Below are 115,343 nucleotides of genomic sequence, written 5' to 3'. Positions count from 1 at the left end.
AGTGCTTGATGCTGCGCCGCACAAAGGAAAGTGGCATGAATTTTTTGGGAATGATCAGCCAATATACGTGGAGCTTGGGATGGGGAAAGGGCGCTTTATTAGTCAGATGAGTGTTCGTTACCCGCATATTAACTTTATCGGCGTCGACATGTATGATGAGCTGCTGCGCAGAGCGAGTGACAAAGCTCGCATCGCTTGGGAGCAGAAAGGGGAGTCGCATCCGCCGAATCTCGCATTGCTGCGAGCGAATATTGAAGGCATCGAAACGATGTTCGCGCCAGGTGAGATCGAACGCGTTCACCTTAATTTCAGCGATCCTTGGCCAAAAGCCAAGCATGCACGCCGAAGACTTACGCATCCTAGACTGGTTGCCAAATATATTGAGCTGTTGAACGAGCGCGGCGACATCCACTTCAAGACGGATTCACAGTCGTTGTTTGAATTTTCTTTGAACAGCTTTGCGGAGATGGAGCTGATCATGCGTAATATTTCACTTCATCTACATAAAGAAGGCCCCCGAGAGGACCTTGTGTTTACAGAATATGAAATGAAGTTCATGGAAAAAGGACAAAACATTTATCGGGTCGAAGCTGTTATCGGCTCTGAAGCGCTCCAGAAGCACCGCACGGCGAAGCAGGAGAAGTCACTTAAAGAAGAAGCAGAAGCTATTCACGCAGATGCAGAGGACCAAGGTGAGGACAACCATTAATTAACTCCGATAGCGGAGCCTATCCACGAGTAATTGACGGCTAATGCGGTTACGGTGCCGATAAGGGCACCTGCCGCAACATCGGATGGATAGTGCAGTCCAAGATACATTCGCGACCATCCCACGGAAACGCCTATAACAATCGCTATTGGCACTAAGATGGCTAGCCAGACCCCGCTGGTCAGCAGAATGGGGACGAGCCAAGCAAAAATAGCGGTCGTATGGCCAGACGGGAAGGATGAGTCCACAAGCGGGTTATGTCCCGTATTGACATCAGGCAGTGCCTGATAGGGTCGAAGGCGCTTGAATTTTCTTTTCACGACAGCAACCGGCAAGTGACTAATAACGACAGCAGTCAAGCATTGCCAGCCCGTAAGGCTCCAAGGGGCAGGTGCGAGTATTGCATATAGTAAAGCGGTTGCGAGAGTGAATGTTGCGCCGCCCATATGTGTAACGGTACTGAGCCATTTGCCCAGGAGTCGATGTCGTTTCCCCCCAGAAGGTCTCCGATTTGCCCAAATCAGCATTCTTTGCTCACTTGTTTTCAGCCAGCCTATCATTCGTTCCATCGCTGTTATCCTCCTCTATCGGTGGCTTACTTTAAATGGTGCATTTCTTAAAATATAAGAACTTATAAGTTTGTTAGCTTATAAAGGGCTTATATTTCATCGTCAAAGTTCCTTCAGCGTCTAAAGGACGCCGAAGGCGTTTTCGCCTAACGCATAGGAAAGTATATGAATTTGCACAGACTTTCTTTATACGTCTACGCGAAACGTGAGCATAGCCGCGAGAGGGCGGCTTCAGCCACTTACGCTTAGATAAATTTAATTTTATCATGTTTTTGTAAGACCAGCGTAAACTATTTCTTGTCCCATTATTAAAGATAAGTAAGTATTATATCATTTTAATAGCTATTTGTGTGCCTAACTGAATAGATACCAAGAGATGCTGCGAGCATCGGAAAACGGCATTTAATTAAAAGATATTAATATTGATGACCGTTCGCTGTTTAATAATGTGCAGTTGTTGGTAAAACTGTAATGGACGTATATCCGAGTGCTGCAGCAGAACTTGTCGAAAGCGCGAAAGATGTCATTTTACAGAGTCAGTTCACCTGTTCGTCACATCGTCCAGTGCGAATTTCCGGAAACATTTTCATGACTTTCATCGTAAATAAGGACGTTAGTGCTAAAAAGTTAGCAAATGGTTGAAAATAAGGCTGAATCGCCGTAAAAGGAGGTAATGCAAGCATTGGTATGCTATGCAAGCGTTTTTCTGCCGAGATTAAGCCTAATGGAGACAAATTCAACTTTTGACAAAGAAGTTGTTTCTGTGGAGAATCAATAAAGGTTCTAGAGTGTTTACAGAGAGACACTCCTACACAAAGAGAAAATATATAATAAAAAGCTTGCGGCAGTTACGAGTGATTGCTGAAAAAAAGCAAAAAAATGGGGTCTCAAGGGGGCAGTATCGCATGGTTCTAAGTGTTATTTTTATCGCGTTTCAAATCGTAATGGCGTCGCTTGCGGTTTACCAGTTCGGTATTTCAATTTTCGGCCTAATGAAAAACAAAAGCCGGAAGCACCATGCGCCGCAAAAGTCGTTTGCGGTTCTAGTTGCTGCACACAACGAAGAACAAGTAGTCGGAGCGCTAATCGAAAATTTGAAGAAAATGGACTATCCAGAAGAGCTATACGATATATTTGTCATTTGTGATAACTGTACAGATGCCACAGCGGATATTAGCCGTAGTATGGGCGTACATGCCTGCGAGAGAACGAATCAGCTTCTTCGCGGTAAAGGGTATGCGATTGAATGGATGCTCAAAGAGCTTTGGGCTATGCCGCGTCAATATGATGCGGTTGTCATGTTCGATGCCGATAATTTGGTGAATCCAGATTTCCTGCAGCTTATGAATAATGATTTGTGTGAAGGACATCAAGTCATCCAAGGTTACTTGGATACGAAGAATCCGGGAGATTCATGGGTTACTGCCGCATATGGCATTACGTACTGGTACTGCAACCGCTTGTGGCAGCTATCCAGAACAAACCTTAAGATGAGCAATTTCCTTGGAGGCACTGGCATGTGCTTTGAGTCCGCGTTGCTTAAAGAAATGGGCTGGGGAGCAACAAGCCTGGTAGAGGATTTGGAGTTCTCGATGCGCTGTGTACAGCGCGGCGTTTATCCAATATTGAACTATGATGCTAAGGTATATGATGAGAAGCCGGTTACGTTCAAGGCGTCTGCGAGACAACGGTTGCGCTGGATGCAAGGACATTTCAATGTGGCTCGCAATTACTTTTTCCCGCTATTGTGGGCGAGCATCAAAGAACGAAATTTCGTAAAGTTTGATTCGGCGATATACACGATCTCTGTTTACAATACACTGCTAGGATTTATTCTCACGATGGTTATGTGGATAGATATAGCAATACCAACGACCAACTACCTCGATTCGCTGTATAATTATCTGCCATGGTGGACGGTTGGGATTGCAGCTATAGCCGGAATTATTCAGTTCCCGATTGCGCTTATGCTGGAAGGCGTGAAGTCATGGAAAATGTATGCTCATCTGCTTACGCTGCCGTTTTTCCTTATTTCTTGGTGGCCAATTACGTTCTACGCTTTCTTTACTCAGAACAACAAAACGTGGAGCCACACACAGCATACTCGTGTTGTTCGGATCGAAGAAGTACAAAGTAAATAACAGCAGTGAGGGCAAGCAGCCCGTTCAGAAAGATCTGTTAGGCTGTTGACATGACTTCGCTAGGCATGGTATAGTAACACGGTAACATTTTAAACTAACTTAATGACGCACAAGCAGAAGCACCCGCTTCTCACCTTTCGGCTACGGCTGGCTGGTTCGCGATAATCGATTAGTCATTCCATTGTTTCTAACGAAATAATGCTCTGACATAAATGTACGGTTATGAGATGCGGGTTCGAGCGAACCCGCATTTTTTTATTGTGTGGAGACATGAAACAAACAATTTTGGAGGTGGCACGTTATTAGCAGAGAACATCAAATCAATGATGAGATCCGGGCCAGAGAAGTACGTTTAGTAGGCGCTGAAGGCGAGCAAATCGGTATTAAATCGATTCGTGATGCTATGCAGCTAGCTGTTGAGCTTAACTTGGACCTGGTGAATGTCGCACCGACGGCTAAGCCGCCGGTATGCCGAATCATGGACTACGGAAAGTTCCGTTATGAGCAGCAGAAGAAAGAAAAAGAAGCTCGTAAAAACCAAAAGATCGTTGATCTTAAAGAAGTTTGGTTCCGTGCCAACATTGACGAGAACGACTACCAAACGAAATACCGGAATGTCATTAAGTTTCTGGGTGAAGGCGATAAAGTGAAAGCATCGGTTCGTTTCCGCGGCCGTGAGATTGCACATGCTTCTCTTGGACAGAAGATTTTGGATCGACTTTCTAAAGAGGTTGCCGAATTATGCAGCGTTGAGCGCGCTCCTAAGCTGGAAGGCCGGAGCATGATTATGATTTTGGCACCCAAAACCAACAGCTAACAACTGATGAAGAACCTTAAGGAGGATAACTGATATGCCTAAGATGAAAACTCACAGCAGTCTGAAAGACCGCTTTAAAATTACTGGAACTGGTAAAGTAAAACGTTACAAAGCTTACCGTAACCACTTGCTTTCACACAAATCCGGTCGTCAAAAACGCGTGCTTGCTGGCCAACCGCTTATGGCTGCTGGCGACGTTCGTCGTTTGAAGCAAGGCCTTTCCAACTTGTAATAATAAGCAACAACAAATAAGCTAATTCAACCTACAGGAGGTTTCCATTCATGGCAAGAGTCAAAGGCGGATTTGTCCGCACTCGTCGTCGCAAAAGAATTCTAAAGCTAGCTAAAGGTTATTTCGGTTCGAAACATCGTCTGTTTAAAACAGCGAAGGAGCAAGTTGGTAAGTCACTTATGTACGCATACCGTGACCGTCGCAACAAAAAACGTGACATCCGCAGACTGTGGATCGTTCGTATTAACGCGGCAGCACGTATTAACGGACTTTCATACAACAAATTCATGCACGGCTTGAAGCTTGCGGGCGTAGAAGTTAACCGCAAAATTCTTGCTGACCTGGCTGTTAACGATATCACTTCGTTCAACTCACTTGCAGGTATTGCGAAAGAAAAAATTAACGCTTAGGTGTTAATCACATACAAGGGCTGTCCGTCTCACTTACATGGTGAGTTCGGAGAGCCCTTTTTGTATTTTGGGGCAGCGGTGCCAGAAGCTTATACTAAGCTGCGTCCATGCAGATAAGCACATTTATTGGTGCAGAGGACAAACAAACAGACGGATGCGCCTTTCCTTGAATAGGTTATATAACAAAGGGAAAGGAGGGATTATGCATGAATAATGTTTCCAAGCAGCAGGTTAGGAAGCTGATCGGCAAATCCATTTATGCTGTACGTCCTGACGGATCTGTCGTAACTGGCAAGCTCGTTCGGGTTCATCAGAATAAACTCATCGTTGCTCCGCTGAAGAAGGACAAGGGCAAGGTCGTACAAACGAATGCGATTCTGCCGCTCGTATTGTTTGACCTTCTTGCAATCGGTACACTTCCATTTCTAGGCGGAGGCTTCGGCGGTGGATTTGGCGGCGGTTACGGTGGTGGAGGTTGCTGCAACAATAATTTTAATCAATGCGGCTGTGGTAGTGGTGGCGGCGGTTACGGCTATGGCTACGGCAACCAAGGTTATAACGGGTATTAAAGGCTGATTGAGCAATCAAAACGGGGCAAGCGGCTTGAGCATCTCGTAGCAGCGCAGTTCAGGGTAGTAGCGGACAGTCTGGTAGCCCAGCTTCGTGTAGAGCTGATGGGCTTTGCCATTGACTTGATCCACAAACAACCTTGCAATAGTGCAGCTCTGTGCTCTGCCGTATGCCTCACTTTCCATGATTAGCTTACGTCCCCATTGCCGATTGCGATGGTCAGGATGAGTAACCATCATATCCAAATAAAGCACTTCGCCCATCACTTCGAAATGGATGAAGGATATTGGCGGGCTTTTTTTGGACAAAGAGGCTACATAAGCAACACCACGGCGAAACCTTTTAGGGAGCTCGCGTATGGTCTGCGCATCATGCTGATGGACCGTATGGGATAATGGAATAAGCTCGTTTTTAATGAGACGAACGACTTCAGCTTCATCCAGTCTAGGCTCGTAAAATCTAATCATAATGATCATTCCATTTCTGCTGCGCTTGTGGACGCGGGCGCTGCATGAGTTTGCCGTTTGGGGGCTACACTACTATATGTGGTATCGCTCTTTCATGCGCCGGTTACTTTTTGCAGGAAGAGTTGTTAAGGTTCTTGACGAACGCTCATTCACGGCATATAATAAAGAAAGTCTTATCTACCACGTACCGGTGTACGCACCATGTGGTACATACACAATCAGCATTGATGAGGACGAAGTGCTTAGGGCCCTTTTGAACAGAGAGCGGATGGATCAGCTGCAACCATCGCCAAAATCCCTTTTCTACGAGCTCACCTCGGAGCTGTTTCCTTGAAAAGCAACAAAGAAAGCTGTTGCCTAATAGGGGGAATCGCAGGGCAAGCGTTAAAGTGCCAATAGTATGAACGTATGTGCACGACGTTCTTACTTGTGGAGGTTATACGTCGAGAGAGGTATAACAAATTTGGGTGGTACCACGGAAGATATACCTTTCGTCCCTCGTAGCTTCGTTTGAAGCATGAGGAGCGAAAGGTTTTTTTGTTTTTTCTGAGAGGAGGATGACTGATGGTAACGCAAGATGCAACACTGAAGTCAAAAGAGGAATTGAAGGAAAGGCTCTCGAAGCCTGAGGTCATAACGGGTTCGGAAATTTTGCTAAGAAGTCTATTGCTTGAGGATGTAGATTGTGTCTTCGGCTATCCCGGCGGAGCAGTGTTGTACATCTATGATGCGATGCACGGTAACCCCGATTTCAATCATTTGCTTACGCGTCACGAGCAAGGAGCCATTCACGCAGCTGATGGTTACGCACGCGCAAGTGGTAAAGTAGGCGTATGTATTGCAACTTCCGGCCCAGGGGCAACAAACCTTGTTACAGGAATTGCAACAGCGTATATGGATTCAGTGCCTATGGTTGTCATTACGGGCAATGTCATCTCCAGCTTGATTGGAAGCGATGCTTTCCAAGAAGCGGACATTACAGGCATCACGATGCCGATTACGAAACATAGCTACTTGGTGCGTGATGTTGAAGATCTACCGCGTATTATTCATGAAGCCTTCCATATTGCCAATACGGGCCGCAAGGGTCCTGTATTGATTGACATACCGAAAGACATATCGGCAGCGAAAACGTTGTTCAAGCCAGTTACTGAAGTGAACATTCGCGGCTATAATCCAACTGTATCGCCTAATAAGAATCAAGTGGATAAGCTTATTAAAGCGATTGAACAGGCAGAGCGTCCGCTTATCTTGGCTGGCGGCGGCGTTGTATACTCAGGCGGTCATGAACAGTTGTTTGAATTTGCAACGAAAACACAAATTCCAATTACGACGACATTGCTTGGTCTTGGAGCATTCCCAAGCGGCAATGACCTGTTTCTAGGCATGCCAGGCATGCATGGAACTTACACGGCTAACAAGGCCATTCAAAGCTCGGACCTGCTGATTAATATTGGCGCACGCTTCGACGACAGGGTAACTGGTAAGCTAGATGGCTTCGCACCACTGGCGAAAATCGTTCATATTGATATTGATCCTGCGGAAATCGGTAAAAACGTACCGACGGATATTCCAATTGTTGGAGACGTGAAAACCGTGTTGGAGATTGTGAACAAGCTAGCTAAACGTGCGGACAAAGCAGATGACTGGCGTGCCAAGCTTAAAGCATCCAGTGAGCAATATCCGTTCAGATATAAGGATTCGGATGTTGAGCTCAAGCCGCAATGGGTAGTTGAACTCATTCATGAAACGACTAACGGCGATGCGATTGTAACGACTGACGTTGGCCAGCATCAAATGTGGGCAGCACAGTTCTATAAATTCAATAAGCCGCGTTCATGGGTAACTTCTGGCGGACTTGGAACAATGGGCTTCGGTTTCCCTTCAGCAATTGGTGCTCAAATGGCTAATCCGGATCGCGTAGTCGTTTCTATTAATGGTGACGGCGGGATGCAGATGTGTGCACAGGAGCTTGCGATTTGCGCAATTAACAACATTCCGGTTAAAGTGGTTATTATCAATAACCAAGTGCTCGGTATGGTTCGTCAATGGCAAGAGCTGATCTACGATAATCGTTACAGCCATATTGATCTTTCCGGCAGCCCGGATTTCGTTAAGCTCTCCGAGGCTTATGGCGTGAAAGGCTTCCGTGCAACGAACAAGGAAGAAGCGCGCGCGGTATGGGAAGAAGCGCTCCGTCATCCAGGTCCAGCCGTTGTGGAGTTCGTCGTTCGTAAGGAAGAGAACGTGTACCCAATGGTTGCACAAGGAAGCACCATCGACGAAATGATCATGGGGGATGCGGAATGAAAAAACACACGATCGCAGTAATCGTAAATGACCAGCCCGGTGTTCTGCAGCGCGTTTCTGGTTTGTTCGGACGCCGCGGCTTCAACATTGAAAGTATTACAGTAGGGTCCAGTGAAGAAGCAGGCTTGTCGCGTATGGTCATCGTCACTTCGGGTGACGACCATACGCTCGAGCAAGTTACGAAGCAATTGTACAAGCTTATTGATGTTATTAAGGTCATTGATCTTAGCTCCAATCCAATGGTTGCGCGTGAGCTTGCGTTGATTAAGGTCAATGCAGAGCCTGCGTCCAGACCTGAGATTCTAGGAGTAGTTGAGACATTCCGCGCAGCGGTTGTCGATATAGGCACTCATTCGCTTATGGTACAGGTTGTCGGTGATACAGAAAAAATCGATGCAATGGTAGAACTGCTGAAGCCTTACGGCATCCGCGAACTTTCACGCACTGGCGTAACGGCGCTTAACAGAGGCAACGCGAAATAGTAAACCAATCAAAATCCAGTTCAACATCCCTCTTTGAGCGGGAGTTTAAGGGGAGAACCGCTGCTTATGGGTCATTCTCTGCTTAAACACCCGCTCAAAAGGGTTAAATTAAAGGAGGCAATTATTAAAATGGCAGTTACAATGTACTATGAAAAAGACGCTGATCAAGGCGTACTACAAGGTAAAACAATCGCAGTTATCGGTTACGGCAGCCAAGGTCACGCGCAAGCGCAAAACCTTCGCGACAGCGGCTTGAAAGTAGTTATCGGGCTTCGTCCTGGTAAATCTGCTGAAGTTGCTAAAAAAGATGGTTTTGAAGTACTTACAGTTGCAGAAGCGACTAAAGTAGCGGACGTTGTTCAAATCCTGCTTCCTGACGAAACACAAGCGAGTGTTTACAGCGAAGAAATCGCTCCGAACCTTAAAAAAGGCGCGGCTCTTATGTTCTCACACGGTTTCAACATCCATTACGGCCAAATCGTGCCTAACGCAGATACAGACGTATTCCTAGTTGCTCCTAAATCTCCTGGTCACATGGTTCGCCGTACGTACCAAGAAGGTTTTGGCGTTCCGGGTCTAATCGCAATCGAGCAAGATGCAACTGGCAATGCTAAAGCAATTGGCCTTGCATATGCAAAAGGTATCGGCTGTACACGTGCAGGCGTTATCGAAACTTCTTTCAAAGAAGAAACAGAAACAGATTTGTTCGGTGAGCAAGCTGTTCTTTGCGGCGGCGCTTCCGCACTAGTTAAAGCGGGCTTCGAAACACTTGTTGAAGCTGGCTACGCTCCAGAAATGGCTTACTTTGAGTGTTTGCACGAGCTTAAATTGATCGTTGACATGATGTATGAAGGCGGAATTTCGTCGATGCGCGATTCCATCTCCAACACTGCTGAATACGGTGACTATGTAACAGGTCCTCGCATCGTTACAGAAGAAACGAAAAAAGAAATGAAACGTGTATTGGAAGATATCCAATCCGGTCGTTTCGCTCGCGACTTCATCTTGGAGAACCAATCCAACCGTGCTATGCTTACGGCTACTCGCCGTAATGAAGCTGCTCACCCTATCGAGCAAACAGGCGCACAGCTTCGCGAATTGATGCACTGGATCAAGAAGTAATAGCTGATACAAGCAACGACCATATCCCGGTTCGCCGGATCGCTCTATGCTGCGGCTTCCGCAGCGTAGAGCGAATCCATTCGCGTGCCGGGATCATTCTGTTCACGGAGGTGCAATGCACAAATGCGGAAAATTTATGTTTTCGATACAACGCTTCGTGACGGAGAGCAATCTCCTGGTGTAAACCTGAACACGAAGGAAAAGGTAGAAATCGCTCTTCAGCTTGAGCGTCTAGGCGTAGATCGCATGGAAGCTGGCTTCCCTGCTGCTTCACCTGGAGATCTCGCTGCGGTTAACGCGGTAGCACGCGCAGTCAAAAACGCAACGGTTATCGGTCTTTCCCGTTCACGCGAGCAAGACATTGACGCCGTTCGTGAAGCGCTGATTGGTGCACAGGACCCTTGTATTCACGTCTTTCTTGCGACGAGCCCAATCCACCGCAAGCATAAGCTTCGCATGGAGAAGGATCAGGTGCTGGAAACGGCGGAGCGTGCGATTCGTTATGCGAAGAAATATTTCGATAAAGTTGAATTCTCTGCTGAGGATGCTGGACGTACGGAGCTGGATTTCTTATGCCAGGTCGTAGAGATGGCAATCAAAGCAGGAGCAACAGTCGTTAACATTCCAGATACGGTGGGTTATTTGAATCCACTTGAATTCGGCAATATCTTCAAAACCTTGAAGGAAAATGTTCCTAATATTGAGACGATCCAGCTAAGTGCGCACTGTCATGATGATCTTGGCATGGCGACTGCGAACTCACTTGCAGCGATCTTAAATGGTGCGGATCAAATTGAAGGAACTATTAATGGTATTGGCGAGCGTGCAGGCAACACTGCGATTGAAGAAATCGCAATGACGCTTGCGACGCGCCCGGATTATTTCGGCGCACATACGACATTGAACCTGAAGGAAATCGCTAAGACGAGCCGTCTTGTCAGTAAGCTGACGGGTATGGTCGTTCCTGGGAACAAAGCAATTGTTGGAGCAAATGCGTTCGCGCATGAATCCGGTATTCATCAGGATGGCATGCTGAAAGAAAAAACGACTTATGAGATTATTTCTCCTGAAACGATCGGACTGAAGGAATCGAAGCTTGTACTTGGCAAGCACTCCGGGCGTCATGCGTTCCGCGAGAAGCTGGTTGATCTTGGTTACGAGCTTGAGGACGAAGCGGTTAATGCAGCATTCGCTAAGTTTAAAGATCTTGCTGACCGCAAGAAAACCGTAAGTGATGAGGATATTCTGGCATTGCTTGAAGAGAAGCTGATTGATACGCCAGAGGTGTTTAGCCTGGAGACGATCCAAGTGAGCTATGGCAACCAGTCAACGCCAAGTGCGTCCGTTCGCATACGTAAAGCGGAAGGAGACGTTGTTGAGGAAATCGCGATCGGCAACGGTTCTGTAGATGCAATCTACAACGCGATCGACAAGGTTACGCAGGAAGCGGTAGAGCTTGAGGATTATTCCATCAAATCGGTATCGCAAGGCAAGGATGCGCAGGGCGAAGTGCATGTTGTGCTGAAGCAGAACGATGTTTCTGCCCAAGGCCGCGGACTAAGCACAGATATTCTTGAAGCGAGTGCTCGCGCTTATATCGATGCGTTAAATCGTTTGATCGAGAAACGCAAAACACCTGGGCGTCGTGACAAGATGAGCTTGATTTAGATTACGGCGTTTAACAGCTATACGTAATAGGACAGTCTTTGAAGGTCGGTTCTCGACCTGCGGAACTGTCCTATTATTATTTCTTTATAGATGCAGTCTATAGAGTAAATAGATTTTATATCTTTGTATTCAAGCCGTTTTTGTGGTACAAATGATAATAGAATGAGAATGAGTGAAAAACCTGTCGTTTCTCGCTCTTCGTTGAGATGCTGAAGGACAAGTTTAACTGAAAAAGAGGAGTGTTAAATTTATTATGTCAGAAGTAAAAAAAATTGCTGTTATTGCCGGCGACGGTATTGGACCTGAGGTTGTTGGCGAAGCGCTTAAAGTACTTAAAAAAACCGAGGAGCTTTACGGTTACCAATTCGAAACGGAGCATGGCTTGTTCGGCGGTATCGCGATTGACGAGAAAGGAACACCGCTGCCGCAGGAAACGCTTGACCTTTGTAAAGGTGCAGACGCAGTATTGCTTGGTGCAGTAGGCGGCCCGAAATGGGATAACAACTCCAAAGAGCTTCGTCCAGAAACAGGCTTGCTCGGTATTCGCAAAGCGCTTGGCCTATTCTCAAATATCCGCCCAGCTACTGTGTTTGATTGCTTGAAAGAAGCATCAACATTGAAGCCGGAAGTGCTTGAGGGTACAGATCTAATCGTTGTCCGTGAATTGACAGGCGGCATTTACTTCGGCGAGAAATTCCGCCGCGAAGGCGCTGGCGGTGAAGAAGCGGTAGATACTTGCGTGTACAATGTACAAGAAATCGAGCGTATCGTTCGCCAAGCATTCGATATTGCAATGACACGGGGCAAGCGTCTCGCTTCTGTTGATAAAGCAAACGTTCTGGAAACTTCTCGTCTATGGCGCGAAGTTGTTAACCGGATTGCTCCTGAATACCCAGAGGTTGAGCTTGAGCATGTGCTTGTTGATAACTGCGCGATGCAATTGCTTCGCCGTCCGTCAAGCTTCGACGTTATCGTTACTGAAAACATGTTCGGCGATATTCTTAGTGACGAAGCAGCTATGCTTACAGGCTCGATCGGCATGTTGTCATCTGCTTCACTAGGTGAAGGCAGCTTCGGCTTGTACGAGCCGGTACACGGCTCTGCTCCTGATATTGCAGGCCAAGGAATCTCCAATCCAATCGCAACGATTCTTTCGGTTGCTTTGATGTTCCGTCTTACTTTCGGTTACCATGAAGCTGCTGCAGCCATTGAAGCGGCTGTCAAAGAAGTTCTTGACGCTGGACACCGTACGGGCGACATCGCTGTTGACAAGAGCAAAGCAATCGGTACAACTGAAATGGGCGATTTGATCGTAGCAGCTCTAAGAAAGTAGTTCATTATTTATAATTATTATAAATAAATAATCGTTATAATATTGACTTCATTCTAGACTGGTGATATGATTTACTAGGTAAGTCACACAGATGAAGTGACAAAAATACAAAAAATTTATGGATAGGTCAAGGAGGTTTTCTATAATGGCAGAGCGTTTGGTAGGCCGCCAGGCCCCAGATTTTTCAATGGAAACAGCAACAGGCGACGGTAAAGATTTCGGTACAGCATCCCTTGCAGACTACAAAGGCAAATGGCTAGTATTGTTCTTCTACCCGCTTGATTTCACTTTCGTATGCCCAACTGAAATTACAGCACTTAGCCTTGCAGCTGCTGAATTCAAAAAATTGGACACTGAAGTTCTTGGTGTCAGCGTAGATAGCAAACACAGTCACCGTGCTTGGATCAACACGCCGGTTAATGATAATGGACTTGGTCAACTTGAATTCCCTCTTGCAGCTGACATCACGAAAAGCGTTGCTCGTGACTACGGCGTCCTGATTGAAGAAGAAGGTATCGCACTTCGCGGCCTATTCATCATCAATCCAGAAGGCGAAGTACAATACCAAGTTGTTAACCACAACAATGTAGGCCGCAGCGTTGACGAGACGCTTCGCGTATTGCAAGCATTGCAATCCGGCGGACTTTGCCCAATTAACTGGAAACCAGGTCAACAAACATTGGTATCGAAATAATACGTTTCGTACTGTTTGCTACAAAACCCGTGCCATACAATGGCGCGGGTTTTGTTTGTGTACAAAGCTAAAGGGGTACATATTATCATGAGAAGCAGGAATTTAGGGTGTGCAAAGCGAATAAAGTATAGCCACAGGATATAAAGGCATGGAAAGTCGCCTTCTTTATTCATTCTCTTTACTTTTGCCCAGGTTTGCTACGCAAACCTTAGTTGATGCTTACGAAGTAGGTTTGCTATGCAAACCTTAGTTGATGCTTACGAAGTAGGTTTGCTATGCAAACCTTAGTTGATGCTTACGATGTAGGTTTGTTACACAAACCTTTAAGGAGGAGTCGTCAATGAGTTTTTGCTGTGGAGCTAGCATGATTGGAACTAAGGGAACGCTAAAGCATTTTCGAACGCATATTCATAATGTGCCTATCGTGTTCTGTCCGGTATGTCACCGTGTGGATATCCATTATTTAATTGAGAATGAATATGAAATATTAGCTGAGTATGCGCATGGCGATGGTGCTGCTGAGGTTGATTTCCAGGAGTACGTTGAGCAGGAGGGCAAGGCGCTCCTCGAGAATTGTGTGAATCACGAGAATGAAGATCCAATGGATGTTGTTCACAGTCAAATCGATATGGCACTTGACTTGCTTTGCTTTGCGAAGCAAATCGAGGATACGGATTGGCAGCTTGTCCTTAAAAAGCGTCTTGGGATGCTGAACAATAGAAGGAATAAGCTGCGCCAACGCCGTACTTCCGTTTAGTTTATTTAAACATGAATGGTGAGCCTCCTTTTTGGAGGCTTTTCTTATTTTGAAATAAATGAAAATGTTCTCATAATGACCCCCTTAAACCGGTCAAACAGAAACGAATCATTCTAATAGTGAGGTGGAGCGGTTGTTACTTGTATTGTTCAAACGCTTCTTGCGGAAAGCGGTACCTGCTGAAGCGGTGGAGAAGGCTAAGCTTACTCCCGAACAAAAGATAGCTCGCATTCGCGAAGGAGACGAGCTGCTGCGTGAGCAATTCATAGCAGATTACAAACCTTATATCATGAAAGTAACAAGCCGATTCTGCAAACGGTATATTGACCCGAGCCGGGATGATGAGTTCAGCATAGCGCTGTTAGCGTTTAATGAAGCCATCAATCAGTTCGCAAGTCATGCAGGAAAATCGTTTATTGGATTTTCTGAAACCGTCATTCGCCGCCGGCTTATTGACCATGTCCGAAAAGAACAGAGGCATTCGAAAGTTGTTCCTTATAGTATGTTTGATACAGAGGACGAGGAGCAGCCGCAATACAATTCAGTTGAGACCAAACAAGCGATGTTTGCTTTTGAAATGAAGCGTACAGAGGATGAACGCAGGGTTGAGATCGGCGAGCTAAACCATGAGCTGGGGAAATTCGGCATCACGTTCGCTGAGCTAGTGGAGGTATCCCCTAAGCATACAGATTCGCGAAGGCTACTAATGGGCATTGCACAAACGTTAATTAGCAAGGATGATTTGTTCACAACGCTTAGACAAACGAGCAAGCTGCCAGTTAAAGAGCTGACGGAGCTATGCGGCGTTTCACGAAAGACAGTAGAACGGAATCGAAAATATATCATCGCGATCGCGTTGGTGATTTCAGGAGCATATCCATATATGCATGATTATTTACAAATATCCAGCGAGCATGCAAATTCGAACAGGGAGGCAAGCAAATGAAACGTGGAGTTGTTGTGAGTATTCATAAGCAGCATGCTGTTGTAATGACAGCAGACGGACAATTTCTGCAAGCCCCTATTCAAGAAGCGATGCAGCTTGGAGAAGAAATCATATTCGAAGCAGAGTATAAGAAGTCCCGCACCGTAAAGCCAGTCTATTGGTATGGAAGCGCAGCTGCTTTATTGCTAGTATTGTTCCTGCCGTTGCTGTTCTTTATCGAACGGGATGCAAATCCAGTCGTTGCATATGTAAGCATGGATATCAATCCAAGTGTAGAGCTTGGTGTAGATGAGAATGAGAAGGTTCGTGAGCTGCGCGCGTTAAACCCGGACGGGGAGCATATTATAAAAGGCCTCCAGTATGATGGAGTAAATGTTGAAATGGTGGCTGCGTCTATACTTGAGAAGGCGAAGACCTCGCATTATCTGGATACTCCGAACAAAGATATTTTTATTACAAGCGTATTGCTTGGTGATGATTCTGCATTAAAGCTCGATTATGAAAGTATTTTGACAGGGAAGGTCGACGAGACTTTGCGATTGCTGCTAAGCACGCTCACTGAGGAGGCTGCAAGCGCAACGATTACGACCATGTCTATTCCGAATGAGGTTCGTGAAGAAGCAGCTGTGAATGGTATTTCCTCCGGTAAAATGGCTGTTTATTTGATGGCTAAGGAAGAGGGCTATCAGCTTGAGTTAGAACAGTTGAGGCAGCAATCTATCGATAAAGTAACGGCATCGGTTGGCGGCCTAAAAACGATTGTAGATAACGCACAGGATACAAGTAAGGAAAAGCTGAAAGAGTTGGTTGCGAAGGAGCAGGAGGAGAAGGCTAACCAGCAAAAAAATGAAAATAAGCCGAGTACAGCTAGGCCAGCCTCAACACCTAATACGAACAAGCCAGTCAAAGCAGAGAAGCCGGTAAAGCCAGTTGGCAGTGTAACGATTAAGCCAGCGGAGACCAAAAAACCTGCGGAGAACAGTACACGAGGCAATAAACCGGTAACAACGCCTAACAAGTCCAATAAACCGTCTAAGCCTGATCGGCCGAATGCGGGCAAACAGGATGACAATAAAAAGGATGATGAACAAGACAGGGGCGATCGTTGGGATCAAGGAAGAAATGATGATCGCGGCCAGAACCGGAATGACAATCGCGGCAATTATGATCGAGGAAGCGGCTGGCGCAAGGACAATGACAATGATCGCAGCGAAGAACGGAATGGCCGAAGTGCTGATCATAATGATGATAAAGAAACAAACGGGAGAAATGAAAACAGAAAAAACACAAGTAATAAGGACGACAATAAGCGATGAAAATGATCGGAGCAATAGCGTAAGCAACCATGCTGACAAGGGACTAGCAGGTTTTTTGATCGTAATAGGGGAGTGGACAATGCTAAATCTAGCAAGTAGTCTAAAGTCCTAATATCGAAGGGGCAATACTATATGCCTATTCTACGAACAATTTTCGACAGTATTTCCGATTGACAGCGATTGTAAACTCGCCCTATGATTAGTAATAACCGTAACCTTTATCTATAGAAGTTGCCGGGGAGGAGTACATGATGTTGGCCATTCGAAAGCGCTATTTCCCGGCGCTTGCCGAGTATATTAGAAGTGGTAAGGAAGTATCTTTATTCCATGCCAACGAGCTGGGCAAGGAGCTTTACGGAATAAACCCGGAAGAAATCATTGCCGTTCATGAGGAATGTATACAGTCACTAGCTGCGAATGTAGATTCAGAAGAAGCAGTAAGGTTATACAATCGTTCTTTTGTATTCTTAATGGAGGTTATGGTAGCCTGTCGATTCCGGCTGCAGCCTGAACGATCAACCGAGCAGAAATTTAGCGAGATGAGAGAGATGCTGTTCAGATCGAATCGTTCGTTCGAAAAGGTCAAAAACAAATATGAGAATGTACTTCAGCATATGGACAGTGGGATTGCGTTGTTTGATAACGACGGCATCTTATCCTTCATCAATGTGCAGATGGCCAAGCTGCTTGATATACCTCGTAAAACATTGATTGGCTGCACCATTAAAGAAATACTACGGCACAGACAATTGGCGAGCAGTACAAAGCGAACGATCCTAAGGCTGTATAAGGAAATGTTTCTTATGCATAGTCGGTACTATGAGTTCCAGCATAAGGATGGCAAACATCTACTAGTAACCGTTACTTATGGCGATCAGTTAGATGGAGATTTTCTAATTAGCGTCAAGGATGTTTCAGAGTACAAGCAGATCGAGCAGACGGCTTTGCAGAACGACAAGCTGGCGATGCTGGGCAAGATCGCAGCAGCAATTGCGCATGAAATTCGCAATCCATTAACGAGTATTCGCGGCTTTATTCAACTGCTCCGGCCTTATTTGTTGGAAGTTGGCAAAGAGGAATACGCACGTATTATACTGACAGAAATTGACCGAGCCAACGATATTATTTATGAATTTCTAAATTCGTCTAAGCCGTCGGCACCGATGAAGCAAATGGTGTCTATCGATCATTTGATAAAGGAAGTTGTCTTGTTGACCGAGAGCGAGGCTTTGATGCGGAATTGCGAAATCAGAGCGGAGTGCTGCTGTGCCGATCATTTGGTTTCCATAGACGTAAAGCAGGTTAAACAGGTTATTCTGAACATCATCAAAAACTCGCTTGATGCTATTGAAGAGGTGCAGAGCGAACGCAGAGGCCTTATCAACATTATGACGCGGAGCAACGGTCAATCTGCAGAAATTATTATGAAGGACAATGGAAAAGGGATGGAGAAGGCAACGATGAATCGGTTGTTTGATCCTTTCTTTACGACAAAGCAAGCGGGTACTGGACTTGGATTATCGGTTAGCTACCGGATTGTTCGCAACCACAATGGAACGATACGGGTCGATAGTCAGCCAGGTATTGGGACAGAATTTATTATCACATTGCCGCTAGCTTAACGGATCAGTGGACATGCTTGATATGCAAAGCTACAACTAGCAGCTCTTCTTCCGCTTAGGAAGGGGAGTTTTTTGATGATTATGGCGTGGCAGGCTATTCATATTCTTCAATGATAAGCATAGAAAAGTTGTAGGACGTTAGGTATAATGAGGTTGGCTAAACGTATTAATTGGACTTATATTTGGTGGATGACCATGCATATGGATCCATGAGGAAAGTGGGGATCAACTAATGAGCGTACAATTTACATACGGAACACGCAGTACAGAACAAGCTGCTGCTGAGGCGGTCATTCGATTTGTCAGCAAAAAAGAGCTTGTGCAAGGGGAAGGTGCTATGCCGATTGTACAGCCGCAGATCGATGATGCACTCAAGGCGCAGTATGCCAAAGGATTGTTTAAAGCTGATGCTGAGCAGGTCGAGGTTATGCCTACACTAGGGCTATATCCTGCTGCACATATTGTTTTCGTAGGACATGATGAAGAAGCTGGAGCTTCGGGCTTGCGCCTTGCAGCTGCAGCTGCGGCGAAAGCATTGAAAAAGCTACGTGCAGAGAAGGTTCAAATCCTGTTGCCTGATGCTGTGCTCGAAGGAGCTTATGCTTCGATCGGTGCAGAACGCGCGGCACAAGCGCTGACAGAAGGGTTGCTTCTAGCGCTCCATGTACGCCAGCCGTTGAAGCGGGAGCAGTCAGAGCGCTTTACACTGAAAGAGGTTGCATTCGTTCCGCAAGGGGCGGCAGTTGCGGCTGAGCACGCAACATTGTGGGAGAGCGGGATTGCCAAAGGCAAGCTGTATGCTGAAGGGGTTAACTTGGCTCGAGATTTGACGAATCTGCCAGGCAATGACTTGACTCCAGAGCGGCTTGCGTATCATGCGGAGGAAATGGCACGCGAGCTTGATTTGGAAATCGAGGTCATCGACGAATGGAGTGCCGCAGAGCAGCGCATGGGTGGTCTGCTTGGCGTCGGACAGGGCAGCATTAATCCGCCGCGAATGATTGTAATTCATTATAAAGGCAATCCTGGTTCGGAAGAGGCATGGGGCTTAATTGGCAAAGGGATTACGTTTGATACCGGCGGCATCTCTTTGAAGAGGGCAGAGGGCATGCAGGAGATGATATCCGACATGGGTGGTGCAGCAGCTGTCCTTGGAGCTATGCGTGTTATCGGGGAGCTGAAGCCGGCTATTAATGTGATTGCTGTTATTCCAACCGCTGAGAACATGCCGTCTGACCGTGCGATTAAGCCGGGAGATGTGCTGCGCATGATGAGCGGCCATACGGTAGAGATCGTGAATACGGATGCCGAGGGAAGACTTGTACTTGCAGATGGTCTCACGACGGCAATTACGCGGGGTGCGACGAAGCTTGTCGATGTAGCAACACTGACCGGAGCAGTTTCGGTTGCATTAGGCACGCAGGCAACAGGTGCTGTAACCAATCATGAGGAATTATTCAAGCAGGTTCAAGCAGCTTCGGAGCGGGCTGGCGAGCGCATATGGCAGCTTCCAGCGTATCCGGAATACAAGAAGCAAATAAAGAGCGATGCTGCAGATCTGAAAAACAGCGGTGGCCGTTATGCCGGTACCATTACAGGTGGGCTATTTATCGGACATTTCGCAGAAGGACTGCCATGGGTCCATCTAGATATCGCTGGTACAGCATGGCTGGAATCAAGTCGGGGCTGGGAGACGAAGGGTGCGACCGGTGTCATGGTTAGGACATTGATAGAATTGATTGTACACCACGAGTAAGCGGAGCGGAGAGGGTCTATATGTTAAAGGACATCCTGTTGCCTAGACGGAGAATGTCCGAGCAGAGAAAAGGCCTACACACGGCTATTGTGGAAGGCGTTCCTGCTACGATTATTGGAAATTTATTAGGGGGCCCGCTGTTAACGGCATACCTCCTTTATTTGGGTGCTAAGTCTGACGCCATCGGTGCAGCGCTTGCGATACCTGCATTTGCCAACTTAGTGCAACTTATCATTGCTTTCTATATGCACCGCTTCGAGAACCGTAGACTCTACGTCATGCTATTCAGCTTGATTCACCGTTCATTATGGACGGCAACCGGGCTTATTCCTTTCTGGGTGCCTGAGAGTTACTGGGTTGTGACATATATCGGGATGTTTACGGTGTCCTTTATTTGTGCGCAGTCTGCCGGTGTACTCTGGACCTCGCTTGTAGCGGATATGGTTCCTGCTAAGGTTAGAGGGAGGTACTTCGGCATACGTAATACGATACATTGGGCGATCGCAAGCTTATGTTTGCTCATTGGCGGACAAATTCTTAATCGAATGCCTGAGGGGCACGGTTTCGTCGTCCTGTATGTAATTTGTGCGGCAGCTACCATCTGGAATGGGATCGAGCTGTATCGTTATCCTAATCTACCGCTTGAGCGATCGATTGAATCATCCAAATGGAAAATGCTTCAAAAACCGCTTCGTGACCGGACTTATATGCTGGCAACCATCTTTCTCGCAACCTTTATTCTCATCCAAAATATAGCGGTACCGTTCTTCTCGTATGTTATGCTTGATATCGTCAAGCTCAACTATACATGGGTAACTGTCATTACAACCATTCAAATGATTGTGATGATGTTCAGCTACTATTACTGGGGAAATTTGAACAGCAAATATACAACACGGACACTGCTGCGCTGGTCGCTTCCGATCATTGGAGTGGCTTGCCTGCTATGGTCGGGAATGGAGATACTGCCTGCCATTCTTGTACTCATTATCGTCCATATCGTGCTTGGTATTGGTATTGGAGGCTATAATCTTCTGGCCTTCAATTTTATTATTGGAGATACGCCAAAGTCCGAGCGGCCGATGTATATTGCCGTATTCTCAGCATTAACCGGTATTACTGGTTTTGCTGGCCCGCTGTTAGGGGGATGGATTTATAAGCTGGCAGCACAAAGCCCTTATTGGATGCAAAGCTACGGAGTGTCAATGGCGACTGGAGCAGTGCTGCTTGTCATGGCATTTGTTATTGGACCCCTCGTGTTAAAGGATAAAAGTGAGAAATCAACGATGTAAGCCCAACTATTGTTTTCGTCTGGAGTCCACCGTGTGAATGGTTCTTCCTAGTCGTTCCCTTTGTTGAAAGATATAAATAGGCAGATTCATCGTATATTTTAGATAAAGCAGAGCCTCCTTGAGATAAGGGGGGATGCTTTCTGTACAGTTATGAGACCGCTTACTTAAATGTTTATGTACCATTATGCAGGTGGACGAATCATATGGAATTGGGGGTATACTGATATGCATGCGATAGAAAAAAGAAAAAGTGATTTATTGGCTTACTATCCACCTGTAACGATGGATACGGCAAAGCTAGGCCATTACTGGGACAAAGTGCTGGAGAGCTACGCGGACAAGCCGCTTGGCATTGTAAAGGAGATGCTGGATACGCCGCTTCCTACGGTTAGAACGGAACGCTTAACCTACAAGGGGAGTGACGAAACTCCTATTCATGGGCTGTACATCGTTCCGGAGCAGGGCTTACGCGAGGAGCAGCTTCCTTGCGTCGTCATCTATCAAGGGTATACTGGCGATAAGGGCCTGCCTGAGCGATATGCGGCATGGCTGCTTCTCGGCTATGCTGTCTTTGCAGTTGATGCAAGAGGACAGGGAGGCGAGACCGGCAACCTGCTTACTACAGATGAAGGTGCGATAAAAGGCTGGGTTACGCAAGGCATAGACAATATCGAACAAAGCTATTATAGGGCGATCACGATGGATGCGGTAAGAGCAGTCGATGCAGCCGCGCTGCAGCCGGAGGTTGATGCATCCCGTATTGCGGTAGTTGGGGGAAGCCAGGCAGGTGGACTTGCGCTATTAGCTGCCGCACTCAATTCGAAAGTAAGTGCTGTCGTAGCCGATATACCAAATATGTGTCATATGGATTATGGCATCATGCATTCAACAGGCTCTTTGACAGAAGTTGCCCAGTACGTAAAGCGTTATCCAGACAGGCTTGAGAATGTACTACATACGATGGCCCACTTTGACATGCTCAACCTTGCGGAGCGCATACAAGCACCGGTCTTAATGTCTGTTGGCTGGAAGGACACGGTATGCTTACCGGAAACCGTTTACGCAGTTTTCAATCGGATTAATTCGAAAAAAGAACTGAATGACTATCCTTTTTCAGGACATGAGGTAGGGGAGTACCAGAATAGGGCAGCGTTCCTGTTTCTGAAGTCTATTTTTCAAAGCCATTAATGCTTCATCGGTCGTCCGAGAACGACAATCAATGCTTGAAATGGATGATATCAATGCCAATATGATTATGGAAGGCAAGCGTACTATGTACTAAAATATAAAGGAGCTTTAAATAAGCATCCTAGATATAGCCGTGATTTGAAACCAAACGATGGAGATCGCGGTATTAACAGTTAACCAATCATAATAATAGAGCAAGTTGAAACAGTTTAAGCTTTTTGCAAGCTGGCGGACATGTATGATGAGCTCTGCCTTAGAAAATAATAGGATGGCAATGAATAGAGAGGGTGGAATTTTCTGCAATGAGCAACCATGATGAGCGTAATTATTCGCCTTGGCAAAGCTACTATGGACCCAATCTTGGGTATGTGCAGGAGCAATACGAACGTTTTTTAACTGAGCCTGATGCCGTTGAAGCAACGGTACGTGAGCTGTTTGAACGTTTTGGAGCACCTCCAGCAGTATCGATCGGAGCTACTGGTCATACAGCAAAGCCAAGCGAACAACAGGCTGCATCAAATGCAGCACCTGGACCGATTGACTCAAATATGTTGAAGAAGGTTGTCGCTGCGCATCAGCTTATGCTGAACATCCGCAGATACGGCCATTTAGCTGCGGATATCGATCCGCTCGGCTTTAGTCCGGCAGCAGATACGAAGCTGCTTGATCCAGAAACCTTTGGCCTGACGCAAGCGGATTTGGCTTCTATACCTGCTTCGCTTATTTGGGACAATGCACCTGCATCGATCTCGAACGGGTGGGAGGCTATCAGCCGTCTAAGAGAAATTTATACGCGTTCTGCTGCTTATGAATTCACACATATCCATGATGAGAATGAACGGAACTGGCTGCATAAGCAAGCTGAATCGGGAAGCTTCCCTGCACCGTTGTCGGCAAGAGAACGTTCGGCATTGCTTGAGCGATTGCTTGAAGTCGAATATTTCGAGAATTTCCTGCACCGTACATTTGTCGGCCAGAAGCGCTTCTCCATTGAAGGCGTTGACATGCTTGTGCCTGTATTGGATGAAATCGTCCGGGCGGTTGCTCACGACGGTGCCAACAATATTCTAATGGGCATGGCACATCGCGGACGTCTCAACGTACTTACGCATGTACTTGGCAAGCCTTATGAGAAAGTTTTCTCCGAGTTTCATCATGCGCCTAACAAAGAGCTGATTCCTTCGGAAGGCTCGATGGGCCTTAACTATGGCTGGACTGGCGATGTGAAATACCATTTGGGTGCTGACCGGGCAATTAAGGAAGGCGAAACGATTCGCGCTAACCTAACTCTAGCTAACAACCCGAGTCATCTTGAGTTTGTTAATCCGGTAGTTGAAGGCTTCACGCGGGCTGCACAGGAGGATCGCAGCAAGCCAGGCTTCCCTGAGCAGGATCCATCCAAAGCAGTTACGATTTGCGTTCATGGTGACGCGGCTTTCATCGGTGAAGGTATCGTTGCCGAGACGCTGAACTTCAATAAGCTGCAAGGATACCATAACGGTGGAACACTTCATATTATTGCGAACAATCGTCTTGGCTTCACAACGAACAGTATTGATTCACGTTCGACGCATTACGCAAGTGATCTTGCGAAAGGCTTCGACATTCCGATTGTACATGTCAACGCGGATGAACCGGAAGCTTGCTTGGCAGCCGTACGCCTCGCTTGCGAATACCGCCTTCGCTACAATAAAGGTTTCGTTATTGATTTGATCGGCTACCGTCGTTTCGGTCATAATGAGATGGATGATCCAGAAGTAACACAACCGCTCATGTATGGGAAGGTTCGTAATCACCCAACAGTAAGCACGCTTTATACCGAGCAGCTTAAAGGGGCGAAAGCGATTACTGAAGAGCAGGTCGAGGAGCTTCGCCAACGTACGAATGGTAAGCTGCAAGCAGCCTACGATGCGATGAAGGCAAAGGAAGGCGAACCGAAAATACGCGGAGAGCAGCGGAAATCGGAGCTTCCATCCAGTGAAGAAGCACGCACGGCCGTTCCGCTTGAGACGCTTCGCGAGATTAATCTGGAGCTGCTTAATCGTCCAGAGGGTTTCACGGAGTATACGAAGCTGCAGCGTATATTGCAGCGTAGAGCATCTGCTCTTAATGATGGTGAGAAGGTTGACTGGGCACATGCAGAAACGCTTGCGTTCGCAACGATTCTGGCTGATGGTACGCCAATTCGTCTGAGTGGTCAGGATTCAGAGCGCGGTACGTTCGCTCATCGTCATATTATGCTTAATGACAATGCTACGGCTGCTAAATTCTCACCGCTTCATATGCTGCCGCAAGCGAAAGCATCCTTCGCCGTTCATAATAGCCCGCTGTCCGAAACGGCAGTACTCGGCTTTGAATATGGCTATAATGTGTTTGCTCCCGAAACATTCGTAATCTGGGAAGCACAATATGGTGACTTCGCGAACGTTGCACAGGTCATATTCGACCAGTTCATCTCAGCGGGTCGTGCGAAATGGTCGCAAAAATCAGGTATTACGATTTTGCTGCCGCATGGCTATGAAGGCCAAGGACCGGAGCATTCAAGTGCAAGACTTGAGCGTTTCCTTCAGCTGTCAGCTGATAATAACTGGACGGTTGCCAACCTGACAACGTCCGCTCAATATTTCCATTTGCTGCGTAAGCAGGCAGCAATGCTTGGTACGGAGCAGGTTCGGCCGCTTGTGCTAATGGCACCGAAAAGCTTGATTCGTAATCCGCGTGTTGCTTCGCATGGTGTTGACTTCAGCGAAGGCTCATTCAAGCCAGTGCTGCCACAGTTTAGCCTGACAGAGCCTAAGGATCAGAAGGATAAGGTCAAACGCCTTCTGCTTTGCACAGGTAAGGTTGCCATTGATGTTGAAGAAGCACTTGCTTCATCCAACTCGGAGGACTTCGAATGGCTGCGCGTTGCAAGGGTTGAACAGCTTTATCCGTTCGCGCATGCCGAAATTGAGCGCATCGTGAAGCAATTCGACAAGCTCGAAGAGATTGTTTGGGTTCAGGAAGAACCGCAAAACATGGGATCATGGAGCTTTATGGAACCAAGGCTTCGCGCATTGGCGCCTAAGAAGGCAGCTGTCCGATATGTCGGCAGACCTGATCGCTCAAGTACTGCAAGCGGACATCAAGAGATACATGCCGCAGAGCAAAAATGGATTATCTCGACAGCATTGAACGGCAAACCAGTTGAAACAAGTTTGATTAGGGGGTAGCGACTAATGGCTGAAATTATAGTACCAGAATTAGGCGAGTCCATATCTGAGGGCACGATTACCAAGTGGTTCGTGAAGGAAGGCGACTCCGTAAATCAGGGAGATGTTCTACTGGAGCTTGAAACCGATAAAGTAAACATTGAGATCAGCGCTGACAACAGCGGCATTGTATCCCGTATCGCGAAGCAAGACGGAGAAGTTGTAAATGTAGGCGAAGCGATTGGTTCGATCGGCGAAGGAGCTGGCGCATCCGCGCCGTCTGCTCCTGCAGCGGAACCGTCAGCTGCTCCGTCAGCACCGTCAGCACCTACAGCTGCGCCAACTGCGCCAGCAGCAGCTCCTGCTGGCGAGAGTGCAGCAGCAATCAATGCATCCCCAGCAGCGCGCAAGCGTGCTCGTGAGCAAGGTATTGACCTCTCGCAGCCGCAAGGACAAGCTCCAGCAGTGGCAACTCCCGTGAAATCTGCGCCGCTTACGCAAGCCGCTGAGTCGGTCAACGCAAGCAAAGAAGGCAAGCCTACGGAGCGTAAACGGATGTCCCGTCGCCGGGTTACGATTGCTAACCGTTTGGTAGAAGCACAACGTACAGCAGCGATGCTTACTACATTCAATGAAGTGGATATGACGGCAATTCTTGATTTGCGCAAACGTCGCAAGCAAGCGTTCTTCGAGAAAAACGATGTGAACCTCGGCTTCATGTCATTCTTTACAAAAGCGGTAGTTGGTGCGTTGAAAGCATTCCCGCTGCTTAACGCAGAAATCGATGGCGAAGAAATTGTTACGAAGAAGTTTTACGATATCGGTATTGCAGTTTCGGCTAAAGAAGGTCTAGTTGTTCCGGTCGTTCGGGATGCAGATCGTCTAAGCTTCGCTGAAATCGAGAAGAACATCGTTGAGCTTGCTGGCAAAGCAAGATCCAATACACTTGCGATCTCTGATCTGCAAGGCGGAAGTTTCACCATCACGAATGGCGGTGTCTTCGGCTCCTTGCTGTCGACTCCGATTCTTAATGCACCGCAGGTTGGTATTCTCGGCATGCATAAGATTCAAATTCGTCCGGTTGCGATCGATGATGTACGTATGGAGAACCGTCCGATGATGTATATCGCATTGTCATACGATCACCGTATCGTAGACGGCAGCGAAGCGGTTCGTTTCCTCGTAACCGTTAAGGCTCTTCTCGAAGACCCAGAAGCGCTGCTTCTTGAAGGTTAATCATCAAGAAGTATTTAGAGACTGTCCAAAAAGTAGATCATTCTACTTTATGGTCAGTCTCTTTTTTTGTATTAGCGATGCGCCTCATAAATAGCTGGTGGAAAACCTTTTTTATTTTATATTTTAATGTAGAGCAGGAAGAAGCAGGGAAATGTTGAAAGTAACTAGTAAAGTAAAGTTATTTGGCAGATAAGGTGGTTTAGATGGATGATGAAGAGCATTCAATTGAGCAAGCAGTTGCGAGAAAGCGAAGAAAGATACCATAATCTAGTCCACATGATGCCGGATGGTATCGTTATTTATTGCGAGGACTGTATTGTTTTCGTTAATCGTTCGTTATTAAGCACAGTCAGATCAGATCGGATTGATGAGATTGTAGGACTTCCGATCAAATGCTTCATTCATCCCGATTATTGGGAGGCGTTTGCTGCAAATATGCAATATCTGACCCGTGAGCCGAACCCAGCAGTATTCATGAATTACAAGCTGCTTAGGTTCAACCGTGAAGTGTTCGAAGCGGAGCTTAGGGCAACTAAAGTGACTTATGCCGGCAAGCCTGCCGTTCAGCTTATCATTCGTGATATCTCCAATCGAATTCGCATGGAAGAGTCCTTATTCGAGAAGGATTATCTATATAAGAGTTTGATGGAAAACGTTGTGGCGGGCGTCTTCGTCGGGCAAAAATATAAGCTCATCTATGCTAATCCCTATTTGGCAGAGCTATTCGGCTATTCAAGAGAAGATCTGTCCGCTATATCACCCGATCGGTTTATACCGAAGGAAGAGCTTGACCGTATTCAGAAGGAGGTACTGCAGGGGATGGTTAATGGGCTAACCCAGTTCCCGATAAAATTGAGCGGCATGAAAAAAGACGGAAGCATTATTTTTCTAGAAGGAAACAGCTCAGTTATTATGTTGGATGGAGAGCCTTCATTGCTCGGTACCGTACAAGATGTAACGTTCAAACGAGAGAAGGAAAAGCTGCTGAAGGACAGCGCCATGCTGTATCAAAAAATGATTAAATTTGTTCCTGAGCCCATCGTGCTGAGTGATCAAGGTGTGATTCTTTATGCGAACAAGCTCGCGATGCAGCTTATTGGTTTGGAAGAGGAATGCGAGATTATTGGCAAAAGCATATTCGGTTTTATCCATCCGAGTCAACATGAATTGGTCGCAGACACGTCACAAGAAATCATGTCCTCGGATGAACCGACACCATTCCAAGAACGCATTTTTATTTGTCCGGATGGACGCAGTATGGATGTTGAGCTATCGAGTATTCGAATATGCAATTATATGGGCAAAGACGTAATTCTGAGCGTAATCCGCGATTTAACTGACCGCAAGCGCTCGGAGGAGGTGTTAATTCGCTCAGAAAAGCTATCGGCGATCGGCCAGCTAGCAGCGGGGGTAGCGCATGAGATTCGCAATCCTTTAACGGCGCTGAAAGGATTTACGCAGCTTCTGAGCGCGAGATATCCGGAGCAGCCGCATTATTTTACGATTATGTCGAATGAAATTGATCGCATTACATTAATCGTAAATGAGTTTATGACACTCGCTAAGCCGCATTTTACCCAGTTTCAAGCTGCGCCGCTTGAGCCTATTCTGCAAAGTGTGCTGTCTATTCTGGAAACCCAGGCTATTCTACTGAATGTGGAGCTTCATGTATGCTTAGATCAAACCGTACCCACGGTATACGGAAATTCGGATCAGTTGAAGCAGGTGTTCCTCAACATTATCAAAAATGCGATTGAGGCGATGCCTCATGGCGGGGTCGTTCATCTATCCGTTAGCTCGAGAGATGACGGCAAAGTATTGATAAGGATACAAGACGGCGGCCCTGGTATTCCTGAGGAATTGATCAAAAAGATTGGCGAGCCCTTTGTAACGACAAAGGAAAAAGGGACAGGCCTCGGGATCATGATCAGCACGCGCATTATTGAAGCGCATAAAGGTACGCTTAGGCTCAGCAGTGTTATTAATGAAGGAACACTCGTTGAGATCGTGCTGCCTGTTCAAGAGGCCAGCTGAATGTTAGGTGCTAGAGGTTCTTTATACATGTCCCACATTCGCCTTCATCTGCTTGCGATGATGGTGCAGAATGAAATAGATAACAGATGAAAAGGCGATAATAACCGAGCAAACCATATACATAGTTCTGTAGCCAAAGCCGGAGGCAAGTGAGCCAAGCGAATAGGAGCCAATTCCATAGCCTAGGTCAAACAGCAAATAAAATGTAGCGGTAGCGAGCCCTCTGCTATGGGCTGGCGCTGCAAGCACAGCAATGGTTTGGAAACAAGGAAGCAAAGCCCCGTAACCAAGCCCGATAACGCCGCCTGATAGTAGCAGAAGCGAAGGAGAACTAGCTTGACTGAGCAGCAGCATGCCAATCGCAAAGATAGCAATGCTCGGATAAACAATAATATGCTCGCCTACGCGGTCCAGCAATTTCCCAATAATCGGACGAGGCAAAACGATCATAATGCCGAAGCATACAAAAAAATAACTTCCATAGGAATCAAGCGCTTGTTCATGCGTATAGACGGACATAAAGGTCACTAGCCCGCTATAAGCAAACGCGACGACGAAACCGCTAAGGGCGATGGGAAGTGCTTTGCGTTCAACTAGTTTATGCCATTGCAGCTTGCTCTTCTCTCTAACAGGGGGTTGATTGGTATGAGCATTAACGGAATTCGCAACGTTTACTTGACGTTTTGTTGCTGCTCCAAGCACAAATGAAAGCAGCGCGCATACTGCACACAAAATGAACATCGCGGTAAAGCCGCCATGTGACGTAATCGTCAGACCTGCGAACGGTCCGATGACCATCGCTAGGCTCATGAATAGGCTGAAATAGCTGATACCCTCGCCTTTACGTCGTTCTGGAATAATATGAATTGCTGCTGTGTTTGTTGATGTGGTTGCGATTGCGAACGTTCCGCCGTGGAAAAAACGAACGAGCAGCAGCATAGCATAGCCAAAAACGCCTAAGTAAGCGATAGAAAATAAGAGGAAAAGCATTAAGGAGATGATAACGATTTTACGCTCGCCATATCTAGTCATCAATTGACTGGCGAATGGTCTTAGCAGAACAGAAGCCAGAACGAATACCGTCATGGATAAACCTGCTTGTGTATCCGTGCCTCCAAGACCGTTAGTTACATATACGGAAAGTGCTGTTGCCAGCGTGTAGAATGAAAAAAACAAAAAGAAGCTGCTTAAACATAGTTTGATGAAGTCGGCGCTCCATAATTTGTTCGTATGCAATGGTAGTTCCCCTCTCAGATGCTGATCCTGTACAAATAACAATATAGAATGCCCTATTGCGTACCGGCATTTTGATTAATTTTGGCCATAAATCTCATGAATGCGTTAATTTCGTCAGGCGTTATGTCTGTCAGCATCTGCTGAACGTATTTCTCCTCGATAGGTGCGAGAGCTTGTGCACAGATTGTGCCATTCTCGGTGATGTAGAGCAGTTGTGAGCGACGGTCGTTCGGATTCGCTTTACGCTTAACCAAAGCTTTACGCTCAAGCTGATCGACCAAGCGGGTAATATTGGCGGGATCTTTGTCTGTGCGCTGAGCTAAGTCTTTATGCGTAATCGCATCCTGCTCGTCTAGGCACATCAAGAGAGACCATTGTTCAGGCGTGACGTCATATTCTTGGAATAGCTGCTGCAGACGCTGGTTTAAGCGGCGCCCTGTATTGCTTATGATATAGCCTACTGATTGTTTGATTTTCAAAGCTTTCACCTGCTTCATTTATTTAGTTGTTATAACAATAATAATCGTAACAACTAAATAGGTCAACTGCTTCAACCCTGTAAATCGGATTGAAGCTTATTAGGAATGCGTGGGATGAAGTTGATTCTGCTTGCGATATTGCTCAGGTGTAAAACCTGTATGAAGCTTGAATGCACGGCTGAAATGTGAGGGATGCTTGAAGCCAACCTCATATCCAACTTCGGTAATAGGCTGATTGCCGTCGATTAATTCAATTTTGGACTGGTTAATTCTGCGCTGCATTAGAAATTGGAAAATTGTAATACCGGTAACCTCTTTGAAGGTTTTTGCCAAATAAAACTTGCTGAGATGAAGCTCGGATTGAATGCTCTCTAAGCTTATATCTTCATTGAAATGATGATCAAGATAAGAAATAATCGATTGGACATGCTGCTCTTTGGAAGAAGGGAAGACAGGCTTTTCCTTCAAGGGCTTCTCGCATAGCTGATTGATTAAAATAAGAAAATCGAGTAATTGCGCTTGAAAGCGCTGGTAAGAGAACGAATCCTGCTTACCATAATGCTGCTCCAGCCGCTGGAGGACAGCTTCAACCTCCGCTTTCTCGTAGCCACGCAGTTGAAGCCTCACATTTTGCAGCTTGCGGAATGGTTCTAGCAGATCTGTTGCAAATGAAGGCTGGATGAATTGCTCGAAGTAAAAGGGATCAAAATGCAGCGTGGAGCGATGGTATTGCACTTCAGGATCAACATGTGCTCGGTGCAGCGTCATACCATGCATAAGCAGAAGATCCCCTGGCTCAAGCACATAGATGCGGTCATTGATTAGATAGTTCACTTTGCCGCTATGGAAATAATATACTTCATAATGAAAATGAGTATGATAGGTGCCTTGCATATTAAAATCAGAGGTGGTGCCCATCGTGAATGGTGCGCTAATGCGGAACTGTGTGCTCATCCTGTCACTCCCCTCATAAATATCCTCATTATACACCAACCAGAGTTAAATAAAAGAGTAAACAGGATAATGCGAATGAAGTCGGCATGACTGCAAAGTGATACCATAAAGGCAAGCAAATGAAAGCAATTTAAGCAAACCATTTTACTTCATAATAAAGGGGCGGTATTCGGATGCAGATCGTTCGTTTGGGAATTATTGGGCTTGGGAATATGGGGAAAGGGCATATTAATTATTTGAGCAATGGTGAAGTAAGCGGAGTAGAGGTAACAGCTGTCAGTGACACAATTGAAGCGAATCTTCAGTGGGCAAGAGAAAAGCTTGGCAATGAGGTCGGCTTGTTTGTAGATCCGCTCGAGCTGATGGATTCCGGACTAGTGGATGCTGTCCTTATCGCCACTCCTCATTTCTCGCATCCAGAGCTTGCAATCGCTTGCTTCGAACGCAGACTGCATGTGCTGTGTGAGAAACCGGCTGGCGTGTACACGAAACAGGTTCGTGAGATGAATGAAGCGGGAAGCAAAGCGAATGTGAAGTTCAGCATGATGTACAACCAACGGACGAATCCATTATATGTGAAGCTTAAAGATATGATTGATGCCGGAGAGCTCGGCGAGATTAAGAGGACAAACTGGATTATTACAAATTGGTACCGCTCTCAAAGTTATTATGATTCAGGCACGTGGCGTGCAACATGGGCGGGAGAAGGGGGAGGCGTGCTGCTCAATCAAGATCCGCATCAGCTTGATCTCTGGCAGTGGACGATCAGTATGATGCCTAAGCGCGTTCGGGCATTTTGCTATTTCGGCAAGCACCGGAATATCGAGGTTGAGGATGACGTCACAGCATTTGTAGAGTATGAGAATGGAGCAACAGGTGTATTCGTGACGACGACTGGCGAAGCACCGGGTACGAACCGTCTTGAAATTAGCGGAGACCGGGGCAAAATCGTAATCGAAAACAATGAGTTGACGTTCTGGCGTCTACGCGTCTCAGAGTCTGAATTCAATCGCACGTATACAGGCAGTTTCGGTCAGCCGGAATGCTGGAAGTGTGAGGTTCCTGTGGAAGGCAGCTATCCAGACCATAAAGGCATCACTCAAAACTTTGTGAATGCGATTCTATTCGATGAGCCGCTCATCGCACCAGGAGAAGAAGGGATTAAAGGGCTGATGCTCTCGAATGCCATGCTGCTCTCAACATGGACGGATAATTGGGTTGACCTTCCTATAGATGAGGAGCTATTCCATCAGCATCTTCAAGATCGAATCTTGCACTCATCGTTCCAGAAGGAGGCAGTAAGCAAATGAGCAAAGCAGATGGTATGAAATACGCTCCAAAAGGAAAGCCGAATAAGGTCGTTGAGGACGGACAATTCATCATAGCCGCTGTAAGCCTCGACCATGGACATATTTATGGCATGTGCAACGGATTAATTGAAGCGGGAGCTTCCCTGAAATGGGTGTACGACCCTGACCCAGCTAAGGTGGAAGCCTTTATTAGCCAATACCCGCAGACCAAGGCTGCCGCGTCGGAGGAGCAGGTGCTCACTGATCCGGAGGTTCAGTTGGTAGCGGCTGCCGCCATTACATCGGAGCGTGGACCGCTTGGTGTTCGTGTCATGCATAGCGGCAAGCATTACTTCACGGATAAAGCTCCGTTTACGACGCTTGAACAGCTCGCAAATGCGCGGAAGGCTTATACGGAGACAGGCAAGAAATATGCGGTTTATTACAGTGAACGGCTGCATGTGGAGAGCGCTGTCTATGCTGGTCAACTCATTGAGCAAGGCGCGATTGGACGCGTTGTTCAGGTACTTGGTCTCGGGCCGCATCGCTTGAATGCGGGAGCCCGACCGGCGTGGTTTTTCGAGAAGGAAAAGTATGGAGGCATTATTTGTGATATCGGATCTCATCAAGTTGAGCAGTTTCTTTACTTCACAGGAAATCAGAACGCTACGGTCGTGAACAGCAAGGTGGCAAACTACGCGAATAAGGATTATCCGGAGCTGGAGGATTTCGGCGATATGAATGTGGTTGGCGAAAACGGGGCTACGGGTTATTTTCGAGTAGATTGGTTAACGCCGGATGGACTAGGCACATGGGGAGATGGGCGGATGCTTATTCTCGGAACAGAAGGCTATATTGAGATGCGGAAGTATATTGATATCGCGCGAGAAGCGGAGGGGGATCAGCTTTATCTGGTGAACGCTGACGGCGAACAGCATATGAAGCTAAGCGGCAAGGTCGGATTCCCGTATTTCGGAGAGCTCATTCTGGATTGCTTGAATGGTACAGAGAATGCGATGACACAGGCGCATACGTTCAAAGCGGCCGAGCTGTCGCTGCTTGCCCAGCACAATGCAGTACGTGTAGAGTAAGGTTTTGTTTGTATGAACAAAGAGAGAGCTGCCTGCGGTCGTTGACTGCCGGCAGCTCTCTCTTTGCTTAAGATGATGCTATCATTGAGTCGTTTTTTTCATTTCATAAACGTGGAAGAAGTCTTCTTTGATAATGACCATCATAACGGTTTTCTCTTTTTTGAAGAAATGAACATGTCCCATCCGCTCTTCCTTCTGTTCCATCCAGCCTTGCTTCTCAAGCTCCTCGAAATAAGACATTGGCGAATATAGCCCCTGCATGCCTCCAAAGTTTTTGAGATTATATTTCATCCCTTTCAAAATATGAGGATTTCCGAACTCCGTTTCCTCTGGCTCGGCTTGAGCGGGAACAATGAAATCAGTGTTTATGGTTGATGGTTTATGTCCCGCATTCTCATCATATGAAGACTCAGCCGTACCCGAGCATGCTGTCAGCATGATAAACAGCAGGACAGATAATAGTGAAAGCTTCATAGCCTGAGGCACCTCCTGTTAAGTGGAAAGCATGTATGATTATTTTATTAGACGTGTTTCTATCCAAAAAGTTACAGAGAAGTGAATGCGTGTTATATTGTATAGCGAGAGTATGATTGGCATACGTGATTGAGGTGTTGAATAAATGAAGATTCGTAAATGGATTGAGGGTCATGCATCCTAAAAAGTTCAAGTGTAAGCCAGAATCGAAAGTGCTATTTGGGAGGAAAGTTGTAGTGTCTTATAAAACAATGACTGAAGAAGTAATGGAAGGCAATTACGATCGTCCTTTAGGCGTTAAAATCATTGCAATTTTAATGATAGTGAGCGGAACCATATTGCTAATCACGCAGTCGATCGCTGTTATTATGCTAAACGAACGCTCGGTGCTCCACGGGGTGTCGAGCCTGATTTTTCAATCAGTTTTTGGTTTTTTAGGTCTGCTTGGACTAGCTGGCGGTGTAGGTATGCTGATTGGAAAGAAATGGGGCTGGTGGTTAGCTGTTTTTCATTTTGCTTATTACTTGACCCTCCATTTGAATATGCTCGTTTCGATTCCAGGAATTACAGAGCAGCATGCCGTATCAGGAAACGGTACCCGACATTATTTTAAAAATGGGATTCAGGTTTTATGGAATGTTTTATTGCTGCGCTACATGTGCCGTGACTATACAATGTCATTTTTCAAAATGTCGGATACGAATACACTAAAAGCAATAGGAGGGGTGTTCTGCATTGTTGCAGTGATTTTTGCAATAGGCTCGTTATTGAGCTTTTTATAAACAAAAGGGTATTGCAGAGGGGCTGCCACTTCATGCTAACAGACTTCTTCATAACGGGCTGAAGTCTCTTTATGATGTTCTGAATTCCTTTCATGTAGGACGCCAATTTTTGCGAAAGTTAACTATGCTATTTCTCATTAATAAAGGTATGTATTTTTGATATAATAAGAGGAATGAATGTAGAACAGGTTAAAAAGGAGACAACATGAGTAGTTACGATTTTTTACCGATTATTCTGGGAAGCGATGAAAATGCTTATGGAAACGTTAGACTCATCCATGAGAAATACGAAATTAAGCCGTTATTGGTGTGCAGTCGGCTGTTAATTCCAACGATGAACAGCAAATTGTTTGATCTTATTCAAATCGATGGATTTGACAGCGAGGACATATTTCCAGATGCGTTGCTATCCATACTCGAGAAATATAGCGCTTCTAACAAAAAAATAGTCGTCATTCCCTGCTCGGATTATTATGCGGCCATGCTGTCGCGGCATTATAGCAAATTCAAAGGACTTATCATGAATCATTTTATTTCTGAGGCCTTGCTTGATACGTTCGATACGAAAGATAAGTTTTATAAGCTATGTGAAAAACATGGACTGGATTATCCGAAGACGATTGTATGCGAGCAGCATGAACGCGAAATTGCATTGGAACATATGGAATTCCAATTCCCAATCGTCGTAAAACCGGAAAACAGCAATGCCTACGCCTATTTGCATTGTCATTTTGAAGGCAAGAAAAAGGTGTTTTTCTTTGATACGAAGGACGAGTATTTAACGATGGTCAGGAGCATGAATCTTTCTGATTATGCAGGAAAGTTAATTATACAAGAGTTTATTCCTGGCGGAGACAGCTCGATGCGAGTCATCAATAGCTACTCCGACGACAACGGAATTGTAAAACTGATGTGTCTCGGTCAGCCCGTGCTTGAGGAATATGCGCCTAAGACACTAGGCAACTATGCTGCGATTATTAGTCGCTCGGATAAGGGCATCTATCAGAAGGTGAAGACATTTCTTGAAGAAATCGGATATGTTGGTTTTTCCAATATTGATATGAAGTACGACCACAGAACAGGCAAGTATATGATGTTCGAAATTAACCCGCGACTTGGCAGAAGCAGTTTTTTTGTTCGGGCAGCGGGACTTAATATGATCGCGACGCTGATCGATAATGTCGTTTACGGTAAAGATGAAGACTGCGTATACAGCGACAAAACAGCTCTTTGGACAAATGTACCTAAAGTCGTTCTGCGAAAATATGTAACGGAACCAGCCTTATCTGATGAAATTAATAAACTGTATAAGCAGAGAAAAGTGCTTAAATCCATTTGGTACAGAAAAGATTTGAACTTGAAACGGATTATAAGAGTTTCAAGGTATTTTTTCAGCCATGTAGGCAATTTCCGTCGTTATTATTTCAATAAGGACAACATGTCTTCTCCAAAATGATGAATGGAACGAACAATGTAAGCTCAATAAAACAGCGTTAGTCTTGGATTATTTTATCGTCCATGGCTAACGCTGTTTTTTATACATGTTCATCGGGAATGAAATTGCTGAAGGGGCAGAAGAATGTTTCGGAAATGCGTGGTCCAGCACAACGTTAATAGTAATCATTTCGATCTTGACCAATACATTTGCTGCTGGTATACTGAATAAAACGTAATTATTACTATTAACGAATGTAGTCAGCATTTTTTTTGTTATTAAATCGTAATATTAACGTTTAATCGAAGACGAATGGACTATAGAAGCAGAGGTGCATGATGACAATTAACAAAATTCCAGTGACGGTATTAAGCGGCTATTTGGGTGCTGGAAAAACAACGATTATGAACCATGTGCTAAATAATCGTGAAGGACTTAGAGTTGCTGTTATTGTAAATGATCTAAGTGAGTTAAATGTCGATGCGGCTCTTATTAAGGATGGCGGTGGTTTGTCCCGAACAGAAGAGAAGCTGGTTGAGATGTCCAATGGCTGCATCTGTTGTACGCTCCGAGAGGACTTGCTCGTAGAGGTAGAAAAGCTGGCGAAGGAAAATCGGTTTGATTATATCCTTATAGAATCAACTGGTGTAGGTGAGCCTGTACCCGTTGCACAAACCTTCTCGTACATCGACGATGAGCAGGGCATCGATTTGACGCAATTTTGCCAGCTGGATTGTATGGTTACGGTCGTAGACGCCTATCGTTTCTGGCATGACTATGCATCTGGAGAGACACTGCTTGATCGAAGCCAGGCGGTGGGTGAGGATGACACACGTGAAGTTGTTGATCTGCTAATTGATCAAATTGAGTTTTGTGATGTTCTCGTGCTGAATAAATGTGATCTGGTAGGCGAGGAGGAACTCATCGAGCTGGAGGGCGTGCTTAGGACGCTTCAGCCGCGGGCGACGTTTATTCGGACTTCGCGAGGCGAGATTGATCCAAGGGCCATATTGAATACCGGACTGTTCGACTTCGATGAGGCGAGTCAGTCTGCAGGATGGATGAAGGAGATGGCAGCTCACACCCATACCCCAGAGACGGAAGAGTACGGCATAGCTTCTTTTGTTTATGAGCGGACGAAGCCGTTTCATCCGCAGCGGCTTATGGGATGGATGGAGGAATGGCCGGAAGAGATTGTTCGTGCCAAAGGCATGGTGTGGCTGGCGACACGTAATGATTACGCTCAAAGTTTGAGTCAAGCGGGTCCATCCATTCAATTCGGGCCGGCGGGACAATGGGCAGCGGCATTGCCTGAAGAGGAGCGGAAGGCTGTACTGCTAGAGGACCCTGAGCTAGCAGAGCTGTGGCATGAGGAGTATGGGGATCGTATCAATAAGGTCGTATTTATTGGAATCGAGATGGACCGCTCGAAGCTGGTAGACTCGCTTGATCGCTGCTTGCTCAGTGACGGAGAGCTTGAGCTCGACTGGGATGAATTCTCGGATGACTTCCCGAATGCAGCAAGCGAGCAAATGGAGTCATCCTTTCACTAAAGCAAAAGCAGCATGTTCACAGGAAGCTTATCTGGATTGATTTGGAGCAGGAGGTGAGAGCAATGAGAGTAATTATAACGCTTGCTTGTACAGAATCGGGAGACCGCAACTATACGACGACAAAAAACAAAAGAACGACGCCGGAGCGGCTGGAGGTTAAGAAATATAGCCCGCGCCTTAAACGTGTGACGGTTCACAGGGAAACGAGATAGTGTTAGCTGGCAGTAATGAAGTCTGGACGTTCGCGTTCAGGCTTCTTTTTGCTGAGAAGAGAAATTACGGATTGACAGTGATGATGATCATTGGTACCATATGCGCATAAACACGTGTTTACAAGCGGGGGTTACAGTTTGAACAAGGAGATAAACAGCACGGAGATCGCTAAGCTCGCAGGCGTATCTCGAAGTACAGTCAGCAGAGTCATAAACAATTATGCGAACGTGCCTGAGCATACGAAGCAGAAGGTAATGAAGGTCATTCAGGAGTACAATTACTATCCGAATCTATCTGCTCAAGTGCTTGCGGGCAAGCGAACTCGAACGATTGGGTTGTTTATGATTGATTCAGGACGCGTATCAGGGGATAGTATATCAAGCCTACTCCTTGCACGAATTATTGAGAGCGCTTCATCTCAAGGTTATTACGTATTGACACATATTGTTAGAGATATAAGGGTGAAAGAGGAAATTCGCACGATTAAGGAAAGCTTCTATCAGCGAAGAATAGACGGAGGCGTGTTCATTGGAGCAGCCAATGAAGAGCTGCTGATTGAAGAGCTGATTGCAGAAGGTTTTATTGTTGCGATTGTGGATCAACACCTGCCTGGCCGGGAGAAGTCTAATCGGCTTGTGTTCAACTTCGACAATGAAACAGGAGTAGGTCTAGCTGTTGATTATTTGGCTGCCTTGGGACATCGGCATATTGGCATGATTAATGGTGATATGAACAGATATTCCGGTCCTTCGAAGCTGCACGGCTTCGAACTAGCGATGGCCAAGCACAATCTGCAGATTCAACCTGAGTGGCTGCTGCCTGGAGATTTTAATGAAGCGAGCGGCTACAAAGCGATTAAGGATTTCTTGAAGGAAGAACGGAAGCTTCCTACCGCTATATTCGCTGCGAACGACAGCGTTGCATTCGGTGCTATCCGCGCCTTGGAGGAAGCAGGTATACAAGTACCGAAGCAAATGTCGGTTATTGGCTTTGATGATCATTTCCGTAGTGAATATCATCGACCAGCCTTAACGACGATCCGTATTGACTTTGCACATATGATGGATCAATTGACGAAAACGTTAATCGCAACTATCGAGAAGGGTTCTACATCCACCAGACAGACGACAGCTGGTACGACCTTGGTAGTAAGGGAATCCTGCACCCAAGTTGCAGTGGATTGAATAACCATTTTATATTGGCAAGCGTATCGGGTAGGTATGAGAGGGGGGGATAGGCATGTAGCTTATGCAAGCTGAGGTGTTGTTCATTCATGTACAACGTTCCATTTCGATTACTATAACAGGTAAGGGGAGAATAAACGTGGAAAAGAATGTGCTTGGAAATCGAACGATTACACAGATTGGCTTGTTGGTGAATGATATTGACGAAACCTCTCAGGCCTATGCTGATTTTTTTGGTATAGACAAGCCTGACTGGTTCTGGACGGATACGGTAGATAAAGCAAAAACTGAATATAATGGAGAGCCTTCAATTGCTCGTGCAAAGCTGGCTTTTTTTGATATGGGAGCGCTGCAGCTTGAGCTTATCGAGCCGGATAAACATCCGAGCACATGGAGAGAGCATCTCGATAAGCATGGTGAAGGCCCGCACCACATTGCGTTCGTCATTGACGGTATGAAGGACAAGGTCTCTTTAATGGAGAAAAACGGAATGCCGCTTGTTCAAAAAGGAGAGTATACAGGCGGTCGTTACGCTTATATGGACACATTTAAGCAGCTCAAGATTATGCTTGAATTGCTGGAGAACGATTAGATCTGATGGCTAATGAGGCTGTTCATGAAGACAGCTCTATATCACTTCTAGATGGATAGGAGGAAAACAACGATATGAATCTATTAATTACAGGCGCGAACAGAGGATTAGGACTTGAGCTTGCGAAAGAAGCTTGTGAACGTGGACATCACGTATTGGCGGGTGTGCGCAGCCCTGGCTCATCTGCGGAGGGGCTTATGGAGCTGGCTTCGGCATATCCGGAACAGGTAACGATCGTGCCGCTCGACGTAGCAGATGAACAGTCTGTGCGCTACGCATACGAGCATGTTTCAAGCCGCATGGATCGTCTGGATGGCATTATTAACAGTGCGGCTATTCTCCTTGGCAGGGATCAGAAACTGAGGGATCTTGAACTCGAGCAGCTGGAGCAATCGTTCCAGACCAACTTATTCGGTCCAATAGCCGTCCTTAAGCATTTTCTGCCGCTGCTCGTTAAAGGTGAGAATCCGAGCATAATCAACATCAGCTCGGAGGCTGGTAGCTTTGCAGGCGCTTATGGTGGAGATTATTCTTACGCACTGTCCAAGTCAGCGCTCAATATGTTCTCTGCCCAGATCAAGAGGGAGCTGGCACCACAAGGCATCCTTGTTCATGCACTGCATCCTGGGTGGATTCGAACGGATATGGGCGGTGATCAGGCTCCTGGCGATGCTGCTGTTTCGGCGAAAGGCATCCTAGATATTGTGGAACGCAAAAAAGTGACGGATGAGCTGTTTATCGATCATACGGGAGCTCCAATGTCATTATAAATAAGACTGTTTATAAGTGAATGCAGTTCGAAAAAAAAGCTGCGAGGCAGGTCAGATGACCAAGCCTTGCAGCTTTTTGCGTACAGCTTATAGATAAACGGCTTTGCCCGTTTTGGAGGATTCGTAGATTGCCTCAAGAATTTGTGAAACGACGAATGCTTGCTCCGGTGTAACGACTGGATCGGTATCCTCGTCGATTGCTTTCAGCCACAGTCTCATTTCGAGATCGGCATCACTCTCGGTTTTGCCGTCGTAGAATGCAACGCCGCCTGCTTTCAAATCTACCTGCGTCGTATACAAGCGACTGTGCTTCTCACCATTAATGCGAAGGCCGTCTTTCATATCTGCTCCGCCTTCTGTACCAGAAAGCGTACATTTCGCTTCATCAACCTCAAGCGTATTAAGTGCCCAGCTTGATTCAAGCACGATTGTTGCCCCGTTCTCCATGACAATCATACCGAATGCGGAATCCTCAACGGTGAATTTGGCAGGGTCCCATGGTCCCCATGCGTTAGCAGCATTCTCGCGCTGAGACAGCTTGTGGTAGGAGGTGCCAAGCACGACCTTAGGCTTGTAGTTGTCGAGCATCCATAGCGTCAGATCCAGTGCATGTGTGCCGATATCGATAAGTGGTCCGCCGCCTTGCTTCTCTTCATCAAGGAATACGCCCCAAGTTGGCACAGCACGGCGACGAATCGCATGTGCCTTGGCGTAATAAATGTCGCCAAGCTCGCCAGCAGCGCAAAGCTGCTTCAAATGCTGGCTATCTGGACGGAAACGGTTGTTATAGCCGACGGTAAGCTTCTTGCCGGTACGACGTGCTGCATCAACCATACGCTGTGCGTCATGAGCAGTTTTGGCCATTGGCTTCTCGCTCATAACATGCTTGCCGGCTTCAAGTGCTGCGATAGCGATATCGGCATGAGAGTCGTTCGGCGTACAGACATGTACGATCTCAATAGACTCGTCTTTGAGCAATTCGGTGTAATCTGTATACACACGTGCACCTTCTGCACCGTACAAGGCGGCAGCTTCAAAAGCGCGATGCTCGACGATATCACAGAAAGCGACGATTTCAACGTTATCAAGTTTCTTTAAGCTTGGCAAATGCTTGCCGTTGGCAATTCCGCCGCAGCCGATAATAGCTAGTTTATAAGTTTTGGACATGTTAAGCAGCCTCCTAATAGTTCCAAATTGTAGTTATTGCAGTTGTGGTTCACGGGTGTTTCTTCGGAATTCAGAGGGCGTTACGCCAAATTTCTTGCGAAATACGGCATGTAAGTAATTTCCCCCTGCAAAGCCGGCGAGCTTAGCGATCTGCTCGACTGATTGCTCGGTTTCCAGAAGCTCGCGGCATACGACCGTCAACCTTATATCCTCGAGTATTCGGCTGAATGTATGACCGTGATGAAGCTCCTTGAATAAACGCTGGATATGCCTGGTGCTTAGATTAAGCTTGTCCGCAACGTCCTCAAGCGTAATACTGCCATCGTAGTTCGCGTACATGTATTCCAAGGCGAGCCGGTATCGGTAGGCCTTCATGTCACGCGTTGGAAACTGCTTCTGTTCATTTGCTTTGTCATAAGCACGCACAGCTCTCAGCAGAATCTGGATGACGGTTTGCTTAATAGTCGTATAGCTGCCGACAAAATTGTCATTGCATGCCTGATAAGCTTCCAGAAAGCGCGGCATCGCTTGGTGCAGATCAGCAGTTGGATGGAGAGGAAGCACTTGAAGCTTCTCCATGCAGTTCCTTGCCTCTGCAGCTTCCCAATCGTCATATGAATGAGGATCATTATCCGTTTGTTCTGCATGCCGATCGATTATATCGACATGCAGGCAAAGCTCATCCATAGCCTCGTAAGCATCCGCTTCTTGGTAATGCATGACGTCGGGTCCGGTCAAATAAAGCATGCCGGGCTTTAGTGCGTATGACTGGTCAGCAAGAATGACCTTCCCTTTGCCCTGCGGGATGAAATGGAATTCATACTCGGCATGCTTGTGGAACCCTACGATCCTCCCAGCAGGGAAATGTGCTAAATGGAAGCGGAGCACATGGATGTCGTATTGTCCCCACCGGATACAAAGCTCCAAGCGTTCAAGCGCATCATGTCGCTCATTCATAATTTCGTAAGGGAAATTAGGCATTCTGCTTCCTCCTCGAAGCCTTCTTGCAGCTACTTGCTTAGCTCATCGATTCGAATAGCGCGGTGCTCGCGTGCTGACAGATTGGAAGCTTCCATCAGTTTCGTCAAATCAATGGCAAGGCTTACATTTTCGTCTGCTGTCGTGTCGTTCTCGATATGCTGCACCCATTGATGGAACGCGCTCTCGCGAGCTGGCGGGATAACCGCTGCCGTCCATTTCTCTGATGAGTCGGCACCTGGTACAGATGTGCGAAGCAACAGCTCGTTCTCAGGCGTGCCGTAAAGCAGCGTACCTTCGGTTCCGTGAATTTCAAGTGTGAACGGTGAATGGTTGTTTACGAAGCCGGCCTCAACGATGCCAATAGCGCCAGAAGCGGATGTCAGAATCGAAACCGCATTGTCCTCGACTTGTTTGCCAGTGACATAACCGAAATGAGCGGACACTTCTTGAGGCATCTCATTCAAAAACAGTCTGGTCAAATACATCGGGTGGCAACCAAGGTCGATCAAAGCGCCTCCGCCACATTCCTCAAGGCTGTAGAAATGCTCTGGAAGCCAGTTGGCAGTTGCCCCGTTATGTGACAACCGAGCACGGACAAGTGTAATTTTGCCAAGCACGCCTTGTGACAAAATATCACGAATAGCAAGCGTATAGCCATCATTCAAGCGTGGCAGCGACACTGTTAATTTTACATTATTTTTGGCTACTTCATCCAGTATAATGTTAACTTCCTTCAAAGTAGGAGCGATTACTTTCTCGGTGAAAATATGCTTGCCCGCTTTGGCAGCAGCAACGATAACTTCCTGGTGCCTATTTGTTGGAGCATCGACGATAACGGCATCAATATCATCGCGTGCCAGCAAATCGTTCAGATTAGCGTGGAAATCAACGCCAAGCTTGCTTGCGGCAGCTTGCCCGCGTTCTGCAATCTCATCCCAAACCGCAACGATTTCTGTACCTGGGTGCTCTTGTGCCTGCTTCGTATAATCCCATGCGTGCACATGCCAATAACTGATTTTGCCAATTCGAATCATCGGTTTATCTCTCCCTGCGAATCTATTAGTGTTTCTGTAATTCAACTATAAATTTATGACAACAAATATAATTTAACATACATTTAATCTTATTTTTAGTGCAATTTAATGACGATTGTTATACGATATTACGACATGTTTTTGTTTGGGTTAATGATGCTGCTTTCGATAATCTCGAGGGGAGAGACGGGTTATTTTTTTGAATGTCTTGCCGAAATGAGAAAAGTTGTCGAAGCCTACCCATGCAGCGATATCGGTGACGCTGCTGTCTGTTTCGCGCAGCAGGCGCTGCGCCTCTTTGATGCGCGTTATGATAATGTAGTCCGAGAAGGCGAAGCCTGTGATCTCCTTGAACATCCTGCTCAAATAGTATGGGCTGATAAAAAACTGCTCTGCGATCCCATTTAAGCGCAGTGTATCCGCAAAGTGACCGTTGATATACCGAATGACCTCTGAGATTTTGGCATGCATAGGTGTTGCATGATGCAGTGGAACGGGTTCATGCTGCTGTACGTATCTGGCTGTGGTCAATAGGAGCAAAGTCAGGGCATGGGCTGGAATCAGCTCGTAGCCGGGAGGCTCCTCCTTTATCTCTGTCAGCATATTCCTCATCAATTGGTCTGTCGCGAGCTGCTCCTGCCTCGGCAGCCGAATGACCGGAGCTTGTTCATGGAAAGCACGCAGGAGCAGTTCCGTATGCTTTCCTGCTAAGCGTTCCAGCATCGGATCGTCGAAGTGCAGAATGAGTCTTTCATGAGAGCCTTCGCCTACCTGCATCGTTTTGTGAAGCTCATGCTTCTGAATAAAAACAAGATCGCCTTGCTCAATGGAATAGGAACGGTCTTTGATGAAATAAATCCGCTGACCGGACAGCATATAATAAATTTCATAGTAATCATGGTAATGGTCGTCCTCCATTGTATAAGGCGACGAGCGTTTTGTATATTCCACATAGAGCTCCGGCGTGCTGCCGAAGCTGTACGTTTCTAATGTATTGGTCACGATTATAATTCCTCTCTTCATTACCGCAAGAAAAGCGGTATATTTCGAAAATACAGCAGAATATGCAGAGAATTATATCACTATCATGCGGTAATATGAAAGCAAGCAAATCGAAGGAGGAATAACCATAATGACAAAAAAACGTTACGTACTCGTTGGCAGCGGCGGCAGGGCAGAGTTTTTTTATGGAGCACTTGCAACCGATTTCAGAGAAACCTCTGAGCTGCTCGCTTTCTGTGACATTAACCAGACTCGAATGGACTATGCGAACCACATTTTAGTGGATAAATATAAATACGATGCAGTAAGAACGTACAAGTCGAATGAGTTCGAAAGCATGATCGAGCAAGAAAAGCCGGACGCGGTTATCGTAACCAGCATGGACCGTACGCATCATACGTATATCATTCGAGCATTGGAGCTTGGCTGCGATGTGGTGACGGAGAAGCCAATGACTGTGGATGAGAAGAGGTGCCAGGAGATATTGGATGCGGTGGAGCGGACGGGGCGCAATGTGCGTGTAACGTTTAACTACCGTTATGCGCCGCATCACACGAAGGCAAGAGAAATTATCGCGAGCGGCACAATCGGCAAAGTGACCTCGGTACACTTTGAATGGCTGCTGAATACACAGCATGGAGCTGACTATTTCCGCAGATGGCACCGTAACAAACAGAACAGCGGCGGCTTGCTCGTGCACAAATCGACGCATCATTTCGATCTCGTCAACTTCTGGATCGGCTCACAGCCAGAATCGGTATTCGCCTATGGTGATTTGCTGTTCTATGGACGCGAGAATGCCGAGGAGCGCGGCGAAACGCAGTTCTACGAGCGTGCGACTGGGAATCCGATTGCTGAGAACGATCCTTTTGCGTTACACTTGGATAAAAATGACCATTTGAAAGCGATGTATTTGGATGCGGAGCATGAAGACGGCTACCGTCGCGACCAAAGCGTATTCGGTGATGGTATCAACATCGAAGATACGATGGGGGTGCTTGTCCGTTACAAAAACAACGCCATTCTGACCTATTCGTTAAACGCTTACTTGCCATGGGAAGGCTACCGTATTGCTTTTAACGGAACGAAGGGTCGTCTTGAGATGAACATCGTGGAGCAATCATATGTGAATTCAGGCGGAGAGAAGGCAGATGAAGGCGCTCTCAAGGAGCAGACGATAAAGGTGTTTCCGATGTTTGCAGCACCGTATGAGGTCGAAGTTGAAGAAGGTGTGGGCGGTCACGGCGGTGGTGATCCTGTCTTGCTGAATGATTTGTTCGGAACGCCTGTGGAAGATCCTTGGAACCGTGCGGCTAACCACATTGACGGGGCTAGATCCATTCTGACGGGCATTGCCGCGAATCGATCTATTCAGACGGGTCTTGCTGTACAAATCGACGACCTTGTGAAATTTCACAATTAGTGCTCAGGGGGAAAATAGATCATGAAGCCATTCATGGACGACAATTTTTTGCTATCGAACGAAACGGCAGTAAGACTGTATCATGATTATGCCAAGGACATGCCGATCATTGATTACCATTGCCATTTGAGTCCGCAGCAAATTCTAGAGAACACGAGCTTTGCGAACTTGACGGAGGCTTGGTTGTATGGCGATCATTATAAATGGCGTGCGCTGCGTGCCAATGGAGTTCAGGAGCAATACATTACTGGCGGAGAAGGGGTAACCGATTACGATAGGTTCTTGGCCTATGCCCGAACGGTTCCTCAGACGCTCGGCAATCCGCTTTATCAATGGTCTCATTTGGAGCTTCGCCGTTATTTCGGCGTGGAGGAGCTCATTAATGAGACGAACGCTCCAATCATATGGGAGAAAGTAGATGCTAAGCTGGCAACAGGCGGCTACAAGGCACGTGATTTGATTCAGATGTCGAACGTTGAGGTCATCTGTACGACCGATGATCCAGCGGATTCCCTTGAATATCATATTGGGATCAAAGCGCTGGATGATTTCAATGTGAAGGTTCTGCCTTCATTCCGGCCAGATAAGGCACTTGAGATCAATCGGCCGACGTTTCTAGAGTGGCTGGACAAACTGGGAACCGCTGCATCCGCCGCCATTGAAACCTATGATGAGCTGCTTGCTGTACTTGAAGCGCGAGTAAAGTTTTTCGACGAGGTCGGCTGCAAAGTTTCTGATCACGCGCTCGACTATGTGGCTTATGCAGAAACGAGCAAAGATGCCGCAGCTGCGATATTTGCCAAGGCTCTGAACGGAGAAGTAGTCAGCTTGGACGAAGAGAAGCAGTACAAAACATACACGCTGCTTTTCCTTGGCCGCTTGTATGCGAAGCATGGCTGGGCCATGCAATTCCATATTAATGCAGCAAGAAATAACAGTTCCCGCATGTTCGACAAGCTGGGGCCCGATACGGGCTTCGATTCTATTAATGACAGCACGGTAGCTTATCCGCTTGCAAGGCTGCTTGATGCTCTTGATGCGGACGATGCGCTTCCGAAAACAATTGTCTACTCGCTGAATGCGAAGGATAATGATGTACTGGGTTCCATCATTGGCAGCTTCCAAGGCGGGGGCATTCCAGGGAAAATCCAGCTTGGCTCAGCATGGTGGTTTAATGATACGAAAAACGGTATGCTGGACCAAATAAATGCGCTTGCGAATCTAGGTCTTCTAAGCCGATTTATCGGCATGTTAACCGATTCCCGCAGTTTCTTGTCCTACACGAGGCATGAGTATTTCAGGCGCTTGCTTTGTAACCTGCTAGGCGAGTGGGTCGAGAATGGCGAGGCTCCGCAGGAGATGGAGCTGCTTGGAGATATGGTTAAAAACATTTCCTACCGCAATGCGAAAGCTTACTTTGGATTTTAGAGTTAGAAAAACGTTCTGCAACTTCGCTCTAGCTTGGCGGAGGCTGCGGAACTTTTTTGGCGTCGATCCGGTAGGCAGCCATCACATATTTGAGCATCTGAGGTGCTGCGATATTAGCGGCTATGCCGAACAGCTCTGAATGGGCTGTTTTTCTGCATAGCAAATAAAAGGCTGTGCCGCCGATCAGCTCGAAGGCAAGGAACTCCTTCCATTTCCAGGCGGGTATGACGTAAATTTTAAATTCATTGTTTCTGGAAGCTCGTATACGCAAAGTGGTAGCCCTCCTGCTATTAGGCAAATGAATCACAGCCGTATCTAAAGTATGCGGTGCGGCTTATCCCACATGCGTAATTGTTTCATCTTGGAGAATGTCATCGAAATTCATACATAAGGAATTCAAAATAAATATAGGCAGGTGGCTGGTTATGACCGATTTACGCCCATTTATCGCTCGTGTCATGAATACGCTCGAGGCTCATCGCTTCGATAAGGATAACAGAAGCTATGGCAGGCATTTAGCGCAGCTCGATCGAACTAACTGCTTCGATGATGTATATGGAACAGCAGATGCTGCCATTCTTTTGTACACACTTAATGAGTTGCTGGAGGAGCAAGCGGATAAGAATCTGTGGATTGCTGCGATTCAGCAGCATCAAGGGGAAGCTACAGGTGTGTTCGCAGGATTGGGGCATAATGATATTCATAGTACAGCATTCGCGCTGTCAGCTCTGGAGCTGTTTGGTGGGAAGGCGAAATACCCGCTCACCGCATTCGCGGAGCTTATGGACAACGAACAGGTAGCCCCTTTTCTAGAAAGCTTGGATTGGCGGGACGAGCCATGGGGAGAGTCGTTAAAGGGAGCGGGGTTATATGCTTGCTTGGTACTGTCGGAATCTGTAGGAGAGGACTGGGAGCGTGCTTATTTCAATTGGCTGCGTGAACAAGCAGATCCATTAACGGGTTTATGGCGTAAGAACTGCGTAAAGCATGCGGATGGAAGCTTAGTGAATGCGCCTCTGTTCCATCATATTGCGGGCAGCTTTCATTATCTATTTAACTTAGCCCATCGGAAAGAGGCGATTCCGTACCCCGAACAAATGGTTGATACCATCTTGGACCTGTATCAAAGTGGAAGTCTGGAGATTCCGAGCGAGCTGTTCTCTTATTTCCATATTGACTGGGCCTATACCATCCTTACTTGCTTGAGACAGAACCCGCACTATAGGAAGGAAGAGTGCGAGGCTGCGGTTAGGGGAAGCTCTGAATTATTCATCGCGGGGCTCGCCCGGCTTGGAGCAGAGCCTTACGAGCCATTCGATGATTTGCATTCACTATGCGGCGCAGTCTGCGGTTTGGCAGCAATCCAGCACATTGTACCAGAGCTAATTGAAACGGAAGTACCGCTGCGACTGGTGCTCGACCGCAGGCCGTTCCTATAAGCTTCAGCAGGTGGACAATTGCTTGAATGCTTTGCGAAGGATGCCGAGCATCGTATCAATGTCCTGCTGTGAAACGATTAATGGAGGAACAAGCCGAATCGTCGATGAGTTCAGCGAGTTGATCAGCAGGCCCTCGCGCTGGCAAATAGCGGCAAGCTCAGTGGCTGTACCCGCAGGCGTATCGAATGCCAGCAGCAGCCCTTTGCCGCGAATGTGCGAGATCGAAAGCTCACTAGTCAGCTCCTTTAATTTACTTATCAAATAGTTGCCTTGCGTCTTTGCGTTGGCAGCCAAATTCCGCTCAAGCAGCTCGGTAAGGACAGCATAGCCTACAGCCATTGCAAGCGGCGCCCCTGTGTATGTTCCTCCTTGATCCCCCGGCTCGAACAAATCGAATTTGCTCTTGGCTAGCATGGCTGACAGTGGAAAGCCTGCCCCAATACCTTTGCCCAGCGTCATTACATCAGGCTGGATACCATAATGCTCGCACGCGAAGAGCTTCCCCGTTCTCCCTAGCCCCGTCTGGATTTCATCAAAAATAAGCATGATCCCGTACATATCGCATATTTTACGAATGCCATATAAATAAGATTCATCAACGGAATGGACGCCGCCCTCCCCTTGAACCAGCTCAATCATAATGGCACAGGTTTGATTGGTGACTGCGGCGAAGCAGGCATCTAAATCATTAATGGGGACATGCTTGAAGCCGTCAACCTTGGGTGAGAACAGGTCTTTCCACACGGTTTTCCCTGTAGCGGACATCGTGGCAAGTGAACGTCCGTGGAAGCTGTTCGTGAGTGTAATGATTTCATAGGCACCATTCAAGTTGACTGTACCATGTTTTCTTGCGAGCTTAATGGCACTTTCGTTCGCTTCTGCGCCGCTGCTGGCGAAAAAAGCTTTATCCATCCCGCTGACGCTCGTAAGCAGCTCGGCGAATTCAATCATCGGACGGTTGTAATAGCCCGGACTTGCATGAACAAGGGTAGCAGCTTGGCTGGTTAAGGCTTTCTGAAGGGCCGAAGGGGAGTGACCAAGACTTGCAACCGCCCATCCGCCAACGAAATCCAGATAACGATTCCCATCTGTATCCCACATGTACATGCCCTCGCCGCGTTCCATCACAATAGGTGGACGATTGGCCGTAAATAAAACCGACTTTTTTGCACATTCCAGCAACGATGATGTGGTTGATTGTTCTGTTTGTATCATAATCAATAAGCCTCCCGAAAATTCATCTCATTGCATAAATATACAACAAAGTGTTTTATTATACAACATTTAAAAAACGAATTAGCATTGATAACGATTATCAATTAGAATGTAAGAATGAGATGTTTGTAAGTAGCATCCAAACACGGTATTTAAACAACAATGATGATGTGTCAAGGATGGTGAATAGCCTATGAACAAGGCAGAGCGTCAGAAGGAAACAGATTCGGATAATCGAATGGACGGGGTATGGCTTAAACTTCGCCATATGGAGTGGATGAATGAGCAATCTCAGTCACTTCAGCCTTCATGTGATAAGGCTAACTGCCTTCAATTCCTTGTAGCAGAGGGCAACAGCGGTCAGGTTTGCATTGACGGACAGCAGTATCCACTTCAGCCAGGTATTATTTTCCTATGCTCAGAGGAGCAGCGTATTCAAGTGAAAGCATCACAAAGCTTGGATACGGGATTATTCAGAATTACATTCGAAGCAGGCATCGTCCCTCAAACAGAACAACAGGATCGGGGCAACAGCAAATCGCAATTAAACTTGCAAAATATGGTTGGGGTATACAAATTGCCTGATGCATCCTTAGCGGTGGAGAAGTGTCAGAAAATGATTCGTTATTGGAACAGTGGGAACGCTGTTGATAAACTATATGGTACCGCAGGGCTGTATGAGCTGCTCGGATTAACGCTGCAGGGTACTACCCAATCTCCGACAAGCATGCTCGAGCTGGCAAGGTCAGAAATTCAGAAGCGCTATGCGGAAGAAATAAAAGTGGATGATCTCGCAGGGCTTGTGGGGCTCAGCAGGTTCCACTTTATGCGGACATTCAAGGAGAAGTACGGAAGAGGCGTTCATGAGTACGTAACGGAGCTTCGGGTAGGCAAAGCGAAGAGGCTGCTGGTGGAGCAGCCAGCGCTGTCGATGCAGGATATCGCTAGTCAGACTGGTTACAGCAGTGCAACTACGTTCTGCCGTACATTCAAGAAGCAAATTGGCATTACCCCTACCATTTACTGGCGCAGCAGGTCGCGGAGAACCGCAGCCTACAGCTGGGCGAATATCGGACAGCTGCTGCCGCTGCAAATTATGCCATACGCGGCTCCTGTTGATCAATATTGGAATGATTTTTACCGTAAAAAATATGTAACGGATGTTGTCGTGCCGCTTAGTCACGATCATGTATTCAATCTAGCCGCCTTGCGAGAGGCACGTCCAGACTGCATTATTGGGATGGATTATCTCATTCCGCCTGAGCATCGGAAGCAGCTTGAGCAGATTGCGCCGCTGCTGCTTATTCCTTGGGCCATAGCAGATTGGCGGCAGCATCTGCGCCTCGTTGCAGACTTTACGAATAAGTCAAGAGAGGCAGAAAGCTGGCTCACGGGCTATGATTGGAAAGCAGAGGCAGTGCGCCGCCAATTGCAGCCGGGGGTGAAGAAATCGGTCGTGCTTATTCTCAAAATATCCGGTTCGCGGATTTCGGTCGTCGGTCGCCGTGCAGCAACGGTGCTGTATGATGACCTGCAATTAAAGACACCTTACCGTCTTGGCGTAATCGACCCTTGGCTGCAAGTGGTGCTGCCGCATCAATTGGAGGATTTCCAAGCTGATCATATTTTGCTTAGCGTCAATGAAGACGAAGACTCACAAGCGGCATGGAGAGGACTGCTGGCTTCGGAATATTGGGAGAGCCTGCGCGCAGTCAAGCATAGGATGATAACTTATTTGCCAGGTTCGCCTTGGTTTGAGTTCCCCTCTGGCGAGTATTCAGCGTTCCATCACGATCGTATGCTGGATGAGGTTCAGAATACGCAGCTATGCTTGCAAGGTTCTAGACTTCATTCAGCGGCTAGCAGAATGGACTGAAATAGAATGGTTGGTATAGAAGCGAGTATGAATCATTCCCATCTTCATATTGCCAATTATATAGGGTTAGGCTATAGTTGTTTTAACTTCATAGGAGTACGGGTGCTGGATATAGTCCGGCTGAGATAGGGGCCCTTTGTCCCTGACCGTTAATCTGAACCAGGTAATGCTGGCGTAGAGAACGTATCGAATCGTAACCATTCGTGTATTCTCGAATGGTTTTTTTCTATTGAAATACAGAAAATGTATATTTTCAGGCGATACATTTTCTTTATTTCTCGGAATGAAACGTACTGCACCACGAGAGGACGGAGACAGCCGTTTCACCTTGCCAGCACCTGTGTTTCCGTGAATAGGAGGAAACCGAAATGATACAAGAAGCATTAATTAAGAGGCTGCAGCAGGAGGCTGAGGACAGGCAGGAGGAGCTGCTTGATCTGCTGTCACAGCTGCTTGCGTACCCAACTGTAAGTCCTCCAGCGCGCAATACGCTCGAAGCACAGCGCTTCGTACAGAAGCAGCTGATCACAAGCGGGTTTGAGACAGAGCTGTGGGAGGTTTATCCCGATGATCCGAATGTGACGGGGATTAGACCGGGGTCGCAGCGCGAGTTGTATCGGAGTCTGCTGCTGAATGGCCACATGGATGTTGCCGAGGTAGGCGATGATGCGCAGTGGAAGTATGATCCGTTCGCTCTCACGCTTGAGGACGGCAGAGTCTATGGGCGGGGAACGTCGGATATGAAAGGCGGTTTGGCTGCATTGCTCTTTGCCATTAAGCTGCTGAACGAAGGCGGCGTTGAGCTGAAGGGCGATCTGCTGTTTCAGTCGGTCATTGGCGAGGAGGCAGGCGAGGCAGGAACAAGAGCCTGCACAGAGAGAGGCTGCAATGCCGACTTTGCGATTGTTGCCGATACAAGTAATTTGGCTATACAAGGTCAGGGTGGTGTCATTACCGGCTGGGTCACTGTACAGAGCCCGGTTACTTATCATGATGGCTTGCGAGCACGGATGATTCATGCCGGCGGAGGCATTAGAGGAGCTAGTGCTATTGAGAAAATGATGAAGCTGATCGAGGGGCTGCAGGAGCTGGAACGTTACTGGGCCGTTACGAAGTCTTATCCGGGATTTGCGGCTGGGTCGAATACGATTAATCCAGCAGTCATTGAAGGCGGCCGCCATGCGGCATTTATTGCAGATCAATGTGCGTTATGGATTACCGTTCATTTCTATCCTGACGAGGATTATGAATCGGTGGCTGCCGAAATCGAGAACCATCTGCTCAAGGTTGCCGAAGCTGATCCTTGGCTGAGTGAGCATCCGCCGACCTTCCGCTGGGGCGGGCGGTCGATGCTGGAGGAGCGTGGCGAGATCTTTCCATCGCTTACGCTCGATGAAGAGGGAGACGGCTTGAAATCGCTTGCTGCCGCTCATGCGTTGCATCTTGGCGCTGCGCCTGCAGTAGGCATGAGTCCAAGCGTTACGGATGCAGGCTGGCTGGGAAGAGCTGGCATACCTACGGTTATTTATGGTCCTGGTGAGCTGCATCATGCCCATGCGGTTGATGAGAGTGTCGAGCTTAATGAGCTGATTGATTATGTGAAAGTCATGATTGCGTTCATTGCGGATTGGTGCAATCAAGTAAAACCGGAAGCGGAGGTATTCGTCAATGAGAGTAGAAACAGCAGCAGGCAGCTTTAGCGAAAGACTTTACCGGTCAGTTTGGCCCGTATGGGAGAGCTGTCATGCTCATCCGTTTCTGACGGAATTAAGAGACGGGACGCTTGCGCTTGATCGGTTCATTTATTATATGAAGCAGGATTATGTGTATTTGATTGATTATGCCAAAATGTTCGCGCTTGGCAGCATAAAGGCCCGCGATCTTGACACGATGGGGAAATTTGCAGAGCTGCTTCATTCTACTCTGAACATGGAGATGGAGTTGCATCGCCAATATGCGGAGCGCTTCGGCATCGATAGGGAAGAGCTGGAGTCTACCGTACCGTCGCCGACAACGATCGCCTATACGAAGTATATGCTGGATGCAGGACAAGGCTCGCTCGCAGAGGTCGTTGCAGCATTGCTCCCTTGCATGTGGAGCTATAGGGAAATTGGTACAGCTTTTGCTCAGCATCCGGGTGCTCTGGAGCATCCGTTATACCGCGAATGGATTCTCATGTACAGCTCAGAGGAGTTTGGCGAGCTGACAGAATGGACGATTGGGCTAATGAATCGACTGGCAGAGGGATTGCCGGAGCGGGAGCTTGCGCGTCTAGAAGAGCTGTTCGTCATTACGTCCAAATTCGAGTATATGTTCTGGGATATGGCTTACCGTCAAGAAGAGTGGCCATTGTGAGCGCAGCGTTAACAACTGGTAGAGATAAGCGTCCGCTTGCCCTGTCGGTTGAAAATCTCTCCTATTCGTTTGCTGGCGGTGTTTCGTTGTTCCGTGGACTTGGTTTCAGCATCCGCGAAGGTGAGTTCGTTTCTCTCTTAGCGCCTAGCGGCATGGGCAAGACAACGCTGTTTCGACTTCTCGCAGGCTTGCTATCTCCGCAAGCGGGTACGATTAAGGTGGGCTCTTCAGGAGACAGCAGAGGCCGAATCGGCTATATGCCGCAGCGGGACAGCTTGATGCCATGGCGAAGCGTGCTTGATAATGCAGCGCTGGGACTTGAGCTGGCAGGAATCCCAAAGCGCGAGGCTAGGCGTCGCGTGCTTGAGCTGCTGCCAGCCTTCGGGCTGGAAGGAACAGAGGCGAAGCGTCCGCATGAGCTGTCAGGCGGCATGCGACAACGGGTGTCTTTTCTACGCTCTGTCCTCGGCGGCGGGAATGTCCTGCTGCTCGATGAACCGTTCAGCGCCTTGGATGCAATGACACGCATCCATATGCAGCAGTGGTTGCTTCAAGTGTGGGAGAAGCATCGCAAAACGATTCTATTTATTACGCATGACATCGATGAGGCATTGCTCCTCTCAGATCGCGTTTTAGTTGCGGCGCACTCGCCGGTTTCCTTTTTGGAGGAGCTTACAATCAGCCTGCCGAGGCCAAGAACATATGAAACGGTGCTGGATGATTCCTTTGCTTCGTTGAAGCGGCAAGCAATGGGGCTTCTAGGCAGAGAGGGTACCGGATGGGGAGGAGCGAGCAGATGAAGCGTCGCCTTCACTCGAGCATGCCCTTGCTTATATTTATCCTATTGCTAGCATTGATCTGGGAGGCAGCAACAAGCTGGCTGGCGATTCCCCATTATATCATTCCGAGGCTCTCTGATGTGCTTGTCTCTACCTGGGACAACCGTTTGCTGCTTGGGAAGCATTTTGCCGTTACATTAGGGGAGTCGCTGCTCGGGCTAAGCTTCTCCATTCTATTCGGGACACTTGCAGCCATGTGCATCGAAGGCTCATCCTTGGCGAAGAAGACGCTTTATCCGCTAATTGTGGCGTCACAGACGATACCGATTATCGCATTATCGCCGATTATGGTCATGTGGTTCGGCTATGAGATTTGGAGCAAGGCAGCTGTCGTTATTTTATTTACTTTCTTTCCAATTGCGGTAAACACGACTGATGGCTTCCGCTCGGCCGATTCGGGTATTGGCGAGGTTATGCGCTCCATGAATGCTAAGAAGCATCAATTGTTTCTCAAGTGGAAGCTGCCATCGGCACTGCCGGGCTTTTTTACGGGACTTAAAATGGCTGCAACGATCAGCGTAGGCGGAGCGACGCTCGGTGAGTGGCTTGGCGGCGAGGCAGGCCTTGGGATGTATACGAAGCGAGCATCCAGTATGCTGCGAGGCGAAGCTGTTTTCTCAGGCGTACTGCTGCTTTCGTTGATGGGCATCTTGTTATTTATGGCGGCGCAGGCGCTAGAGCAGGCCTTTCTATCCAAGCGTCAATCCTAAATGTAGAGAAGAGAGGAATCATAACCGAATGAATTTCAATAATTGGAAAAAAATACTGATGTCATCAGCTGTTTTCTTGCTTATCCTTACTACAATGGCCGCTTGCGGCTCCGATAATATAAAGAATAATGCCGAGGAAGCGGAAACCGAGCTCACGGTGCTGCTGGACTGGTATCCGAATGCGGTGCATGCCTTCCTGTACGCAGCCGAGGAGCAGGGTTATTTCGAAGAAGCGGGTCTTAAGGTCAAGCTCCAAACACCAGCCGATACGAATGATGCGCTTAAGTTGGTAGCTGCAGGCAAAGCAGATCTTGCGCTCAGCTATCAGATGCAGGTAGCGATTTCGCGTGCGGAGGATATTCCGATTGTATCGGTGGCAGCGATCGTTCGCCATCCGCTTAACCGCCTGTTTGCACTTGATTCAGCAGCTATTCAAAGTCCTAAAGATCTAGTAGGCAAAAAGATCGGATACCCTTCGATTCCGCTTGACCAGCTGATCGTAGACACAATGGTGGAATCGGACGGTGGCGATCCCGCTAAGCTGAACTATGTCGATATCGGCTGGGATCTTATTCCGGCCATGACGACGAGCAAGGTTGATGCGATAATTGGCGGTTATGTTAATCATGAGAAGCCGCTGCTGGAGAAAGAAGGGCTGAAGCTAAGCACATTCGATCCTTCCGCGTACGGCGTTCCTGATTATTACGAGCTAGTGCTTACAGCCAGCGAAGCGGGCTTGAAGAGCAAAAGCGCGGCATTCAAGAAGTTTATCGAAGCGGCCGCGAAGGGGCAGCAATATACGGTAGACAATCAGGAGAAATCGCTGCAGAATCTACTTGATTCGCAGAATGAGAGCTTCCCGCTAGATGCAGAGATTGAGAAGCAGAGCTTGGACATTTTACTGCCGCTCATGGATGCGGGATCCGAGACGTTCGGCTCGCAAACGGAGGAATCATGGCAGTCGGTCATCAACTGGCTGTACGAGCATGGGCAATTAAAGAATGAGATTAAAGCAGCGGATGCGTTCCGTAATCTATAATAGAATCCATATAGAAGGATCAGGCATCAAGGGAATGGCGGAAAGGGGCAGACAAGGTGGATGAACGGTATTCGAGACAAATGCTGTTTGCGCCGATCGGCGAGGACGGGCAGCGTAAGCTGATAGATAGCAAGGTCTGCATCGTTGGCATGGGAGCGCTTGGAACGGTGCTGGCGAACCATATGGTACGTGCCGGTGTCGGGCATGTGAGACTTGTGGATCGCGATTATGTGGAGAAAAGCAATTTGCAAAGGCAAATGCTGTTCGATGAGGATGACGTGGAACAAGTCTACCCTAAGGTGGTGGCTGCCGAGAAGAAGCTGATGAGAATCAACTCTTCTGTTCATATTGAAGCGATTGTAGCAGATGCTACCGCGCTCAATATTGAAGCTTTGCTTGATAGCATGGACTTGGTGCTGGATGGGACAGACAATTTTCAGACACGGTTCCTGCTCAATGATGCATGTTTTAAGCTTGGCATCCCGTTTACTTACGGGGGAGCCGTCAGCTCGCGGGGAATGAGCGCGATCTTCGTTCCAGGGCAGACGCCTTGCCTGCGCTGTTTGATAAAGTCAGGCGATTCGGGCGGTCAAACCTGCGATATGATCGGGGTGATCGCACCTATTATCGATATGGTCGCTTCCTATCAAGCTGTCGAAGCGATGAAATATTTGGTCGGAGACGAGCAGAAAAGAAGAAACAGCCTCGTTACGTTCGACATCTGGCACAATCAATATTTTGAGATGAAGCTGGGCGCGCCGGATAAGAACTGCCCTTGCTGCCAGTTGAAGGAATACCCTTCGCTTTCGCTGAACGCAGAGAACACGGTTTTGTCCTTGTGTGGACGGGAGACGATCCAAATTGCGGGCAGCGGCCCGCTGGATCTCGCATTGTGGCGGGATCGGCTTGAACAGGCAGCAGTCAAGGTGAGTCTGAACCCATTTCTACTGAAGGCGGAGCTATCGGATGGGGAGCGGCTTGTCTTGTTTGCTGATGGCAGGGTGCTTGTGCAGGGAACGGATGATTTTGTACGCGCAAAAACGTTATATGCCCGGTATATCGGGCTTTAATAGAGAGGAGTGGGAAACGGATGAAGGATTTCAGATTGTACGCCATTACAGGCGAGCAATTTCACCCTGGACGTGAGCTGGTAGAGGTTATGGAGCAAGCGATTCTGGGAGGCGTTGACATTATCCAACTGCGGGACAAATCGGGTGACAAAGCAGCGATACGGAATAAGGCTAAGCTGCTTAGGGAGCTTACGCGCAAATATGGTGTAACCTTTATCGTCAACGACTATATCGATATTGCGATGGAAGTAGATGCGGACGGCATTCATTTGGGTCAAAATGATGTACCGTTGCTTGAAGCAAGAAAAATCGTTGGCAATAAAATCATTGGCATCTCCACCCATGCGATAGAAGAGGCGCTGCTTGCCGAGCAGCAGGGAGCTGATTATATCGGCGTAGGGCCGATTTATCCGACCGCAACCAAGGTTGATGTCGTTGATCCGGTCACGATAGCCTATGTTCGTGAAGTTGTTCGTGAAGTGAAGATACCGTTTGTGGCAATCGGCGGGATTAAGCTGCATAACGTAGATGAGGTCATTCACGCGGGAGCATCGCGGATATGCGCGGTTAGCGAAATTGTAGGGAGCGCGGACGTTAAAGGTGTCTGTCAGGCTTTTATTCAGAAGCTGGAGAGAGGATAGTGATCGTATGGAGCTCGTCATCAACGGAGAAAATCAGCTTATGGAGCAGGTCAGTTCGGTTCATGATGTGATTGAGAGGCTGGGGCTTACGGGCAAGCCAGTCGTTGCGGAAGCAGATGGCCATGTGTTAACCGCAGAGCAATGGGCGGATACGCTGCTATATCCAGGTATGAAGCTTGAATTGGTTCATTTCGTAGGGGGAGGCTAAGCGGATGCAGACAGATGTTTTGGTTATTGGCGGTCGGACACTGACCTCTCGTTTTTTTCTTGGTACTGGACTTTTTCCTAATCCGTACGTACAGAAGGAAGCGATTAAAGCTTCCGGAGCTGAGGTGCTTACTTTTGCCATTAGAAGGATTAACTTGGCATCGACGGAGGATGACTCTATTCTTCAGCATTTCGAGGATAATCAGTACGTATATTTGCCGAATACATCTGGAGCGAGAACGGCGGATGAGGCCATTCGCATTGCGCGGCTCGCAAGAGCTTCCGGACTTAGTGACTGGATCAAGGTCGAGATTAGCGTCAACGAGCGCACGCTGCTGCCCGATCCGATTGAAACGTTGAAGGCAACGGAGATTTTGGTGAAGGAAGGCTTCACGGTGCTTCCTTATACTTCGGATGATCCTGTTATTTGCAAGCGGCTGGAGGAAGCTGGCGCAGCGGCTGTTATGCCTGGCGCAGCCCCAATCGGTACCGGGCTTGGTATTCTGAATCCTTATCATTTAGGCTTGATTGTGGAGGAGGCTGGTGTGCCGATTATTGTGGATGCAGGACTTGGCTCAGCAAGTGACATCGCGCAGGCGATGGAGCTTGGGGTGAGCGGTGTGCTGATGAACACGCCAGTCGCGAAGGCGAAGGACCCGGTACGGATGGCGAAAGCGATGTCTCTTGCTATTGAAGCAGGACGTTTATCATATTTGGCAGGCCGGATTGAGAAGAAGAAATATGCTTCAGCAAGCAGCGGGCTCGACGTCTTTAAATTGAAATAGCGGGAAGTACGGGAGCGATAGGATACCAATGAGAGAAAAAGTGATTGTGATGGGTGGAGGCATTATTGGCTTGTCCTGCGCTCTTGAGCTGCAAAGACGCGGCTATCAAGCCGTCCTTCTGGAGACAAAGCGCTGCGGCGGTCAAGCTTCTGGCGCTGCGGCTGGCATGCTGGCTCCCTACTCAGAGAACGTAGAGGGACCAGATTCCTTTTTTCAGCTGTGTAGGGAGAGCTTGCAGCTCTATCCAGATTGGCAGCAAACAGTCAGAGAAATTTCGGGACAAGCATTCGAATATACGGAGTCAGGCAGCTTGTACGTGGCTTATCATGATGCAGATCTGCTGGCCCTTGCGGGCAGGCTGTTATGGCAGCGTGAATATGGCTCCTCCGGCTCTATCGTAGAAGGTGCTGCACTGCACCGAATGGAGCCATTGCTCACGCGCGGGGCGAGAGCTGCTTTGTATACGCCGGAAGAGAGCCATATCTATGCTCCTCATTATGTACAGGCATTAGAAGAAGCATGCAGAAGGCTCGGTGTATGCATCTATGAGGATCTCGTGCAGCTTGAGATTGTGGAGTGGCAGAAGGAAGTAATCGTACGTGCCTTGGACGGGCGTTTCTTCGAGGGCGATCAACTTCTCATATGCTCAGGAGCGTGGGCACAGCAACTGGCGGATACGTTTCATATAAACATTCCGGTCTATCCGATCCGCGGACAAATTTGTGCCTATGAAGTAGAGGCGCAGCCGGTTTCGCACATGGTATTCTGTAACCAAGGCTATTTGGTTGGCAAAGCGAACGGCACGCTAGTGTGCGGCGCTTCGGAGGATGTGGCCGGTTATGATACGGCAGTAACTGAAAGAGGAATCGGACGTCTCCAAAATTGGAATAAGCAGCTATTTCCGTTCCTTGCGGATCAGACGCCGTTCCATAGCTGGGCAGGACTTCGTCCGGCAACACAGGACGGCTATCCGTTAATCGGGCCTGTGCCGGGCACAGGGCGGGTCGTGCTCGCAGTCGGCCATTATCGCAATGGTATTTTACTAAGTCCGGCTACTGCGCTGCTGGCGGCCGATTATATTGCGAACAAGCAGCACTTGGCTTACAGCCAAGCGTTCTCGCCTAATCGCTTTAGTTAGTAGCAGAGCAAGAAAAGATTCACTTCGTTTAGGCAGATTGATGAGGCAGCAGGTACTGGAGATAAAATTGCCATGGACATCTTTCCTAGTATGCATGAAATAAGCAGCCGCTTGGCCTATGATAGGCTGAAGAGGATGTTGTCCGAATAGGCTGGTAAATGGCAAAGAGCAAGCCCCCGAACCTGCTGGGGGCTTGCTCTTTAGATTGCAATCAATTCAATAAAGATCAGCATTTATTTGGGCTGAATATACCCTTCCGCTTTCAAAAGCTCGGCAATAAGAACAGCTCCGCCTGCTGCACCGCGCAACGTGTTATGTGAGAGTCCAACAAATTTGAAGTCGTAGAGCGAATCCTCACGCAATCTTCCCGCAGATACTCCCATTCCGCGTTCAATATCACGATCAAGCCTTGTCTGAGGTCTGTTCTCTTCTTCAAAATAAGTGATAAACTGCTTAGGTGCGCTTGGCAGGCCAAGCTCCTGAGGGCGTCCTTTGAAGTTCAACCAACGGTCGAGAATTTCTTCTTTGGAAGGTTTTTTCTCGAATGATGCAAATACGGTAGCCAAATGTCCATCTAGAACCGGAACACGGATACATTGCGTTGTGATGATCGGCCCGCTTGCTTTAACAATCTCGTTATTAACAATGCTGCCCCAAATGCGAAGCGGCTCCTGCTCGCTTTTCTCTTCCTCGCCGCCAATATAAGGGATGACATTGTCTAACATGTCAGGCCAGTCGGTAAAGTTTTTGCCTGCTCCAGAAATTGCTTGATAAGTCGAGGCAACGACATGTTTCGGTTTGAACTCCTGCAGGGCGTGAAGTGCTGGCACATAGCTCTGAATGGAGCAGTTGGGCTTAACCGCAATGAAGCCGGTTGATGTTCCAAGCCGTTTTCTCTGCGTGGCAATGACATCCAGATGACCGGGATTGATCTCTGGGATAACCATTGGAATATCAGGTGTCCAGCGATGAGCTGAATTGTTGGATACAACAGGCGTTCCTGTTTTTGCATAGGCTTCTTCGAGCGCTTGAATTTCTGCCTTTTTCATATCTACTGCACAGAAAATAAAGTCAACCTGCGAAGCAAACTCTTCCACGTTCGAAGCGTTCTGAACGACGATGTTTTTAACGGCTTCAGGCAAAGGGGTGGTTAGCTTCCATCTTCCTTGCACAGACTCTTCATATGTTTTGCCTGCCGAACCGGCACTGGCAGCAATTGCTGTTACCTCAAACCATGGATGCTGATCCAGTAGCTCAACGAACCGCTGGCCGACCATACCTGTTCCTCCTACAATACCAACCTTTAATTTTGCTGTCATATGTGATTACATTCCCTTCAGCTTTGTATGGTCTTTCTTCATTAGCTATTCAATAAAAGTTATTTTGGTGTACCCGATGTTGAATGTTATCCGCTATTAGTGTGCGCAAAGAAAAAAATCCCACCCCCAAGACTCTATTCAGTCTCAGGGACGAGATTTGTATACTCGCGGTACCACCCTAGATTCGCAAATAGGTCGCCCTATTGGCCTCTTCAAGTACGACATTGCAAGGGCAATGCTTATACTTTAGCTCTGTAACAGGAGCTCCTGGCTCACCATCCCCCATATCGGGTTCCGATGCGCTGCTCAGAGTCTTTTTTCAATAAGGAATCCTTGCTCCTTCTCAGCTAACGGAGCTCTCTGTGGAAGTATTCATTTATCTACTCGTCTCTTCATCGCATTTGAATGTTGCGATTATATTATCAGATAACGGGTTTAAGGTAAACATTATTTTTGAAAAAGTTGCTGGGCATAATTGAAATTGTTGTAATCACGCCACATTTGACTGCTGCCGTACCTTATTTCCACGGAATGTTACTGGTTACGAATGGTGGAGCTTAGCTGGTATATTGTTTGCGAAATTTGGTTGGCGGTATACCGATTTGGCGCGTGAAGCAGCTTGAGAAGTAGGGGACATTCTCAAAGCCTACATAAACAGCAATTTCAGCAATAGGCCATTCGGTCTTCAAGAGCAGCAGCTTGGCTTGTTCCAAGCGGTATTTGTTCAAGTAGTCGATTGGCGTCATGCCGTATACCTGCTTCATACAGCGAGTAATGTAGTTGTAATGGAAGTTCAGTGCATGGGACATCGTTTTGCTCGTTATTTCTGTGCGGTAGTTATTTTTGATATAGGCCTCTGTTGTCTCAGCAAGCGTAACGGACGGGCTCGTATAGCTTTCATTCTGGCGCAAATCCATCATTCGCAGCAGCTCTTCGAAAGTTTGCTGCTGCGTCCAGAATGCGCGTGATTGCCGCTCTTCACCTGCTTTGTTCAGCGCTCGCATGATTTGGTAGGCTTGCTCGGGATAGGGGATCGTCCAAGCCTTCTGAAGGTGAAGCGAGTATGGCGAGGTTAGAAATCGGCTGTAATGCTTGTCGGAGCTAATTCTGGCACGGTCAAGCTCTGCCTGCTGCCATTCGCCGACTGGCAGAAAGTGAACCCAATAGAATACCGTGCGCTCCTCGGCAGGCTTAACGGAATAATGATGAACATTCGGAAGCAGCAATAGGCTTTGGCCAGCTGATAATGCCCATTGACGCTCCTCCTCGCCGATGAACAGCGTACCGCTCTCGACGATAATTAAATCGAATAGGCCGAGCTGCTTGCGATTGGGATGCTGGTCGCCGCGTTGATACACCGTTACGCCGCTCTCGAGGTAGTAAGGAAGTGGGGGTGCTGCGAAATAGATATGATCAGCTGATTCGACCATTCGAAGTGAGCCTCCTTGTTGTGTGATATTTTATAAGAAATAGGTTATTTGTGTTTGTAGTTTTGTTCTATTGTAACGCATAAAATAGAAATCAGCAGTATGAAATACATGAAGTACGGGAGAGGTGCGATACCGATGGGACAAGCCATTAGCAAAAAGTATACAAAGCCAGTTTCACTGAAGCAGGTTCAAATTACTGATCAATTCTGGAATTATTATATTGACTTGGTTAGAGATGTTGTCGTTCCTTATCAATGGGATGCTATAAACGACCGAATAGAAGGAGCGGAACGAAGCGGGGCGGTAAGCAATTTTAAAATTGCAGCTGGTTTGGAAAAAGGAGACTTCTACGGCTACGTGTTCCAAGACACCGACGTTGCCAAGTGGCTCGAGGCGGTTGCTTATTTACTTGTAACGAAGCGGGATGAGGCGCTCGAGCAGGTCGCAGATGAAATGATTGCGATTATCGGCAAAGCTCAGGAGCCAAGTGGATACTTGAATACCTACTTTACAATTAAAGAGCCTGGAAAGAAATGGACGAATCTGACCGAATGTCATGAGCTTTATTCGGCAGGCCATATGATTGAAGCAGGCGTTGCCTATTACAAAGCAACAGGGAAGCGGAATCTGCTCGATATCGTATGCCGCATTGCTGATGACATTGCTGTCGTGTTCGGCGACGGTCCAGAGCAAATTGCCGGCTATGACGGTCATCAAGAAATTGAGCTGGCGCTCGTGAAGCTATACGAAACGACCGGCAACCGCAAGTATTTGGATATCAGCAGATACTTCATTGATAAACGCGGGCAACAGCCGAACTTCCTCGAGGCAGAGGCTGACGCACGCGGCAGAACGACGCATTGGAGCAACAACATCATTGATATTGAACCGGAATATTACCAAGCTCATGTTCCCGTACGCGAGCAGCAGGCCGCAGTCGGCCATGCTGTGCGAGTGGTGTATATGCTGGCAGGTATGGCAGATGTAGCTAGGGAAACGGGCGACGAATCGTTAATCGAGGCCTGCCGCAGACTGTGGGACAATATTGCTTCCAAGCAAATGTATATTACTGGTGGTATTGGTTCGATGGCAAATGGCGAGGCGTTCTCGTTTGATTATGATCTGCCTAACGATACCGTATATTCGGAAACCTGCGCTTCGATCGGACTTATTTTCTTTGCTCATAGAATGCTGCAGCTGGAGCCGGACAGCCGTTACGCTGACGTAATGGAACGGGCTTTGTACAATACTGTTCTTGCAGGCATGTCACGCGATGGCAGACATTTCTTCTACGTGAACCCGCTTGAGGTGACCCCTGATGTGTGCGATGGCAGAAACAAAAACTACAACCATGTGAAGCCTGTTCGCCAAGAATGGTTTGGCTGCGCGTGCTGTCCTCCGAACATTGCCCGTTTGCTCGCATCATTGGGTGAATATGTATATTCGACAAGTGGGGATACGATATACGCCCATCTCTATATCGGAGGAGAGGCGGAGCTTTCCTTGAACGGGACGAAGATCAAGCTTGAGCAGCATTCGACGCTTCCTTGGGAGGGTGCTGCGCGGTTCGAGTTAACGCTGGAGCAGCCGGCAGCCTTTGCTTTGGCGCTGCGTATTCCGGACTGGGCTTCGCAAGCATCCGTTCTTATTAACGGTGAGGTTTATTCGTTTGCAGACACGATTGTTAATGGCTATGCACGAATCGATCGTGTATGGACATCTGGTGACTTGGTTGAGCTTGTGCTCGAAATGCCGATCTTGCGAGTGAGAAGCCATCCTCTCGTCAAGCAGAATGCAGGCAAGGTAGCCTTGCAGCGAGGGCCTCTTGTCTATTGCGTAGAGGAGGCCGATAACGGAGCAGAGCTGCAGCAGCTGCTGCTGCCGCAGGATGCGGAGCTCCAAGCTTCATTCGAGCATAATCTAATCGGCGGCATTCAAGTGATCAAAGCCGAAGGCTTAAAGCTCAGCTTTGAGCAATGGGGCAATCAGTTGTATCGCACAAATGCGGAAGCAGGTTTGGAGTCTGCAAGCCTCTCCTTTATTCCTTATTACGCATGGGCTAATCGTGGAAAAGGCGAGATGGCTGTGTGGGTGAAAGAACGCATTTAATAAAAATTGATTGCTAGTGATTGGTTATACAGCTCTAAAAAGGTGATTGATTCCGGCGTTTAGCCGGGATTGGTCGCCTTTTCTTGTATTCGGAGGGGTAACTTATAGCGTTTACATGCTCAAATCTATATATTTTTTAGGGTTGACACTATAGTTTTTACATTGTGCTTCTTAATAGAAGGAACTTAAGATATAGAAATGAATGATTGGAATATCGAGTAAATGAATGAATATTCAGGATATAATAAATGGATTAAAGCCATTTGTTCGTCTTGATGGCTAACTATCAGGAGATCAAGGAGGAAGGAGAGCATGCATATGTATCGAGCTGTTCTGGTTGATGATGAGTCCTTTACCCGCAAAGGACTGATGAAGCTGATCGATTGGGAGGCCTGTGGTTTTCAAGTTGCAGGGGAGGCAGATAATGGCGAGGATGCGTTCGAGCTGATCAAGCGAGAGCAGCCAGACCTGGTCATCACGGATATTCGAATGCCAGTCATTGACGGATTAGAGCTGATAAAGCTTATCTCATTAGAAAATATGATCCAACCTTCCTTCATTATTATTAGCGGCTATAATGATTTCAAATATGCGCAGCAAGCGATGCGTTACGGGGTACATGATTTCGTAGTCAAGCCGATTGACGAAATCGAATTCACAGCCATCTTGCAATCCTTGAACAATAAACTGAAGCATGAGAGAGAGGAGCAGCTGGAAAAAGAAAGGCTGCGTGGAGTCGAGCTCATCAAATCGCTCATTCTCGGAGAAGCGGCCGATGTGGTCATTGCAGAGTGGGAGGTTCGTTTGCAGATCAGCAAGGGGGACGATGTAGCCTATGTGTTCGCGGAGCTGAATGATACTCATAGCTGGCAGCAAAGCGGCAACGCGACGTCCAATACCCGTTTCAAGGAAAAGTTGGAGGCAGAGCTTATAAGGATAACCGCTGCGGAGCAGCCAATCTGTATGCATGAGCACCGCAACCGAATCGGTATGCTGGTGCCGAGTGAGCTGCTGAAGCCTTTCCAGGGCGAGCTCGAGCATTTCTTAGTGAAACTGAGAGACGCACTAGATGTACATTTCGGTAGAGGCGTATTCTTGTATGCCGGAACGCGCGTTTCCAGGCTGTCCGATATTCGAGAGTCCTATAAGGCAGCCAAGGAAGCGCTGTTGTATAAATATATTCATGAGGATAAGAGAATCGTTGTTTATGATCAAATACGACTCGAACCGCTGCATTATATTAGCTTCGAGCCCGCTTTGTTCCACGAATTTATGGAACAATTCGAGGAGCTCAAGCTGGATTCTGTTCATACAAAGGTGGAGCATTGGTTCCGCGACTTTCGCGATAAGCGCTATGCGCCGGAGGCGATTAAGATGAACCTCCAGCAATGTGTGATGGGCATTCTGAAGACGATTCGAAGCATGGAAGGTGAGGAACTCACCTTGTCCACGCTGCAGCCGCTTCTGAATTGGCATGACAACAATCTATCTCTCGGTGAGCTCCATCGGTTGTTTACCGCATTCATTGAGGAGAGCCAGAATTACGTTGCCGAGCTGCGGAAGGAACAACAGAAGGGCGGCATTAACAAAATTAAAAGCTATATCGAGCTCCATTTCTCGCACAATATTAGCCTCAAGAGCATCGCCGCAATTTTTTATATAAATCCGGTTTATTTGGGACAGTTATTCAAAAAAACGTATGGTGTTTATTTTAATGAATTTCTGCTTCAATTGCGGGTTAGCGAGGCTAAGAAGCTGCTGCGGCAATCATCCACGATACGGATCTATGAGATTGCGGAAAAGGTAGGTTTCAGTAATGCTGATTATTTTGTAACGCAATTCGAGAAGCTTGAGCATATGACGCCAACGGAATACCGCAATCAGCTCAAATAAGATTGAAAGCGCTTTAAACGATTGTTTACAAAAAGGGGAGTATTCGCATGAAGCTGCAACTTAGCCTCAATCATATTCGACTGCCTAACAAGATGCTGATCCTTTATGTTTTTTCTGTATTTTTGCCTATCGTGCTAACAAATGTGATTTTTTACAATGTGACGACAAATAATGTGAAAAACCAACGGATGAAAGATATCTCGCTGGCTGTTGATCAAATCAACAATGAGTTTCGCTCGGAGGTTGAGGATGCGGTGACCATATCATCCGTATTTTATACCGACTACAATCTGAACGAAATTTTGGAGACAGATTATAAGGACCCTGCGGCTTACGTTGAGGCTTATGACTCCTATTTCCGGAGAATATTAAACAGCTATACCCCCGTGTACACCTCGATTCAAAACATCAAAATATTTGTTGAAAACCCAACGATGCTGCATTCAGGCGGAATTGGTTTTCTGTCGAATGAAATGAAACAGACGGATTGGTACAAGCTGCTGCATGAGAAAAAAGATTCTTATCCTATTTTTATACGTACGCAGCAAGAGGATTTGTACTTGAGAAATGATGGCAGCAACGCACGTGATACATTCAGTATCATTCGAGAAATGAATTATTTCGAATCCAAAAATAATTGGGAAAAATATTTGAAAATTGATTTGAAGACGAGCACGATTGAGCAGATTTTTCAAAATCAGAACCTGCAAGGCCAAATTTATCTCGTGAATGACCAAGGACTCATTCAATATACGACAGATCCCTCTGTCGATTGGCGAAGAGAATCGGTAGCTTATGATGCATTGGAGTCACGAGCAGATACGCTTGCATTCCAAGCTAACTACTCTTATGTAAGCTATTTAGAGAACTGGCGAATTATTGGTACGATTTCGGAGGAAGAGGTACTAAGGAGCGTTAGGCAATCCAGAGAATTCGTTATCGTTCTGGCGTTCTTGAACATGTTCATCCCGACGGCCATTATTCTATGGATTACACGTTCATTGAATAAGCGCTTGGTTCAAATTCTGAGGCATATGAAAAGGGTGAAAAACCAGCAGTTCGATACGATTAAAGAAGAGGAGTACCGTGATGAGATTGGTCAATTAACAGGTGAGTTCAATCGGATGACAATTCAGGTGAAAAGCTTGATTGATGATGTTTATATCGCGGACATTCAGACTAAATCATTGGAGCTTGAGCGAAGAAAAGCCCAATTAAATGCGCTGCAGAGTCAGATCAATCCGCATTTCCTCTTTAATGCACTAGAAACGATACGCATGCGGAGTCTCATCAAGGAAGAGCTCGAGACAGCTAAGATCATTCATAATATGGCGAAAATATTTCGAACCTCGCTTACTTGGGGGAAGGATCGCGTGATGGTTAGCGAGGAAGTTGCATTCATATCTTGTTTTCTGGAAATTCAAAAATATCGGTTCGAGGATCGCATGGAATATGAAATCGATATTGCTCCTTCTGCAAAAGATTGTATGGTGCCTAAGATGATGTTTCTTCCGTTCGTAGAAAACGCCAGTATTCACGGCATTGAGCCGCTGAAGAATGGTGGTTTGATTGTCGTCAAGGCGATGCGCGATGGGGACGATCTCCTATTTTCGATACAGGATAATGGCATCGGCATGGATCAGGATAAAGTTAGAACCTTTTATGGATACCTCGACAGTGAAGAGGAGCTGGGCGAGAGAATCGGTGTCCAGAACGTCATTTATCGACTGAAGCTAATTTATGGCGACCGCTTCCAGCTTCTCATTCAGAGCAAGCCGGGTGAAGGCACGTTTATACAAGTCAAGGTTCCGATCGAATAAGCTGGCTGAAGCTACAGACGGCGAAAGGATATATGCTTTTGAAAGTATGAACTATAGTTTGGCGGGTAAACAGAGGGCTATTATTTTTTTATAATGAGAGGGCTTACAAAAAAGAAAAGATGGGAAAGGGGCTAGAAAAAAGTGACAAAGAAATTATTATTTGTTTGTTTGGCTGCCTTCATGATCTTTACTGTAGCTTGCTCGAATAACGGAAATGGCGGAGAGGAAAAACCGTCAAACAGCACGAACAGTCCGAATACCAATACGAATGAAGAGACAGACAAGCCGCTGGAGAAGGTTACGTTTACTTACTTCAATGGCGTAGCAGCGGCGAAGGATAAGAACACGAATGAGACGACAATCGGCAAGATGCTGGAGGATCAGACTGGTGTGAATTTCAAGATCGAGCACTTGGTAGGGGATTTGAACACGAAGATCGGAACGATGATTGCATCGAATGCCTACCCTGACGTGATGATTCCAGATGCGGCGATCGACAAGATTCTAGATGCAGGAGCTTTCATTGCGCTGGAAGAGCTAATTGAGAAATACGGCCCGAACATCAAACGCGTGTACGGTCCTTATTTCAATCAGATGAAGGCAGAAGACGGACATATCTATTTCCTGCCATTCTCTAATACGGTAGGCGAATATATTCCGGACCCGAATATTAATCAGGGCGCGTTCTGGGTACAGCGCCGCGTATTGAAAGAAGCGGGCTATCCAAAGATTAATACACTCGACGCTTATATCGAATTAATCGAAAATTTTGTTGCAAAGCATAAGGACGAAGATTTAACTGGTATGGTTTCTTTGACGCATGACTGGCGGTTCTTCGCAACCTCTAACCCGCCGAACCATCTTGCTGGCTATCCGAACGACGGCAATGTCATCGTAGATATGACAACATTTGATGCCAAAACCTACGCAGCAGATGACAATACGAAGCGCTGGCTGTCTAAGCTAAACGAGCTTAATGCGAAAGGACTGTTCGATAAAGCATCCTTCGTGGACAATTACGATCAATATTTGGCGAAGCTAACCTCTCATAAGGTAGTAGGCTTCTTCGATTACGGCTGGCAATTCGCCAACGCGCAAAATGCGCTTAAGGATGCTGCCAAAGCAGATCCAACGCAGGATGATTTCGTCTATTTCCCGCTGCCTGTCACATTCGATGGGCAAAAGGATCAATATTTGGACCCTCCGGGCTTCGTGAAAAACCGCGGTATGGGTATTACCGTTAGTGCGAAGGATCCAATTCGCATCATTCAGTATCTAGACAATCTGCTTACGGATGAGAATCAAGTTCTTCAAAAGTGGGGCATTAAGGATGAAACTTATGAAGTAGACGATAAAGGCCGGATGTTCCGCACCGAGGAACAAATCGCGAAAATTGATGAAGCATTCAATGAATCGTACGGCTTCAAATATTATTCATGGAACTGGCCGCTATATGGAGGCGGATCATCGCTGCCTGACGGCAACTCCGCTGCACCGGGCCTGCAGCCAGAAGTATTCCAGATGAGCCTTACAGATGAGGACAAATTAATATTGGACAAATATGGCGTGAAAACTTATGCCGAGATGTTCGCAGCGCCGGATGCTCGGCCTTGGTATCCGTCTTGGGGCATTCCGAAGGAGCAAGGCTCCTCGCAGCAAATATGGGAAACGAAAAAGGATGAGATTACGAAGAAGTACTTCCCTAAGCTAGTACTGGCGAAACAGGCCGATTTCGAAAAGGTATGGAGCGAGTATTTGGAAGCGTTCGGCAAGCTAGACACGGCAGCATATGAGAAGTGGACAACTGAAGAGGTGAAAAAGCTGATCGAAGCCGCAAAGCAGTAGCAAGCAAGAGGTGAGCGAGAGGCCGGGTTGCAAGGTGAGGAAGCCCGGCCTTTCTGCATCACCAGTTTCATTCAGTCCGGAAGGAGAGAGAAGATGGAACATAAACCGACAATGTCAACGTCTATCCTGATGTTGCCTAAGAAGCCGTCAGGACTGAAGCGTTTTACGATCAAGCTGCTTGAACAGCGCGTGCTAGTGCTTATGTCCGTACCGTTTTTGGTATGGTTGTTTATATTCAAATACATGCCTCTGTGGGGGTGGACCATTGCCTTCCAAGACTACAAGCCGGCTAGAAGCTTCAGCCAGCAGAAGTGGGCGGGATTCGAGCACTTCCAGTTTCTATTTCAAGATGAGCGATTCATTCGCGTTCTACGCAATACGCTCGCGATGAGCAGCATTAATCTGGTACTTGGCTTCGTAACGGCAATAACGCTTGCGCTGCTGCTTAATGAGGTACGCAAGGTTGCTTTCAAACGCATCGTACAAACGGTCAGCTATTTGCCGCATTTCATATCGTGGGTCGTTGCAGCGAGCATTATCCAAACCACGTTGTCCCCTGACGGCATTATTAATCAAATGCTGCTGTGGGCAGGTTTTGTAGAGAAGGGCGAGGAAATTTTGTTCCTTGGCATACCGGAGCAATTCTGGACGATATTCGGTGCAAGCACGGTGTGGAAGGATGTAGGCTGGAATACGATCGTTTATTTGGCTGCCATGACGATGATCGACCCCGCCCAGTATGAAGCGGCAGAGATGGACGGGGCAGGCCGAATTAAGCGGATGTGGTACGTGACGCTGCCAGGCATTAAGCCGGTGATTATCGTATTGTTAATTATGAATATTGGGTATTTGCTGGAGTCGGGCTTCGAGCCGCAATACTTGTTAGGAAACGGCATGAATGTCGACTTTTCCGAAAATCTTGACATATTTGTTCTAAAATACGGAATTGCACAAGGCAATTACTCGCTGTCGATCGCAGCAGGCATGTTCAAGACGATTATCAGCTTCATTTTATTGTTCGCAGCGAACAACCTTGCGAAGAGAATGGGCGAGTCCAGATTATTCTAAGGGGAGGGATGCAGGATGAACCAATTCGCAACAGCGTCAAAAAACCAAGCCGTATCCGCTCGTCGCGCGGTGATCTTATATTCGATATATGCAATTATGCATTTCTTTTGCTATTGATGCTTGTAACCTTATACCCATTCTTGAACACAGCTGCTGTATCGCTGAATAACGCGACTGATTCAATTAAAGGCGGCATCTATTTGCTTCCCCGTATGTGGACGTTGGACAATTACGCTTACGTAATGAAGGAGTCGACGATCTTCGATGCGACGCTCATCTCTATTCTGCGCACGGTAATCGGAACGGTTGCGACCGTATTTTGCTCAGCGATGGTCGCCTATACGATTACGAGGCAAGAGTACGTACTTAGGAAGTTCGTCACGATTGCGTTTATATTGACGATGTATTTCAATGGTGGTCTTATTCCGAATTTTCTTCTCATCCGGGATCTCGGTTTGCTTGATAATTTCTGGGTATATATCTTTCCAGGCTTGATCGGTGTCTTCAACTTGATTATTATTCGTTCCTTCATAGAAGGCTTGCCGGAGAGCATTCTTGAATCAGCACGAATTGACGGAGCAGGCGATTTCAAAATGTTTTATAGTATTGTACTGCCGCTATGCGTACCTGTCCTTGCAACCGTTGCCCTGTTCTCGGCCGTGTATCAATGGAACCAGTGGTTTGACGTATTTCTATACAATTCTTCGAATATTGATCTGAGCACACTGCAGTACGAGCTGCAGAAGATTCTTCAGAATTCGAATGCCTCTCTGACGACGAAGACGGCTGGCGATGCCTTCGCCAATGCCGGAAACACGGGAGCGAATACGGTGACACCATTTGCTATTCGGGCAACGATGACGATCGTAGCTTCTCTTCCAATCATAATGGTCTACCCGTTCTTGCAGAAGTATTTCGTGAAAGGCATGACGGTCGGCGGTGTCAAGGGGTAATCGATAAGGAGGAATTGCGATGGGAAACGATGGAACAAACGCAACTCCGAGGCTGTACGAAGCTCTCGGTTCATCATTCGATATAGGGGCTGCAGTCAGTCCTCGGACGCTCTTGCAGTCGGGGGAGTTCATTGCTAGGCATTATAACAGCTTAACTGCCGAGAACGAGATGAAATTTGTGAATTTGCAGCCGGTTGAGGATCATTACACGTTCGAGGATGCGGACCGAATCGTAGCTTTTGCAAAAACGCATGGGAAAAAGCTGAGAGGGCATACACTAGTGTGGCATAATCAGACTTCGGATTGGCTATTCAAGGAGTCGGATGGCCGTCCAGTTTGTAGGGAAAAGCTGCTTGATCGTTTGCAATCACATATTAAAACGGTAGTAGGTCGGTACAAGGATGCTATTTATGCTTGGGATGTTGTGAATGAAGTCATTGCAGATGAAGGTCCAGAGCTGCTGCGCCCTTCGAAGTGGCTGGATATTGCCGGACCTGATTTTATTGCGAAGGCATTCGAATTCGCGCATGCAGCCGACCCAGCTGCGCAGCTTTTCTATAACGATTACAACGAGTCTAATCCGCATAAACGCGATAAAATATATCGTTTGGTCAAGTCGCTGCTTGAGCAGGGTGCCCCCGTGCATGGTGTCGGACTTCAGGCGCATTGGAATGTGTACAGTCCCAGCTTGGACGAAATTCGGGAAGCAATCGAGAAATATGCAATGCTTGGACTCAGGCTGCAACTGACAGAGCTTGATGTTTCGTTGTTCCGACATGAGGATGAACGGACGGATTTAACGAGTCCGCCGGAAGAGCTGCTCGAGCTGCAAGCGAAGCGATATGAAGCTATATTCCTATTACTTAAGGAATACCAAGTGCATATCGATGCGGTAACCTTCTGGGGAGCGGATGATAATTATACGTGGCTCAGCAACTTCCCGGTTCGGGGCCGCAAAAACTGGCCGCTGCTCTTTGATGAACAGCACCAGCCAAAGGAAGCATTCTGGCGGGTGATCGGCAAACCGACGCAGTTGTAAGCTTACTCATTCTGCTGCAAACAGACATTCTTCTAAAGAATCGGTTACGCTGTATATAGCAGCGTAGCGGTTTTTTTGCCTATATGCACATAGACAGGATATGTATTTCACTAGTATTTGTAAATCCGATTACATTAATCAGCTTTCTATGTTGCAACCTTTGCAAATTTGTAAGCGTTTGTATTTAGGAGAGATTTCATGAAGTAATAATACGTGATATTAGCGGAAGGGAAGCCTGAAAAAACTTTGACTAATCTTTATTTTGTAAGGCATGCTCACTCGGTTTATACGCCGGATGAATTAAAGAGGCCTTTGTCGGAGCAAGGTGTGAAAGATGCAAAAAAGGTTACTGAATTATTAATGGATTTTCCTATCGACTATGTTATATCCAGTCCCTATAAATGGGCAGTTCAGACCGTCGAAGGTATTGCTGCATATATAGGCGGACAGGTTGAAATAGTGGAGGATTCAATATGAAATACATATAGAAGTGATGTCTATGTTCGATACTAAGGTCTTCTTCTATTAGTTGTACTGGTATAATGTCTGCATGCATATAAGCATACAGGAGGCTGGATTACTTGGTAAACGGCGTTGTATAGCAGACAGTAGAAGGGGGAGAATAAGGTCTCCTCCTTTTTCTATGTGTAGAAAAGGAACAAATTCTTTTTAAAGATGCTACTGTTTATGTTCGTAAATGTGTGATATCATAAAAACGAACATTAGCAAACCTTAGTGCAAGCCTGCTGAAGGCGGCTGCACAATAAAACTTTAGGAGGCTTTTATCCAATGGAAGTACGCCACACCACAAACCCTACCGATGTGAAGCAATATGATACGGAACGTCTACGCAGTGAGTTTTTGATTGAGAGCCTGTTTGTTCAGGATCAAATCAAAATGACATATACACATTATGACCGCATGATCGTTGGCGGAGCAGTACCTGTGAACGAAACGCTGGAGCTTGAAGATGCAGCAACGCTGAAAACGGAATATTTCTTGGAGCGCCGCGAAGTTGGATTTCTAAACATTGGCGGTCCAGCTTCGATATCAGTTGACGGCGAGGTTTACGAGCTTAGCAGGCTGGAGGTGCTTTACGTTGGGAAAGGCAAACGCCAAGTTCTCCTGTCAAGCGTAGACAAATCGAACCCTGCTAAGCTGTACTTCTGTTCCGCACTTGCACATGCTGAGATTGCAACACGCAAAATGACAGTGGAGGAAGCGAATCCGACTCATCTTGGATCACAAGAAACGTCCAACGAACGTGTCCTCTACAAATATATTCACGCAGACGGCATTCAAAGCTGCCAGTTGATGCTGGGCGTAACGAGCCTCAAAACGGGAAGCGTATGGAACACAATGCCTTCTCATGTACATGATCGCCGTATGGAGGCTTACCTATACTTTGATTTGAACGACGATGCACGCGTATTCCATATGATGGGCGAGCCATCGCAGACAAGACACTTGGTCGTAGCGAACGAGCAGGCTATTATTTCACCGCCTTGGTCCATTCACTCTGGCGTTGGTACGAGCAATTACACGTTCTGCTGGTCGATGGCTGGTGAGAATTATACCTTTACAGACATGGACGCAGTACCTGCAAGCGAGCTAAAATAGAAGCATTCGCTACAGGAGGTGCACCATGCTTGCTGCTGAACGGCATCGGAAAATTATTGAGAAATTAGAGCAGCTTGGAGCAGTTAAAGTATCTGAGCTCAGCGAGCAATTTGGCGTGACGGAGAAAACAGTTCGAGAAGATCTGGAGAAGCTGGAGGAGAAGGGGCTGCTCAAGCGTATGCATGGCGGAGCTGTTGTGGAGCAGGAGGGCGAGGATAGCCTTTACCCGCTGCAATTTCCTAACAGCAAGCATCAGCAGGCGAAGTCTGCCATTGCAGCGCTTGCGCTTACATGTATTGAAGAGAATGATATTATTGCTCTTGATGCAGGCAGCACAACGCTTGAAATGGCCAAGAAGCTCCCGAATATGCCTGTTACCGTGCTTACGAATGACCTGCTTATTATCCGCGAGCTTACCTTGAAGGATCAGGTTAGACTGGTCATACCAGGTGGTTACCGTCACAACAATCTGCTCATAGGAGCAGAGTCTCAGGAATGGATTAAGCGGCTCAATGTTCATAAACTCTTTCTATCGACAACAGGCATTCATCTGGAATATGGATTGACGATATTTACAGAGGAATTGTCCAAGCTCAAGAAGCTGTACATGGATAATGCAAAGATTGTATACTGCCTGGCTGATCATAGCAAATTCGACAAAGGCGCCTTAATTACGTTTGCAGGTTTAGACGAGATTGACTGCATCATTACGGATGAGGGCATATCGCCTGAAATTGCAGTCAAATATGAGGGGCTTCAGATACAAATGATGAAGGCGCAGCTTGCAGAAAGCGGAAAGCGTGCCAAAGGGAGGACTTAAACCGATGGGTTTGTTTGATTTGACTGGAAAAACTGCTATCGTTACAGGAGCAGGGCGCGGCCTTGGCGCAGCAGTCGCACTTGGTTTGGCCGAGGCGGGTGCTGACGTAGCGCTTGTTACGAACAGCACACCTGCTGACAAAGCAGCGGATGCGATTAGAGCTTTGGGACGGAAAGCGATTACGATTCAAGCCGATATTTCTGACCGCACGAAGCTTGCTGGCATCGTGGAGCGCACGGTGGAAGAGCTGGGCAGAATTGATATTTTGGTCAACAACGCCGGTATTATCCGCCGTACGCCTGCTGCGGAGCATAGCTATGAGGACTGGGAGGCTGTACTCGACGTCAATTTGAATTCAGTATTTGTTCTCTCTCAGCTCGCTGCAAAGCATATGATTGAGCAGGGCTCAGGCAAAATTATTAATATCGCTTCGATGCTATCCTTTCAAGGCGGCATTAACGTTCCCGGCTATACGTCAAGCAAGCACGCTGTTGCGGGGCTGACTAAGGCGCTAGCAAGCGAATGGGCGAGCAAGGGTTTGCAAGTAAATGCAATTGCTCCAGGCTATATGAGTACCGACAATACCGAAGCGCTTCGCGAGGATCCAATCCGCAGTGCTCAAATTTTGCAGCGCATTCCAGCAGGTCGCTGGGGTTCGTCAGAGGATTTAATCGGACCTTCCGTATTCCTTGCGTCTGCGGCTTCCGACTACATGAACGGACACATCCTAGCAGTCGATGGCGGCTGGTTGGTCAGATAAACGTTAAATAAAAAACAGCTCTTCCTACACAGCAACTTGCTGTAAGAGGAAGAGCTGTTTTTATATATGGATGCTTATGCGCAAAGTCGGACACTGAAAGTACAGCATTTCGAAATGGACAGCTTCAACATTCGCTCGCATAAATCGACATCCATAATTCAACGAAATCAGTCTTTTGAACTAAAAAGGGGAGAGTGAATCACTCTTCTTCGTTTTTTCGATTTAAATGTATATACATATGTTTTTTTTGAAAATAAATAGATAGATCCGACTAATTCTACATCAAAAAGCCGTATATTATCCGCTCAATTGTGACAAAAAGATAAATTTTTATCGAAAATGTTATTACTTCAGACTTATAAGTATAAAAACATATTGATCTTGAAAATGTGAGGTAGTAGAATGTTCCTAGTGCCTGTAAATGTTTTCTAATTATCGGACAAATTTATCCATAACTGCATATGAGGCAAACCCATTGAAAAATGGCGGCGCAAAGCTACAGGGACTACTTCTTAAAAAGAAATGTCAGCCAGTTGCGAGTTACAAGCAAAGGTATACCTATGGCTATTTACAGGTATACCTTTTTCTTTGTTTTAGAGAAAAATATATGGTGGAGAGAGGTCGTCATTTAATGAACAATATATCGGATATTCGTCTTTTGTTTCCTAGCGATGATGGCAACCTTACTCAACAAAATCATATGATGGATTTAATCGGACAGATTGTCAGCGGAGTAGACGAGCTAAAGGATCCTGAGTCAGCCTTTCTGAAGGGTGATAAAGAGAGAGGTCCACTTTTCTACAAGGAGCTAGCGGAAACAAGTAGAATTCCAGCGAGCGGAAGCCCAATGGAAGATGTGAATAAAGAGCTGTTAGGGCTGCTCCATGCCCATCCTTATCATACCAAATACTTCCTGACTAATATTCTTCCTATGGCAAGCATCCCAGGTGTGCTTGGCATGATTGCTGCCTTTATGGTGAATGGCAACAACTTATGGGATGTTTATGGGCCGGCAGGCGCAGAAGCTGAAGTGAAAGTCGTTGCCATGATGTCAGATCTGATTGGCTACGACACCGCACTAAGCGGCGGCTATACCACTTGGGGAGGCCAAGGGGCTATATTCACAGGCCTCAGATTGGCTATTAATAAAGCGAGTGCAACTGCAGGCAAGAGCGGTGTTCCACAAAACTTGTATGCTTTCTGCTCAGAAGCTGCCCATTACAGCCTTTACAAATCGATGGAGGCAACAGGGCTCGGAAGCAATCATTTGATCAAAATCCGTACGAATGAAGACAGTTCGATGGATGTCCTTGATTTGAAAGAGAAAATGGAGCAGGTCATTGCAAATGGCGGCATCCCGATCTATGTCGTTGCGACGACTGGCACGACGGATGCGATGGGTATTGACCCACTGGATGAAGTGTTTAACATGACAGAGCGCCTTGCACAGGAGCATGGCATAAAACGGCCTCATATTCATGCGGATTCAGCATTGGGCGGTTTTTTCGCTTTTTTCAACAACTATGACTTTTCAGGCAATCCCCTTAACATTCAATACGAGGCCCTTACAGCTCTCAAAGCTATTCAGGGCAAAATGAAACATCTGAACAAAGCGGATTCTCTCTGCTTCGACTTTCAGAAGCTGGGTCAGACGCCTTATTCCACTAGCTTGTTTTTAGTGAAAAACGGTTCGGATTTGAAGCTTCTGGACTTGGACCCAGACGAGACACCTTATGTGGGCCATCGCGGATACGGGCAGTATCATACAAGCTACACCTTGGAATGCTCCAGAATGGGAAGCTCCATTAGCATTTATAGTGCTTTGCTCGCGTTTGGCATCGAGGGCTATCAGAGGCTGCTCGCTCAGTTTGTGGAAGTGAATGTGGCCTTCCGTGAAGCCTTGCAGCGAGAAGTGCCGGAAGCTGTCATCGTGAACCATCTTAATCCTGGTATTATCACGCTGTTCCGTCTGTATCCGGAGGGGAAAAACGGTTATGCAGAAGAATATGCCGGCACAAGAAGCTATGAAGAAATCGAGAGCGATAATCGATTGAATGAAGTTTTATTTGAGATTCTTGGTAGAGACCGGAAAGAGATGTTCTTCGGTGATACGAAGAAGCATTTATATGTTCCGACAAGGGATCACAAGCGAATTGCGCTGTATGCGAGCAAGCTATTCGTCATTTCGCCGCATACACAAGTATCGGATGTTGGCCAAATCGTGCAATATTTGAAGAGCAAGATTGAAGAAACCTATGCAGAATATAATCGAATGACTAAAAGGGAGCACAAACATGAGGAAATCTATACTTAGTTTTAATTGGTATAAAGAACATCTAGCTGTAAAAATTGCACTCAGCATTCTTCTCTTGCAAGTGATTACCTGTGTAGCCTTTGCTGTGTCCAGTTACATGTCGCAGCAGAATCTATCAGAGAAATTGCTGGAGCAATTCGATAAGCGCCTTACTACCGATATTCAAATTGCAAGCAGTACGTTATCCGCAATTCCGGGTTCAGGAAAGCAGCTAGCAGGCGCGGATGACCCGAATTACGAATTGATCAAATCAGAGCTAGAGAAACTGCAAGAAGTGCACAGCCTTGAGAATATCTACATTTTATCTAATACCGAGAATAACGAAAGAATTATTATTTTATCCGGTGTACCGGATGATTTCGGAACTCCTTATCCGTTCACAGATGAAATGCGAGAAGCGATTTCGAGTAAAAAATCAGTTGTAAGCCCTATTTATGAAGATGAGTATGGTACTCATAAATCGATATTCGTTCCGCTCTCTGACGAGTCAGGTACCGCTTATGGGATTTTGGGTATTGATTTGGATGCGTCCGTTGTGCCGCAAACATCATCTAGTTCCAACCTCACTATGATTATTATTTCGGTGATTGTGCTGGTTGTCGGTAGTGTCATTGCAGCGATCATCGGCAAAGTCATTACAAATCCGCTTAGGAAATTGATGCTGGCAGCAGATAAGATTGCAGCCGGAGATATGAAAGCAGCTATTGCGATCAATAGCAATGACGAAATTGGGAAACTATCTGTATCGTTCGGACTAATGATCGCGAGCCTCAAAGCTCTTATTCAACAAGTCATTGCTTCTTCGAATTTGATTTCGGAAACAAGTAAGCATTTGAAACAATCAGTGAGTGAATCAACGAATAGTGCACAGCAGGTTGCAGACTCAACAAACCGAATGACAGAGGGCATTAATGAGATTGTTCAAAGCGTTTCGAGCAGCCACACCAGTATCAATCACATCGATGCTGAAATCAAAGATGTATCAAACGGGATGAAGGATATCCAGCATATTGCATCCGAGGTACATACTCAATCTGAGCAGGGTCAGGACTTGGTAGAGAGAACCCTTCAGCAGATGACGGTTATCAAGCAAGCAATGCAGCAATCTCAAGAAGCAGCAACAACACTTGGACAACGGTCAAATGAAATAAGCGAGATTATCAATATTATTTCTGAAATATCCAATCAAACGAATCTGCTCGCTTTGAATGCTTCAATTGAAGCTGCGCGTGCAGGAGAGGTTGGCAGAGGTTTTGCTGTCGTTGCTGGAGAGGTGAAGAAATTAGCATCGCAATCTGCGCAAGCAGCACTATCAGTGACAGAGCTTGTCTCGAGTACGCAAACGAATAGTAAGTTAGTCATGAGAAGCATTGAGGAAGGCAGCAAAGCTGTTGAGCAGGGACACTCTTGGATTCAAGGTACTCATGAGAACTTCAAAGGCATATACGGCGGAGTTTCAGCGTTTACTGAGCATACGAATCATATGTCGAGCGCACTTGGCAAAGTTGACGATTCTTTTGTGAAAATAACCGATTCGATGCAGCAAATCTCCGGCATTACGCAAGAGCAGGCAGCTGGAACCGAAGAGGTAGCTGCATCAGCACAGCAGCAGAGTGCTTCCATGCAAGAAATCACTGCAGTTATTGTGCAGCTCTCGACGCTGTCCGTCGATCTTAATGAGTCGGTTAAACAATATAAGCTGGAGCAATAATGAGAGTGCCGCAAGAGACATTCGTTATTTGAATCAAATATAAACGAAAGAAAGTCCAGAACAAGCATAGCTGTTCTGGACTTTCTATTGCTTGCTGCCTCTTCATTATTCCAAAGAGATATAGGAGATAGAACGCTGACGCAAAACAGATTCTTCATGGTTGCTGACCTGCGAGGTTGATTCGGAGGAACGGGCTAGAGCATGGTTGACTGCTGTGACGAATAGGTCGAGCACGCGTCCATCATGATCTGATTTGTCATATCGATACTGGTCAAGAGGTGGAAGAGAGATGCTGCCGATAAAGCTTTGAAGCAGGTCGCTCCATCGTTCCAAGTCGATATCTACTTCGGTATCACTAGCGAATAGCTCACTCCACCCGAAGCCTTGGCTGCTCGTTAAACGAAGACAGATACGATGGCCTGCTGAATCGACGGCAAGCGCAGGAATGACAAAAATCTCGATGCGGGTAATGGATAGATGAGGAGTCTGTTTCGTAAAATGCTGTAGATGGTTTGCACAATTCGTCAACATAAATAAATCTCTCCTTTATTCGCTTACGAGGTTAGCTGTCGGATTCGGGCTGAGAGTATGCCCTACCAGGGTTACAAATCCCTGGATTCACCCCTTGCGAAACGATTGATATCGTTCGCGTTGGTTCCCCCGCTTTTTCATTCGAAAAATTCAGCATTAATGATGTACTCTTCATTATACCCCTAAATAGCAACTCTGTAAATCTTATGCAATCAGAACAAAGAGATGTAGGAGATAGCTTGATTGAAAAATGGTCCCTCCTCGACGTGATCATGATGGTCCATTTCCAAGCTTGAGGGGCACTTACTGTGCTCAGCTGCGGATAAAAACAATGCATAAATACGCTCGTCTTTGACGGTTATAGCTGGATCATATGTGAGAAAATCAGCGATCTGAAAAGGACCGATGAACCGAAGCAGTACGCTGCCCCAACTAACCCAGTCCTTTGGTTTTTCACTTTTCTTAATGAACAACTCGCCCCAGTCATGTCCTATTCCTGTAGTAAGCCGTAGGCATACACGAAAGCCGGCCTCGGGTGCAAATACGGGAAAAACAAAAAGTTCGATTCTTTTAATGGTCAGAGATACGATATGGTTTTCTTCTGCTTTCCCTAAAGGGGTTGCGGTTTGCATGGACACAATGGATCTCTCCTCATATGAAAAATTCAGCGATAGTTGTTAGCTGTGATCGGCTTGCCGTCTATACTAATCCCGAGCCCAGTGATTGTAAAATGCAAGTGGTGAAGGATAGGGCTGCCTGAAGCCGATTTTTGAGAAAAGTCATCGAAATATCAAGAAAATCAACTTGATTCGCAGAAATACTCGATTATGCTTGATCGATCTCAAGGTTAGAGAAATCTGATTATTCAGCCGGATAAATGGCATTCAAGCATCGGGAATTATTTTCAAAAATAAGAGGAAAACGTTGATTTAGTGAGATAACCAGAGTTTGTGAAGAATGTAAGCGTTGCGAACGCTTCTAGAAGTCTAATATTGACTTAATTAGCCAGCAGGTGTGCTTTACAGCTATTAGGGCGAGGAGTAAGATTCGATACAGGATTTACTAATTAGCTTTGATTGACTGATCGCTGAGTTTCCGTGAAGACGGAAAACGGGGGAACCGATGATGACGCTGTATGTTCGTCCGATGTGAGAGTCGGATGGGTGTACAGCAGGGGTGAATCTTTAACGGGTGCCATGGACACCCGTTAAGGTAGGGCGACTCTCACCGCCCGAATCCGGCAGCTAACCTCGTAAGCGTCGCTCGAGAGAGGAATGATTGAAGTCTGAAGCCATACAAGTATGAACAACGCTGAGTCCTGCGGAAGCAGGAACGGGGGAACCAACGAACGGCTTGCTTGCAAGCTTTGCCGTTCATGGGGTGAATCGCTTGATTATACAAGCGTAGGGCAACTCTCAAGGCCCGAATCCGACAGCTAACCTCGTAAGCGAACTCGAGAGAGGCAACAGAAAGCGTGCTGCCTGCAGCTTATTCAAAATATAGGAAAGTATATCATTTTTCTAACTTTCTCTATATTTCTTGGAATGAAACGCGCCGCGCCGTCAAAGGACGTCGACAGCCGTTTCACCTTGGCTGTGGGCAATTAGAAGCCGCGGGATGTGTACCTCTTATCCCAAGGCTTCTTTTTTGTTGCCTTTTTTACCAAATGGAGGATAAAGCGTGTGGAGGATAAGCGAATTATTGTGGCAGGCTTAAATGAAGCCGGTCAATCATTTATAAGAACATTGCAATTTCGCGAGCTGAAGTTCGTCGTTCTGACAAACAGCAAGCAAGAGGCAAAGCTGCTTCGCAAGCAGGGCATTATGGACGTAATACTCGTTAACTCCAATAATCGAAACAGTTGGATTCCTCCAGCTTTTCGGATTCGGGACGTATTCATTTTCGAGAGCAGTCTCGCGCTTAGCTGCCGATTCGTGCAGTGCTGCCGCAGTTGGACTTCGGAGCCTATATATGTCATTACGCAGCAATGGAATCCAAGAGCAATCTACAAGGCGCTTGGAGCAAGCCATATCGTATTCTCCCAGACGGGGGAAGTTGGCTTCTTATTAAACAATAAATAGTATAGGAGGCGTTACCATGCAGGATGTTTATATGGTTGTTACATTATTGGCGACCTTCGGCTTATTTTATGGATTTGCAACTTGGTGCGATGGGGTTACCCGGCAAGCAGGAGGCGATCGTGAATGATGATCGTGGCGGCAGTTGCTTTATTTATTTTCGTCTATTTGATTTATGCCTTATTACATCCGGAGAAGTTTTAATAGAGGGGGATTTAGTCCGATGGATATTGTTCAAATGCTCGTTGTGCTCACGGTGCTCGTGCTTCTGGTTAAGCCGCTAGGCACTTATGTCTATCATGTGTTCTCCAATGAGCAGAATCGTTTGGACAGGGTGTTCGGCGGCTCTGAGAGGTTTATTCTCAAGCTAATAGGTGTTCATAAGCGAGAGGGAATGGGCTGGAAACAATATGCGCTTAGCTTTATGGCCACGAATCTCATCTTGGTGGCATTCAGTTATGTCATTTTGAGGCTGCAAAATGCGTTGCCTTTAAATCCGAACGGCATGGGGAGCATGGAAGAGGCGCTGACGTTTAATACGGTAATCAGCTTTATTACGAATACGAATCTGCAGCATTACAGCGGAGAGAGCGCCTTATCCTACTTCTCTCAAATGGCGGTCATCATGATGATGATGTTCACGTCAGCAGCGACGGGTTTTTCGATTGCGATTGCCTTTGTACGCGGCATTACAAGCAAAGGAAAAACGCTGGGAAATTTCTTCGAAGATTTCGTCAAAGCGCATACGCGGATTTTTCTCCCATTTTCCTTTATCATTACGCTCGTTCTCGTTGCGCTTCAGGTACCGCAGACGCTTGATCCGACGCTGACGGTCAAGACGCTGGAAGGGACCATGCAGCAAATCGCGATTGGCCCCGTTGCATCGCTGGAATCGATTAAGCATCTGGGGACGAACGGCGGCGGATTTTTTGGCGTCAATTCAGCGCATCCGTTCGAGAATCCGAGCCCGCTTACGAATGTGATTCAACTATTGTCGATGTGGGCACTTCCCGCCGCATTGCCCTACACGTTTGGTCTGTTTGCCAAAAACAAAAAGCAGGGCTGGGTCGTATTCAGTGCAATGATGTGTCTGTTTCTTGTCTTCCTAAGCGTTGCTTATACGTCTGAGAAAATAGGGAATCCCGCGATGAGCGCACTTGGAATCGATGCATCGCAAGGTAGCATGGAAGGCAAGGAAGTCCGATTCGGCATTGCTCAGTCGGCACTGTTCACGACCGTTACGACCGCAGCTACGACTGGTACGGTCAACAATATGCATGACACACTGACACCGCTCGGAGGACTGGTACCGCTCGGTGAAATGATGCTGAACGTTGTATTCGGGGGTAAAGGTGTCGGATTAATCAATATGCTTATGTATGCGATTCTTGCTGTATTTATATGTGGATTGATGGTAGGGCGAACGCCGGAATTTTTGGGTCGTAAAATAGAGCCGCGAGAAATGAAACTCATCGCGGTAGCCATACTCGCGCATCCTTTCATTATATTAGTGCCAACCGCAATCTCGTTTATGACCGAGCTTGGTTATGGAGCAATAACGAATGCTGGCTTCCATGGGATTAGTCAGGTGTTGTATGAGTTTACTTCCTCCGCTGCGAACAACGGCTCGGGATTCGAAGGATTAGCTGACAATACACCTTTCTGGAATATAAGCACGGGCCTTGTGATGCTCTTTGGCCGATATATTTCGATGATTGCGATGCTGGCTGTAGCAGGCTCGCTAATGCGCAAACCGACTGTTCCGGAGACGATCGGAACATTAAGGACCGACAACAAGCTATTCGGAGCCTTGCTAATCGGAACCGTACTTTTAATAGGTGCCTTGACCTTCCTGCCGGTCATTGTGCTGGGCCCTATCGCAGAATTTCTTACACTCCGCTAACGGATGAGGTGAACGATGATGAATCGAAACAAGACGAATACCGCGTTGTCTGCCACTGCGCTTAAGCAGGCAGTCCGCGAGAGCTTTATTAAACTAAATCCAGCTGTGATGATCAAGAATCCGGTTATGTTTGTCGTTGAAGCAGGAACGGTTATCGTACTGTTAATGGTTATATTTCCTGGTTTGTTTCAATCGCAGGATACAATGGGCTTCAACATTGCCGTATTTTTAATTCTGCTGTTTACGCTTCTGTTCGCAAACTTTGCGGAAGCGATCGCGGAGGGCAGAGGTAAGGCGCAAGCAAGCTCGCTTAAAAAATCAAAGCAGGACATGAACGCGAATAAGTTGATTGGGGAGTTCATCGCGGTTGTATCATCAACAGAGCTCCGCAAAGGCGATGTTGTCATCGTATCGCAAGGCGAGATGATACCTGGCGACGGAGAGGTGATTGCCGGACTTGCATCGGTAGACGAGTCTGCTATTACCGGTGAATCAGCACCGGTCATAAAGGAGGCTGGAGGTGATTTCAGCTCGGTAACTGGAGGAACAAGGGTTGTCAGTGATCAAATCAAGGTGCGTATGACTAGCGAGCCGGGTCAATCCTTTATTGACCGCATGATCGCATTGGTTGAAGGCGCTAAACGCCAGAAAACGCCAAACGAAATCGCACTGAACACATTATTAATCAGCTTGACGATCATCTTCCTGATTGTTGTTGTCACGCTTGCGCCAATCGCTGGGTACCTTGGCATCGAGCTGGAAGTTCCGATTCTAATTGCACTGCTCGTTTGTTTGATACCGACGACGATCGGCGGTTTATTGTCTGCTATTGGCATCGCGGGCATGGATAGAGTAACGCAGTTCAATGTACTTGCGATGTCAGGCAAGGCAGTTGAAGCCGCTGGTGACATCAATACGATGATTCTTGATAAAACAGGAACGATTACCTTCGGAAATCGGATGGCAAGCGAGCTTGTGCCAGTGATAGGCAGCAGCATCGAAGCATTCTCGGAATGGGCAGCCATCAGCTCGCTGATGGACGAAACGCCTGAAGGCCGCTCTGTGCTGGAGTGGATGAAGAAGCAAGGAATGAGCTACGATGCAGGGCTTGCTGCGGGCGGAGCGCTCGTTGCGTTCAAGGCAGAGACGCGTATGAGCGGAATGGATCTGGCGGATGGCAGGCGCGTTCGCAAAGGTGCCGTAGACGCGGTTAGGAAATGGGTTGTCGCACAGGGCGGAACCATCCCTCCCGACTTGGAGCAAATCTCCAATACGATTGCAACCTTAGGCGGTACACCGCTTGCCGTAGCTGTCGATAATCGGCTGTTCGGCGTCATCTACTTGAAGGATACAGTAAAGCCAGGTATGAAGGAGCGTTTCGATCAGCTACGCGAGATGGGGATTAAAACGATAATGTGTACCGGGGATAACCCGCTGACGGCAGCTACGATCGCACGAGAGGCCGGAGTCGACGATTTCATCGCGGAGGCTAAGCCTGAGGATAAGATTGCGGTTATTAGGCGCGAGCAGGCTGAAGGGAAAATGGTCGCTATGACGGGGGATGGCACGAACGATGCGCCTGCACTTGCCCAAGCTGATGTTGGCCTTGCGATGAACAGCGGGACGATCGCTGCCAAGGAAGCAGCCAACATGGTTGATCTCGATTCGGATCCTTCCAAAATTATCGAAGTGGTTGCCATCGGCAAGCAGCTGCTTATGACAAGAGGGGCACTAACTACGTTCAGCATCGCCAACGACATCGCCAAATATTTTGCCATTATTCCAGCTATGTTCATGCTTGCCATTCCTGAGATGGGCGCGCTCAATATGATGAAGCTTGGATCGCCGCTCTCTGCCATATTGTCTGCGCTTATATTCAATGCGATAATCATTCCTCTTCTGATACCGCTGGCTATTAGAGGAGTAGCCTACAAACCGATGAGTGCCTCTAAGCTGCTGAGCAGGAATGTATTCATTTATGGCCTTGGCGGGGTTATCGCTCCGTTCGTCGGCATTAAACTCATTGATTTTGCGGTCCATTTGTGGATTTAATCCTATTAATTAAGAGAGAAGGCATGATGATATGTTCGATAATAGAAATAAACGTTCCCGTTCCTACCGGCTGTCGGCAATTACGATCCCATTGCGCATCAGCGTATTGTTTATGGTTATATGCGGCATTATTTATCCGCTTGCAAGCACGGGAGCAGCACAGCTGCTCTTTCCGAGGCAAGCGGACGGCAGCTTAATGAAAGACTCGACGGGCCAGATCGTTGGTTCAGAGCTGATCGGACAAAGCTTCAACAATCCGCAATGGTTTCAAGGCCGCGTGTCGAGCATTGATTACAATGCTGCTGGCTCAGGCTCGAACAACTTTGGTCCTTCTAATCCCGCTTTGACCCTGCGTACAGCTGCATCCATTGAAGCCTGGAAGCTGGACAATCCGGATATTTCAGTATCGGAGCTCCCCATTGCACTCATTACGAATTCGGGATCAGGGCTTGATCCACATATTACGCCGCAGTCGGCCATGGTGCAAATTCCTAGAATTAGCAAGCTGACAGGGGAACCTGCCGATGTACTGCAACAGCTTGTCGATAAGCATACGGAGGGCCGAGATTTAGGTGTGTTCGGTGATGAGCGGGTCAATGTACTGAAGTTGAATCTTGCATTGTCTGCCATGCTAGGAGAATAGAAACATGGCCTCCTTTAGGAAAAAAACACCGGAGGAGCTGTTGTTGTCCATTGCCAAGCTGCATCAGGGACGGCTTAAAATACTCGTCGGATCGGTAAGTGGCTCAGGTAAAACGTACCATATGCTGCGGGAAGGACTGCAGCTCATGCAGGAAGGAATCGATACCGTGCTGTGTACGCTGACATTGCCGCAGAGCCGAGAGACGCTCGAACTAACCGTGTCCTTCGAGCAATTAGCGCTGAATGTTGAGGCATTGGCTGCGCGAAATCCAGAAGCTGTGCTCATTGACGGATTGGCTCATCAGAATGGGCAGGGAGCCGCATTCCGAACGAGACTGGAGGAAGTACTCTTTCTAATGGGGCGCGGCATAAGTGTGATAACGACGATTAATGTCTACGAGCTGGAAGGCGTAGATGAGGAAGCTTTCAAATGGACCGGCGTGCGCCCGCTGGCAACTGTGCCTGCCCATACCTTAGAGCTCGCAGACGAAGTCCGTTTAATCGATGTATCGCCAGAAACGATGCTGAACCGATTTGAGGAAGGCAGGCTGGGTGCTCGGCCAGTGCCTGCAATGGCTCAGCGCGGGAATTTGGCAGTGCTGCGAGAGCTGGCGCTTCGACTTGTAGCGGAAGGGGTCGGTGAGTCACTTGAGAAATATCGTGAAGAGCAGGGGCTGTCCGGCCCTTCCGGGGCGTCAGAGCGTATTTTGGTGACTGCTCAGTATCATTGGAACGGCTCCTTATATGTAAGGAGAGGTGAACAAATCGCAAGAAGGCTCGCCGGCGATGTCGTTGTTGTATCATTCGTTCCACCAGGCAAAAAGCTGACAAAGGACGAACAGGCGTTCAAAGCCTCCATCAAAAAGCTGGCGATTAAAGTAGGAGGGTCCTTCAAGGAGCTGCCGCTCGCTAATCGTCGCCAGCTCTCCTCGGCGCTTGCTGCCTATGCGGAGGAGCAGCATGTTACCCGAATTGTCATGGGACATTCCAAGCAAAGCAGATGGGAGCAAATCAGCCGAGGATCCATTGCACTTGGTTTACTGAGAAGATTGAAGCAAGTCGATTTGTTTCTAATGGCTGACCGCGCGGAGCATGAGGGGGAGCGGATATTGCCGGTAAAGCATCGGCGTGCAGCTGCTTATGGATTGTTTCGCAGAGTGAGTGCGGAGCAGCGGGAGCAGCAAGCGAAGTCTATTCACAGAGGACATTTCAGTCTGTTTATCGGTGCAGCGCCCGGTGTCGGGAAGACGTACCGCATGCTGGTCGAAGCTAATCTACTACTGCAGAAGGGTGTGGATGTAGTGGTTGGCATCGTCGAAACGCATGGCCGCGAGGAAACGAGGAGACAAATCGGCGAACTTCCAGTTATCCCTCGGCAAATAATCTCTTATCTCGGAACCAAGCTCGAAGAAATGGATGTCGAAGCGATCATTCGCCGAAATCCGGATGTCGTGCTTGTAGATGAGCTGGCCCATACAAACATGCCGGGCAGCGTGAGAAAAAAACGATATGAGGATGTTATTCATTTGATGGATAACGGCATATCCGTTATCTCAACCATGAACGTACAGCATATTGAGAGTCTGAATGATGCGATTGAACAAATGACGGGAATCCGCGTAAGAGAAACCGTACCGGATGCGATTATTCGTATAGCAGATCAAGTGGAGCTTATCGATGTAACTCCTCAAATGCTGCAGCAACGAATGAGAGATGGGAAGATTTATGATCGTAATAAAGTAGAGCAGGCACTCAGCGCTTTTTTTACGACCGGTAATTTAATTGCATTGCGAGAACTCGCCCTGCGCGAGCTTGCTGATGATGTAGATGAGCGGCTGGAATCATGGGACCGGAATCAAAGCCTGAGGGGACCTCTACGCAGGAAAGAAGTTATTTTCGTCGGCGTTGGACTGCAAGAGGATGCGGAGCGGCTAATTAGGCGCGGATTCCGTATTGCGAACCGTCTTAAAGCGTCGTGGCATGTGCATCATGTACAGAGCGGCCACTCTGAGAATACTGATTCGATAAACAAGCTCATGCAATTGACGGAGCGGCTTGGCGGTTTATTCGAGCTTTCACATGCCGAGAGTCGCAATCATGTAGCAGGAACGCTGCTTACAGCAGCAAAGAGGGCGAACGCTACCCAGCTTATTGTCGGCCAGCCAAGGGGCTTGGGATGGCAGGCAAGACGCTCTGGTATTATCGTGCCTAAGCTGATTCTCGGAGGGCGTCATATGGACATTCTCATTGTGGCGAGGCGTATGGTAGTCAGTCACTATTAAAAAAAGGAATATCACGAAGCGGCTAATATTCACCGCTTTCGTGATATTCCTTTTGTTTAAAACGAGTGTCAGCTACGCTTTAGAGGTCTCGATCCAATCCTGCGACCATGTCTGTATTTCACGGATGACCGGCTCTAGGGCTCGGCCTTTGTCCGTTAATGAATATTCTATGCGAACAGGTATGTCGGGATAAACTTGTCTGTCGACAATACCTTCGTTTTCTAAGTCCTTGAAACGCTCCGATAACAGCCTGCCGCTGATCGGAATAGCGGATTGAACGGCGCAGAAGCGCTGTGGTCCTGACAGCAGTTGGAATATAATAAGGCCGGTCCAGCGTTTGCTGACAATATCCATACCCCTCTGAAACCTTGGACACAGATTGGATTGTTCCATGAGTATCACCTCTTTTATCTTGCATTAAGTATACCCGCAATATCTTATTTATACAAGCACACCTGAATAATGTTAATTACTTGACTATCTTTAGTTATGAATTTATAATTAGTTACAAATAGTAAGCGATATCGAGGAGGCAACATGATAAAACCGTTGTTTTTATCGCCTGGATCACCGATGCTCCCTGTTCAGTACATTGCATATAGTCGGCTTCTACAGGAAATGGGTGCAAGTCTGCAGCTGGATGCGATGTTATATTTACAGCTCACTTAGGAGACAGAAGCTGAGACTAACTCTTCCAAGGATGATGAATATGAAACTATCTAGGACTTCTATGGTTTCCCGGACGAGCTCTACCAAGTTAAGTATCCGGCTAAGGGCTCTACGAAAGTAGCAGAGCTGGTTAGCCGTTTGCTGAGCGATAATCATATACCAGTTGCATATGATACAGCAAGAGGACTTGACCATGGTTCTGGGACGATGCTGAAGCATATGTTCCCGGAAGCGGATATTCCAGTCGTGCAGGTGTCAGGTCGGGTAATCTCTACCTTTCACCTGAGGAGCAGTACCGCATTGGCGAGGCGCTGCGCGGTTTAGGAGAGCATAACATCCTTGTAATCGGCAGTGGCGTAACGGTTCACAACCTTCATGAAGTGAAATGGGGACAGAAGGAACCGGGGAGCTAGGCTGTCGAATTCGACGATTGGCTAATAGAAAATATGAATAAGCATGATATAAATTGTCTATTTCAGTATGAAGAGCTGGCTCCGCGTGCTAAAATGGCTGTACCTCGCGCTAAACACTTTGTCCCTTTGTAGATCGCTCTTGGAAGCGGAAGTCCTGATGATACACCGCAAGTTATTTATAGAAGCTATGAATTCGGAACATTAAGCTATTTGTCTATGCAATATTAATCCCATACCCACTTAGAGAAGGTGAACGAATATGATTAAACCTAATATAGCAGCAATTATTAAAGATAAACTAAAACGTACACAATCCGGTAACGACGATATTTATGTGATTGGCCCAGTTAAGCTTCCAGTCGAGCTAGACGGAGAGACGAAGGTATTCCATTGGTACAGCTGGCTCCGCAAGGAAGCAGGGGATGAATTGTCACCTGAGCAGCTTGTAGAGGATTTGAACCGCATCTCCTATGCAGACCTTCAACAATCAAGCGTACTTGTATATGGAGACTTCGAGAATAACGACGACGCTTTAATCCGGATGCACAGCATTTGTCATACGGGTGATATATTCGGAAGCGCGAGATGTGATTGTGGTTTTCAATTGAAGCAATCGATGCGCATTATTACCGAGCATGGCACGGGAGCACTCTTTTATTTGGCTAACCATGAAGGGCGTGGGATTGGCTTGTTCAGCAAGGCGATTGCATACCTGCTGCAGGAGGATGGCCTTGATACGGTTGATGCAAATACGGAGCTTGGCTTTGCCGATGATTCCCGTGATTACAGTGACGCCATTGCTGTACTAAAGCTGCTCCGTGATTTGCCAGTATCGATCATCACGAACAATCCGCGCAAAGTAGAGGCGCTTCGCAAGGCAGGATTGAATGTAGCGGGCAGAGTACCGTTATGGGGCAATTCCTCCGTGTATAATGAGAAGTATCTTCAAACCAAAATGAATCGGTCGGGCCATTTTGCTCAAGAAGCTAAGACGCTGGTGAAGTAACGAGTAGAGAAGCCGTACCGTGCTGTAATGAGCACTTGGTACGGTTTTTTTTGATGTATAGGGAAGAATATGAGTTCGCTCATTCTTTCTCTATACGTTTCGCTGAAACGATGGCGTCTATAGAAAGAAGCCGTCAGGCGTTTCTTCTTATTATGAATCGGTAAGATGTGTCTGTCATATATTTGGTGACTTATGAAGGGCGAATGGATGAATGTCGCTAAGAAATGGTCATAATAGAAGCAGCAAATAGACGTTGCAACGTATACAGATAAGCTTCTAAAATAGCCATAAAACGACAAAATTATTTTGCGTTCCGGTTCCTTTTCAAGTATGATGAGAAAAAATGAACTCATGTTCACATTAAAGGAGTAACAAGTATGCAATCAAAAACAAGTCATTGTAAAATTGTTGACTGCACGATTCGTGATGGCGGTCTCGTAAATAACTGGGATTTTAGTGTCGAGTTCGTTCAGCATTTGTACCAAACCTTGAACGAAGCCGGCGTCGATTATATGGAAATCGGCTACAAAAACTCGCCAAAGCTGCTTAAAGGCGCTGACAGTGCGGGCCCATGGCGTTTTCTGAACGATGATTTCTTGAAGAAGGTTATCCCGAATAAAGGGAATACAAAACTCTCCGCGCTTGTTGATATCGGCCGTGTGGATGAGAATGATATTTTGCCGCGCAGCGAGAGCTTGCTCGATCTGATTCGTGTAGCTTGCTACATTCAAGACGTAGACAAAGCGCTAGAGCTTGTAAAAGTATTCCATGACCGCGGATATGAGACGACGCTTAACATTATGGCCCTCTCGAACGTGATGGAGAACCAGCTTGTTGAAGCATTCGAGCTTATCAACGAGAGCGTAGTCGATGTTGTCTATGTGGTTGACTCCTACGGCAGCTTGAAGCCGAATGATATGAGCTACCTTGTAGAGAAATTCCGCCAGCACCTACCTAACAAACGCCTGGGTGTCCATGCGCATAACAATCTCCAGCTTGCATTCGCGAACACGCTGCTTGCAGCAGAGAAAGGCGTTGAGCTTCTTGACGCTTCGGTGTATGGTATGGGCCGCGCTGCTGGTAACTGCAACACGGAGCTGCTTGTAGCCGAGCTACAAAACACGAAATACAATATCCGTCCTGTTCTCGATATGATCGAGAAATACATGGTACCGCTTCGCGAGAAGGAAGAGTGGGGCTACATCATTCCTTACATGATCACAGGCATTCTAGACGAGCATCCACGCTCTGCAATGGCGCTTCGTGATTCTGCAGACAAAGACAAAGGCGTAGAGTTCTATGACCGCCTTACGACGCCTGAGATCGCTCACGGCAAATAGAAAGCAAACAAGCTCCGAGAAGTCTCTTTCGAGATTCTCGGAGCTTTTTTTGATTACGCTTGATTGTCGCTATTGCTCGATCAGCTCGCCGTCTCCACGAATCGCCGCCGCTTGGTGAGGCTCATTCGGGTGGAAGTAACCATGACCGCGGAAGGTTTGGCCAGTGCTTGCTACAGCAGTAAGCTCGATATTGATATCTTCGCTACGGCCAAACCATGCGAGCAGCTCGCGGTCGCCTACATCGTTGATGTCCACATACCATAAGCGATCTCCATATTCAGTCACGCGGACGAGCTCAGCCGATGTGAATGTTAGCTGTACGATATTTTGCTGATAAGTGATTTCTAGCGCGATAAGTTGAAACGTCTCCAAGTTAAAGTCCTCCTGTACAGCAAGCTTGATGCAGTCGCCTCGTTGACTCGCCGCATATCATTTTACGATTGTAATGTTACTGGCTTATTAATGCAACATTGCATATCCAATATTCGTCAGAATAGGGAATACAAAGATGAGGGGTTGAAGGAATGAAAAAGGGGCGTTCATTCGGAGAATCGTTAAACAGACAGAAGAAAGGGGGCAAAGGACTGGCTGTCTTCATGCTTGCGATGTTGCTGGTACTAAGCGCATGCTCTTCCGGAAATGGCGATAATGCCAAACACGCCAACAGTGGAAACAGTACAAGCAGGGAAGTATCGACTGGAGACGATTCAAGCAGTGACAGCACTCCTAAACGGGATATGAGCATGGAGGTAGAGAAAGATATTTCATTAAGCGAGGAGCCGATCAGGGAAAAGGGCGGCGGGAAACGCGGCTATAGCAATTCAGATAGGGAAGTACAGGCAGGTCAATTGACGGCAGGCGAATGGGATGATCTATCGGCATGGGAGCGATTCGGTAACTTGCTTAATTCGCAGGAAGGCGACAACAGCAAGCGTCTCTGGCAATTTTGGAATTTTCACCGACTGGAAGTAATCGTGACGGCAAGCGGAAATGCGGTATCCGATGCAGACGTTGAGCTTTTGGCTGACGGGCAATCGGTATGGAAGGCACGTACGAATACGGAGGGCAGAGCCTTCGTATATGCCTCATTATTTGACAGGGATTCTGCAAATAACGGTTCCTTTGTCGTGAAGGTACAGTCAGATCAGGATAGCAAAACGACACAGAAGCTGGATATTCCCGAACAGGGCAGCGTTAAGGTTGATCTGGGCAAAGGAGCAAAGCTGTCAGATCAGGTTGATCTGATGTTTGTCGTAGATACTACAGGATCAATGGAGGATGAGCTTAATTATTTGGAGGCAGAGCTTAAAGATGTCGTTAACCGCGTATCCCGCGAGCATGCGAATCAGCTAGGCATTCGGATCAGCGCTAATTTTTATAGAGATCGCTACGATGATTATGTAGTTAAGCCTTATCCATTCACGACTGACGTAAGTGAAGTAATTGATCTGTTCAGCAAGCAGAAGGCTGCAGGTGGAGGAGATTTCCCAGAAGCGGTTGACGAAGCACTGCATGATGCTCTGTACGAGCATAAGTGGAGCAAGGAAGCGAGGGCAAGGCTTCTATTCTTGGTGCTCGATGCTCCGCCGCATGATGAGGAGCAGGTCATCGACGACATAAAGAAGCTGACGAAGGAGGCTGCCGCGCAAGGCATACGGATTATTCCGGTAGCATCAAGCGGGGTGAGCGTCGACACAGAGTATTTAATGCGATTTATGGCGACGACGACGGGCGGGACTTATTTATTCCTAACTGATGATAGCGGCATTGGCGGGAGTCATTTAGAGCCGGCTGTCGGAGAATTTGAAGTGAAGCTGTTGAACGATTTGCTTGTTGAGGTTATTAACCGATATGTACAGGAGTAGAGGGAAATAAAGGGACATTCCGGGGTAAGCACATGCGGCCTCGGAGTGTCCCTTTGATTTAGTAGAGCTTACCCTGACGATACAGGACCGTAGAAAGCTTCATGACAGCGTGGTTGTAGCAATTTTGGCGGAGCGGGAACGGGTCTCCGAAGAAAGCCGGTAAAATGCTGTTCAACGTTTTTTTCATTTTCTCATATAGCATTTCGTAAACCTGCTCTTCGCTGAAAAATTGCGTTTCCCGTCCTTGCAGCCATTCGAAGTAAGAGACGATGACACCACCGGCGTTAGCCAAAATATCCGGAATAATGATCGTTCCTCTCGCCGTCAATGTCTCATCAGCTTCCCCCGTCACAGGCGCGTTCGCCCCTTCGACGATAATACGGGCTTTCACCTGCGTGACATTGTCCTTATGCACCTGCTCTTCCAGTGCCGCAAGAATTAGCACATCGACGTTCAAATAAAGTACATCTTCACGGCTAAGAATTTGGGCTTTCAAGTCGAGCTCTGCCAGTGCAGCTTCTGTAGAAGGCAGGTCACCTTGATGCTGGGCAGCGTAGTCGAGCAAGGCTGGTATAGATAGCCCATCCGGATTGTAAAGTGTGACGTTTCGGTCGCTGACTGCGACTACTTTGTTCTGCAGATGTGCACATTTGTAGGCTTCCATGGCGGCGACAGAGCCGACGTTGCCGAAGCCTTGAACAGCAATGGTCAGTGGTTTATCTGCAAGGGCAAGGGCGGTCTGGACGAATGGATTCGTACTGCCGGCAAGCCAACTGCTCTGTGCCTTCAGGAAATCATAGAGCATGTAGCGAAAGGTAAAGTAAACACCTTTGCCTGTAGCTTCTCTGCGTCCAAGCGATCCACCGTTGATGACGCTTTTACCTGTGAAGCTGCCGAGATAAGGTTGACCGGGATGAATGCTCTTATATTCAGCCATCATCCAGTCCATCTCACGCTCACCTGTTCCCATATCGGGAGCAGGAATATCTTTGTCGGGTCCAATGACGTCGCTGAAGTATTGGACATATTTTTTGCAGATGAGATACAGCTCTTTGGCCGAGTAGGAACGTGGGCTGATGACAACTCCGCCCTTGCCGCCGCCAAAGGGGACCTCATGCAGTGCGTTTTTGAGTGTCATGAGTGCCGCGAGGTTGGTAACCTCGTCTTCGCTGACGGATTCGTGAAACCGAATGCCGCCTTTATAAGGACCGAGCGTATCATTATGCTGTATACGGTAAGCAGGAATACGAACGACATTCCCACTGTCTACGGTAATGCGCAGAAAGGCTTTATGTACTTTATTTGGCGTGGATAGAATAGCAGCAAGTGATAAAAAGGCTTGCTCGCGAGCCTGTTCCTGCAAATTAGGTAAAAAAGCGGGATCTCCCATTAGTGCGTTTAAGGATTGCTGTACGATGGCTCCTGTTTGGCTTGCCATAACTAAACGACCTCCTCTGTCTTTCAGGAATGAGATATTTCCGTTGCGAATAAGCTCGCATCGGAACTCTAACTGTAACATACTGGATCGATTAAGCCAAAGCAAGTGGAGTAGGCAGCTGCGATTCGATAGAGGAAATGGCGCATGAACGGATTGGCTCACCACAACTTAACCAACCACTCATACCACTTACCGCGTCGCTAGTCGCGCACTTCAACACAATCGGAAGGTGTGTGGGAGGATGGTTTGAAAAGCACGAGAAAGCTTGGGTGAAGAATCTTCAGAGTCATTGGCTAAGTAAGAATTAACGAAATAAGCCGCTCTTTTCTGCAAAAAAAACCGTAATAAACACCGAAATAGGCGTTTATTACGGTTTTTATTCGCATTTCACAATAGTTTATATTATTGCAATTTGAGTAGAAGCGAGCTGTGCGGAGGCAGCGAAAAGGAGAGCTCATCGAGCGTGCCCAGATCCTCCTGAGTCCAAAGGTTGCGTACTTGCGGAGCTCGAGTCAGCCCAAGCTGCTCCAAGGATACACCAACGGATGCTTCCTGCTCGCCAGTATTAAACAAAGCGACGAACTTCGTACCCGAAGCATCCTCAGCAACCCATGCAACGCGCTCTTCTTCACGGTACAGCTGACGTGCGCCTCTGCCATTGCGATGCAAATCAAGCACCTCGGAGTTTGTGAGCAGTGACAAGGTCCATTCGTCATTGTCACGCATTTCCCCACCGAACATTAGCGGCGACCGGAAGATTGCCCACAGCGACATCATCGTTACCTGCTCGTCCCTCGTAAAGCGAGTCCAGCGATCACTGCCGCCGCCATCTACGGAGCGTATGCCAAGATGTCCGAGCGGGAGCATATCGCAATCCGGCCACGCCCCTTCATTGACATGCGGCGCCCATTTCTCGCAGCGCTCGAACATCTCATGCAGCAAGGGCCATAGATCCCAATAATCATCGGTCATACGCCACATGTTGGCATGATCCGCAAGTGCATCGGCATGCTCTAACGGAGCGGGTCCTGGCGAGAGACTAAGTACCATCGGCCTGCCGCACTGTGCAATCGCTTGATGAATGAGTTTGATTTCGTCCAAATGAATACCATAGAGTCTGGAAGCGGCAATGTCATCCACCTTGACGAAGTCGACACCCCATGAAGCGTATAAGTCAAACAGAGAATTGTAGTATTGCTGAGCACCATCCTTGGAAGCATCAACGCCGTACATATCGGTGTTCCAAGGACAGATCGAGTTCGGATGCGCAATCTGACGAGCGGTTACATCTGTACCAAGCAGCTTCGTATCCGCATGAACGGCTTGACGAGGGATGCCTCTCATAATGTGAATGCCGAATTTCAAACCAAGTGAATGGACATAATCAGCAAGAGGCTTGAAGCCTTTCCCACCCTCAGCGGATGGGAAACGGTTGACTGCCGGTTGCAAGCGCGAGTACTCGTCCATCTCAAGCGGTACGAAGGCGCGGTATTGTGAAGAGTTAGCTCCCGGCTCATACCATTGAATATCAACGACGACATACTCCCAGCCGAAAGCTTTCAAATGCTCGGCCATGTAGGCTGCGTTACCGCGAACCTCGTCCTCTCTTACACTGGCACCGTAACAGTCCCAGCTGTTCCAGCCCATTGGCGGTGTAGCTGCGAATTGAAGATGATTTGTCATCCGATATCTTCCTCTCTAAACGTAATATTGCTCTATGCAATTATCCTAGAACGAAATGGTAGTCGATGACTAGCACAAATTATTGCGTTAAGATGTAAAATATTGCTCTCTAATCGAATTGCAGTCGATCCATCGACGGAAGCTCCTTGGCAAGCCGGAAATCGGCTGGCGGAAACCCAATACGGCTGCGAAACACTTTGCTGAAGTAGCTGCCGCTTGCATAACCGACGGCGAATGCGATTTCTTCGACAGATAGTGAGCTGCTGCGGAGCAAGCTGACCGCTTTCTCAATTCGCAGCTTCGTCACATAATCCATAGGAGAGATACCTGTTGTCCTTTTGAACATTCGCGTAAAATAATATTTAGAGAGGCCAGCTGCTTCAGCAGTATCATCAAGGCTTTGCAAATGAGCATATTCGGCTTCCATGAAGGCCACTGCCTGTTTGATCGGCTGCGGCCAGCCTGATCGCTCCAGCAGTTGAGCGGTACTCGCCTGCAGCAGCTCCATCATCAGTCGATAGACTAGCGCTGATGCTTGGTAGCTGTTCTGAATGCGATTCATGCTTGCTTCCGCATATAATACTTGCAGTGCTCGGACGACTGCGCTCGATTGCTCGAATGTTGGCGTCGCGCCAACGGCTTCCAGCAGCTCGGACCAAACCTCCTTCAAATGCCGCTGACGGAAGAGGACGAAGTAGAATGTCCAGTGATCGCTTCCAGCAGGCAGCCCATAATGATGATCGCCTGGAATTTCAGCTAGAAACGCCATACCAGGCTGAATATTATAGGTTTGACTTCCTACTCTAAACTCTCCGAAGCCGGATACGGTGTATTGCAGCAGATAGAGAGGACCGTCAATTCGTTTCATGCCATCCCAGTAATAGTCTGGATCACGTATTTCTTGATAGCCGGTGGCGAACAGCTGGTAGATCGGTAGCTCTGGAGAGTCTTGAAATCTGTAACCAAATGAGCCATAAGGCTGATGCAATTCCATATTGAGAAAACCACCTCCGTGCAAATCTAGATAAATATAAAGGATAGGACAGGGAAGGAGTGTTGCAGGATGGATCAAATCTCTGTTTTTATATATGGTACGTTATTGCCTGGTCAAAGCAATCATCATGTCGTCTCACCTTACTTAAAAGCCAGCAGCAGAGAGGGATGGATAGAAGCAAGGCTGGTAGATTGCGGGGATTACCCGGCAGCTGTCCGTGATGATATTGCAAGCATGCGCAATAGTATTATACGTGGGCAATGGATTGTCGTCGATAGAGAAGGGCTCGCAGCAATGGACATCTTAGAGGCTTTTAGCGGCATTGAGGAAAGCAATGATTATGAGCGTGCTTGGCTATGTGATTCTAAAGATGCAGCAGCAGCAGGCTGGGCGTATGTATGGGGAGTCGCGCATGGTTATCCAGCTATTGAGCAAGACTATTGGCCTGATTACTATGCAAGTAAGCAGAAGGAAGCCGAATAAATAAAGGCATGGTTTCACGCAGGCCTTCACGTGCTGGGAACATGCCCTTATTCTGTCTGCTATACATTAATGCTGCAGATACGCTGCTACTCTCGGTCATCCTCAAGTTCCGCCGCATAAGCAATCAAAGCAACTTCGGTGCCGCAGACCGTCGTCAACTGCTGCTCCAGCTTGCGAATAGCATCTAAAGCATCATTTTGGCCGCTAAGCTCGGCAATTCGGTAATCTTTGTCTATCATAGGTTCATTTCCTCCTAAAGGTTGGTTAATTTGTAGAATGAGCTTTATATCCCCTTGTTATGCACCATACATGCAGAAGAATGCAGCAGCCATTCAGGGGCAGGCAATTGTTCTTTTGACAGCGGTCTAGTACACTAAAGCAGAATGACATAAAGGGAAGTGACAACAGTTTGAGTATTCAAAAGTTTTGTAGAAATCCATTAACGTCTGTAAGGTGGACGAGCTATAGATCGATCAGTATGCTTATTCTTCTGTTAGGCGTATTCTGGCTTCTAGTGCTGGCACCATCTCAGATTGTTGCGGCTCCTTTAACTGCATTGGAGGGAACTTCGTTCGACCCCCATGAGCAGGTAGGCCATAATCATACGACGGAAGGGCATACGGATAATGGAATAACCGTGCAGGAGGCGTTGTTTTTCTCGGTCAGGATCGCCTATTACTTTGCATTTATGTTTGCAGCGGGCATCATGCTGTGGTCGATCGCCATACCTGCAGACAAAAAGGATACGCAGCGAATGCTGGTCGACAGGTGGAGCCTATTGGCCATGCGGACGCTGCTTATCACTGCGTTGCTGTTTGTATTCGTTCATATCAGCCAGCTTTTGAAAGGTTATGATGACGGCAGTCCGCGCGAATGGATGAGAATTCTGACGGAAACCTCAACTGGTCAATCATGGCTAGCGATTATTGTGCTCACTCTGCTTGGATTTGTGGTGCTCCGACTGCAAGATCCACTGCGGATTCTTTGGGCGCTGCTGCTTGCCGCTGCCGAAAGCTTCAATGGACATGTGCTTGCGCTGCCAAGCAATTCGTTTGCAATTGTTCTCGACTTTATACATATTGCGTGCTCTGCGCTGTGGGCTGGAGGGTTGCTCCTGCTGTTATTGTTCTGGCGGGCAGACCGTAAGGAAGCAGGGAGATTCGCAGAGCGCTTCATGCGCGCGGCGTGGCTGTCGATCTTGCTGCTTAGCGTTAGCGGAATTGGTATGACGATGCTATTGCTGCCTTCATGGCGCTATTTGATCTATACAAGCTGGGGGATTATGCTCCTGGCGAAAGTCGTGTTCGTGATCATTATTGCGTTCACGGGTTTCTTGCTGCGCCGGCGTGTCAAACAGCATAAGCTGCCGAGCAGTAAACTGCTCAAGCTGGATGGACTAATGATGCTGTCAGTTCTTATTGTAGCTAGCATCTTCACTTATATTAGTCCTGTTCCAAATACTGAGCCATTATCCCATCACGTAATGGGGGACAATCTGCATTACACGTTGAACATTACACCTAACGGTCCAGGTCCTAACCGTATTTCGCTCAAAATATGGCTGCCGGAGCAGCTTGGAGCCCCCGCCTCAGTAAAGCTTACATTCCGCTCTGTGGATCACCCAAAAGCAAAAGCAATCGAGGCTATTCTTCAAAGTGACAGCGGTGACGATTATTTAGAATTTCCGGGTTTTACCGAAACGGATTACGGCGCAAAAAAAGTGGAGCTTCCGTATCGTGGAGCTTGGGAAGCAGAATTGCTTATAACAGATCAATCAGACGCAATAACGAGGAAAATGATTGCATTCCGCAATGATTAAGCTAAAGGGAGGAGCAAAGGACATGTCGTACAAATGGCTAAAATGGCTGATTCTGTGGATACCGACCGTTGCGATTGGTTTGTGGGAGTATTTGCGACATGCTTTGCTCCTTCCCTTTATTTCTATGGAGCTGGGTAACGTGCTGGCTCCTGTGTTCGTATTCGTCATTACGCTGACCTTGCTGCGGGCTTTATTCTCCAAGCTGGAGAGCATGCAGGAGTCACTGCAGCGGGAGCAGGTCGTAAAAGCGGCTTTCGAGGAACGCGAGCAGCTTGCCAGAGAGCTTCATGACGGGATCTCGCAATCACTGTTTATGCTGTCGGTGAAGCTGGATAAGCTCGGACGTGCGAAGACAATGGACGATACGCAGGAAACGACGGAGCAAATTAGAAGGACGGTCAGGCATGTGTATGATGACGTGCGTCAGTCGATTGCTAATTTGCAGGATTCGCCGATTCCTGTGGATTTGTCATGGATGCAAAGCATTCATCACTTAACAGCCGAAATGGAGCAATCCTGCGGCATACAGACGAAGGTAGAGTGGCATTTGCAAGAGGGCTCGCTGTCTCATAAACAGAAGGTTGAGCTGCTTGCTATCATGCGCGAAGCGCTCATGAATGTGCAGAAGCATGCGAAAGCTGAGCATATTCTCATTCGCTGCGAGAGCGAGCCTCAAGCCGATAGGAAGCAAGCTGAATTCCAATGCAGCATTGCAGATGACGGTGGAGGAACCACGGAGGAGATGCTATATGGAAACGGAAAGTATGGAGTAAGAATGATGCAGGAACGGGCGGATGCAATGGGCTGGCGCTTATTGGTCAAGGAGACAAAGCCACATGGAACGACAGTTTTAATTAGCGGAGGGAGCGGCAAATCATGAACGAAGCAGCAATGGTGCGCGTTTTTTTGGTCGATGATCATCCTCACGGCAGAGAGGGCATGCGGGATATCGTAATGAGCGACGATTCCTTCACGGTCATCGGCGAGGCTGCAAGCGGCGAGGAAGCTATTGCAGCACTGGAGAAGCTGGAGCCGGATTTGGTATTAATGGATATTAATATGCCAGGAATGGGCGGTCTGGAAGCGACGCTTCAGTTGAAGCAGGCTAAACCTTCATTAAAGATAGTAATGGTTACGGTATCAGATGATATTACACATTTATTCGAAGCGATAAAGCGCGGTGCACAGGGCTATTTGCTCAAAAATCTAGCCCCTTCCGCTTGGCTAGAGTATTTGCGCGCGATTTCTTTGGATGAGGCCCCGATGTCTAAGGAGCTTGCCTTCCGTCTGCTTCAGGAGTTTTCGGCAAGCAAGCCAAAGGAGATCAAGAAAACAGCTAGTCGAGCTCAGGTTCGGTATAAGGATGACGCGATGATTACGACTCCGCTTACAGAAAGGGAGAAGGAGGTGCTCGAGAGTGTGGCCACTGGTGCATCCAACCGTGAGATTGCCACCGAGCTCGGCTTGTCGGAGCATACAATCAAAAATCATCTCAAAAATATTTTGCAGAAGCTGCACTTGGATAACCGCGTTCAACTGACAAGATACGCCTTCGAGCAAGGGATGGTCGAATGATGCTATACGGCGCATGGGCAGACTTCAAACATTTCGACATGGTTTGCAGGATTCAGACAAGATTCGTAGAACTATTAAAGTCGTATAGCTAGAGAGCGGCAGGTCAGATTCAATTGGGAGGTAGTGCATGTCGAACGATTGGCAATTCCCTATCGATCGCGAGATAAAGCTGAGCAACCGGATGGATGAGCTTCATCGCTTGAATGAAGGATTGGAAGAGATCGGCGCTGAGGTCGGCTGGCCGGAGCGTGCGGTTCTTGACCTGTCACTGGCATGCGAGGAGCTTGTCGTCAACATTGTGAATTACGGTTTCCCGTCGGGGGGGGAGCATCATATTGATGTTCTGATTCAAGCCTCCCCAAGCAGTGTGGAGGTAAAAATAGAAGACGGCGGAGTGCCATTCAATCCTTTGCAGACAGCAGACCCGCTGACATTGCTGGAGTTAGAGGATCGTCCAATTGGCGGGTTGGGCATATTTTTCGTGAAACGGCTTATGGATGACATTCATTACGAATATGCAGGAGGCCTTAATCGGTTCCGCATGCGCAAGCAATTTGGCTTCACCCATCAGAATGATGATCAAGAGTAAGCGGGAGGATACAAAACATGAATATAGAAGCAACGGAGCTGAATGGGGTCACGATTATTCCATTAGAAGGCAGGTTGGACGGGAATAATGCTACGGTGGCGGAGCAAGCCTTCCTCAAGCTGTTTGCTGAAGGAAAGCAGCAGTTCATATTTGATTTCACCAATTTGCAGTACATAAGCAGCGCCGGATTGCGCGTCATACTGGTGGCGGCGAAGAAGCTGAGAGCATCCAAGGGCCGGATGGTGTGTGCCTGTCTCGGAGAGCAGGTTTATGACGTATTCGAAATGTCTGGCTTTACGACGATACTCGAGATGGCAACAACGCGCGATGAGGCGCTGGAGAAACTAGGAGCTAGCGTATAATGGCTGCTGAGCTGAATCAGGAAAGGCGGTACCGATATTGCCTTTATTCTATATAATTATCGGTGCAGCAGGCCTAGGTGCTGCGTCCTACTTGTATGTTCGCAATCGCCAGCTTGTCAAAAAGCTGAAACATGCGGAGCTGCTTCTTGATTGGAACACAAAGGTTCACTCCTTCTTGCATGAACCGGAGCTGCTGGACTCAGTCAATACAGCAGCTAACCAGCTGCTATTTGCCGATGAGGCAGCAGTCGCTCTTGTTCAACAAACAGGAAATGAGCATTCCGACTCATCGGTGCTGAATTCGAATGTGTCCGTTGGAAGTTTTAAAGCTGACAAATTAACCGTTCCGATGTCGGCTAGAGGACGCAGTATCGGTATGCTAGAGGCTACCGCGAAGAGCGGGAGTCTCGTATTTAAGGAAGCGGACTACGAAATGCTGACCAAGTTTGCAGGCCCGCTGGCACTTGCTCTCGATACCGCAAGGCAATTCGAGGCGCTTGAGGAATCGGTTAGTGAGTTGCAGCATGCAACCGCGTTAAAGGATCGTCTGGAGAATGAGCTGCAGATTGCTGGAAGCATTCAACTGAGCTTTCTGCCAACGACGATGCCTTCGGCGAATGAGCCCTTTGACGTATGCGCGCTCTTGAAGTCGGCAAAGGAGGTCGGAGGCGATTTTTACAATTTTTTCAAAATCGATGAGGACCATCTTTTTTTCACATTAGGAGATGTATCTGACAAAGGCATACCGGCAGCACTGTTTATGGCAATGACACTGTCTCTTATTAAAGGGAAAATGAACTCGAACCTTACACCGGGCGAACTGCTGGAGAAGGTAAATGATGAGCTATGTACGGATAATGCGCAGCTGTTCGCCACAATTGTATGCGGGGTGCTCAATATCGTAACAGGCGAGGTTGTGCTTAGCGATGGCGGACATTGTACGCCTTATATTGTTAAGGAGGACGGAACGGTCATTCCAATCAAGCTGCCTAAAGGGATACCGCTTGGCTCTTTCCCTGAATTCACCTACCATGACCAGCGGATCGTGCTGGACCGAGGTGATCGGTTTGTACTTTATACAGATGGTATTACAGAAGCCGAGAATGCACTTCAGGAGCAGTATTCCACGAATCGGCTGCAGCAATTTTTGTCACAAACATCCGGCTATTCCAGTGCAGAAATCATTGATGCGCTGCTAATGGACGTATTCATGTTCGCGGACGGCGCGCCTCAATCCGACGACATTGCGGTATTATGCCTCATGCGCCGATAAGGGAGTAGAATTATGCGATTATATGAAACAGGATTCGAATATTTACGCGATGAGCTTGCCGTACTTGAGCGGGGGATGCGCATTCTTCTGGCTGACTTCGAGAGCAAGGAAATGGATGGGCAGACCCCTATGTCGATGCGCGGTCTGATGGTTAGTCCTGCGGATATTGAACGCTCGCTTCAGGAGAGCGAATGGCTTGAAGACGAGGATGTGCTTGCATCTTTTCGAAGCTACCGGGTTGAACAAGAACAGCAAATGGAGAGAAATATGAATGACAGCATAAGCGAAGGGGTTAATCTCCCATTCGCTTATTTGTCATGGAGGCTTCGTCTAGGCAGCTGGGAGAAACGCTGCGTGCTGCTTTGCCTAGCGGCAGAGCTAGACACTCGTTACGAGAGCTGGTTCGGCTATTTGAATGATGATGTCACGCTGCGAGTGCCTACAACTGAGCTGGCACTTCGGCTGCTCGGCGATGAAGAGCAGGATAGCTATAGCTTGCGCTCACTGCTCGCAGGCTACTCTACACTGAACAGATTCGTGCTGCGGCCAGATAAGGCTGTAGCCGAACGGAGTTCGCTGAAGCAGCCGCTCCGCATGGATGCTCGAATAATCTCATTCCTGCTGGAGACAGAGAGTCTGGATGCCAGAATCGCAAGTGTTTGCAGGTTGTATGATCGGACGGAGCCTACACCTGAGCTTGCATTCGACCAAGAAATACAGGTCAGTCTTAGGCTTGCTGTGGAGCTGGAGCGGAATCGCCAAGATGCCAGCCTATCCGAGGAACGAGACGGAATGGTAAGCTTGCCGTTCATACAATTGTGTGGTCCTTCGGGTGCAGGCAAAAAGCTGCATGCAAGGCAGCTTGCTGGAGCATTGGAGCAGCCTTTGCTGCTCATCAAGCTGGATAAACTGGCGCGGGATGGGGATGCGATGGAAGAGCAGCTTCGTCATGTGGTCAGGGAAGCGCTGCTGCTGGATGCAATGCTTTGTTTGGATGAGGGTGAGAGCGAGCTTGCAACTGCCGAGGGCTGGTCACTCATACAGGAGCGGATTCGATCGGCATTTACCTCTTATGCAGAAGTTGCAAGACTTCCAGTGCTTTTATGGCTTACTAGGCTTGAGAGACGTCACTCTCAGCTTCCGATGCCGCGGCACAGCGCGTTGATTAATCAAGCGCTTGCGGTTCCTGGCGCTGATGTACGGCTGCGGCTTTGGGAACAAAGCAGTCATGCTGAAGCCGAGCAAGAACAATTAAAACGGCTGGCTGACAAATATGCGTTTACAGCTGGACAAATTGAAGGCATGAGCATGCAAGCTGCACGTCTCGCTGCAAGGAGCAAGCGTGAGCATCCCTCGCTAGAGGATTACGCATCAGCATCAAGAAGCCAAGTTCAGCACAAGCTGTCAGAGCTTGCGGTCAAGCAGAAGGTTGTTCGCGAGTGGGATAGTCTCATTCTTCCCGATGAGCCGCTTGAATTGTTGAAGGACGCTTGCAGCAGGCATAAATACACAGAAACCGTATTTAATAGATGGGGCTTCGGGCAGAAGCTGCCTTACGGACGCGGTCTTAGCATGCTGTTCGCAGGCCCCCCCGGCACAGGCAAAACAATGGCCGCAGAGGTCGTTGCAGGTGAGCTCGGACTTGAGCTCTACCGTATCGATCTTTCGCGGGTGGTAAGCAAATATATCGGCGAGACAGAGAAAAATTTGCGTGAGTTGTTTGCCGAAGCTGAGAACAGCGGTGCTATTCTATTCTTCGATGAGGGTGATTCACTGTTCGGCAAACGGACCGAAGTAAAGGATTCAAACGATCGCTTCGCCAACATGGAGGCAGCGTACTTGCTTCAACGCATCGAAACCTTCGAAGGGGTTTCGATTCTGGCGACAAACTTGCTGCAAAACATGGATGAGGCGTTCTTGCGGCGCATGCAGGTCATTGTGAAATTTCCGTTCCCAGATGCTGTTCAGCGTGAACAGATTTTCCGTTCCTTGCTTCCGATATCGGCACCACTAGACGAAGATTTGGATTTGTCGTTTCTAGCTGCGCGGGTAGACGCATCAGGGGGTCATATTAAAAATATCGTGTTGTCAGCAGCCTTTATGGCGGCGGCGGAGCAAGCTCCGATTGGCATGCGTCATATGGTACGAGCGACAAGGCAAGAGTTGCATAAAATGGGTAAAATTGTCGTAAAAGAGTCGTTTGAGCCTTATAATTGAGAGGGTAAATCTTACAAATGTCATGTCATGTAAGCAATCGCGAGAGATTGTTGTGTTTTCCGTGTAAAATTGACAAAAAATGAGTAATTTTGCGTAGTCAATTGGTAGTAGAGAAGCTATAATAGAACTCGTATACTAATAGATTTATTATTATGGATTTGTGGGAGTGATAGGCTAATGGGAGGATATACGGTCATTGCGGATTTGGGAGCCAGTCTGCTGCGCTTGCTACGCGATCATCTAACGCCTGACCCTGTGCCGCGTCCCGACCTGATCGGCATGGCTTCGCCGCGTGATGCAGGCGACTTAGCGCTGTCGCTTTTCCTATACAACGTGAAGGAAAATGGTGAATCACGCCGAACCGGCATGATTGACCGCGGCGGTGTGCTCCAATACCCTCCTCAGGCACTGGATTTCTTTTTTCTCATGACAGCGCATTCCAATGCGGATCGGTTAACGAGAGCATTGGATGAGCATCGAATATTAGGAAGAGCGATGCAAGTGCTTTATGATCATTCCGTGCTCAGCGGACCGTATTTGGAGGGAACCCTTGCCGAGGGCGGTGGTCCGATCAGACTCTCTTTAGTGAGCTTGGAGGGTGAGGAGATGATGAAGCTGTGGCAGTTCGGCGATACGCCGTACAAGCTCTCCGTCGTCTACCGCGTTGGTCCAGTTATGCTCGATTCGAACCGAGTTAAGTCTGTTTCTCGCGTCGTTGAGCGTCATATTGTGCTTGAGGAAAAGGGTGGTGGCTAATTTGTCGCAGGTGCGCACGATTAGCATTACACACTGCTCGCTCGTTATAGCGCCGATCGACATTTGGACAAGGCGTCTTCCGATGTCTTCCGCGTTAGTTGTTGCGCTAGAGGGCGTTCACAAGAAGCCTATAAGAAAGCCGGATGGAACCTATTTGTTTCTTGATCTTGTGCCGGGAAGCTATGTGCTAACCGTTACTTCATCAGCCTTTATACCCTTTAAGCAGCAGATTGAAACAGCCGAGCTGAATAAATTAAATCCGGTGGTTACCGTTCCTCTGCTTCCAGGTTCAGGCTATGCCTATCCTTCGTCAGTAACGGGAATTTCTTTCTCGCTTTGCGACAGTTCCGGTGCTTCTTGCGATGGGGCAAGCGTATGGGCCCATGCAAGCGAAGACAGTACTGCGAGGGCGCGTCTTGTCCAGGATACGCTGGCGGGTGCAGAAACGGCATTTATCGGATTGCTGCAAGGCCAGACGGTTGCCGGCGAGAGCCTGCTGCTGCGAGGACAAGGAATGGAAGAACTCGTACAAGTAGCTGAAGTATTGCCAGGAGGCGGGCTCAGGTTCGTGCAACCATTGAAGCAAAGCTATCGCAGAGGTGCATCTTTGCTTCCGGCCGTGCAAACGCGAAGCGCCCATAACGGCGTTGTCATCCTACCGTTCAGAGGCACATTGCCTCGCTCTTTTGCCGTACAGGCATATGCAGAGATCGGAAATTGCAGCGCCTCGGCCGAGCTGACAGCACGAGCCGGAGAAGTCATTACCGCGCAGACCTTAATTGTTCAGAACAATAAAAAGTAATCTGCCGCATTCCAATTGGTCTTGGGGTTGACACAGGAGAATACAGCCTGACGTTACCTAATACATAAATAGATTCAGAGAGGAGATCACACATGGCTGAGTATTTATCGCCAGGCGTCTATGTGGAGGAATTCGAAAGCGGCGCCAAACCGCTGGAAGGTGTTAGCACAAGCACAGCGGGTTTTATCGGTCTTGCCGCTCGCGGACCAGTTGAAGGATTGCCGCAGCTTATTACAAGTCCAGCTGATTTCGGACGCGTATACGGTTCCTATTTATCTGAGAATGCTTTCGGCTCGTATCGTTTTCTTGCTTACGCCGTTAACCAGTTTTTCACAAACGGAGGTTCCCGTTGCTTCATTACACGGGTAGCGCCTTCGGATGCCAAAACGGCTTCGAATGAAACGCAAAAGGATTCTGTTCTCTCTATCACTGCTAAAAATCCAGGTGCATGGGGAAATCAAATTCGCGTTGTTATCGTTCCTGCAAGCAAAGCCAAAACGCCGATTCTCGAAGCAAGTGAAGGCAATCGTTACCGCGTGAAGAATGCTGCCGGCTTCTATGCAGGCGATGTAGTTGTATTCTCAAGCGGAACGGAAAAGCAATACAATCGCGTTGTATCTGTGCATGATCAAGTGATTGAGCTTGCAGAAGAGCTTAATGGCGATGTTGTTGATACCGCACTTGTTCCTGCCAAAATATTGAGTACTTCCGAGTTCACAGTGAATGTGCTTTATGGCACTGAATCAGAAACGTACGAGAAGGCTTCACTTAACCCTGAAGCACCAAACTACGTGGAGAAGCTGATCTCGCGTTCGAATATCGCTACTGTACAAGTGATTCAAGCATCAGAAGAAAATGTAGCTCCGCTTGAGCAAATCGCTGGCGGAGAAACTGCAGTATTTGAAATTCTACTGTCAGGCGGAAGTGACGGTACTGCGGCAAGCCTGTCGGCTGCTGACTTTATCGGCGAGGACTTTGGTCCAGGCAAAAGAACAGGTATTCAATCGTTTATCGATAACGATGTAGTCAGCATTATGGCTATTCCAGGCGTCACGGATCCGAACGTACAGCTGTCACTTGTTGCACATTGTGAATTATTGGGAAGCCGCTTTGCGATTCTCGATCTTCCGCGTGAAGCGACGAAAGTGCAGGACGTACTCGCTCACCGCGATTTGTTCGATTCCAGCTATTGCGCTTTGTATAACCCGTGGCTGCAAGTATTTGATCCACTCGATAAACGCAATATTTTTGTTCCGCCGTCCGGTACGATCGCAGGGGTTTACTCCCGTTCGGATACGACGCGCGGCGTACAGAAAGCACCTGCTAACGAGACGCTTCGCGGCGTAGTTGGTCTGGATGTACAATACAACAATGGCGAGCAGGATATCCTTAACCCTGCAGGTGTTAACTTAATTCGTGCGTTCACGGGTCAAGGCATTCGCGTATGGGGAGCACGTACATGCTCATCCAACTCGCTTTGGAAATATATCAACGTACGTCGTTTGTTCATTTTCATTGAAGGTTCTATTAAAAACGGTTCAAGCTGGGTCGTATTCGAACCGAATACAGAACAGCTATGGGCGCGCGTACAACGTACGATTGAAGCCTTCTTGACAAGAGTATGGCGTGACGGCGCTTTGTCGGGTACTAATCCTTCAGAAGCCTTCTACGTTGAAATTGGACGTTCCACGATGACTCAGGATGACATCGACAATGGTCGTCTCATATGCGTTATCGGCGTAGCGCCGGTGAAACCAGCTGAATTTGTCGTGTTCCGCATCACTCAGAAGACAGGCTCTGAATAGTCATTTGCTTCCATATCGAATAACGGAAGGGGATCCACATGCCAGGAGATCGTATTGATCCATATCGGAATTTTAGATTCCGCGTTGAAGTTGAAGGTTTAGAGCAAGCAGGTTTTAGTGAGGTTTCTGGATTCGAGGCAACCTTTGATGTTGTCGAATACCGCGAGGGTAATGAAGTTATTACACCCCGCAAGCTTCCAGGCTTGATTAAATACGGTAATATTACGTTGAAATGGGGCACAACAGAATCCATGGAGCTCTACGAATGGATTCAGGAATGTGCACAAGGTACGATCGAGCGTAAGACGATTACAATCATCGCGCTTGATGAAGAAGGCGAGGACGTGGCAACTTGGCAGGTTATTGAAGCATGGCCTGTTAAATACACTGCGCCTACCTTCAACGGTACGGGCAATGAAGTTGCGCTGGAGCTTATTGAATTCGCGCATGAGGGCTTGGAGCGCTCAGCGTAAGTACAACGTTATTAGAGCTTGCTTAATGGCGAACAAGGGATGGCAGCTGGCGAGAAATCGCCTGCTCCTCTCTTGTTTTCCGCTTTTTTGAAAGCAGCAGCCATAGGAAATGATTGGAGTGATTAAGCAATGGCTTTTCAAACGGAATACGAATTTGAACTACCGCGCGGCTATGTGGATGATCAAGGTAATTTGCATCGCAGAGGCATCATGCGGCTTGCTACCGCTGCCGATGAGATATTGCCGATGAAGGATCCTCGCGTGCAGTCGAATCCCAGCTATTTGACCGTTATTCTGATGGCACGGGTAGTTACAAAGCTTGGTGATGTCAGGCATATTGATACGAAGCTGATTGAGAAGCTGTTCACAGCTGACCTAGCCTATCTCCAAAACCTGTATCGTCAAATTAATGATCTGGAAGCTCCGAAGGTGCTTACAGCTTGTCCGAAATGCGATCATGAGTTCGAGGTGGCTGTCGATTTTTTGTCCTTAACGGAAGCTCTCTCCTAGGATACCCGGTTGACCGGCTGTATGAGGAGGTTGGCTTCGTCGCCTATTATTTCCATTGGTCACATGATGACATTATGAACATGGAGCATGCGGAGCGCCGTCGCTGGTGCGACGAAATCTCAAGAATTAACCGCAAGATGAATGATGAGACAGAAGGAAGCAAGAAAAACATTTTCGACGTTTTCGGGAAGAGGTGACGCTGCGCTATGGCAGTCATGAAGGGGCAAGAAAAGGGTCGCTTTCACGATGTAGCGACAACGTTTATGTTCTGGGTCGAGCTTGATGATATTTTTGTTGCCGGTTTTTCCGAGGTATCTGGGCTGGAGGCAGAAACGGAAATCGAGGAATACCGTGAGGGCGGTGTGAATGGTTACGTTCATAAGCTTCCCAAAGGTGTTCGGTTTCCCAATCTTGTATTGCGCAAAGGCATGACCAAATCACCGGCGCTTTGGAGCTGGTATGAAAGCACCATTGATGGAACGATTGACCGCAAGACCGGCGCGATTGTATTGCAATCGGCTGACGGCACGGAGTTTGGGCGCTGGAGCTTTTTTGATGCGTACCCCGTGAAGTGGACAGGCCCGCAGCTTAATGCGAGTACGAGCGATGTAGCTGTTGAGACCATTGAGATCATTCATAGCGGATTGTATGGAGATTTCCAAGATTAATCCTAAAGATTTAATAAAGGCAATTTGAATATGAATAGGAGGATGCAACGGATGAAACGTATAGCGGACCGAACGAGTAAAGCTGCGACTGCGCAATCGACGTCGGTTCAGCCGTTTGCCGGAGGCATCTTGAATAAATATAAAACAACAGCGGGACGCAATCGATTTGATCGAGTATCCATGTCCTATTTGCTCAATAGTCAGCCAAGTATTACTCAGCAAACACTGCATGTTCAGGTGACAGCGCCAAAACTAGAGGCTCCGAAGCCGAGTAACAAGAAGATAGCAATGCCTGATGCGGAGCGCAAAGCAGAACGAATCATCATGCGTGAGCGCGTGCTGGTGGAACGTGAGAGAATCGTGTTCCGGGACGTAACCCATGTAATTAAAGAACAAAGAACGGTAAGAGAAATCGCTATGATGCTGCCGGCTTTGACGGATGGAACCGCTGAAGCAAAGCAAGGCGTTCAGCCTGTCATTAACCAAGCGGAATTGAAAGTGCAAAGCAGCATGCAGCAGCTTGAAAAAACGGTGCGTATCATGAAGCAGCAAGCAGCGGAAGCTGCAGGCCTGAGCAGCAGACAAACCGAGAAGCGTCTGCAAAGCCATAACCAGCAAGCTGGAAATCAACCATCAGTCAGCTATAAGCAGCTGGGGCAGAATGAAAGCAGAAATAATAAACAGCTTGGCAAGACAGAAGAGAAAACTCGTATACAGCAGGAAAAGAACGACCGTTACGATGACAAGAACATGGAAAAAAATGATCGGAGCTGGATTAGCTCTCTTAACGTTAATCGCGAGTTATTAAATGGAACGATACCGCAAGCTGACAGTACGCTTATTAATAGGCTAAAGGCTGGCCAGCAAGCGGATTATTATAAATGGCTGGAAGCCAGGCTTCAGCCTGGTATTACGATTCAATCGATCCGCAGGTTTGGGGAGCTTAGCAAGCCGCTGGCCAAGGATAAGGTGCAGCTTGTGCCTGCTGCAAAGCATAGCAGGGCTGATCGTTATTCGCCGCTGCAGCTAACGAATGCAAGGCGCGCGTTGCCGCGACAGGAGCAATCTGCCGCGGCGGTAAGGCAGGAAGCGGAGAGAAGCGAGGCGACTGCGGGTTTGGAGCAGCGCGAGGCGGCGAAGCGGGCCGAAGC

105 protein-coding genes, 1 pseudogene, 4 riboswitches and 2 other annotated features (1 of these 112 only partly in view) are annotated in these 115,343 nt (G+C 47.5%); of the genes and pseudogenes, 84 read left to right on the top strand and 22 right to left on the bottom strand.

Features of this window, described 5'->3' with window-relative positions:
* On the top strand, window positions 1-709 hold the 3' portion of the coding sequence (gene trmB / locus FGT79_RS10950) for a tRNA (guanosine(46)-N7)-methyltransferase TrmB (RefSeq protein WP_138752684.1). It extends 59 nt beyond the left edge of the window; 709 of the gene's 768 nt are visible here — the last part of the coding sequence; its start codon lies beyond the left edge, outside the window; its stop codon occupies window positions 707-709.
* Here the strand turns inward: trmB and FGT79_RS10945 are convergent.
* Window positions 706-1,278 carry a phosphatase PAP2 family protein gene (locus tag FGT79_RS10945; protein WP_138752683.1) on the bottom strand — a complete coding sequence of 191 codons (573 nt, stop codon included), beginning with the start codon at window positions 1,276-1,278 and terminating at the stop codon, window positions 706-708. The two genes, trmB and FGT79_RS10945, sit on opposite strands and share 4 nt — an antisense overlap.
* Before the next feature lie 905 nt (window positions 1,279-2,183).
* Here FGT79_RS10945 and FGT79_RS10940 point away from each other — a divergent pair.
* The 5 genes from FGT79_RS10940 (at window position 2,184) to FGT79_RS10920 (ending at window position 5,447) form a co-directional block, all read left to right on the top strand.
* Window positions 2,184-3,419 carry a glycosyltransferase family 2 protein gene (locus tag FGT79_RS10940; RefSeq protein ID WP_138752682.1) on the top strand — a complete coding sequence of 412 codons (1,236 nt, stop codon included), beginning with the start codon at window positions 2,184-2,186 and terminating at the stop codon, window positions 3,417-3,419.
* A gap of 105 nt (window positions 3,420-3,524) precedes the next feature.
* Window positions 3,525-3,682, top strand: a sequence feature (ribosomal protein L20 leader region).
* 56 nt (window positions 3,683-3,738) lie between these two features.
* A complete protein-coding gene (infC, locus tag FGT79_RS10935) occupies window positions 3,739-4,236 on the top strand; it encodes a translation initiation factor IF-3 (protein ID WP_138752681.1) in 498 nt (165 codons plus the stop codon).
* A 34-nt stretch (window positions 4,237-4,270) separates the two neighbouring features.
* Window positions 4,271-4,468 carry a 50S ribosomal protein L35 gene (rpmI, locus tag FGT79_RS10930; RefSeq protein WP_053374531.1) on the top strand — a complete coding sequence of 66 codons (198 nt, stop codon included), beginning with the start codon at window positions 4,271-4,273 and terminating at the stop codon, window positions 4,466-4,468.
* A 50-nt stretch (window positions 4,469-4,518) separates the two neighbouring features.
* On the top strand, window positions 4,519-4,878 hold the full coding sequence (rplT, locus tag FGT79_RS10925; protein ID WP_053374532.1) for a 50S ribosomal protein L20: 360 nt from the start codon (window positions 4,519-4,521) through the stop codon (window positions 4,876-4,878).
* 206 nt (window positions 4,879-5,084) lie between these two features.
* Window positions 5,085-5,447 (top strand): eL33 family ribosomal protein, encoded by a 363-nt coding sequence (locus tag FGT79_RS10920; RefSeq protein WP_138752680.1) that lies wholly within the window; start codon window positions 5,085-5,087, stop codon window positions 5,445-5,447.
* Window positions 5,448-5,462: 15 nt separating this feature from the next.
* Here the strand turns inward: FGT79_RS10920 and FGT79_RS10915 are convergent, their stop codons facing one another.
* Window positions 5,463-5,915: a GNAT family N-acetyltransferase gene (locus FGT79_RS10915; protein WP_171056167.1), complete on the bottom strand. Its 453-nt coding sequence runs from the start codon at window positions 5,913-5,915 to the stop codon at window positions 5,463-5,465.
* 564 nt (window positions 5,916-6,479) lie between these two features.
* Here FGT79_RS10915 and ilvB point away from each other — a divergent pair.
* From ilvB to FGT79_RS10835, 16 genes are all read left to right on the top strand, one after another.
* Window positions 6,480-8,225 carry a biosynthetic-type acetolactate synthase large subunit gene (gene ilvB, locus FGT79_RS10910; protein ID WP_138752678.1) on the top strand — a complete coding sequence of 582 codons (1,746 nt, stop codon included), beginning with the start codon at window positions 6,480-6,482 and terminating at the stop codon, window positions 8,223-8,225.
* Window positions 8,222-8,707, top strand: a complete 486-nt coding sequence (gene ilvN, locus FGT79_RS10905) for an acetolactate synthase small subunit (protein ID WP_138752677.1) — start codon at window positions 8,222-8,224, stop codon at window positions 8,705-8,707. The genes ilvB and ilvN overlap by 4 nt, the downstream gene beginning before the upstream one ends.
* A 129-nt stretch (window positions 8,708-8,836) precedes the next feature.
* Complete coding sequence (gene ilvC / locus FGT79_RS10900) at window positions 8,837-9,829, top strand: ketol-acid reductoisomerase (protein WP_138752676.1); 993 nt, start codon at window positions 8,837-8,839, stop codon at window positions 9,827-9,829.
* 123 nt (window positions 9,830-9,952) lie between these two features.
* Window positions 9,953-11,497: a 2-isopropylmalate synthase gene (locus tag FGT79_RS10895; RefSeq protein WP_138752675.1), complete on the top strand. Its 1,545-nt coding sequence runs from the start codon at window positions 9,953-9,955 to the stop codon at window positions 11,495-11,497.
* 253 nt (window positions 11,498-11,750) lie between these two features.
* Entirely contained in the window at window positions 11,751-12,830 is a 1,080-nt protein-coding gene (gene leuB, locus FGT79_RS10890; protein ID WP_138752674.1) for a 3-isopropylmalate dehydrogenase, read from the top strand.
* A gap of 145 nt (window positions 12,831-12,975) precedes the next feature.
* Complete coding sequence (locus tag FGT79_RS10885; RefSeq protein WP_138752673.1) at window positions 12,976-13,524, top strand: peroxiredoxin; 549 nt, start codon at window positions 12,976-12,978, stop codon at window positions 13,522-13,524.
* Between the two features lie 340 nt (window positions 13,525-13,864).
* The gene (locus FGT79_RS10880) at window positions 13,865-14,281 is read left to right on the top strand and encodes a hypothetical protein (RefSeq protein ID WP_138752672.1); all 417 of its coding nucleotides are present in this window, start codon (window positions 13,865-13,867) and stop codon (window positions 14,279-14,281) included.
* Window positions 14,282-14,414: 133 nt separating this feature from the next.
* Window positions 14,415-15,227 carry an RNA polymerase sigma factor SigI gene (gene sigI / locus FGT79_RS10875; protein ID WP_138752671.1) on the top strand — a complete coding sequence of 271 codons (813 nt, stop codon included), beginning with the start codon at window positions 14,415-14,417 and terminating at the stop codon, window positions 15,225-15,227.
* On the top strand, window positions 15,224-16,543 hold the full coding sequence (locus tag FGT79_RS10870) for an anti-sigma-I factor RsgI family protein (protein WP_138752670.1): 1,320 nt from the start codon (window positions 15,224-15,226) through the stop codon (window positions 16,541-16,543). Before sigI ends, FGT79_RS10870 begins: the two co-directional genes overlap by 4 nt.
* A 251-nt stretch (window positions 16,544-16,794) precedes the next feature.
* Window positions 16,795-18,165, top strand: a complete 1,371-nt coding sequence (locus tag FGT79_RS10865; RefSeq protein ID WP_138753043.1) for an ATP-binding protein — start codon at window positions 16,795-16,797, stop codon at window positions 18,163-18,165.
* A 232-nt stretch (window positions 18,166-18,397) separates the two neighbouring features.
* Entirely contained in the window at window positions 18,398-19,921 is a 1,524-nt protein-coding gene (locus FGT79_RS10860; RefSeq protein WP_138752669.1) for a leucyl aminopeptidase, read from the top strand.
* A gap of 20 nt (window positions 19,922-19,941) precedes the next feature.
* The gene (locus FGT79_RS10855) at window positions 19,942-21,213 is read left to right on the top strand and encodes an MFS transporter (protein WP_138752668.1); all 1,272 of its coding nucleotides are present in this window, start codon (window positions 19,942-19,944) and stop codon (window positions 21,211-21,213) included.
* A 225-nt stretch (window positions 21,214-21,438) separates the two neighbouring features.
* Window positions 21,439-22,401, top strand: a complete 963-nt coding sequence (locus tag FGT79_RS10850; protein WP_138752667.1) for an acetylxylan esterase — start codon at window positions 21,439-21,441, stop codon at window positions 22,399-22,401.
* Between the two features lie 302 nt (window positions 22,402-22,703).
* Window positions 22,704-25,613, top strand: a complete 2,910-nt coding sequence (locus FGT79_RS10845) for a 2-oxoglutarate dehydrogenase E1 component (RefSeq protein ID WP_138752666.1) — start codon at window positions 22,704-22,706, stop codon at window positions 25,611-25,613.
* Between the two features lie 6 nt (window positions 25,614-25,619).
* Window positions 25,620-26,828 carry a 2-oxoglutarate dehydrogenase complex dihydrolipoyllysine-residue succinyltransferase gene (gene odhB / locus FGT79_RS10840; protein WP_138752665.1) on the top strand — a complete coding sequence of 403 codons (1,209 nt, stop codon included), beginning with the start codon at window positions 25,620-25,622 and terminating at the stop codon, window positions 26,826-26,828.
* 207 nt (window positions 26,829-27,035) lie between these two features.
* On the top strand, window positions 27,036-28,862 hold the full coding sequence (locus tag FGT79_RS10835; RefSeq protein ID WP_138752664.1) for a PAS domain S-box protein: 1,827 nt from the start codon (window positions 27,036-27,038) through the stop codon (window positions 28,860-28,862).
* 21 nt (window positions 28,863-28,883) lie between these two features.
* Here FGT79_RS10835 and FGT79_RS10830 read toward each other — a convergent pair whose 3' ends face one another.
* The 3 genes from FGT79_RS10830 to FGT79_RS10820 form a co-directional block, all read right to left on the bottom strand.
* The gene (locus tag FGT79_RS10830) at window positions 28,884-30,098 is read right to left on the bottom strand and encodes an MFS transporter (RefSeq protein ID WP_171056166.1); all 1,215 of its coding nucleotides are present in this window, start codon (window positions 30,096-30,098) and stop codon (window positions 28,884-28,886) included.
* A gap of 53 nt (window positions 30,099-30,151) precedes the next feature.
* On the bottom strand, window positions 30,152-30,577 hold the full coding sequence (locus FGT79_RS10825) for a MarR family winged helix-turn-helix transcriptional regulator (protein ID WP_138752662.1): 426 nt from the start codon (window positions 30,575-30,577) through the stop codon (window positions 30,152-30,154).
* Between the two features lie 99 nt (window positions 30,578-30,676).
* Window positions 30,677-31,531 (bottom strand): helix-turn-helix transcriptional regulator, encoded by an 855-nt coding sequence (locus FGT79_RS10820; RefSeq protein WP_138752661.1) that lies wholly within the window; start codon window positions 31,529-31,531, stop codon window positions 30,677-30,679.
* Between the two features lie 173 nt (window positions 31,532-31,704).
* Between FGT79_RS10820 and FGT79_RS10815 the strand changes: the two genes are divergently transcribed.
* Together FGT79_RS10815 and FGT79_RS10810 are read left to right on the top strand one after the other, a co-directional pair.
* Window positions 31,705-32,841, top strand: coding sequence for a Gfo/Idh/MocA family protein (locus tag FGT79_RS10815; protein ID WP_138752660.1), 1,137 nt, complete (start codon window positions 31,705-31,707; stop codon window positions 32,839-32,841).
* Entirely contained in the window at window positions 32,838-33,911 is a 1,074-nt protein-coding gene (locus tag FGT79_RS10810; protein ID WP_138752659.1) for a Gfo/Idh/MocA family protein, read from the top strand. The genes FGT79_RS10815 and FGT79_RS10810 overlap by 4 nt, the downstream gene beginning before the upstream one ends.
* Before the next feature lie 81 nt (window positions 33,912-33,992).
* Here the strand turns inward: FGT79_RS10810 and FGT79_RS10805 are convergent, their stop codons facing one another.
* A complete protein-coding gene (locus FGT79_RS10805) occupies window positions 33,993-34,385 on the bottom strand; it encodes a hypothetical protein (protein WP_138752658.1) in 393 nt (130 codons plus the stop codon).
* A 236-nt stretch (window positions 34,386-34,621) separates the two neighbouring features.
* On the opposite strand from FGT79_RS10805, the gene FGT79_RS10800 reads away from it, so the two are divergent.
* From FGT79_RS10800 to FGT79_RS10770, 7 genes are all read left to right on the top strand, one after another.
* On the top strand, window positions 34,622-35,167 hold the full coding sequence (locus tag FGT79_RS10800) for a hypothetical protein (RefSeq protein ID WP_138752657.1): 546 nt from the start codon (window positions 34,622-34,624) through the stop codon (window positions 35,165-35,167).
* 205 nt (window positions 35,168-35,372) lie between these two features.
* Window positions 35,373-36,623 carry a carboxylate--amine ligase gene (locus FGT79_RS10795; protein ID WP_138752656.1) on the top strand — a complete coding sequence of 417 codons (1,251 nt, stop codon included), beginning with the start codon at window positions 35,373-35,375 and terminating at the stop codon, window positions 36,621-36,623.
* A gap of 317 nt (window positions 36,624-36,940) precedes the next feature.
* Entirely contained in the window at window positions 36,941-38,155 is a 1,215-nt protein-coding gene (locus tag FGT79_RS10790; protein WP_138753042.1) for a GTP-binding protein, read from the top strand.
* 62 nt (window positions 38,156-38,217) lie between these two features.
* Complete coding sequence (gene rpmG / locus FGT79_RS10785) at window positions 38,218-38,367, top strand: 50S ribosomal protein L33 (RefSeq protein WP_138752655.1); 150 nt, start codon at window positions 38,218-38,220, stop codon at window positions 38,365-38,367.
* A gap of 138 nt (window positions 38,368-38,505) precedes the next feature.
* Window positions 38,506-39,552 carry a LacI family DNA-binding transcriptional regulator gene (locus tag FGT79_RS10780; RefSeq protein ID WP_138752654.1) on the top strand — a complete coding sequence of 349 codons (1,047 nt, stop codon included), beginning with the start codon at window positions 38,506-38,508 and terminating at the stop codon, window positions 39,550-39,552.
* A 139-nt stretch (window positions 39,553-39,691) separates the two neighbouring features.
* The gene (locus tag FGT79_RS10775) at window positions 39,692-40,144 is read left to right on the top strand and encodes a VOC family protein (RefSeq protein ID WP_138752653.1); all 453 of its coding nucleotides are present in this window, start codon (window positions 39,692-39,694) and stop codon (window positions 40,142-40,144) included.
* A gap of 74 nt (window positions 40,145-40,218) precedes the next feature.
* Window positions 40,219-40,914, top strand: a complete 696-nt coding sequence (locus tag FGT79_RS10770) for an SDR family oxidoreductase (RefSeq protein WP_138752652.1) — start codon at window positions 40,219-40,221, stop codon at window positions 40,912-40,914.
* An 87-nt stretch (window positions 40,915-41,001) separates the two neighbouring features.
* On the opposite strand, the gene FGT79_RS10765 is transcribed toward FGT79_RS10770, so the two are convergent.
* The 4 genes from FGT79_RS10765 to FGT79_RS10750 all read right to left on the bottom strand — a co-directional run bounded on the left by FGT79_RS10765 (window position 41,002) and on the right by FGT79_RS10750 (window position 45,098).
* Window positions 41,002-42,081, bottom strand: a complete 1,080-nt coding sequence (locus tag FGT79_RS10765) for a Gfo/Idh/MocA family protein (RefSeq protein ID WP_138752651.1) — start codon at window positions 42,079-42,081, stop codon at window positions 41,002-41,004.
* A 33-nt stretch (window positions 42,082-42,114) separates the two neighbouring features.
* Window positions 42,115-43,062, bottom strand: a complete 948-nt coding sequence (locus tag FGT79_RS10760; RefSeq protein ID WP_138752650.1) for an AraC family transcriptional regulator — start codon at window positions 43,060-43,062, stop codon at window positions 42,115-42,117.
* 29 nt (window positions 43,063-43,091) lie between these two features.
* Window positions 43,092-44,096: a Gfo/Idh/MocA family protein gene (locus tag FGT79_RS10755; protein ID WP_138752649.1), complete on the bottom strand. Its 1,005-nt coding sequence runs from the start codon at window positions 44,094-44,096 to the stop codon at window positions 43,092-43,094.
* Between the two features lie 150 nt (window positions 44,097-44,246).
* Window positions 44,247-45,098, bottom strand: a complete 852-nt coding sequence (locus tag FGT79_RS10750) for a helix-turn-helix transcriptional regulator (protein WP_171056165.1) — start codon at window positions 45,096-45,098, stop codon at window positions 44,247-44,249.
* Between the two features lie 127 nt (window positions 45,099-45,225).
* Here FGT79_RS10750 and FGT79_RS10745 point away from each other — a divergent pair, with 127 nt between their 5' ends.
* Window positions 45,226-46,521 carry a Gfo/Idh/MocA family protein gene (locus tag FGT79_RS10745; protein WP_138752647.1) on the top strand — a complete coding sequence of 432 codons (1,296 nt, stop codon included), beginning with the start codon at window positions 45,226-45,228 and terminating at the stop codon, window positions 46,519-46,521.
* Between the two features lie 21 nt (window positions 46,522-46,542).
* Window positions 46,543-47,949: a glucuronate isomerase gene (gene uxaC, locus FGT79_RS10740; RefSeq protein WP_138752646.1), complete on the top strand. Its 1,407-nt coding sequence runs from the start codon at window positions 46,543-46,545 to the stop codon at window positions 47,947-47,949.
* 28 nt (window positions 47,950-47,977) lie between these two features.
* On the opposite strand, the gene FGT79_RS10735 is transcribed toward uxaC, so the two are convergent.
* Window positions 47,978-48,220, bottom strand: coding sequence for a hypothetical protein (locus tag FGT79_RS10735; RefSeq protein WP_138752645.1), 243 nt, complete (start codon window positions 48,218-48,220; stop codon window positions 47,978-47,980).
* Window positions 48,221-48,374: 154 nt separating this feature from the next.
* On the opposite strand from FGT79_RS10735, the gene FGT79_RS10730 reads away from it, so the two are divergent.
* Window positions 48,375-49,388, top strand: coding sequence for a prenyltransferase/squalene oxidase repeat-containing protein (locus FGT79_RS10730; RefSeq protein ID WP_138752644.1), 1,014 nt, complete (start codon window positions 48,375-48,377; stop codon window positions 49,386-49,388).
* A gap of 3 nt (window positions 49,389-49,391) precedes the next feature.
* Here the strand turns inward: FGT79_RS10730 and FGT79_RS10725 are convergent, their stop codons facing one another.
* Window positions 49,392-50,603, bottom strand: a complete 1,212-nt coding sequence (locus FGT79_RS10725) for an aspartate aminotransferase family protein (protein WP_138752643.1) — start codon at window positions 50,601-50,603, stop codon at window positions 49,392-49,394.
* 193 nt (window positions 50,604-50,796) lie between these two features.
* Between FGT79_RS10725 and FGT79_RS10720 the strand changes: the two genes are divergently transcribed.
* From FGT79_RS10720 to thiO, 11 genes are all read left to right on the top strand, one after another.
* Window positions 50,797-52,479, top strand: a complete 1,683-nt coding sequence (locus FGT79_RS10720; protein WP_138752642.1) for a helix-turn-helix domain-containing protein — start codon at window positions 50,797-50,799, stop codon at window positions 52,477-52,479.
* A 368-nt stretch (window positions 52,480-52,847) separates the two neighbouring features.
* On the top strand, window positions 52,848-54,179 hold the full coding sequence (locus tag FGT79_RS10715) for an acetylornithine deacetylase (protein ID WP_138752641.1): 1,332 nt from the start codon (window positions 52,848-52,850) through the stop codon (window positions 54,177-54,179).
* Window positions 54,148-54,834, top strand: coding sequence for a thiaminase II (tenA, locus tag FGT79_RS10710; protein WP_138752640.1), 687 nt, complete (start codon window positions 54,148-54,150; stop codon window positions 54,832-54,834). The genes FGT79_RS10715 and tenA overlap by 32 nt, the downstream gene beginning before the upstream one ends.
* Window positions 54,831-55,634 (top strand): ABC transporter ATP-binding protein, encoded by an 804-nt coding sequence (locus FGT79_RS10705; RefSeq protein WP_246096264.1) that lies wholly within the window; start codon window positions 54,831-54,833, stop codon window positions 55,632-55,634. Before tenA ends, FGT79_RS10705 begins: the two co-directional genes overlap by 4 nt.
* On the top strand, window positions 55,631-56,383 hold the full coding sequence (locus tag FGT79_RS10700) for an ABC transporter permease (RefSeq protein ID WP_138752638.1): 753 nt from the start codon (window positions 55,631-55,633) through the stop codon (window positions 56,381-56,383). The genes FGT79_RS10705 and FGT79_RS10700 overlap by 4 nt, the downstream gene beginning before the upstream one ends.
* A 28-nt stretch (window positions 56,384-56,411) precedes the next feature.
* Complete coding sequence (locus FGT79_RS10695) at window positions 56,412-57,422, top strand: ABC transporter substrate-binding protein (protein ID WP_138752637.1); 1,011 nt, start codon at window positions 56,412-56,414, stop codon at window positions 57,420-57,422.
* Window positions 57,423-57,478: 56 nt separating this feature from the next.
* Entirely contained in the window at window positions 57,479-58,492 is a 1,014-nt protein-coding gene (locus tag FGT79_RS10690) for a ThiF family adenylyltransferase (RefSeq protein ID WP_246096262.1), read from the top strand.
* 20 nt (window positions 58,493-58,512) lie between these two features.
* On the top strand, window positions 58,513-59,133 hold the full coding sequence (gene thiE / locus FGT79_RS10685; RefSeq protein ID WP_138752636.1) for a thiamine phosphate synthase: 621 nt from the start codon (window positions 58,513-58,515) through the stop codon (window positions 59,131-59,133).
* Window positions 59,134-59,140: 7 nt separating this feature from the next.
* Window positions 59,141-59,341, top strand: a complete 201-nt coding sequence (thiS, locus tag FGT79_RS10680; protein WP_138752635.1) for a sulfur carrier protein ThiS — start codon at window positions 59,141-59,143, stop codon at window positions 59,339-59,341.
* Window positions 59,342-59,345: 4 nt separating this feature from the next.
* Window positions 59,346-60,125 (top strand): thiazole synthase, encoded by a 780-nt coding sequence (locus tag FGT79_RS10675; RefSeq protein ID WP_138752634.1) that lies wholly within the window; start codon window positions 59,346-59,348, stop codon window positions 60,123-60,125.
* Window positions 60,126-60,153: 28 nt separating this feature from the next.
* On the top strand, window positions 60,154-61,263 hold the full coding sequence (gene thiO, locus FGT79_RS10670; RefSeq protein ID WP_138752633.1) for a glycine oxidase ThiO: 1,110 nt from the start codon (window positions 60,154-60,156) through the stop codon (window positions 61,261-61,263).
* Window positions 61,264-61,496: 233 nt separating this feature from the next.
* On the opposite strand, the gene asd is transcribed toward thiO, so the two are convergent.
* Together asd and FGT79_RS10660 are read right to left on the bottom strand one after the other, a co-directional pair.
* Window positions 61,497-62,582 carry an aspartate-semialdehyde dehydrogenase gene (gene asd / locus FGT79_RS10665; protein WP_138752632.1) on the bottom strand — a complete coding sequence of 362 codons (1,086 nt, stop codon included), beginning with the start codon at window positions 62,580-62,582 and terminating at the stop codon, window positions 61,497-61,499.
* Between the two features lie 143 nt (window positions 62,583-62,725).
* Window positions 62,726-62,987: a binding site (T-box leader), on the bottom strand.
* A 152-nt stretch (window positions 62,988-63,139) separates the two neighbouring features.
* Window positions 63,140-64,012, bottom strand: a complete 873-nt coding sequence (locus FGT79_RS10660) for a helix-turn-helix domain-containing protein (protein ID WP_138752631.1) — start codon at window positions 64,010-64,012, stop codon at window positions 63,140-63,142.
* 108 nt (window positions 64,013-64,120) lie between these two features.
* Between FGT79_RS10660 and FGT79_RS10655 the strand changes: the two genes are divergently transcribed.
* The 13 genes from FGT79_RS10655 (at window position 64,121) to FGT79_RS10595 (ending at window position 81,964) form a co-directional block, all read left to right on the top strand.
* Window positions 64,121-66,121: a glycoside hydrolase family 127 protein gene (locus FGT79_RS10655; RefSeq protein ID WP_342778471.1), complete on the top strand. Its 2,001-nt coding sequence runs from the start codon at window positions 64,121-64,123 to the stop codon at window positions 66,119-66,121.
* A 312-nt stretch (window positions 66,122-66,433) separates the two neighbouring features.
* Window positions 66,434-68,014 carry a response regulator transcription factor gene (locus FGT79_RS10650; RefSeq protein WP_138752630.1) on the top strand — a complete coding sequence of 527 codons (1,581 nt, stop codon included), beginning with the start codon at window positions 66,434-66,436 and terminating at the stop codon, window positions 68,012-68,014.
* A gap of 47 nt (window positions 68,015-68,061) precedes the next feature.
* Entirely contained in the window at window positions 68,062-69,834 is a 1,773-nt protein-coding gene (locus FGT79_RS10645; protein WP_138752629.1) for a cache domain-containing sensor histidine kinase, read from the top strand.
* Between the two features lie 180 nt (window positions 69,835-70,014).
* Window positions 70,015-71,679: a type 2 periplasmic-binding domain-containing protein gene (locus FGT79_RS10640; RefSeq protein WP_246096357.1), complete on the top strand. Its 1,665-nt coding sequence runs from the start codon at window positions 70,015-70,017 to the stop codon at window positions 71,677-71,679.
* A 129-nt stretch (window positions 71,680-71,808) separates the two neighbouring features.
* Window positions 71,809-72,747, top strand: coding sequence for an ABC transporter permease (locus FGT79_RS10635; protein WP_425465013.1), 939 nt, complete (start codon window positions 71,809-71,811; stop codon window positions 72,745-72,747).
* An 8-nt stretch (window positions 72,748-72,755) separates the two neighbouring features.
* The gene (locus tag FGT79_RS10630) at window positions 72,756-73,700 is read left to right on the top strand and encodes a carbohydrate ABC transporter permease (protein ID WP_138752626.1); all 945 of its coding nucleotides are present in this window, start codon (window positions 72,756-72,758) and stop codon (window positions 73,698-73,700) included.
* A 19-nt stretch (window positions 73,701-73,719) separates the two neighbouring features.
* Window positions 73,720-74,739, top strand: coding sequence for an endo-1,4-beta-xylanase (locus FGT79_RS10625; protein WP_138752625.1), 1,020 nt, complete (start codon window positions 73,720-73,722; stop codon window positions 74,737-74,739).
* Window positions 74,740-74,952: 213 nt separating this feature from the next.
* A complete protein-coding gene (locus tag FGT79_RS10620; protein WP_342778470.1) occupies window positions 74,953-75,216 on the top strand; it encodes a SixA phosphatase family protein in 264 nt (87 codons plus the stop codon).
* 312 nt (window positions 75,217-75,528) lie between these two features.
* Window positions 75,529-76,359, top strand: a complete 831-nt coding sequence (gene kduI, locus FGT79_RS10615; RefSeq protein WP_138752624.1) for a 5-dehydro-4-deoxy-D-glucuronate isomerase — start codon at window positions 75,529-75,531, stop codon at window positions 76,357-76,359.
* 25 nt (window positions 76,360-76,384) lie between these two features.
* Window positions 76,385-77,179 carry a DeoR/GlpR family DNA-binding transcription regulator gene (locus FGT79_RS10610; RefSeq protein ID WP_138752623.1) on the top strand — a complete coding sequence of 265 codons (795 nt, stop codon included), beginning with the start codon at window positions 76,385-76,387 and terminating at the stop codon, window positions 77,177-77,179.
* Window positions 77,180-77,183: 4 nt separating this feature from the next.
* Complete coding sequence (gene kduD / locus FGT79_RS10605) at window positions 77,184-77,939, top strand: 2-dehydro-3-deoxy-D-gluconate 5-dehydrogenase KduD (protein WP_138752622.1); 756 nt, start codon at window positions 77,184-77,186, stop codon at window positions 77,937-77,939.
* A 455-nt stretch (window positions 77,940-78,394) separates the two neighbouring features.
* Window positions 78,395-78,480, top strand: a riboswitch (cyclic di-GMP riboswitch).
* A 90-nt stretch (window positions 78,481-78,570) separates the two neighbouring features.
* On the top strand, window positions 78,571-80,253 hold the full coding sequence (locus tag FGT79_RS10600; protein WP_425464996.1) for a pyridoxal phosphate-dependent decarboxylase family protein: 1,683 nt from the start codon (window positions 78,571-78,573) through the stop codon (window positions 80,251-80,253).
* The gene (locus tag FGT79_RS10595) at window positions 80,234-81,964 is read left to right on the top strand and encodes a methyl-accepting chemotaxis protein (RefSeq protein ID WP_138752620.1); all 1,731 of its coding nucleotides are present in this window, start codon (window positions 80,234-80,236) and stop codon (window positions 81,962-81,964) included. The genes FGT79_RS10600 and FGT79_RS10595 overlap by 20 nt, the downstream gene beginning before the upstream one ends.
* Before the next feature lie 105 nt (window positions 81,965-82,069).
* Here FGT79_RS10595 and FGT79_RS10590 read toward each other — a convergent pair whose 3' ends face one another.
* Both FGT79_RS10590 and FGT79_RS10585 read right to left on the bottom strand, forming a co-directional pair.
* A complete protein-coding gene (locus tag FGT79_RS10590; protein ID WP_138752619.1) occupies window positions 82,070-82,495 on the bottom strand; it encodes a hypothetical protein in 426 nt (141 codons plus the stop codon).
* Between the two features lie 5 nt (window positions 82,496-82,500).
* Window positions 82,501-82,661, bottom strand: a riboswitch (cyclic di-AMP (ydaO/yuaA leader).
* A 46-nt stretch (window positions 82,662-82,707) separates the two neighbouring features.
* Window positions 82,708-83,133, bottom strand: a complete 426-nt coding sequence (locus tag FGT79_RS10585; protein ID WP_138752618.1) for a hypothetical protein — start codon at window positions 83,131-83,133, stop codon at window positions 82,708-82,710.
* Between the two features lie 437 nt (window positions 83,134-83,570).
* Window positions 83,571-83,770: riboswitch (cyclic di-AMP (ydaO/yuaA leader) on the top strand.
* A 24-nt stretch (window positions 83,771-83,794) separates the two neighbouring features.
* Window positions 83,795-83,960, top strand: a riboswitch (cyclic di-AMP (ydaO/yuaA leader).
* A 217-nt stretch (window positions 83,961-84,177) separates the two neighbouring features.
* On the opposite strand from FGT79_RS10585, the gene FGT79_RS10580 reads away from it, so the two are divergent.
* The 6 genes from FGT79_RS10580 (at window position 84,178) to FGT79_RS10555 (ending at window position 91,452) form a co-directional block, all read left to right on the top strand.
* A complete protein-coding gene (locus FGT79_RS10580; RefSeq protein ID WP_138752617.1) occupies window positions 84,178-84,576 on the top strand; it encodes a hypothetical protein in 399 nt (132 codons plus the stop codon).
* A gap of 123 nt (window positions 84,577-84,699) precedes the next feature.
* Complete coding sequence (gene kdpF / locus FGT79_RS32550) at window positions 84,700-84,777, top strand: K(+)-transporting ATPase subunit F (protein WP_138753038.1); 78 nt, start codon at window positions 84,700-84,702, stop codon at window positions 84,775-84,777.
* Window positions 84,778-84,796: 19 nt separating this feature from the next.
* Entirely contained in the window at window positions 84,797-86,476 is a 1,680-nt protein-coding gene (kdpA, locus tag FGT79_RS10570) for a potassium-transporting ATPase subunit KdpA (RefSeq protein WP_138752616.1), read from the top strand.
* 18 nt (window positions 86,477-86,494) lie between these two features.
* Window positions 86,495-88,528, top strand: coding sequence for a potassium-transporting ATPase subunit KdpB (gene kdpB, locus FGT79_RS10565; RefSeq protein ID WP_138753037.1), 2,034 nt, complete (start codon window positions 86,495-86,497; stop codon window positions 88,526-88,528).
* A 31-nt stretch (window positions 88,529-88,559) separates the two neighbouring features.
* Window positions 88,560-89,171: a potassium-transporting ATPase subunit KdpC gene (gene kdpC / locus FGT79_RS10560; protein WP_138752615.1), complete on the top strand. Its 612-nt coding sequence runs from the start codon at window positions 88,560-88,562 to the stop codon at window positions 89,169-89,171.
* Between the two features lie 4 nt (window positions 89,172-89,175).
* Window positions 89,176-91,452 carry a histidine kinase gene (locus FGT79_RS10555; protein ID WP_138752614.1) on the top strand — a complete coding sequence of 759 codons (2,277 nt, stop codon included), beginning with the start codon at window positions 89,176-89,178 and terminating at the stop codon, window positions 91,450-91,452.
* A gap of 72 nt (window positions 91,453-91,524) precedes the next feature.
* Here FGT79_RS10555 and FGT79_RS10550 read toward each other — a convergent pair whose 3' ends face one another.
* Window positions 91,525-91,845 carry a winged helix-turn-helix transcriptional regulator gene (locus FGT79_RS10550; protein ID WP_138752613.1) on the bottom strand — a complete coding sequence of 107 codons (321 nt, stop codon included), beginning with the start codon at window positions 91,843-91,845 and terminating at the stop codon, window positions 91,525-91,527.
* A gap of 144 nt (window positions 91,846-91,989) precedes the next feature.
* Between FGT79_RS10550 and FGT79_RS10545 the strand changes: the two are divergent.
* The 3 genes and pseudogenes from FGT79_RS10545 to FGT79_RS10535 all read left to right on the top strand — a co-directional run bounded on the left by FGT79_RS10545 (window position 91,990) and on the right by FGT79_RS10535 (window position 94,880).
* Window positions 91,990-92,762, top strand: a pseudogene (locus tag FGT79_RS10545) (DODA-type extradiol aromatic ring-opening family dioxygenase).
* Between the two features lie 31 nt (window positions 92,763-92,793).
* Window positions 92,794-93,540 (top strand): GTP cyclohydrolase II, encoded by a 747-nt coding sequence (locus tag FGT79_RS10540; RefSeq protein WP_138752612.1) that lies wholly within the window; start codon window positions 92,794-92,796, stop codon window positions 93,538-93,540.
* Between the two features lie 377 nt (window positions 93,541-93,917).
* A complete protein-coding gene (locus tag FGT79_RS10535) occupies window positions 93,918-94,880 on the top strand; it encodes an aldolase catalytic domain-containing protein (protein ID WP_138752611.1) in 963 nt (320 codons plus the stop codon).
* Between the two features lie 69 nt (window positions 94,881-94,949).
* Here the strand turns inward: FGT79_RS10535 and FGT79_RS10530 are convergent, their stop codons facing one another.
* Window positions 94,950-95,252, bottom strand: coding sequence for a hypothetical protein (locus FGT79_RS10530; protein ID WP_138752610.1), 303 nt, complete (start codon window positions 95,250-95,252; stop codon window positions 94,950-94,952).
* Window positions 95,253-95,404: 152 nt separating this feature from the next.
* Here FGT79_RS10530 and FGT79_RS10525 point away from each other — a divergent pair, with 152 nt between their 5' ends.
* The gene (locus FGT79_RS10525) at window positions 95,405-96,745 is read left to right on the top strand and encodes a VWA domain-containing protein (protein ID WP_138752609.1); all 1,341 of its coding nucleotides are present in this window, start codon (window positions 95,405-95,407) and stop codon (window positions 96,743-96,745) included.
* 58 nt (window positions 96,746-96,803) lie between these two features.
* Here the strand turns inward: FGT79_RS10525 and FGT79_RS10520 are convergent, their stop codons facing one another.
* The 3 genes from FGT79_RS10520 to FGT79_RS10510 form a co-directional block, all read right to left on the bottom strand.
* Entirely contained in the window at window positions 96,804-98,183 is a 1,380-nt protein-coding gene (locus FGT79_RS10520) for a Glu/Leu/Phe/Val family dehydrogenase (RefSeq protein WP_138752608.1), read from the bottom strand.
* 402 nt (window positions 98,184-98,585) lie between these two features.
* Window positions 98,586-99,866 carry a glycoside hydrolase family 27 protein gene (locus FGT79_RS10515; protein WP_138752607.1) on the bottom strand — a complete coding sequence of 427 codons (1,281 nt, stop codon included), beginning with the start codon at window positions 99,864-99,866 and terminating at the stop codon, window positions 98,586-98,588.
* A 109-nt stretch (window positions 99,867-99,975) separates the two neighbouring features.
* Window positions 99,976-100,860, bottom strand: coding sequence for an AraC family transcriptional regulator (locus tag FGT79_RS10510; RefSeq protein ID WP_138752606.1), 885 nt, complete (start codon window positions 100,858-100,860; stop codon window positions 99,976-99,978).
* Between the two features lie 69 nt (window positions 100,861-100,929).
* Here FGT79_RS10510 and FGT79_RS10505 point away from each other — a divergent pair, with 69 nt between their 5' ends.
* Entirely contained in the window at window positions 100,930-101,343 is a 414-nt protein-coding gene (locus FGT79_RS10505; RefSeq protein WP_138752605.1) for a gamma-glutamylcyclotransferase family protein, read from the top strand.
* An 86-nt stretch (window positions 101,344-101,429) separates the two neighbouring features.
* Here the strand turns inward: FGT79_RS10505 and FGT79_RS31070 are convergent, their stop codons facing one another.
* Window positions 101,430-101,582 (bottom strand): hypothetical protein, encoded by a 153-nt coding sequence (locus FGT79_RS31070; protein WP_171056164.1) that lies wholly within the window; start codon window positions 101,580-101,582, stop codon window positions 101,430-101,432.
* Window positions 101,583-101,752: 170 nt separating this feature from the next.
* Here FGT79_RS31070 and FGT79_RS10500 point away from each other — a divergent pair, with 170 nt between their 5' ends.
* From FGT79_RS10500 to FGT79_RS31065, 15 genes are all read left to right on the top strand, one after another.
* Window positions 101,753-103,162 carry a copper resistance D family protein gene (locus tag FGT79_RS10500; protein WP_138752604.1) on the top strand — a complete coding sequence of 470 codons (1,410 nt, stop codon included), beginning with the start codon at window positions 101,753-101,755 and terminating at the stop codon, window positions 103,160-103,162.
* A 22-nt stretch (window positions 103,163-103,184) separates the two neighbouring features.
* Window positions 103,185-104,042 carry a sensor histidine kinase gene (locus FGT79_RS10495; RefSeq protein ID WP_138752603.1) on the top strand — a complete coding sequence of 286 codons (858 nt, stop codon included), beginning with the start codon at window positions 103,185-103,187 and terminating at the stop codon, window positions 104,040-104,042.
* Window positions 104,039-104,737, top strand: a complete 699-nt coding sequence (locus FGT79_RS10490) for a response regulator (protein WP_138752602.1) — start codon at window positions 104,039-104,041, stop codon at window positions 104,735-104,737. Before FGT79_RS10495 ends, FGT79_RS10490 begins: the two co-directional genes overlap by 4 nt.
* Before the next feature lie 127 nt (window positions 104,738-104,864).
* On the top strand, window positions 104,865-105,326 hold the full coding sequence (locus FGT79_RS10485) for an ATP-binding protein (RefSeq protein ID WP_138752601.1): 462 nt from the start codon (window positions 104,865-104,867) through the stop codon (window positions 105,324-105,326).
* Between the two features lie 17 nt (window positions 105,327-105,343).
* Window positions 105,344-105,688 carry an STAS domain-containing protein gene (locus FGT79_RS10480; protein ID WP_138752600.1) on the top strand — a complete coding sequence of 115 codons (345 nt, stop codon included), beginning with the start codon at window positions 105,344-105,346 and terminating at the stop codon, window positions 105,686-105,688.
* Window positions 105,689-105,725: 37 nt separating this feature from the next.
* Window positions 105,726-106,961, top strand: coding sequence for a PP2C family protein-serine/threonine phosphatase (locus tag FGT79_RS10475; protein ID WP_138752599.1), 1,236 nt, complete (start codon window positions 105,726-105,728; stop codon window positions 106,959-106,961).
* A gap of 12 nt (window positions 106,962-106,973) precedes the next feature.
* Window positions 106,974-109,178, top strand: a complete 2,205-nt coding sequence (locus FGT79_RS32245) for an AAA family ATPase (protein ID WP_138752598.1) — start codon at window positions 106,974-106,976, stop codon at window positions 109,176-109,178.
* 177 nt (window positions 109,179-109,355) lie between these two features.
* Window positions 109,356-109,934 (top strand): Pvc16 family protein, encoded by a 579-nt coding sequence (locus FGT79_RS10465; protein ID WP_138752597.1) that lies wholly within the window; start codon window positions 109,356-109,358, stop codon window positions 109,932-109,934.
* Entirely contained in the window at window positions 109,927-110,736 is an 810-nt protein-coding gene (locus tag FGT79_RS10460; RefSeq protein WP_138752596.1) for a hypothetical protein, read from the top strand. Before FGT79_RS10465 ends, FGT79_RS10460 begins: the two co-directional genes overlap by 8 nt.
* Before the next feature lie 92 nt (window positions 110,737-110,828).
* Window positions 110,829-112,541, top strand: a complete 1,713-nt coding sequence (locus FGT79_RS10455) for a phage tail sheath family protein (RefSeq protein WP_138752595.1) — start codon at window positions 110,829-110,831, stop codon at window positions 112,539-112,541.
* Window positions 112,542-112,579: 38 nt separating this feature from the next.
* Window positions 112,580-113,014, top strand: coding sequence for a phage tail protein (locus FGT79_RS10450; RefSeq protein ID WP_138752594.1), 435 nt, complete (start codon window positions 112,580-112,582; stop codon window positions 113,012-113,014).
* Window positions 113,015-113,143: 129 nt separating this feature from the next.
* Window positions 113,144-113,524, top strand: coding sequence for a phage tail assembly protein (locus tag FGT79_RS10445; protein WP_138752593.1), 381 nt, complete (start codon window positions 113,144-113,146; stop codon window positions 113,522-113,524).
* Between the two features lie 17 nt (window positions 113,525-113,541).
* Window positions 113,542-113,721: a DUF6760 family protein gene (locus FGT79_RS32380; RefSeq protein ID WP_138753036.1), complete on the top strand. Its 180-nt coding sequence runs from the start codon at window positions 113,542-113,544 to the stop codon at window positions 113,719-113,721.
* A 9-nt stretch (window positions 113,722-113,730) separates the two neighbouring features.
* On the top strand, window positions 113,731-114,192 hold the full coding sequence (locus FGT79_RS10435) for a phage tail protein (protein ID WP_246096259.1): 462 nt from the start codon (window positions 113,731-113,733) through the stop codon (window positions 114,190-114,192).
* A 51-nt stretch (window positions 114,193-114,243) separates the two neighbouring features.
* A partial coding sequence (locus FGT79_RS31065) for a hypothetical protein (protein WP_171056163.1) occupies window positions 114,244-115,343 on the top strand: 1,100 nt, incomplete at its 3' end.

The organism is Paenibacillus sinopodophylli (assembly GCF_005930355.1).
GTDB lineage: Bacteria > Bacillota > Bacilli > Paenibacillales > Paenibacillaceae > Pristimantibacillus > Pristimantibacillus sinopodophylli.
This window is presented reverse-complemented; position numbering and strand designations above follow the sequence as displayed.

Bases quoted from the DNA above. Each gene is read 5' to 3' on its own strand.
- FGT79_RS10945 (WP_138752683.1), bottom strand. From the start codon at position 1,278: ATGGAACGAATGATAGGCTGGCTGAAAACAAGTGAGCAAAGAATGCTG.
- FGT79_RS10940 (WP_138752682.1), top strand. From the start codon at position 2,184: ATGGTTCTAAGTGTTATTTTTATCGCGTTTCAAATCGTAATGGCGTCG.
- rpmI (WP_053374531.1), top strand. From the start codon at position 4,271: ATGCCTAAGATGAAAACTCACAGCAGTCTGAAAGACCGCTTTAAAATT.
- rplT (WP_053374532.1), top strand. From the start codon at position 4,519: ATGGCAAGAGTCAAAGGCGGATTTGTCCGCACTCGTCGTCGCAAAAGA.
- FGT79_RS10920 (WP_138752680.1), top strand. From the start codon at position 5,085: ATGAATAATGTTTCCAAGCAGCAGGTTAGGAAGCTGATCGGCAAATCC.
- FGT79_RS10915 (WP_171056167.1), bottom strand. From the start codon at position 5,915: ATGATTAGATTTTACGAGCCTAGACTGGATGAAGCTGAAGTCGTTCGT.
- ilvB (WP_138752678.1), top strand. From the start codon at position 6,480: ATGGTAACGCAAGATGCAACACTGAAGTCAAAAGAGGAATTGAAGGAA.
- ilvN (WP_138752677.1), top strand. From the start codon at position 8,222: ATGAAAAAACACACGATCGCAGTAATCGTAAATGACCAGCCCGGTGTT.
- ilvC (WP_138752676.1), top strand. From the start codon at position 8,837: ATGGCAGTTACAATGTACTATGAAAAAGACGCTGATCAAGGCGTACTA.
- FGT79_RS10895 (WP_138752675.1), top strand. From the start codon at position 9,953: ATGCGGAAAATTTATGTTTTCGATACAACGCTTCGTGACGGAGAGCAA.
- leuB (WP_138752674.1), top strand. From the start codon at position 11,751: ATGTCAGAAGTAAAAAAAATTGCTGTTATTGCCGGCGACGGTATTGGA.
- FGT79_RS10885 (WP_138752673.1), top strand. From the start codon at position 12,976: ATGGCAGAGCGTTTGGTAGGCCGCCAGGCCCCAGATTTTTCAATGGAA.
- FGT79_RS10880 (WP_138752672.1), top strand. From the start codon at position 13,865: ATGAGTTTTTGCTGTGGAGCTAGCATGATTGGAACTAAGGGAACGCTA.
- FGT79_RS10870 (WP_138752670.1), top strand. From the start codon at position 15,224: ATGAAACGTGGAGTTGTTGTGAGTATTCATAAGCAGCATGCTGTTGTA.
- FGT79_RS10865 (WP_138753043.1), top strand. From the start codon at position 16,795: ATGTTGGCCATTCGAAAGCGCTATTTCCCGGCGCTTGCCGAGTATATT.
- FGT79_RS10860 (WP_138752669.1), top strand. From the start codon at position 18,398: ATGAGCGTACAATTTACATACGGAACACGCAGTACAGAACAAGCTGCT.
- FGT79_RS10855 (WP_138752668.1), top strand. From the start codon at position 19,942: ATGTTAAAGGACATCCTGTTGCCTAGACGGAGAATGTCCGAGCAGAGA.
- FGT79_RS10850 (WP_138752667.1), top strand. From the start codon at position 21,439: ATGCATGCGATAGAAAAAAGAAAAAGTGATTTATTGGCTTACTATCCA.
- FGT79_RS10845 (WP_138752666.1), top strand. From the start codon at position 22,704: ATGAGCAACCATGATGAGCGTAATTATTCGCCTTGGCAAAGCTACTAT.
- odhB (WP_138752665.1), top strand. From the start codon at position 25,620: ATGGCTGAAATTATAGTACCAGAATTAGGCGAGTCCATATCTGAGGGC.
- FGT79_RS10835 (WP_138752664.1), top strand. From the start codon at position 27,036: ATGATGAAGAGCATTCAATTGAGCAAGCAGTTGCGAGAAAGCGAAGAA.
- FGT79_RS10820 (WP_138752661.1), bottom strand. From the start codon at position 31,531: ATGAGCACACAGTTCCGCATTAGCGCACCATTCACGATGGGCACCACC.
- FGT79_RS10815 (WP_138752660.1), top strand. From the start codon at position 31,705: ATGCAGATCGTTCGTTTGGGAATTATTGGGCTTGGGAATATGGGGAAA.
- FGT79_RS10810 (WP_138752659.1), top strand. From the start codon at position 32,838: ATGAGCAAAGCAGATGGTATGAAATACGCTCCAAAAGGAAAGCCGAAT.
- FGT79_RS10805 (WP_138752658.1), bottom strand. From the start codon at position 34,385: ATGAAGCTTTCACTATTATCTGTCCTGCTGTTTATCATGCTGACAGCA.
- FGT79_RS10795 (WP_138752656.1), top strand. From the start codon at position 35,373: ATGAGTAGTTACGATTTTTTACCGATTATTCTGGGAAGCGATGAAAAT.
- FGT79_RS10790 (WP_138753042.1), top strand. From the start codon at position 36,941: ATGACAATTAACAAAATTCCAGTGACGGTATTAAGCGGCTATTTGGGT.
- rpmG (WP_138752655.1), top strand. From the start codon at position 38,218: ATGAGAGTAATTATAACGCTTGCTTGTACAGAATCGGGAGACCGCAAC.
- FGT79_RS10770 (WP_138752652.1), top strand. From the start codon at position 40,219: ATGAATCTATTAATTACAGGCGCGAACAGAGGATTAGGACTTGAGCTT.
- FGT79_RS10765 (WP_138752651.1), bottom strand. From the start codon at position 42,081: ATGTCCAAAACTTATAAACTAGCTATTATCGGCTGCGGCGGAATTGCC.
- FGT79_RS10760 (WP_138752650.1), bottom strand. From the start codon at position 43,062: ATGCCTAATTTCCCTTACGAAATTATGAATGAGCGACATGATGCGCTT.
- FGT79_RS10755 (WP_138752649.1), bottom strand. From the start codon at position 44,096: ATGATTCGAATTGGCAAAATCAGTTATTGGCATGTGCACGCATGGGAT.
- uxaC (WP_138752646.1), top strand. From the start codon at position 46,543: ATGAAGCCATTCATGGACGACAATTTTTTGCTATCGAACGAAACGGCA.
- FGT79_RS10730 (WP_138752644.1), top strand. From the start codon at position 48,375: ATGACCGATTTACGCCCATTTATCGCTCGTGTCATGAATACGCTCGAG.
- FGT79_RS10725 (WP_138752643.1), bottom strand. From the start codon at position 50,603: ATGATACAAACAGAACAATCAACCACATCATCGTTGCTGGAATGTGCA.
- FGT79_RS10720 (WP_138752642.1), top strand. From the start codon at position 50,797: ATGAACAAGGCAGAGCGTCAGAAGGAAACAGATTCGGATAATCGAATG.
- FGT79_RS10715 (WP_138752641.1), top strand. From the start codon at position 52,848: ATGATACAAGAAGCATTAATTAAGAGGCTGCAGCAGGAGGCTGAGGAC.
- tenA (WP_138752640.1), top strand. From the start codon at position 54,148: ATGAGAGTAGAAACAGCAGCAGGCAGCTTTAGCGAAAGACTTTACCGG.
- FGT79_RS10700 (WP_138752638.1), top strand. From the start codon at position 55,631: ATGAAGCGTCGCCTTCACTCGAGCATGCCCTTGCTTATATTTATCCTA.
- FGT79_RS10695 (WP_138752637.1), top strand. From the start codon at position 56,412: ATGAATTTCAATAATTGGAAAAAAATACTGATGTCATCAGCTGTTTTC.
- thiE (WP_138752636.1), top strand. From the start codon at position 58,513: ATGAAGGATTTCAGATTGTACGCCATTACAGGCGAGCAATTTCACCCT.
- thiS (WP_138752635.1), top strand. From the start codon at position 59,141: ATGGAGCTCGTCATCAACGGAGAAAATCAGCTTATGGAGCAGGTCAGT.
- FGT79_RS10675 (WP_138752634.1), top strand. From the start codon at position 59,346: ATGCAGACAGATGTTTTGGTTATTGGCGGTCGGACACTGACCTCTCGT.
- thiO (WP_138752633.1), top strand. From the start codon at position 60,154: ATGAGAGAAAAAGTGATTGTGATGGGTGGAGGCATTATTGGCTTGTCC.
- asd (WP_138752632.1), bottom strand. From the start codon at position 62,582: ATGACAGCAAAATTAAAGGTTGGTATTGTAGGAGGAACAGGTATGGTC.
- FGT79_RS10660 (WP_138752631.1), bottom strand. From the start codon at position 64,012: ATGGTCGAATCAGCTGATCATATCTATTTCGCAGCACCCCCACTTCCT.
- FGT79_RS10655 (WP_342778471.1), top strand. From the start codon at position 64,121: ATGAAGTACGGGAGAGGTGCGATACCGATGGGACAAGCCATTAGCAAA.
- FGT79_RS10650 (WP_138752630.1), top strand. From the start codon at position 66,434: ATGCATATGTATCGAGCTGTTCTGGTTGATGATGAGTCCTTTACCCGC.
- FGT79_RS10645 (WP_138752629.1), top strand. From the start codon at position 68,062: ATGAAGCTGCAACTTAGCCTCAATCATATTCGACTGCCTAACAAGATG.
- FGT79_RS10640 (WP_246096357.1), top strand. From the start codon at position 70,015: ATGATCTTTACTGTAGCTTGCTCGAATAACGGAAATGGCGGAGAGGAA.
- FGT79_RS10635 (WP_425465013.1), top strand. From the start codon at position 71,809: ATGTTGCCTAAGAAGCCGTCAGGACTGAAGCGTTTTACGATCAAGCTG.
- FGT79_RS10630 (WP_138752626.1), top strand. From the start codon at position 72,756: ATGCAGGATGAACCAATTCGCAACAGCGTCAAAAAACCAAGCCGTATC.
- FGT79_RS10625 (WP_138752625.1), top strand. From the start codon at position 73,720: ATGGGAAACGATGGAACAAACGCAACTCCGAGGCTGTACGAAGCTCTC.
- kduI (WP_138752624.1), top strand. From the start codon at position 75,529: ATGGAAGTACGCCACACCACAAACCCTACCGATGTGAAGCAATATGAT.
- FGT79_RS10610 (WP_138752623.1), top strand. From the start codon at position 76,385: ATGCTTGCTGCTGAACGGCATCGGAAAATTATTGAGAAATTAGAGCAG.
- kduD (WP_138752622.1), top strand. From the start codon at position 77,184: ATGGGTTTGTTTGATTTGACTGGAAAAACTGCTATCGTTACAGGAGCA.
- FGT79_RS10600 (WP_425464996.1), top strand. From the start codon at position 78,571: ATGAACAATATATCGGATATTCGTCTTTTGTTTCCTAGCGATGATGGC.
- FGT79_RS10595 (WP_138752620.1), top strand. From the start codon at position 80,234: ATGAGGAAATCTATACTTAGTTTTAATTGGTATAAAGAACATCTAGCT.
- FGT79_RS10590 (WP_138752619.1), bottom strand. From the start codon at position 82,495: ATGTTGACGAATTGTGCAAACCATCTACAGCATTTTACGAAACAGACT.
- kdpF (WP_138753038.1), top strand. From the start codon at position 84,700: ATGATGATCGTGGCGGCAGTTGCTTTATTTATTTTCGTCTATTTGATT.
- kdpA (WP_138752616.1), top strand. From the start codon at position 84,797: ATGGATATTGTTCAAATGCTCGTTGTGCTCACGGTGCTCGTGCTTCTG.
- kdpB (WP_138753037.1), top strand. From the start codon at position 86,495: ATGAATCGAAACAAGACGAATACCGCGTTGTCTGCCACTGCGCTTAAG.
- kdpC (WP_138752615.1), top strand. From the start codon at position 88,560: ATGTTCGATAATAGAAATAAACGTTCCCGTTCCTACCGGCTGTCGGCA.
- FGT79_RS10555 (WP_138752614.1), top strand. From the start codon at position 89,176: ATGGCCTCCTTTAGGAAAAAAACACCGGAGGAGCTGTTGTTGTCCATT.
- FGT79_RS10550 (WP_138752613.1), bottom strand. From the start codon at position 91,845: ATGGAACAATCCAATCTGTGTCCAAGGTTTCAGAGGGGTATGGATATT.
- FGT79_RS10540 (WP_138752612.1), top strand. From the start codon at position 92,794: ATGATTAAACCTAATATAGCAGCAATTATTAAAGATAAACTAAAACGT.
- FGT79_RS10535 (WP_138752611.1), top strand. From the start codon at position 93,918: ATGCAATCAAAAACAAGTCATTGTAAAATTGTTGACTGCACGATTCGT.
- FGT79_RS10525 (WP_138752609.1), top strand. From the start codon at position 95,405: ATGAAAAAGGGGCGTTCATTCGGAGAATCGTTAAACAGACAGAAGAAA.
- FGT79_RS10520 (WP_138752608.1), bottom strand. From the start codon at position 98,183: ATGGCAAGCCAAACAGGAGCCATCGTACAGCAATCCTTAAACGCACTA.
- FGT79_RS10515 (WP_138752607.1), bottom strand. From the start codon at position 99,866: ATGACAAATCATCTTCAATTCGCAGCTACACCGCCAATGGGCTGGAAC.
- FGT79_RS10510 (WP_138752606.1), bottom strand. From the start codon at position 100,860: ATGGAATTGCATCAGCCTTATGGCTCATTTGGTTACAGATTTCAAGAC.
- FGT79_RS10505 (WP_138752605.1), top strand. From the start codon at position 100,930: ATGGATCAAATCTCTGTTTTTATATATGGTACGTTATTGCCTGGTCAA.
- FGT79_RS31070 (WP_171056164.1), bottom strand. From the start codon at position 101,582: ATGATAGACAAAGATTACCGAATTGCCGAGCTTAGCGGCCAAAATGAT.
- FGT79_RS10495 (WP_138752603.1), top strand. From the start codon at position 103,185: ATGTCGTACAAATGGCTAAAATGGCTGATTCTGTGGATACCGACCGTT.
- FGT79_RS10490 (WP_138752602.1), top strand. From the start codon at position 104,039: ATGAACGAAGCAGCAATGGTGCGCGTTTTTTTGGTCGATGATCATCCT.
- FGT79_RS10485 (WP_138752601.1), top strand. From the start codon at position 104,865: ATGTCGAACGATTGGCAATTCCCTATCGATCGCGAGATAAAGCTGAGC.
- FGT79_RS10480 (WP_138752600.1), top strand. From the start codon at position 105,344: ATGAATATAGAAGCAACGGAGCTGAATGGGGTCACGATTATTCCATTA.
- FGT79_RS32245 (WP_138752598.1), top strand. From the start codon at position 106,974: ATGCGATTATATGAAACAGGATTCGAATATTTACGCGATGAGCTTGCC.
- FGT79_RS10465 (WP_138752597.1), top strand. From the start codon at position 109,356: ATGGGAGGATATACGGTCATTGCGGATTTGGGAGCCAGTCTGCTGCGC.
- FGT79_RS10455 (WP_138752595.1), top strand. From the start codon at position 110,829: ATGGCTGAGTATTTATCGCCAGGCGTCTATGTGGAGGAATTCGAAAGC.
- FGT79_RS10450 (WP_138752594.1), top strand. From the start codon at position 112,580: ATGCCAGGAGATCGTATTGATCCATATCGGAATTTTAGATTCCGCGTT.
- FGT79_RS10445 (WP_138752593.1), top strand. From the start codon at position 113,144: ATGGCTTTTCAAACGGAATACGAATTTGAACTACCGCGCGGCTATGTG.
- FGT79_RS10435 (WP_246096259.1), top strand. From the start codon at position 113,731: ATGGCAGTCATGAAGGGGCAAGAAAAGGGTCGCTTTCACGATGTAGCG.